Source organism: Pseudomonas spartinae, from assembly GCF_965197125.1.
GTDB classification, from domain to species: domain Bacteria; phylum Pseudomonadota; class Gammaproteobacteria; order Pseudomonadales; family Pseudomonadaceae; genus Aquipseudomonas; species Aquipseudomonas composti_A.
Genome location: NZ_CBDAMB010000003.1, coordinates 559,723 through 668,828 on the forward strand (window position 1 = coordinate 559,723; position 109,106 = coordinate 668,828).

The window sequence follows — 109,106 nt, forward strand, 5'->3', positions numbered from 1 at the left end:
CGGTGGGGCCGACATCACCGATGTCCGTGCGCTACCCGATTCTGCCTGGCAGGCGGTAGCACGGCGCGATGCCAGCTTCGGCTACAGCGGCAACAGCTACTGGCTGCGCCTGGACGTAAACAACCCGCATAAACGCTCGCTTGGCTGGGTGCTGTTGATCGGCAATCCATTGCTCGATCAACTCGACGCCTACGGCCTGGACGGCAAGCGCATCTATCGCGCCGGCGACCAGCGTCCCTTCGACTGGCGCTGGGTCGAACACCGGCAGCTGGTCCTGCCCCTGCATGTGAAGCCAGGCGAGCAACAGCGCATCTGGCTGCGCATGCAGACCGACGGCTCGGCCAACCTCAGCGCCAGCCTGATGACACGCGAGGCCTTCGACCATCAGGAACAACGCAGCCTGTTGCTCCAAGGCCTGTTCTTCGGCGCCCTGCTGGCGATGCTGATCTACAGCCTGAGCATTTTCTGCATCACCCGCGACCGCAACTACCTCTGGTACAGCCTGTTCGTCGCCAGCTTCGGTCTCTACCAGTTCATCCAGCTCGGCTTCGCCCTGCAATGGTTGTGGCCCAACGCCCTTGCCTGGCATCAACTGAGCTTCCCCTTCAGCTCGGCACTGGCGACGCTGTGCGGCATTCACTTCACCTATGGCGTACTGGAGCTGGGGCAAGCGGCCAGGCCCTATCGCTGGAGCGTCAATGCACTCAAGGCCGGCGCCTGGCTGGTGCTGGGCATGGCGCTTTTCGGGCCCTACGCGCCCGCCCTGATCGGCAGCTTCGTGCTGGTCGCGGCCTGCGCCCTGGCCGCCTTCGTCATCACCCTGCTGCGCTGGCGCGGTGGTTACCCGGCTGCGCGCCTGTTCGCCCTGGGCTGGTTCGTGCTGATCGCCGCCAGCCTGGCCAGCATCCTCACCGGCACTGGGCTGCTGCCGTACTCCCAGCTGACACAGCACGCCCAACAGATTGGCGGCCTGATCGAAATGACGGTGTTCTCCATCGCCCTCGCCTCGCGCATTCGCCTGATACAGGACGCCGAACGCCAGGCCCAGGCCAAGCTGATAGAGCAGGAGCGCCGCCTGCGCAACGAGCAGACCAAGCACCTGGAACTGCAGACACAGATCAGCGACAGCCTGGAGCAGCGCGTACAGGAGCGAACCTCAACACTGCAGGACACCTTGCAGCAGCTATCCAAGGCCAACATGCGGCTGGCCGAGCTGAATCGCCGCGACGGGCTGACCGGCCTGTTCAACCGCCAGACACTCAGCGAAGAACTGACGCGCGCCTGCGCCCGTGCCGAGCGCAGCCGCCAGTCGCTGGCGGTCTTGATGCTGGATCTGGATCACTTCAAACAGGTCAATGATCGCTACGGCCATCTCGCTGGCGATGCCTGCCTACGCCATGCAGCCCAGCGCATCCAGCAGCGCCTGCGCAGCAGCGACCTGCTGGCGCGTTTCGGCGGCGAGGAGTTCGTCGCCTTGCTCGACAGCACCGACCTCACCGGCGCGCTCGACCTGGCCGAACAACTGCGCGAGGACCTCGCGCGCAATCCCTGCTCTTACCAGCAGCAGTCGATAGCACTGAGCCTGAGTATCGGCCTGCACGCCGCAGTGCCGAGCGACCCTGGCTGCGCAGAGCACTGGCTGGAGCTGGCAGACCGCGCCCTGTATCGCGCCAAGGCGGGCGGGCGCAACCGCGTGGTCAGTTACGAGGCCAGGGCCTTCAACGACGCCTGAGGCACGTGCTCCAGCAGCTTGAGCACGGCCTGCAGGATCAGAGGATCACTCAGCAAGCGCTGATGTCCGCCTGCCGGCAGACGCAGCAACTGACTGTCGAACCAGGCCTCGTGGATCAGATCGGCCTCGCCCACCGGCACGACCGGGTCATCCTCGGCATGCACGACCAAGCCTGGCACGTCCAACTGGTAACGCTGCACATCGAGATGGGCCGCGGGAATGCCTGCCGTCGTTTCCACCTGGCGAACGAAGTGCGCTCGCGCCTCCGCCGGCAGGCCCATGAACCGCGCGAAGCCGCGCAACACACCCAGGATGCGACTTGGCGCAGCAATGGTCACCAGGGTCTCGCTGCGCAAGCCCATTTGCGTGGCCAGCAACACGCTGGCGCCCCCCATCGAGTGACCAATCACTGCGCGTAACGGCGGCAGTTCACTGGCGGCCTCGAGCAATGCACGTGCAAACAGCACCACATTGGCCTGACGCCCAGGCGAACGGCCATGGGCAGGCGCATCCAGCGCCACGACGCCATAGCCGGCGTCGACCAGACCGTGGATCAGCTGCGCGAACTGGGTTGGACGCCCTTCCCAACCATGCATCAGCAGCACCGTCGGCCCGCTCCCCCAGCGCAGCGCTGACAGGCCAAAGCGCAGGGTGATGCGCTCGGCACTGGCCAGCAACGGCAGCTCCCAGTCCCGCGGCGGCAGCCTGCGCGGCGTCATGAAGCGCTCGCGCAAGCGGCTGGCGATCAATTGCGGGGCTACCCTGCCCAGCGTAGCGTTGACACCTCGCACCCAGGTCATCTGATTCATCACCTTGTTCCTCTCGCTCGATTTCAGACAACTGCCGCCTTGGCGGCCCGCAATACCCGGTCGGACAGCTCGCCAGGCCCCAATGCCCGAGCCAGCGCCAGACCACCGATCATCAGCGCCAGATCAGCCAGCGCGACATCCGCTTCCTCCGGCGTGGCGCTCATATGCGCCGCCATCAATTCAGTGTGCTCGGCCAAAGACTGACGAAAGCCCGCCGACAAACGCGAGATTTCCGCCAGCGAACTCGGCAGCGGGCAGCGATCCTCAGCATCGTCACGGTGCCTGCGCGAGAGATAGAACGCCGCCAGCAGCACCCGACGCTCCCTGCCAGACAGGCGCTGATCGCACTCGGCAAAGCGCTCGCGCCTCAGCTCGAGCAACTGGCGGAAGGCTTCGAGCATCAGTGCGTCCTTGCTGGCGAAATGCGCATAGAAACCGCCCACCGTCAGCCCCGCCGCCGCCATCACTTCAGCTACTGCCGGGTCACTGGGGCCACGCTCGGCGAGCACACGGCCAGCTGCGGCGATGATGCGTTGACGGGTTTCGCTTTTACGCTCGTTCATGACCATCGCCTTAATATGATGCATGCAATATTACATCCATCATATTAACTTGCAAGCCGCTACCGAGACCGCTGGTCCGCCTGGCTAAACCGCCACCTGAGGATTCAGAAATAAAAAACGCGCAAACAAAAAGGGGCCACCTCGTAAGAGGTGGCCCCTGGGTTCCGCAAATGCGGCAAGAAAAATGGCGTCCCCTAGGGGACTCGAACCCCTGTTACCGCCGTGAAAGGGCGGTGTCCTAGGCCACTAGACGAAGGGGACGAAACCTTCGAACGACAAGGCCAGCACTAGGCTGGCCTTGTGTGTGATTGGTGGAGCTAAACGGGATCGAACCGTTGACCTCTTGCATGCCATGCAAGCGCTCTCCCAGCTGAGCTATAGCCCCGAAACCTTGCGGTCGGTTCGCAACACTTGCGCGCTGCGTCTGGAATATGGCGTCCCCTAGGGGACTCGAACCCCTGTTACCGCCGTGAAAGGGCGGTGTCCTAGGCCACTAGACGAAGGGGACAAAACCTTCGAATAACAAGGCCAGCACTAAGCTGGCCTTGTCAGTGTTTGGTGGAGCTAAACGGGATCGAACCGTTGACCTCTTGCATGCCATGCAAGCGCTCTCCCAGCTGAGCTATAGCCCCGAAACCTTGCGGTCGGCTGCAACGCCTCAGCGTTGCGGCTGGAATAAGTGGCGTCCCCTAGGGGACTCGAACCCCTGTTACCGCCGTGAAAGGGCGGTGTCCTAGGCCACTAGACGAAGGGGACGCAAGACCCTGATCGTGAACCGACTCGCATCGATTCTGGCACTCCCTAAGGAGCCGAGATTGGTGGAGCTAAACGGGATCGAACCGTTGACCTCTTGCATGCCATGCAAGCGCTCTCCCAGCTGAGCTATAGCCCCATCTCGAGGACGGGGCGCATGTTAAGAGCGCCCCGATTGCCTGTCAACAACATTTTTCCTGCCGGCCCAAAGTTTTTGCCACTAGAACAATTACTTAGAACCCACGGAGGATAAAAGTTGAGTGTAGGAGGGACTTTCGACTCTGGCATCCTGCTTCGTTCTACCTCCTGCATCCATGCAGTCGTAGCCGCGACAACACCAGCCGTCGCGGCTAAAACCTCTGCTACAGGTTCACGCCTCAGCTCAGTTGATGGCCGCCAGCAGCTTCTCCCACTCCTTGGCCTCTTTCTTCGAGGTGCCACCGAGCAGCTCCAGCGCCTGGCGCAGACGGAAACGAGTCAGATCCGGGCCGAGAATTTCCATGGCATCGAGTACCGATATCGAGCTGGCCTGACCGGTGATCGCGGCGAACATCAGCGGCATGGCATCACGCAGCTTCAGCTCCAGATGCTCGACCACGGCCTGGATGCAGCCGGTGATGCGCTCCTTTTCCCACTGGCGCAGCGACTCGAGCTTCCACAGGATCAGCTGCATCAGCTGGCGCACCTGATCGGCCGAGAGCTTCTTGTGCTCGAACAGCTTGGCATCCAGGTTCAGACCACCAGAGAAGAAGAAACCGGCCAACGGTGCGATCTGGCTGAAGGTTTCCACCCTGCCCTGTACGTGCGGCGCGATCTTCATCAGGTATTCAGGATTCAACGCCCACTTCTGCACTTCAGCGGCAAAGGTTTCCACCGGCAGCTCACGCAACCACTGGCCATTGAGCCAGGACAACTTCTCCAGATCGAAGATCGGCCCGCCCAGCGACACACGGTTGATGTCGAAGTGCTCGATCATCTCAGCCAGGGAGAACTTCTCGCGCTCGTCCGGCATCGACCAGCCCATGCGGCCGAGGTAGTTGAGCATGGCCTGCGGCAGATAGCCCATGCGCTCGTAGAAGGTGATGCTGGTGGGGTTCTTGCGCTTGGACAGCTTGCTCTTGTCCGGATTGCGCAGCAGCGGCATGTAGCACAGCGCCGGCTGCTCCCAGCCGAAATATTCGTAGAGCTTGATCAGCTTGGGCGCCGAAGGCAGCCATTCCTCGCCGCGCAACACGTGGGTGATGCCCATCAGGTGGTCATCGACCACGTTGGCCAGGAAGTAGGTGGGCAGGCCGTCAGCCTTCATCAGCACCTGCATGTCCATACGATCCCATGGGATCTCGACATCGCCACGCAGCATGTCCGGCACTACGCAGACGCCCTCGCTCGGCACCTTCATGCGCACCACGTGCGATTCGCCCGCAGCAATGCGACGCTGTGCCTCGGCCGGCTCCATGTGCATGCAGTGACCGTCGTAACGTGGGGTTTCCTTGTTGGCCATCTGCTGCGCGCGCACTTCATCAAGGCGCTCGGCGGAGCAGAAGCACGGGAAGGCATGGCCCTTGGCGACCAGCTCGTCGGAGTATTTCTTGTAGATCTCGCCACGCTCGCTCTGCCGATACGGGCCGTGCGGGCCACCGACGTCCGGGCCCTCGTCCCACTCGATGCCCAGCCAGCGCAGGGCATCGAAGATCTGCTGCTCTGATTCGCGGGTCGAACGCAACTGGTCGGTGTCTTCGATACGCAGGATGAACTGGCCACCGTGCTGGCGAGCGAAGCACAAGTTGAACAGTGCAATGTAGGCGGTGCCAACATGAGGGTCGCCGGTTGGCGATGGCGCGATACGGGTACGGACGGTGGTCATGAATGCTCTCGGAAGGAAGACACGAGGTTTGAATCAAGCGGGCGATGTTAGCAGGCCGGCGGCCCCTGGCTCCAGCAACCCGCCACGGGTGATGGGCAAGCTGGCGATCAGGAAGTCGAGGAAGGTCTTGACCTTCATCGCCTGGAAGCGCCGCGACGGGTAGATCGCGTAGACCTCGCCCACCGGCAGTCGCGCTTCAGGCAACAGTTCGACCAGGCGCCCACTGCGCACCGCATCCTCGCTGATCATCACCGGCAGCCCGGAAATACCCGCGCCAGCGAGGGTCGCCTCACGGGCGAAGGTGATGTTGTTGCAGGTCATCACCCGCTGACAGGGCAGATGCTCGCCCAGCAGCGGCCAGTAGCGCGGGGCATCGTGCTGCAGGAGGATCGCCCGATGCCCCTCCAGCTCGGCGACACTGCGCGGCGTACCATGCGCAGCCAGATAGGCAGGGCTCGCGCACAGGCGCCGGCCGCTCTCGAACAGTTTGCGCGCAATCAAGGTGGAATCCTGCGGCTGGCCGACCTGGATGGCGATGTCCACGCCCTCCTCCAACGGATCCACGGCGCGCGAGGTCAACTCGACCTCGGCATCGATCTGCGGGTACTGGCGCATGAACTCGCCGAGCACACGCCCGAGGAACAACTGGCCGAACTCGATTGGCGAAGTGATCCGCAGCAGCCCCGAGGGCTCGCGCTGCAACTGCATCACCGCCTGCTCGGCCTCGGCGAAGTCGAGCATGATCTGCCGACAGCGCTCGTAATAAGCCTGCCCGACTTCGGTCAGGCGCAACTTGCGCGTGGTGCGATTGAGCAGGCGCACCCCAAGACGCTCCTCGAGCAGCGCGATGCGCCGGCTCACGGTCGACTTCTGCATACCAAGATGGGTCGCAGCCTGGGTGAAGCTGTGACACTCCACCACCCGGGTAAAGATCAGTGCATCATCAAGCCCCATCATTGTTCCTCATACGCAACAAAGCATGCCGGACCTAGAGTCTACTAGCGCAAAGGGAACACTGTTAAATTTACTTGCATTTCCCTGCCGCGTCCCGAGCCTCAAGCATGCCCGTCAAACTGCAACGCCGTCTTTTCGTCTTCGTGATCCTGCTGGTGCTGATCGCTGGCGCCCTGCTCGCCCACTGGCTACTGGTCGGCCGTTACCACGAGAGCACTGACAACGCCTATGTGCAGGGCGAGATCACGCGCGTCTCCAGTCAGTTGAACGCGCGCATCGAGAAGGTGCTGGTACGGGACAATCAGCCCGTGGAAGCCGGCCAGTTGCTGGTCGAATTGGAGAACAGCGATTTTCGCCTGGCCCGCCAGCGCGCCCTCGCCGCCCTGGAAACCCATCGGGCCGAACGCGCCCAGGCGCAAAGCAAGCTCGACCAGCAAGCCAGCCTGATTGCCGCCAGCCAGGCCGACGTCGCGGCCAGCCTGGCGACTCTTGATCGTGCCAAGCTCGATCTCGGCCGCGCGCAGACCCTGCGCAAGCCTGGTTATGTCTCCGAAGAACGGGTCACCACACTGGCGGCCGACAACCGCGTGGCCCGCTCGCAGGTGGCCAAGGCTCAGGCCGACCTGCAAGCGCAGCGTCAACAGGTCGCCAGCCTGGACGCCGAGCTCAAGCGCCTGGACGCGTTGATTCTCTCCGCCCAGGCCGATCTGGAGCAGGCCGACCTCAACCTGTCGCGTACGCAGATCCTTGCGCCGATCAGCGGCATCGTCGGCCAGCGCTCCGCGCGTGAAGGCCAGGTGGTACAGAGCGGCGCCTATCTGTTGTCGCTGGTGCCGGACCAGGACATCTGGATCCAGGCCAACTTCAAGGAAACCCAGATCGGCCGCATGCGCCCGGGGCAGAAGGCAGAGCTGCTGTTCGACAGCTACCCGGACACGCCCATCGAAGGCCACATCGACAGCCTGTTCGCAGCCTCCGGCGCGCAATTCAGCCTGCTGCCGCCAGACAACGCCACCGGCAACTTCACCAAGGTGGTGCAACGCATCCCGGTCAAACTGACCTTCGCCGCCGACAACCCGCTGCGCGGACTGATTCGCCCCGGCATGTCGGTAGACGTCAGCGTGGACCTGCGCAGCGACGACAGCCATGGCGGGTGATGCACTGATCCGCGCGACGGCAGAGCCCAGCCGCCGCGACTGGATCGCCGTGATGAGCGCCATGCTCGGCGCCTTCATGGCGGTGCTGGACATCCAGATCACCAACTCCTCGCTCAAGGACATCCAGGGCGCGCTGTCCGCGACACTGGAGGAAGGCTCGTGGATTTCCACGTCCTATCTGGTGGCCGAGATCATCATGATCCCGCTGACCGCCTGGCTGGTGCAGCTGCTCTCGGCGCGGCGCCTGGCGGTCTGGGTGTCGGTGGGATTTCTGATCGCCTCGCTGCTGTGCTCCATGGCCTGGAGCCTGGAGAGCATGATCGTGTTTCGCGCGCTGCAGGGCTTCACCGGCGGCGCACTGATCCCGCTGGCGTTCACCATGACGCTGATCAAGCTGCCCGAGCATCACCGCGCCAAGGGCATGGCCCTGTTCGCCATCACCGCCACCTTCGCCCCTTCCATCGGGCCGACACTGGGCGGCTGGCTGACCGAAAACTGGGGCTGGGAATACATCTTCTACATCAACGTGCCGCCCGGTCTGATCATGATCGCCGGCCTGCTCTACGGCCTGGAGAAGAAGGCGCCGCACTGGGAACTGCTGAAGACCACCGACTACGCCGGCATCGTCACCCTGGGCCTGGGCTTGGGCTGCCTGCAGGTGTTCCTCGAAGAAGGGCATCGCAAGGACTGGCTGGAGTCGCAGTTGATCGTGGGCCTGGGCAGCGTGGCGCTGGTCAGCCTGATCCTATTCGTCATCCTGCAGATCTCCCGCCCCAACCCACTGATCAACCTCGGCGTACTGCGCGAACGCAACTTCGGCCTGGCCAGCATTTCCAGCCTGGGCCTGGGCGTCGGTCTCTACGGCTCGATCTACGTGCTGCCGCTGTACCTGGCGCAGATCCAGGGTTACAACGCCATGCAGATCGGTGAAGTAATCATGTGGATGGGCGTGCCACAGCTGTTCCTCATCCCGCTGGTGCCCAAGCTGATGAAGATCATCTCGCCGAAATGGCTGTGCGCCCTGGGTTTCGCCCTGTTCGGCGCGGCGAGTTTCTTCTCCGGCGTGCTCAACCCGGACTTCGCCGGCCCGCAGTTCAACCATATCCAGATCGTCCGTGCCCTCGGCCAACCGCTGGTGATGGTCACGGTGTCGCTGATCGCCACGGCCTACATCATGCCGCAGGATGCCGGCTCGGCCTCCAGCCTGTTCAACATCCTGCGCAACCTCGGCGGCGCCATCGGCATCGCCCTGCTGGCCACCCTGCTCGACGCTCGGGCCAAGGTCTACTTCGACTACCTGCGCGAATCCATCGTGCCGACCAACCCGCAGGTGGAGGAGCGCCTGCACCTGCTGACGCAGACGCTGGGCAGCGAACAGGCGGCCCTGGCCAAGCTCAGCCAGATCGTGCATGAACAGGCGATCATCATGGCCTACAACGATGCCTTCCATTTCATCGGCATCGCCCTGGCGGTGAGCATGCTGGCGATTCTGCTGACGCGAAAGCTGCCGCAGAACATGGCAGGCGGCAGCGCGGCACATTGAGACGCCTACCACGTAGGGTGGATGCCGCCTTTTTACATCCACCAGATGGTGGATCGATTAAGCGTGATCCACCCTACTTCGGCCTCTCATCTGTAGGAGCGGCTTCAGCCGCGAACTCAGTCGCAAAGTGAATGCCGTTTTTACATCCGCCGTGGCAATGGATCGATAAGGCGTGATCTACGCACGGGAACACGTGGAACCGTGGGAGGGGCTTCAGCCGCGACCGTCGCCGCTAAAGCGCCTCCAACACTCACTGCCACATCACACCTGCAACAGCCGATCCCTCAGCTTCTGAATCTCGTCACGCAACTGCGCCGCGGCCTCGAACTCCAGATCGCGCGCCAGGGCATACATCTTCTCTTCCAGCTGGCGAATGCGCTTGGTGATCTCGCTGGGCGAGCGCAGCTCGGCCTCGTAACGGGCGCTCTCCTCCGCCGCCTTGGCCATGCCCTTGCGCTTGCTGCTGCGCGCGCCCGGCACGACGGCGCCCTCGAGGATGTCCTTGACGTCCTTCTGCACGCCCTTGGGTACGATGCCATTGGCCTCGTTGAAAGCGATCTGCTTGGCGCGGCGGCGTTCGGTCTCGCCGATGGCGCGCTGCATCGAGCCGGTCATGTTGTCGGCGTACAGAATCGCTCGGCCGTTTAGGTTGCGCGCCGCGCGGCCGATGGTCTGGATCAGCGAGCGCTCGCTGCGCAGGAAGCCCTCCTTGTCCGCATCGAGGATCGCCACCAGCGACACCTCGGGCATGTCCAGGCCCTCGCGCAACAGGTTGATGCCCACCAGCACGTCAAACGCGCCCAGGCGCAGATCGCGAATGATCTCCACCCGCTCCACGGTGTCGATGTCCGAGTGCAGATAGCGCACCTTGACGTCGTGATCGCCCAGATAATCGGTCAAATCTTCGGCCATGCGCTTGGTCAGGGTGGTGACCAACACGCGATCCCCCGACGCCACCCGCAAGCGGATCTCCGAAAGCAAATCATCGACCTGAGTGCGCGCCGGGCGCACCTCGATCTGCGGGTCGACCAGGCCGGTCGGTCGCACCAACTGCTCCACCACGCGCCCGGCATGCTCGGCCTCGTAGGGCCCAGGCGTGGCAGAAACGAAAATGGTCTGCGGGCTGGCCGCCTCCCACTCCTCGAAGCGCATCGGCCGGTTATCCAGCGCCGACGGCAGGCGGAAGCCGTATTCCACCAGGGTCTCCTTGCGCGAGCGGTCGCCCTTGTACATCGCGCCGACCTGCGGCACCGAGACATGGGATTCGTCGATCACCAGCAGCGCCTCGTCCGGTAGATAGTCGTACAGAGTGGGCGGCGGCGCGCCAGATGGGCGCCCCGAGAGGTAGCGCGAGTAGTTCTCGATACCGTTGCAGTAGCCCAGCTCGAGGATCATCTCCAGATCGAAGCGCGTGCGCTGTTCCAGGCGCTGCGCCTCCACCAGCTTGTTCGCCCCACGCAGGTATTCCAGGCGTTGCTGCAGCTCGACCTTGATGTGCTCCACCGCCTCCAGCAGGGTTTCGCGCGGCGTGACGTAGTGACTCTTGGGATAGAAGGTGAAGCGCGGCAGTTTCTGGATCACCTCGCCGGTCAGCGGATCGAAGGCGCTGATGCTCTCCACCTCGTCGTCGAACAGCTCGACGCGAATGGCCTCGAGATCCGATTCCGCCGGAAAAACGTCGATCACATCACCACGCACACGGAAGGTGGCGCGGGCAAAATCCATGTCATTGCGCGTGTACTGCAACTCGGCCAGACGGCGCAGCAAGGCGCGCTGATCCATCTTGTCGCCGCGGTCGAGGTGCAGCACCATTTTCAGGTACTCCTCGGGGCTGCCCAAACCGTAGATCGACGACACGGTGCAGACCACGATGACGTCCTTGCGCTCGATCAGCGCCTTGGTCGCCGACAGGCGCATCTGCTCGATATGATCGTTGATCGACGCGTCCTTCTCGATGAAGGTATCCGACGACGGCACGTAGGCTTCCGGCTGGTAGTAGTCGTAGTAGGAGACGAAATACTCCACCGCGTTGTTCGGGAAGAATGCCTTGAACTCGCCGTAGAGCTGCGCGGCCAGGGTCTTGTTCGGCGCCAGCACCAGGGTCGGGCGCTGCACCTGGGCAATCACGTTGGCGATGGAAAAGGTCTTGCCCGAGCCGGTTACACCCAGCAGGGTCTGGTGCGAAAGACCGGCCTCCAGCCCCTCGACCATCTGCCTGATTGCCTCGGGCTGATCGCCGGCAGGTTTGAAGCGGGTCACTAACTGAAACTCGGACATGCACACCTCGACGAATGACTGTGACGCATCCGCTCGGACTGCGTCAAAAGCCATGAATTGCGGGGCGATCCGGCGATAGGTCCAGGTAGAGTCGAATTACCTGGCAAAAGGCCTTAATTCAGGGCTTTGCGCTGTCGCCCCCTGGATTCAGGGTCGTTATACTAACGCCCCGATTACGCGCCCCCTAGCGCTTTTGTCGGGGACGCCTGGCCACCCACCCCTCACTCGAGTTGCCACACCCATCATGAGTCTCTTCTCTGCCGTCGAAATGGCTCCGCGCGATCCCATCCTGGGCCTCAACGAAGCATTCAACGCGGACACCCGCACTACCAAGGTCAACCTTGGCGTGGGCGTCTATTACAACGAGGAGGGGCGAATTCCGCTGCTGCGCGCCGTCGCAGAAGCCGAAAAAGCGCGCATCGAGGCCCACGCACCGCGTGGTTACCTGCCGATCGAAGGCATCGCCGCCTACGACAAGGCCGTGCAGGAACTGCTGTTCGGCAAGGGCGCTGCCCTGATCGAAACCGGCCGTGTGATCACCACCCAGGCCCTGGGCGGCACCGGCGCACTGAAAATCGGCGCTGACTACCTCAAGCGCCTGCTGCCAGACGCCACCGTGGCCATCAGCGATCCGAGCTGGGAAAACCACCGCGCCCTGTTCGAGTCCGCCGGCTTCCCGGTGCAGAACTATCGCTACTACGACCCGTTCAGCAACGGCGTGAACCGCGGCGGCATGCTCGAAGACCTGCGTAACCTGCCAGCACGCTCCATCGTCGTGCTGCACGCCTGCTGCCACAACCCGACCGGCGTCGACCTACAGCTGGAAGACTGGAAAGCCGTGCTGGAAGTCCTGCGCGAGCGCGAGCATGTGCCCTTCCTCGACATCGCCTACCAGGGCTTCGGTGACGGCATCGACCAGGACGCCGAAGCCGTGCGCCTGTTCGCCGAGTCGGGCCTGGAGTTCTTTGTCTCCAGCTCCTTCTCCAAGTCGTTCTCGCTGTATGGCGAGCGCGTCGGCGCCCTGTCGCTGGTCACCGCCAGCCGCGAAGAATCGACCCGCGTGCTGTCGCAGCTCAAGCGCGTGATTCGCACCAACTACTCCAACCCGCCGACCCATGGCGCCACCGTGGTCGCCAACGTACTGAACAGCCCCGAACTGCGCGCCATGTGGGAAGCCGAGCTGGGCGAAATGCGCGACCGCATTCGCAGCATGCGCCTGGCCATGGTCGAGCAACTCGCCGCACTGGGCGCCAAACGCGACTTCGGCTTCGTCGCGCAGCAGCGCGGCATGTTCTCGTACTCCGGCCTCACCGTGGAGCAAGTCGAGCGCCTCAAGGAAGAGTTCGGCATCTACGCCGTCGGCACTGGCCGTATCTGCGTCGCCGCGCTGAACCAAGGCAACCTGGACAGCGTCACCCGCGCGATCCATGCCGTGCTGTAAGCCCTGGCAATGAATAAAAACGCCGGCCCATAAGCCGGCGTTTTTATTTGTATCGAACAACTGTAGGAGTGGCTGGGCGACATTCCGTTTCAGCCGCGATCCACCAACACTGTCGCGGCTAAAGCCCCTCCCACGATAGCGACGCAGAACCAACCGTATCCACACTATGCAGAAGCCGCCACAAAGTGTTGACTTCTCTTTTTTAATCAGTAACATACGCGCCGTTGTTCCGCGATAGCTCAGTCGGTAGAGCAAATGACTGTTAATCATTGGGTCCCTGGTTCGAGTCCAGGTCGCGGAGCCAAATTCAAGAACCCAGCCTAACTGCTGGGTTTTTTATTGCCTACGGACTCTCACCAGGGACTGCGTCCCAGGTTATTCGCTCCACTCTCCCCTTCGGGGCCGCGCTGAAGCGCGTTCAGCTGCGCTGTCGAGTCCAGGTCGCGGAGCCAAATTCAAGAACCCAGCCTAACTGCTGGGTTTTTTATTGCCTGCGGACTCTCACCAGGGACTGTGTCCCAGGTTATTCGCTCCGCTCACCCCTTCAGGGCCGCACTGAAGCGCGTTCAGCTACGCTGTCGAGTCCAGGTCGTGGACTCGGTCATACCGGGGCTTTTTTGTGCCTGCGGAACGCTTTTCGCAGGGCTTGCCGCCTTCCCCACGACAATTCGTGCACCCTACAAACACAAAAGGCCGGTCAGAGACCGGCCCAAACAGAAACGCCGCCAGGCGTCAGTTCACACTCAACTTGTCGCGATTCTTCTCCAGCGTCGCTTCACCAATCCCCTTCACCTCAAGCAACTCATCGACCGAAGCGAAGTTACCATGCTCCTCGCGGTACGCCACGATCGCCTGCGCCTTGGTCGCACCAATACCCAACAACTCACGCTGCAGTGTTGCAGCATCGGCGGTATTAAGATTGACCACAGCTACCTGTGCCAGCTGAACGGCAGCAGGCTTGGCACTTTCGGTTTTCGGAGGTTCAGCTGCGGTAGCAGCCAGAGAGAAAGAAGCGAGAACAGCAAACAGCAGGGAGGATAGACGGAGTTTTAGCATGATTGCATTCCTTTGTCGTATGTAGATCCAAGTGCGGTTTCAAGCCGCACTAAAATCAACCTAGACGCTATCTCCCAGCTGTCAAATCATCACCTCAACGCTCCCGGTTTCGGAGATGAATCCAGTCGACGATCTCACCTTCCGGCACATAACCATGCACTGTTTCACGAAGAAGCACTCGCACGCGAGCGTAATCATCCTCACTGACCGCAGCCAACAACTCCTGCAAACGGGCCTTGAGCTCACCCCAGGGCAACATGTCCTCTTCCGCGCGCATGATCATCGGATGTTCGGTCGGCTTCACGTCCTCGCCAATCAATAGCTCCTCATAGAGCTTCTCGCCCGGACGCAACCCGGTGAACTCGATGGATATATCGCCATGAGGAGTACGCTCATCCCGCACACTCAAGCCGGACAGCCGAATCATCTTTTCGGCGAGATCGGCAATCTTCACCGGCTCGCCCATATCCAGCACGAAAACATCACCGCCCTGCCCAAAAGAACCCGCCTGGATGACGAGCTGCGCCGCTTCGGGGATCGTCATGAAATAGCGGGTAATGTTCGGATGCGTCACCGTCACCGGCCCACCGAGCTTGATCTGCTCCCTGAATAGCGGAATGACCGACCCGGAAGAACCAAGCACATTACCGAAGCGCACCATGGTGAAACGGGTCTTGTTGACGTGATGAACACCCAGCTCATCACCGAACAACAATGGTGCAGATTCACGGCTCAGCGCCTGCAGCACCATCTCAGCCAAGCGCTTGGTGCTGCCCATGACATTGGTCGGCCGCACCGCCTTGTCAGTGGAGATCAGCACAAAATTGGCAACACCCGCCTTGATCGAGGCCTGCGCGGCATTGAGCGTACCGACCAGGTTATTGAGCACACCCTCGGCAACGTTATGCTCGACCATCGGTACGTGCTTGTAAGCAGCCGCGTGATAAACGGTGTTTACACGCCAAGTCTGCAGAATATCGAACAAACGCTCGAAGTTACGGATAGACCCGAGAATCGGCACCAGCTTGATCGGCAGTGACTCCCGCTCGATTCGCTGCTGCAACTCACTGTGGATACTGTAGAGATTGAACTCGCTGTGCTCGAAAAGCAGCAACGTACGAGCGCCGCTCGCCAGGATCTGCCGACACAGCTCCGAACCAATGGAGCCGCCAGCGCCGGTCACCAGCACCACCTGATTTTTGATGCAGCGCTCGAACAGATCCTGTCGAGGCGGCACAGCATCACGGCCCAAAAGGTCGGCGATATCGACCTCCTGAAGGTCTTCGACCTTTACCCGGCCGCTGGCGAGATCCATAAACCCAGGGATGCTGCGAACATGCAGCGCGTAAGGCTCCAGCGCTTCGAGAATTTCTCGCCTGCGTGCCCGGGGAATAGAGGGCATTGCCAGCAAAACCTCTGTCACACCCGTTTCATCGATCATTTGCTGAATATGCTTGGGCGTGTAAACACGCAACCCCGCAATCGTGCGAGTCGCAATACCGGAATCATCATCAATGAATGCAGCCGGACGCATCGCTTTACCCAAACGCAAAGCTGCTACCAGCTGATTACCAGCCGCCCCGGCTCCATATATGGCGACCTTGGAAGTGCCTGACTCGACATCGCGCCGGCGGGCGATCGGTTCGAACCAATCCCCTATGAAGAACTGGCGCATGGTCAGACGCAAACCACCCAACAGCAGCAGGCTCAGCCACCAATAATTAAAAACCATGGACCTTGGAACGAGCGCTGTCGGGCCGCGATACCAATAAACCGCCAGAGACAACACCAACGCAGACAAGGTAACCGCCTTGGCTATCGTCACAAGGGCGTCATTGCCTACGTAGCGCATTACTGCACGATACATCCCCAATCTGATAAAGATCGGGAGAGCAATTGCAGGCGCCAGTAAAAACAGCCAGCCATGACCAGAAAAAGGTCTGGCAGCATCCAAATCTCCCATGCGAACGGCAAACGACAGCCACAGCGCCATCCAAATAAGTAGCACGTCAACAGCAAGTTGAAGAACACGCTTTTGCCGACGAGACAAATGCAAAAGAGATTGGCGTAATAACTCTATTCGTCGACGAATCATCTCAACACCTCAATCCCTGGCAATTAAAGCCTGGCCAGGCTTGATAACTAAACCTGGCTCGATAGCGACACCATATCCAGCACTGCAGCCTGCCTGCAGCCAAGCAGCTTCACCGACCGCGACTCCCCCAGCCAAGCAGACACCGACACCAAGATGCGCATAGTCGTCCAAAGTCGCATCATGGTCGACCACCGCTCCCGCGTTGACGATCACCCCTTGCCCCAACCGAGCCTCAGTGCCGACGACTGCCAGTGACATGATGGCTGAACCGGGCCCGATCGAGGCTGAAGGACTCACACAGGCACGAGGGTGAACCACGCTGACCAACGCAATGCCAGAGGCCGCTATCTTTTCTTGCCAGGCACGGCGCAGGCCATTATTACCAACCGCGGCGATAGCTCCGTCGGTTGCCTCTGCATGTTCAGTCAAATGGCTCAGACCGCCGACCACTGGCAGGCCAAAAACAACCTTCAGCTCAGGCCATCTATCGTCGAGAAAAACCACGTGCTGCCACTCCCCAGAGAGTAACGCCGCCTCGGCAACAGCCTTGCCGTGACCTCCAGCCCCAAGAACAAGCAATCTACGCAACTGGCTCATCTCCGCTCCAGTTCGCCAGCACGAAACTTGATAGCCAGCGCAATCAAAGGCAGGTAAGCCAGCAATAGTCCGATCAAACCATCGCCGCCTTGCGCCACCCAGACTGCCACAGGTAACAGCCAACAGAGATTGATCGCAGCAACCGCCAGAGTAACCGGTAGATGCCGGCCAAACTGACGCGAAGCGTATTGATACGCATGGCTTCGGTGAGCTTCATAAACCCTGTCGCCGCGCAGTAAACGCCGAAGGAGAGTAAAGGTCGCGTCCACCACAAAAACACCCAACAAGATCAGCCATCCCCACAGCAAGGATTGATCGATCCACGCCGCTTGCAAGGAAAGCACACCAAGCACGACACCCAGAAAGCCACTACCCGCATCGCCCATGAAGATTTTTGCAGGGGGGAAATTCCAGTAAAGAAATCCTGCCACCGCAAATGACAACAACAGCGGCAGCACTGCGGCATCGGTATACCCGTGGAGGACATACAACAGGGCGCCCCCCAAGCACACACAGATTGCCTCGATGCTGGCAATGCCGTCGATTCCATCCATGAAGTTGTAAAGGTTGAGCAACCAAACCAGATACAAAGAGGCCAGCAAATAACCCAGCCAACCAAAATCAATTGAGTGACCAACCATTACCAGCGGAGGCAGCCCACCGAGCCAGAAGAGTGCCCAAGCAGTAGCAGCGAAATGTCCGAGCAAACGCCAGCGGGCGGCAATGTGACCGTGGTCATCCAGGAATCCCAGCAATGCAATTGCCGAACCCGAGCCTAGCAGCGAGTAATAAATCTCCGCTGGCAGATCCAGACCTGTAGCGGAGGCAACACATAAGCCCAGGAGGAATGCCACCACAATGGCGATGCCTCCTCCACGAGGAGTGGGTTGAGTATGCGAGCTACGCGCGTTGGGCATATCCATCAGGCTACGGGCCAGCGCGTAACGGCGCAGCAATGCCGTAAGCCCCCACGCCACGACAGAGATGGCCACCATCAGAACCATAACGTTCATCTAGAGAGTTCTTTTAAATAGTGCGCAGCTGTCTTAGCTAGCGCTTGATCAACCGTAAAGGGAGGAGTCCAACCCAATCGCTCACGCGTCTTGTCCATGTTGATCTGTAGCGAACCACACAGGCGCTGACTCAACTGGCGCCGTCCAAGCATGATCGCAACCCGCTCAATCAACACCTGCGGTACTGGCAAGAGCCGCGCCGGGCGCCCGAGAGCGGCACTCAGGCGACGCAGCAACTCGCTGGTAGATAGATCCTCGCCGTCGCAGACCAGAAAACGCTGTCCGCTGGCCCCTGGATGGGTAAGGCACACAACCAACAAGTCCACCAGATTATCCAGTGCAACCAGACTGCGGCGGTTATCTATGGCACCGAGGGGCAACGGCACCCCTCGCTGCAACCAGCGCATCATACTCAAGAAGTTGGCCTTGACCCCGGGGCCATAGATCAAAGGCGGACGGACGATGACCACTTCCAGCCCTGTTTCAGCGGCAAGGGCCAGCAACTCATCCTCCGCCTCTCGCTTTGAGATGCCGTAAGGGTCCGTCGCATTCGAAACATCATCGGCTCTATAAGCCTGCCCCGGCAGAGTCTGCTCACCGTTGACTTTGATCGAGCTGACGAAGACGAAACGTCGCACGCCCGCCGCCACGGCCTGACGAGCCAGGCGAAGCGTACCCTCGACGTTGGCTCGACGAAACTCCGCCAGTGGATCGGCGGCCTGCTCATGCATCACATGCACCCGCGCCGCACAGTGAATGACCGCATCCACATCCGCGAGCGCCTGCGACCAGTCGGCCTCAGCCTCCAGCGAGGGAGCCAGGCAGTACTCCACCCCGGCAAGTGGAGCAACCGGCGCCTTGCGCTGAGCACAGCGCAACCGATGCGAACCGTCGGCCAGCAGACGCGCCTGTACAGCGCGGCCAACGAAGCCGCTGGCGCCAGTCAGCAGAACACGCATGCTCAGTCCTTGCGCCAGACAGTACGGTTCACGTAGTCGGTATAACTGAGCACCACCCGCACCACCTGCAGCGATACTGGACCGCCCTCGTAGTCCGGCACCAGCGGGATCATTCGTTCACCAGCCTGATGCTGACTGGTGATGACCCTGACCGCAGACAACACCGAATCCTTCTTCAACCCGCTCATGATCAACGTGCCCTGATCCATACCCTCGGGGCGCTCATGAGCATTGCGCAGCGTTACCGCAGGCAGGTTGAGTAGAGAGGCTTCCTCGGTGATGGTGCCGCTGTCGGAAAGCACGCAGAAGGCGTTCATCTGCAGCTTGATGTAATCGAGCAGACCGAATGGCTTGGAGAAGCGGATCAGTGGGTGATCCAGCGATTCTCCCAGCGCCTCCAGTCGCTTACGTGTACGAGGATGGGTCGAGACAATCAGCGGGAAGCCATACTCGTCGGCCAGCACTCGCAAGGTGGCAAGCAGATCGCGCAGGTTGTCCGGAGTGTCGACGTTCTCTTCACGATGGGTGCTGACGATGAAGAACTTTCCGGCCTCGAGCCCCTCACGAGTGAGCACGTCGGAGGCCTCGATCTTTGGCCTGTAGTAATCCAGCACCTCATGCATGTGCGAGCCAGTCTTGATGATGGTCTCAGGGCGAATGCCCTCGGCGATCAAATAGCGACGGGCATGCTCAGTAAGCACCAGGTTAATGTCGGAGAGATGATCGAGCACCTTGCGGTTGAGCTCTTCCGGAACCCGCTGATCAAAGCAGCGGTTGCCCGCTTCCATGTGGAAAACCGGAATTTTACGACGTTTGGCAGCGATTACCGCCAGACAGGTATTGGTATCGCCATAGAGCAGCAACGCATCAGGCTTTTCCAGTTCGAATACGGCGTCCGCCTTGGCAATCACCTCGGCGATGGTCTGTGCGGCAGTTTCGCCGGCGGCACCGAGAAAGTGATCGGGCTTACGGATCTCCAGATCGTCAAAGAAGACCTGGTTGAGCTCGTAGTCGTAATTCTGCCCCGAGTGCACCAGCACGTGGTTGACCTGGCGGTCCATCTCGGCGATCACTCGGCTCATCTTGATCAGTTCCGGGCGGGTCCCGACCAGTGTCATGACCTTAAGCATCGAGCTGCTCCTTGATGTAATCGAGCTTCAGCAGGAGCTCCTTGATGCCGGGTATGTCCAGACGATGGGTATTGTGCGAGGTGTAGTCGTCCAGCTCGGAGATCTTCTCCTCGCCCTCGACGAAGTATTTCTTGTAGTTCAAATCGCGGTTATCGGCTGGAATGCGGTAGTAGCGCCCCATGTCCTCGGCCTTGGCCATTTCCTCGCGCGATACCAGCGACTCGTAAAGTTTCTCGCCATGCCGAGTACCGATGACTCGCACCGGGTTGTCGTGGCCGAAGAGCTCCTTGAGCGCCTGGGCCAAATCTCCGACGGTTGAGGCGGGCGCCTTCTGCACGAACAAGTCGCCCTGCTCGCCATGCTCGAAGGCATGCAGCACCAGGTCGACCGAGTCTTCCAGCGACATCAGGAAACGCGTCATCTGCGGGTCGGTCACAGTCAGCGGCTCACCGCCGCGCAATTGATCGATGAACAGAGGGATTACCGAACCGCGCGAAGCCATAACGTTGCCGTAACGGGTAGCACAGACCACGGTACCGCCCTCGGGAATCATCCGCGACTTGGCGACCATCAGCTTCTCTGCCATGGCCTTTGAAATACCCATGGCATTGATCGGGTACACAGCCTTGTCAGTCGAAAGCACCACCACGCGCTTCACACCGCTGGCGATAGCGGCATTGAGCACGTTCTCGGTACCGTTGACGTTGGTACGCACCGCTTCCATCGGGTAGAACTCGCAGGACGGTACCTGCTTGAGTGCCGCCGCATGGAAGATGTAGTCGACGCCGACCATGGCCTGTTTGAGGCTGTCGTAATCACGAACATCGCCGATGTAGAACTTGACCTTGTCGTTGGCCAGGGCGATGCGCATATCCTCTTGCTTCTTCTCGTCGCGGGAGAAGATGCGAATCTCGCGCACATTGGTATCGAGGAAGCGCCGCAACACCGTATGGCCAAAGGAACCGGTGCCACCGGTGATCATCAATACCTTGTTGTCGAACATAAAACCTTCCAGAAGGTAAACATAGCCAAACAGCTATGTGGATTCTCTTTACAGCGAATAATAGCGCTGCTCATACATACGCCGGATCAGCTCTGGCCATGCCGGAGCGACATAACCTGTGGCGTCACGAAAACGCGAGCCGTCCAGCGATCTATCTATCATCAGCGCATCGTCGGGGCTAATACCAACCTTATTGCCGTACTGCGCCGCAACCAAACCAAGCAGCTTGAACTTGTCGATCGGCGCGGCGGCAACATGATACAGACCATTGAGTCGTGGGTGCGGAATCACGAAGTCCTTAATTACCCGCGCTAGTTCCGGCGTTGGCAGACCAGAGAAGATCGCCTTGGTAAAGCCCCTGACATTGCCCTGCTGCGACAAGAACCAGTCCACCAGCGCGTGGCTTGAATCAAGTTCGTGACCAATAATTGAAGTGCGCAGGGTGATCGCGTGCGGTAAATCATGCAGCTCGCCAATGTATTTGGACTTTCCGTAAAGATCCTCGGCATCTGATGGGTCACTTTCTCGATACAACCCCTTACGCCCGGAAAAGACACAATCAGTGCTGACATGAATGAGCCTTGCACCGACCAACTCGCATAGATGCGAGAGACGATGCGGCAGCATGGCATTGATCGGCAGTGCGGTCAGCGGATCCTTAGCATGGGATAGGTGCTTTATTAACCCGACACAATTGATAACCACGTCAGGCCTCACCCGGGCTATGACAGAGGTCAACGTATCTTGGTCCAGCACATCAATGCCACAGAGCAAGCGCGCATGGCTGCCCTGCGGAAAGTGATGCAGGGCAGAAGCACTGCGCAGCGTGCCCCAGGCCTGGTAAGCCGCATCGGCAGAAAAAACGCGAAAGACGGCATTGCCGAGCATACCGGTGACACCCAGGACGAGAACCTTCATATCATTCACAACCTTTGCTGAAAGGCGTTCCCGCCATATACTTCACCAAGATTTCAACCTGCCGCTCCATCTCAAAATTGGCATCAAAATAAGCCTTGCCAGACCGGCCCATGGTCATACGCTCCGCCCCCCCCATCTCTTTGATACGTCGAATGTTAGCCACCAGCGGCAGCACCTGTTCGGCCGGCGAGGCGAGGCCTGCGTGCGCCTCGCAGACCACTCGCCCCCCCTCGCCATTCATACAGGCGATGATTGGTCGACCAGCGGCTAGGTATGCCTGAATCTTGCTGGGGATGGTCTTTGCGAAGGCCGGTTCATTGTTCAGCGATACAAGCAGGGCAGAAGCGCGCTCGAAGATCTGCGGCATCGCCTCCATGGGGAAGCGTCCTGGCAGTACAAGATTATCCAGACCATGCGACTGCTGCTGTGCCTTGAGCCAGGCCAGGCGGCTACCGCTACCCACCAGAACCAGACGGATATGCGGATCATCTCGCAGATGAACCGCCGCCTGCACGATGGTTTCCAGCGCCTGTGCTGTACCAAGGTTACCGGCGAAAACAACGCAGAAATATTTTTCGAGCATCTCAAGCAACTCGCTAGGTATCGGCGCCACGTCATTCGGGCTGCTTACATCCATGGAGTTGGGGTAGTACTGAATCTTCGCGTGGTCAGCGTAGTGCGCCACCGGTTCGACGAACGCCCGCGACTGCACCAGCAGGATGTCGCACGGGCGGTAGATAGCACGCACCATCCAGCCCACCGCACGCAACAGATACGGATTGCGCACGAAACCCGTGGCCGAGAGACTCTCCGGCCACAGGTCCTGCACCCACAGGACCAGTTTCGCCTTCTTCAGCCACTTGAGCAGGATTGCCGGAATCGCCTGAGTGATCGGCGATGGCGCAAATACCAGAATCGCGTCGAACTGGCGCCCTCGCAGCATCCATGGCAGGCACAGCAGACCGCTGAATACAAAGGACAGGTAATTGAGGATCAGATTCTTCGCCCCACCCTGCCCGCGCGGCCACAGCGGCACCCTTAGTACGTCGATGCGTCCCAAGTAGCGTTCGCGCTGGGTACCTGCGGCGCGGTAGCCATCGAAGACCTTTCCATCGGGATAGTTGGGCTTGCCGGTGGCGACCACCGCCTCGTGGCCCTGCGCGTCGAGCGTCCGCACGATGTCATTAATGATGAAGCTTTCCGGCCAGAAGTACTGGGAAAGCACCAAGATACGCATTTCTCAGCGCCCCTTTGGTGTTGAAGCAAGTCTACGATAAATACCAAGCATATGCGCAGCATTGGCCTCGATCGAAAAGGTCTGCTCGGCCCACCCCCTAGCCTGCTCACCAAGTCGGCCACGCAGCTCAGTATCTTGCACCAGTCGTTGAAGGGCATCAGCGATCAGGGAAGGTTCCGGCTCAGACACCGCCAGTCCAGTCACTTCATGCAACAAGGCATCGGGTAATGGGTCCTTTACAGCTACAACACTCGGCACACCATAAAAAGCCGCTTCGAAAACCGGACGCCCGGCAGCATCAAGATGCGAGGGAAAACACAGGATATCCAGTTGCGGATAGAGCTCGCGGACATCGCTGACGAAGCCAAGCATTTTGACGTGCCCCTGCAGTCCTTCTCGTTGGATCAAAGCTTCCAGCTCTGCACGCACGTCGCGCGAAAAACCTAACTTGCCCAGAATCCAGGCTTTGAAACCGGAGAGCTGACGAGCATTTTCGCCGGCAATCCAGCACTCGACAACTACCCCCCGGTCCCTCAACAGGCACATAGCTTCAACCAGCTCAAAGATGCCTTTCAGCGGGATCAATACGCCCAGAAATCCGACGCGAACTACGGAGTCCGCAGGTCGAATAGACGCCATTGAATGCTGCTCGACACTCAAGCCGTTATGAACGATGTATACCTTAAGATCGCTCGCCAGAGTTGCAGCAACCGTGTGATCAATAGCAACTACAATGTCAGCATGTTTTCTCAACAGCCTATTGATCAACGCTGTACGCCACCCCGTACCGGGTTTGCGCTGCAAGGACCGTACATGAACAACCAGGGGCACACGCAACATCCACTTGGCAACGACACCGAGTGGCAACAAGGTGATCTCGTTGATATGAATAAGATTGAAAGACTCGCAACGCAGTTTCCATAGCCCCCGGAGAGAAAACGGCAGCAACAGCAACTCGCGCAGCAAAATCAGCCAGCGCACCCTGCGATAATAGCCGTAGCGCGTATTGTCAAACTGGCTGAGCCCTTTTACGGCTCGAACATCCAGTCCAATGGCACTAAATGACTTGACCACAGGCCCTTCTGGCGTCAATACGGTTCCTTGAACGCCACTTGTTTTCAGAAGAGAGAACAGCTCAATCAAACTCTTAGATGCGCCACCGAAAGCCGCAGCGGGGTGTAAATACAAAACTTTCAATAGACACCGCCCATTCACATAGTCATCCACGCTCTCCAGCCACACGCAATCAGGCAGAACGCCTCATCTGGTAAAGCTTGCGGATGAAATCCCAGGCGAAACGTTCACTGGGATAAGCGTCGTGCGGTTTACCAGGACGCCGCAGATACTCTTCAAGCTGGTTCTCGGACCAAGCCATTTTTTTCAAGAAATATTTGCGGTCACGCTCCAGTTCCTCAGGCGAGGCATAAGGAGAATCCTGCAGATACGTCAGTGCCTGTTCGCGACTCATCTGGCCACTCATCACCAGCGTCGAGAGATGCAGCTTGCGTTTATCCACATCGAATTTTTCTGGAAGGATGTAACCCTGATAGAAACGTGTGAAGACCGATTCATAGTGTTTATAGGGATAACGCTTGTAGGCATATTCCTGCTCAAGCAGCTCCAGGGCTGCTTCCTTCTGGTAGTCGTAAAGGTCGAGAAATGATGCCCACTGAATTCCACGTACGACGCGGTTGTACACGTAGCCAAGCGTTCCCATGATCGGGAAGGTTCGGATCCGCACCGAATTGCGCCGAGCGATCGCCTTGATGTTGCGCTTGTCCCACTTGCGCCAGTTCCACCCCTCCGGCATCGGCATTCCTTCCGTAGCGGAGTTGCTTCCCGACAGGATGTACTTAATGCCGTAGCGCCGCGCCTGCTCGTAGTTCACCGCCAGCATCGCGTTGTCGTAAAGCAACTCCACATCGATAACATCGGCGTCGAAGAATGCCTGCATCAGGCCCTTGTACTCAGGCCAGTCGATAACGTGGGTGTACAGGTCAACACCGAGACGGGTGACCAGATTCTTGATGTTGTTGACCGCCAGCTCAGAATTCCAGTTGTTGTCCATGTGCACGGCCAATGGCCGCAAGCCTTCGCGCAGGGCTAGATGAAGCACATAGGAGCTATCCACTCCACCGGAAAGACCGATGATGCAGTCATATTTCTTACCCTTGCCAGCCTTCTTCACTTTGTCCACGAATGCCCTGCGCTGCTCCGCTCGCTCGCGCTCGGGGGCGAAGACCACGCCGTTGACGCGCTGCTGGAAATAAGTGCAGTAGCTGCAAACGCCCGCTTCGTCGAAAGTGATTGCGGATGCGCTGTCGTCCATCACACACCGCGAACAGATCCTGCGTTCTTTAAGAAACATCCTTACCTCTGAAAATCGACTCGAGCTCTGAATAATTGGGGTAGCTGATCAGCACCGCACGATGCGGCCCCTGCAACACGAACAGGCTGCCTGCAGCGACCGCAGAAGCACCCGTCTCGATCGCCTCCACGAAATGCCCTAGCTCCGCAGCACCACCCAGGGCTATCAGCGGCACATCTACTGCATCAGCAGCCGCCTTGATCAGACGCAGGTCATATCCCTGCTGCATCCCGTCACGATCCACGGAGTTGAGTAGGACCTCGCCAGCGCCGGCGGATACGATCGAACGGAGCGTTTGAAGCCAGTCTGCGGACAGTGCCCGACGGGAAGACGAAGACCACAGACGATAACGCCCCAGCCAGTCACGCTTGATATCAATGGAAACAACCACGCTCTGGCTGCCGAAGCGCTGGGCGATCTCCGTGACCAGCGCCGGATTCTGAAGTGCCGACGTCTGCAGCACAACTTTCTCTACACCGGAAGAGAAGATTCGCCGCGCCTGCTCGATCGTGGATATCCCGCCACCGTAACCAAGAGGCATGAAGCACTCGCCAGCAATGCTATCGATCAGCGCATAGTCCGGCTCACGCCCCTGCCGGCTGGCGTCGATGTCGAGCAACACCAGTTCATCAACTTCCTTTTCATTGAAGATGCGGATGGCATTGATCGGATCGCCGATGTACTTGTGCTTGCCGAACTTCTGGGTTTTTACCAAGCCGCCGTCGCGCAAAAGCAGGGCCGGTATCACACGATGCTTGAGCACCTCATACCTCCAGGAAGCGACGGAAGAGTTCCACGCCGAATCGATGGCTCTTCTCAGGGTGAAACTGGAAGCCCCAGATATTTGCATGGCGAAAGGCAGCCACGAAGGTTTCGCCGTATTCGCATTCCAGCAACACATCCGCAGGATCAGCGCATTCGACCCGGTAGGCATGCACGAAGTAGAAACGCCGCGGATCGACCGATGCTGGTAACAGCTCATCCGCACGCACCTGTCGCACCTCGTTCCAGCCCATGTGCGGTACCTTCAGCCGCGGGTCGCTGGGACGAAAGCGTCTTGCCTGTGCGTCGATCCAGCCGAGCCCCGGCTCCTGGCCTTCTTCGCTGCCGCGAGTCAGCAACTGCATGCCCAGACAGATGCCCATGAGGGGTACCCTGCGCTGATGCACGGCCTGCTCCAGCGGTCCGATCCAGCCCCCCTGACGCAAGCTGCCGATGCCGTGGTCAAACGCACCAACGCCCGGCAAAACGAGCTTGGCGGCACTGTCCAGCTCATCTGGCGTGCGGATGATGCGCGCCTCGCCACCCACGTGCTGGATCATGTTGACGACCGAAGCCAGATTGCCGCAGCCATAGTCGATCACTGAAATTGTCTGTACGGCCAAAATTCGCTACCGTTTGAAGTAACTTCACGGATTGCCGGCCCATGGCCGACCCGCATAATTTAGGGGCGCAAGGATACGCTTTTTGCAGTTCCTTGACCGCCCGACGTTGGTTCAGCCCGACGCTCCCAAGGCATGGGCCAGATACTTCCGGAAATTGCCGGCCCAGCCAGGCGCCCAGATCTCCTCCGCGAGCGCCTCTGTTTGCGCAGACCGGGGTGCCTGCAGCGCCTCCACCAGCGCCCGAGCATCAGCGAAGCTACAGAATGGATGCTGCGGATAACTGAAGCGCGCCTTGGCGGTCTCCCAGAGCAATACCCTGCCCGCTATTCCCTGTGCCTCAAACAGCCCGGTAGAAACCTCTCCCACGACAGCGTGAGCCGTGGCAAACGAGCTGTAGATATCCCGATTAGAATCGATCAACACATCACCCGCGCGTCCTTCGGGAAAACGCAACTGGACCTCGGCACGTTCCAGCGGATGCGGCCGCAACACGATGCGGTAGTGGCCACGCAGCAACTGCGCCAGTTCCTGGGACAGCGCCAGATAAAGTGAAAATTCGATTCCATCGCCGAGCAGCAGGATATCCGTCTGCGCCCCCTGAGCCGGCGAAATGGACCGGCGCTGCTCGCTATAATGCGGGTTACCAATCACCCATTTCTGCACCGGTACATTGATCTGGCTGTTCCACCAGGCGCCGTACCCCAGGAAGTCATGCGGCAGGCAGGCGCGGTACGCCTCGCTCTCTCGCAAAACAGGGGCATAGCAATAGGCGTCGTGGCCGCCGGACACCATTCCGTGCTGGGGCTCAGCCACGCGGACGCCCATCTCACGCGCGACCTGATTGAAGAGCGCAAAATCCCCGTAACAGGCCTGTTCCAGCAGTACCAGGCGGGGTTGCACCCGTTCCAGCAGGCGGCGATAGGCATATTGCATGACGGGCAGTCGCGCCAGCTTGCGCGCCAGCATTCCGACGAGCATGTCCATATTCGAATCGGCGATAGTCAGCCCCAGCAACTGCGCGGTCCGCTGCCTCGCGTATTCGAGCAGTTCACGCGCGGCTGCCACGTGACGGTCACGCATCAGAAGGCGACCCGTTAGCGTGATTGCGCCCTGCCAGGGCAGCCAGTAGGCGACTCGCTGGTTCCAGCGCGGGTACGGTACATGCCAGTCCACAACGCCTTCGACCATCACCGTGTCTGTGGGGGACTCCTGCGCCAGATAGTCGGTGATGCGGTTGAACCAGCGACCCTCTCGTTGAAAATGTCCGGCACCGGTGCCGATCACCAACACCTCACCGCGCATCCGACCCTGCTGCAGATTGTGTCCGAGCACTCGTGAAAGTGCCCCGAGCGCCTGCCGGCGCGGCACTGCCGGCACGGCCGCGACCAGTGGCGCCTGCTGGTAGTAGAGGTCGGAAATCAGCTGACGCAGGAACTGATTGCGCACCAATGGCCAGAGCAGCGCGCCGCTGTGCGGACAACGAAACTCAAGGAACACCGGATCGTTTTCGATCTCGATCAACTGGGCAAGACTGGGCTGCGTCACTAGATGAGATCCCAGCTGATGGGGGTGCCTCGCTTGATCGCCTGCTTGGCATGCTTGCCGATGACCTGCTCGAAGTACTTCGGCGGCAACCCAAGACCGGGGCGAATAATACGGACATTGATTGGCGTCAGCAGCTCACCTGCGGCGATGTCTTCACTGGCGTATATGGAGCGGCGGAACACCCGGCTCTTTTCCTCGGCAGCAGTAGCGCCATAGCTGACGCGACCCAGCGACTGCCAGGCGCGCTCGGTTTCGACGACCAGTTGGGCCATCTCCTGCGGTTCCATGGAGAAGGCGCTGTCGACCCCGCCCTCGGCGCGGCTCAGGGTGAAGTGCTTCTCCACCACGCTTGCGCCAAGCGCGACAGCCGCTACGGACACGCCGACGCCCATGGTGTGATCGGAAAGACCGGTTTCACAGCCGAACAGCTCGCGCAGGTGAGGAATGGTCAGGATGTTGGTGTTCTCCGGTGACGCCGGATAAGTGCTGGTGCACTTGAGCAGGATCAGGTCCTTGCAACCGGCCCGCCGAGCGGCACGGACAGTCTCGTCCAACTCGGCGACCGTAGCCATGCCGGAGGAAATAATCATTGGCTTGCCGGTCGCAGCCACACGGCGGATCAACGGCAAGTCGGCATTCTCGAAGGACGCGATCTTATAGCAAGGCACGTCCAGCGACTCGAGAAACTCCACAGCCTTGTCATCGAAGGGTGTGCTGAAAGCGATCATGCCCAGCTCCCGCGCCCGGTCGAAGATCGGCTTGTGCCATTCCCAGGGGGTGAATGCCTCGCCATAGAGCTTGTACAGAGAGGTGCCAGCCCAGAGGCTATTGGAATCGCCGATATGGAACTCGCCCTCATCCAGATCCAGCGTCATCGAATCCGCCGTGTAGGTCTGGATCTTCAGAGCATGAGCACCCGTGCGGGCAGCTGCCTCGACGATCTGCAGCGCACGCTCCAGCGACTGGTTATGGTTGCCGGACATCTCGGCAATGACGAAGGGCTCGTGGTCACGGCCAATGCAACGGTTTGCGATCTTGATTGACTCAGTCATAGTTCAGGCAGCTTCTTTGAAAACAGCGTGTTGTCGACGTCATAGCCTGCGGCCATGAACAACCCCTTGGAGACGGCGTTGCCACCCATGACCTGAGCATGCAGCTGCCGCACTTCGCGACGATGCTCCATGAGCCAGTCCTCGGCACTTTGCAACAGATCGCCCCCGCGACAGCGCACTGGCCTTTCGGGGACGAGATAAATGGATACTTCGGCCAGCTCAGCGTCGATGTCGAAGCGTACGACACCCACAGCCACCCCGCCCTGCAGGCCAACCAGCAGCTTGCGCCGAGGATCGTCAAGCACGCCGGCGAACCAGCGACAGTGGTCTTCCCAGGCAATCTCTTCACGGTTGCGCGAGACAGCGCGGATCGAGGGGTGATTGCGCCAGCGGAACAGATGCCCGGAGTCTTCTGCACACGCCTCGCGCACGCTCAGCCCACTGCAGCCCATGCGCGTGGCCAGACGCTGAGCGCCCAGGCCATCCACGGCAGCCATGCCTGCCCGGGAGATCAACTGGCGCAAGGCAGCGCTGTGCAGCAATGCCTGCAGGTGCAGGGCAAGAGTCGCCTGCACGTCCGCACCGGCCTCGGGTGCATAAACCAGGCCCTGTGCGGCCGCATCGGCCAGCTGGCGTGTCTGGTTATCCGCTGCACTCAGCGCCAGGGTGGGCAATCCAAGGCTGCAGCGCTCCCAGGTCGCCGTACCGCCCGCCCCGATGGCCAGATCGGCACTCGCCATCAGCTCAGCCATTCGCGGGGTCTGCACATGGCAACGATAACCCTGGGTCTGACACAACGACTCGATGGCAGCGCGCTGCGGATGCTGTACGCCAAGCACCACGTCCACCTCGAAACTGGCCGGACCAACGTCTGCCAGCGCCGCCAGCGCCTGCCCGGTGAAATTGCGCGCGTCGACACCACCAAAGAACACCAGTACGCGCCTGACCTGGGTCCGAGGATCGGCCAGAGTTTCACGCAATTCCCGGAACTCATCGCGCAGCAGGGCGAACTTCGGCCCGAGCAGCTGATGACAGGTCTGCGGAACCTTGTCGGAGTAGCGCGTCTGCATGTCCTGATACAGGTTCTGATCGAGCAGCAAGTCGCAGTCGTGCCGACGGTCCGCCAGGTCATCGATCACCAGGATCTTTCTGGCGGCCTGCCGCAGCTGAGTTTCCCAACGGCAGTCCAGTGCGTAGTGATCGACGATCAGCCAGTCATGCAACTGGCCCTGCAGCTCCGCCAGGCAGTCGGCAGCATCGCTGTTCTGATCGCAGCCCAACCAGCTAGAGTGCGCCAGGTCACCCACGCAGGTGCCAGCCTCGCGCACAGGTAGATGACGCAGGGTGTGACCCTGACACCGAACCAATTCCTGCAGATGCGCCGGCAAATCACGGCTGAGAAAAACGCATTGCACGCCGCGCTTGAGCAGAGTGTCGGCCAGCGTCAGACACCGCATGAAGTGCCCGGTTCCGATCTTCTCACTGGCATCAACGCGCAGAACCACCTTCACGGATTCGCCTCACCGACGAAATTGCGCCGCACTGGAATACCGGCAGCCTGCATCGCCGTTTTGGCCCCGGCTGGGGTGAGCTCAGTGAAGTGGAAGATACTAGCTGCGGCAACTGCCGATGCGCCTGCCTGCTGTACCACATCGACCATGTGCTGGTAGCTGCCAGCGCCGCCGGAAGCGATAACCGGAATATCCACGGCGCGAGCGACCCGCTCCACCAGCGCCAGGTCGTAGCCCGCCATGCTGCCATCGCGCTCAATGGAGGTTAGCAATATTTCGCCAGCGCCTCGGTCGGCCAGCTCGCGCGCCCAGGCCAGCACCTCGCGCCCCGTATCTTGCGTCCCGGCGTGACTGAAACATCGGTAGCCACCAACGTCCAGTTGGCGCACATCGATGCTTGCAACCACGCATTGCGCGCCAAATCTTGACGCGGCCGCATCGATCAGCGAAGCATCAGCATAGGCCGCACTGTTGATGGCGATCTTGTCGGCACCGCTGTGCAGCAACGCCAACACCTGCTCCAGACTGCTGATGCCACCACCCACGGTCAGCGGCACCGCGCACTCCTCGGAAAAATCGTTGACCGAGTCATGATCCGGCAACTCGCTCTCCAGAGTGGCGTTGATATCCACCAGGATCAGCTCGTCGACATCACGGGCGTTGTAGACCTTGACCGCCGGCAGTACCGGCCCAACGCGACGCCAACTATCGAAGCCAACACCCTTGACTAGGCCCAGGCCTTTCCACAGCAGCGTCGGTATGACACGAACCTTCAACATGGCGAATAACTCAGGAAATTGCGCAACAGGCGGCGGCCCGCCTTGGAGCTTTTCTCCGGATGGAACTGACAGCCGAACACATGATCGCGGCGCACGGCAGCCGTCAGATCGACGCCGTAGGGCACGCTCGCCAGCAAGTGCTCACGCAGCTCGGGAACGAAGGCGTAGCTGTGTACGAAATAGAAATCAGCAGCAGACGGAATGCCTTCGAAGAGAACATCTTCCTGCACGTGGCAAACCTCGTTCCAGCCGATATGCGGAATGCGCAGTGTGCAACCCAGCGCATCCAGCCGGCGCACCTGCCCAGGAATCAACCCGAGACCGGGCGTGACGCCGCCTTCGTGACCTTCCCCGGCAAGCATCTGCATGCCCAGGCAGATTCCTAGAAGAGGCTTGCCCTGTTCACTAACTAGCTCGCGCAGCGCATCGCTCCAGCCCCCCTGATCCAGGTGCGCCATGCCTTCGGCAAAGGCACCTACGCCAGGTAGCACAATGCGATTGACGTCATAGAGCGCCGACGGGTGATTAGCGATCAGCGGCTCGGCGCCCAGCTCTTCAAAGGCCCGGCGCACCGAGCCAAGATTGCCCATCCCGTAGTTGACGATGGCGATCTTCATGGATTGTCGTGATTCAGCTTTTCGAGGTTGCCATGCCGATCCTTCACTAGCGCACCCGACGCATCACGCTTGAAGATCTTCTTGTTGGTGAAGCGGTCGCAGATCTTGATGAACTCGTCGGTGGTCATTCCTAGCGGCTCAAGGATATCTGCCAACGATTTGCCCAAGTAGCTCCAGGGGAATTTTCCGTCACGCGCCTTGACGATCTCGATGGCGTCCTGACGCGTGATACGACCCCGCCGCACGTGCAGGCAGGCGATGTCAGTCGCGCGGGAAAAGCCGAATTTCAGATACTTGAAGTAGTCGTGGATGCCGGTCTGGTGGTTGTCCAGGTTCTCGTAATTCACCATAGAGCCTTCGACCGGTTCGTCGTAAGTAACGAAGCCATTGGCCTGGGCGATCAGTGCATTCGACAGGCCATCCCAGGGCAGGTAATGACCGAGGAACAGGCCGGTCACGCCGACTCGCTGCAGCTCCGCGTCGGATGGGTACTGATACGGCAACAGATGGCGTTGCTCGATGCCGTAGGTCTCGGACAGGTCCGAGACGCGCAAGCCGAGCAGGCCGCCAAATTCTTCCAGCCAGCGCCGGGTCAGGGTGTTGTTCTCGGTCGCCGCTGCCGGGCCGCCATATTCGTTCTGCGAGTTCTCGCCCCAGACGATCAGAGGCACGTTGTACTGCACCGCTGCACGCACCGGGATGGTGAAGATGCCGACATGCTCCGGCCAGGAAATATCACCCACCTCGGTCAGGCCAATGCGATTGAGCTTAGCGCGCACCAGAGGGTTGGGCGAGAACTCGACGTGATCCACGCCCAGACGCTGCAGGTTCTCGATGTTTCGCCGACCGAGCTCACTCAGGTCGCAAGTGGTAGAGGTCACGCACAGCGGATTGAGGCCAAGCTGCAGCATGCGAATCACCTGATAGGTGCTGTCCTTGCCGCCGCTCACCGGAACGATGCAGTCCCAGTTGCTGCCGTGCCTCCGGTACTTCTCCAGTAGCGTCAGCAGCTCGTTCTTGCGCTGGTCCCAATCGACTTCCTTGCGTTTCTCGTATGAGCGGCAGGCATTGCAGACGCCCTCCTCGTCAATGTGCAGATCCGGCTTGGTATGCGGCATCACGCAACGAACACAGTACTTGAGCATCTCAGGCCCCCTTTTCCATCAGGAACCACGTGATGTCGTCCTGCGGGAATGCAGGATCGCGACGATAGGCGAAGCCATAATCGACCAGTTTCAAGTCCGGATACTTGTCCATCATCTCGCCAGCGAAATCGCGCTTGAACAGCCGGTCGGCGTGCCCGCGGTAGGAAATCGCCACCGGCGAGGGGTTGTAGTACTCGCATACCAACACAAAGCGACGGGACGCGGTGTAGAGCTTCTCGTAAACCACCGGCAACATATCCGGATTGATGTGGATGAGCACACCCTTGATCAGGGAAAGGTCCACCTGCTGCTCGACCGGGTAGTTGAAAATCGAACCTTCGTAGACGTTGTCCTGGCCTATGTGCGAGCGCAGCTGGGCAGCAGCGTCGGGATTGATCTCGACACCATGCAGGGCCACATCTGGATACAGCAGCTGCAGGGCGCGCAGGTTCATCCCGATGTTGGCACCAAACTCGACTGCCGAGCTGACCCGCCCCGCCTGCTTGAGGGCCTTGGTGAAGAAATTCAGATTGGAAGCCAGCAACTGCTGGCTATCGTTACGGCCGATGTACTCGGAGCCGAACTCGCCCGCCCAGAAGCCTTCCTGCGGCGTCACATAATCCGATGCACTCATTGTGTCTGGTCACTCGTCATTTGTTTGAAGATCATTTCAGCGCAAATCCAATCGTCCATGTCATCGATGTCCTGCACTCTCCAGCGTGGTATAGCGACCGGCATCGAGTGACGATCAAAAATTCTCAGGCCTTGCGTCCAGGCACCGGGGCGCCCCCAATAGAACTGCGCGGCGTCATGCAAAGCCACGGGTAAATCCTGGGAGCGTGTAGAGAAGTACCCTGGAAACAGCATGGCGAGCCCGCCTTCGGGCAACGCCTGGAAGGCGCGATAGACCGACGGCGAGAACTCGGCGACCGAGAAAGCATATGCCCAATCGCCCGATTGCAAAACCTCAAGACCGCGCTTCAGGTCTTGCGCACGTATCAGCGGTGCAGTGGCATAGATGCAGCAGACCGCGGCCAATATCTGGCCCTGGGCTTCGAGCCAGCGCGTGGCATGGGCAATGACCTCGGTGGTGCCGGCATAGTCGTCGGACAGCTCCTGCGGGCGGACGAAAGGCGCCTCTGCGCCCCATTCACGCGCCACCTCGGCAATCTCCTCATCGTCAGTGGAGACGATGATACGCTCGAACAAACCGCTCTGCTGCGCCGCCAGGATCGACCAGGCAATCATCGGCTTTCCACAGAAGGCTTTGATGTTCTTGCGCGGGATGCGCTTGCTGCCCCCGCGCGCCGGAATGACCGCAACGTTCAAGACAATGCCTCGCGCAACAGATCGACCACACACTGCTGCTCTGCATCGGTCAGGTCATAAAACAGCGGCAGGCTGAAGGCCTCGGCAAAATAACGCTCCGCCTCCGGGAAATCCCCCGCCTTGAACCCAAGCTCGCGGTAGTAGGGCTGTGTATGCACCGGGATGTAGTGAACCTGAACCCAGACATCCGCAGCGCGCAAACTGGAAAATACCGCAAGACGCCGCTCCGCCGCCACACGAATCGGATACAGATGCCAGGCCGATTCTTCGCTTGGCTGCGGCAAGACGGTGGGCAGGTCAGCAAGCAATTCATGGTACTGCCGCACCAGCTCCCGCCGCCTGGCGATGAACTGCGGCAGACGCGACAGCTGGCTCTGCCCGAGCGCAGCCTGCAGATTGGTCATTCGATAGTTGAAGCCCAGCTCGATCTGCTGGTACTCCCAGGGTCCCTGAGGAGCGCTGACCATCTCGTCGCTAGCCTGGGCGATGCCATGGGTACGCAAACGCACCAAGCGCTTCGCCAGGGTGGTGTCGTTACTCAGCAACATACCGCCTTCACCGGTGGTAATGATCTTTACCGGATGGAAACTGAACACGGTGACATCACTGTACTGGCAGGCACCTACCGGCACACCTTCATGACTCGCACCGACGGCGTGGGAGGCGTCCTCGATAACGCGGAATCCATACTCCTTGGCCAGTTGCCCGATAGCGCGCATGTCGCAGCTGCGCCCGGAAAAATGCACTGGGATCACCACCTTCGGCAGGCGCCCATCCAGGCGGGCGGCCGCCAACTTCTCGGCCAGGCGCTCCACGCTAATGTTCAAGGTTTGCGGATCAATGTCGACGAAATCCACATCCGCACCGCAGTAACGCGCGCAATTGGCACTCGCAACGAAGGTATTCGGGCTGGTCCAGACCAGATCGCCCGGACCTACATCCAAAGCCAGGCAGGCGATATGCAATGCGGCGGTGGCATTGCTCACCGCCACCGCATGCCTGGCCTGACAAGCCACAGCGACGGCCTGCTCGAAGTTCGTGATACCCGGCCCCTGAGTCAGCCATTCGGAACGCAGGACATCGACCACTGCGGCGATATCGTCATCACTAATATTTTGTCGACCGTATGGAATCATTTTATAAACTCAAATTTTAGTTACGAACCGCGCGTTCCCAACAAAGAAAAGAAAGCTTTCCCCCACGGAACAGGGCAAACCGACTGACACAACCGAAGCGCGCCATAAAAGAAAACCACCTGAATGAAGCAATACCCAATCGCAGCTCCGACAGCACCGAGAGCAAGCACCATCAGATACGTCACGCCGAGATTAAGCACGCCACAGAAAAATGTAAGCTTTGATAACAAAACCGTCTTCTCTGAATAAAAAATAAAACCAGAAATCACGTAATACATACCTAAAAAAGCATTACCAACACCGATCAACTGAGCAACAATTAAAGATTCATAATACTCACGACCAATAAAAAGCTTATAGATCAGAGGAACAAAGAAAAAAAATACAGACGAAAGTAATAAAAACCCAGAAAAAATCAAAATACACTGACGAGCCAACGCCAAGTCAGCCTTACCACCCAACCGTTGTAACTCCTTTAACAAATAAGGACTAAATGCCTTATTAAAAGCATCAGCCAACAGAGCGACAACCATCCCAACTTGCGCACCGACAACATAAGAGCCGGTCGCCGCCAACCCTATCACAGCCACGAGTATAAAACGGTCAGAAATCGCCGTCATCATACCGCCCAAAGAATGAGGAATTAGGGGAATCCCGAATTTCAGAGATGCCCTTATATACTCCCTATTAATATGCCGCGATGCCAACCCACTCCAAAACAGACTAAATAAAGATAATGCGCCAAAAATAAAAAGCGCGAACAATACCCCCCATCCTCGACCCTCCCACCCCATACCCACAAAAATGACCAACCAAAGAGAAAAACCCAAATTAAACAATGTTTGAAGAATCTGAAAAAAACCATAGCGAATCGCCACACCCTTAATCTGCCACATCACCAGCCTAATATTAATTAAAGCCTGAAAACCTGCCCCCAAAACCGCAAGCAACAACCAAGTTTCAGGCAAACCAACTAGATCTGATAAAAACTCACTCAACACCCAAACGACCGTCAAGACTATAGTCGTACTACATGAAAGGACCACAAGGCAACTCCCAACAAATCGGGGATGATCTGTCTTCGCACTAAAATAACGGACGCTTACTGCACCATGCAGACTCAACCCAGTGAACGCCGAAAAAACAGTGATGATCGTAGTAAACATTGCCACCAGACCATATTCCGCCGGCGCCAGAACCCTGGTGAGCACTGGCAGCAGCAGAAAGGGGATAGCACTGTTGATGACATTCGCCAGAGCGTAAGTAGCGGTGGAGTTTACCAGCCGTTTCAATGCTGTCATGCGCTTCGCTGCAACTGTTCTTGCAGCGCATCTATCACCGACCGCTGCTGCTGTTCATACAGATATGGATGTATCGGCAGACTCATGACCTTCTGCGCGACCGCATCGCCTACCGGCAAACTTGCCCCGTCGTCCTTCACCGCCGGCTGGCGGTTGAGCGGAATGGGGTAATGCACGGCGGTGGGTACGCCTGCGGCCTTGAGATGCTCCTGCACCTGATCACGCGCTTCGACCTGCATAGTGAACTGGGCCCAGGCGCTGAGGTTGTAGTCTTCGACGAAAGGCGCGGCGATGCCGACCTCTCCCAGCAGACGCATGTAACGCTGGGCAGCCTGTTCACGCAGCTCCAACTCGCGCGGAAAGATTTCCAATTTGGGCAGCAGGATTGCCGCCTGCAGGGTATCGAGACGACTGTTCACACCGACCCGCACATGGTGATAACGACGATCCTGACCATGACGCGCGATCTGGCGCATTACCTTGGCCAATTCGTCATCGTTGGTAAAGATTGCTCCACCGTCGCCATAGCAACCCAAGGGCTTACTTGGGAAGAAGCTGGTGCAGGCAATGGTGGTCAAATTGCACGAGCGCTTGCCCTTGTAGGTGGCACCGAAGCTCTGCGCGGCGTCCTCGATCACGGGGATGCCATGCCGAGCAGCGATGGCATTGATCGCATCGAAGTCGGCGCATTGGCCATACAGCGAAACAGGAATGATCGCCTTGGTACGCGGCGTAATAGCCGCCTCGAGCAAGTGCGGATCAAGATTGTAGGTGCGCGGATCGACGTCCACGTAAACCGGCTTGGCTCCTAGCAGAGCGACGGTCTCGGCAGTGGCGATATAGGTGAAGCCCGGCGTGATGACCTCATCGCCCGGGCCGATGCCCAGTGCCATCTGTGCAATCTGCAGCGCATCGGTGCCGTTTGCCACGCTGATGCAGTACTTGACACCCACGAAGACTGCGAGCTTTTCTTCCAGCTCTGCCACTTCCGGACCAAGAATGTACTGACCATGCGCCAATACGCGCTGGATATTGGCATCGATCTTGTCTTTGATCAGCGCCTGTTGTGCCTTGAGATCGATGAATTCGATCACTGCGCTTGCTCCTTTCTCACAATGCCACCCTCAAGCACATAGCGCTCTCCGGAGTGAATGCATGGCGCACTCCCCTCCCCGGTAAGCGGCAGATCCAGCTGCTCGCCATGCTCGCTCATCCAGCCTATATGCCGGGCAGGAACCCCAACCATCAGTGCATAGGCCGGCACATCCTTGTTGACTACTGCGCCTGCGCCTATGAAAGCGAACTCCCCGATGGTGACGCCACAGACAATGGTGCAGTTTGCACCTAACGTGGCGCCCTTCTTCACCAAGGTGTCTCGATATTCGCTCTTGCGCTCGATCAGCGAACGCGGGTTGTAGACGTTGGTGAAAACCATACTAGGGCCGCAGAAGACGCCTTCCTCGAGTGTGACGTTGTCATACAAAGAGACGTTGTTCTGGATCTTGCAATGATCGCCTATCAGCACCTTGTTACCGATGAATACGTTTTGCCCCAGGGACACACCTTTACCAATCCGAGCGCCCGCGCATACGTGAACGAAATGCCAGATACGCGAACCTTCGCCGATCTGTGCACCTTCATCGACGATGGCGCTGGGATGCTGGTAGTGGCTCATAAGCTCAATCCAGCAGGCGCGCAAGGAACGGGTGATCTTCACCGTTCTGAGCGCGAGTAGCGGCCAGGGTACGGATGGTCTCCACGGTTTCCACGCAGTGGCGAGCATCCTCGATTCCATATCCATTGCCATCGAGAATGGCCTGGTAGCTGACAGTGTGCAGATCCGTGAAGCCCTCGGAAAACTCGATCTCGATACCATCGCAGGTGATGGAGCGGTAAGTCGGTTTCTTGCCCTTTACTGCATCAGGCAGATCGTTCGCATCAATGGAGAGGAACCAGCGAACGCGAGCATTTTCGTACTCCAGGTAACCGGTAGCCTTGTAGTTATCGACGTAATGCACCACGTTGCACTGCAGCGCGCCGAAAATGAAATGCAGCATGTCGAAGAAATGCACACCGATGTTCGTGGCGACACCAAAGGATTTGCGCGGGTCGCCCTTCCAACTCTCCATGTACCACTTGCCGCGGCTGGTAATGTAAGTCAGCTCGACCTCATGCTTGTGCGCTTTGCCGCCTGCCTCTACGCGCTGCTTAAGATCGATGATCGCCTGATGATGCCGGAGCTGCAGTATGTTGTAGAGGCGTTTGCCCGTCTCGCGCTCGACCAATGACAGGTCGTCGAGCAAATCGCTGGTCGGCACCAACGGCTTTTCACAGATAACATCGCAGCCAAGACGCAGACCGGCGGTGATGTGAGGATGATGCAGATAATTCGGAGAGCAGATCGAGACGTAGTCGAGCGCAGTCGAGGGGTCACGCTTAAGACGCGATACGTAATCGTGGAATCGCTCGAACTCGGTGAAAAACTCGCTTTTCGGCGAAATACTGTCGATGATACCAACCGAGTCGTTGATATCGTAGGCACAGACCAGTTGGTTGTCGGTGTCCTTGATAGCGCGCATATGGCGCGGAGCGATATAGCCGGCAGCGCCGACGAGAGCGAATCTTTTCATGATGGTGTCTCGCAAGGGGTAACGGGCCGCCATACATACAGCGCATGCCAACCCGTAAGCAGGATCAGGCCTTGATGACGTTCGGGTACGGAGCGCGATACTTGCCACGAGTATCGACGATAAGCCGCGCATTAGTTTTGATCAGTTCGTAATCGAAACGCTCATGATCAGTGGCTAGGACCACCGCATCGAAGCTGGCGATATTCTCGGCAGTCAGAGCCTCGCTGCTCAGATCAAAATGATGCTCACGCATCGGCGGGAACGAAGGCACGTGCGGGTCGCTGTAGGCAACGACGCCACCTTTTGCCTGTATAAGCTCCATGATCTCCACCGAGGGAGATTCACGCATATCGTCTACGTTTTTCTTGTAAGCGATACCCAATACCAGGACACGACTGCCCTTAAGTGCCCGCCCACGATCATTCAAACCATCCATAAGCTTGCCGAGCACATACTCTGGCATGGCTTGGTTGACCTCGCCTGAGAGCTCAATGAAGCGGGTATGCAACCCGTACTCACGCGCTTTCCAGGTTAGATAGAACGGATCGATCGGGATACAGTGCCCACCCAGGCCCGGCCCTGGATAATACGGGGTGAATCCAAAGGGCTTGGTCGCAGCAGCATCGACTACCTCGAAGATATCGATACCCATGCGATCCGCGACGACTTTCATCTCATTGACCAAGCCAATGTTCACCGCACGGTGAATGTTTTCCAGCAACTTGGTCATTTCCGCGGCTTTCGTCGAGCTAACCGGCACGACCTGGTCGATTGCCTGCTCATACAGGGCAATACCGACCTGCAGACACTCAGGCGTATGTCCGCCAATCACTTTGGGGATAGTTCTGGTTTCAAAATCAGGGTTGCCTGGGTCTTCACGCTCAGGCGAATAAACCAGAAAAATGCTCTCGCCGACCTTCAGGCCTGTTGATTCGACACGCGGTAGCAATTCTTCTTCTGTAGTACCGGGATAAGTGGTGCTTTCCAAAGAAACCACTTGCCCAGCACGGAGGTACGGCGTGATCGCGTCCGTCGTATTGATCACGAAGCTCATGTCAGGCTCGCGATACTTGTTGAGCGGAGTCGGTACACAGAGAATCAATGCATCGCACTCGCTGGCTCGGGCAAAATCGCAGGTCGCCTCAAAACCACTGGTACGCGCCTTCGATATGTATTCACTGGGAATATGCTCGATGTAGCTCTGCCCAGCATTTAGCCTGTCAACCTTGACCGTATCGATATCAATGCCGAGCACGCGAAAACCGATGGCGTTGTAACGCAGCATCAGCGGCAAGCCGACATAGCCGAGACCGACGATCCCTACCAATGCGTCTCGACTTTTGAATTTATCGATATACGCCCGCAGCGAATCAGTCTTCACTATTACACCCCATCAAAAACTTCACGGAATCACTATTTTTAAAGCTTTGTCAGCGGCGCCGTAGCGCTGCTGCAGAACCGTTGAGAATTGCTGCTTGGCTTCAGCCTCGCCATGCACGATACGAACCTCTGACGGCCAGTGCGTCATTCTGGTAACAAAACTAACCAGCCCCTTCTGATCTGCATGAGCGGAATAGCCGCCTATGGTATGCACCTGAGCCCGAATGTCATAGCGCTGTCCGTCAAATTCCACATAGCCACTACGCGGGCCGAAGCGCTGAATCTGCCTCCCTGGCGTGCCGTCTGCCTGATAGCCGACGAAGAGCACATCATGCCGCTCATCATCCAGCATGGCCTTGAGGTAGTTGACGATACGTCCACTGGAGCACATGCCGTTACCAGCGATGACGATAGCCGGCTGAGCGGTTTGCGTCAGGCGGTTGACCATAGCCAGGTGAGCCCGGTGGCTGTCGACCGTAAGCAGATTACGGAAAGCCAATGGGTTACGCCCCCTGGCCAAACGCGCCTTCGCCTCCGAGTCCCAAAACCGGTCAAGCTCGCGATAAACCGAGGTAAACCGGCTGGCAAGTGGAGAGTCGAGAATGATCGGCAGACCCGCCCAGTCGAGCACCGGAGTTTTGGATTTTTTCGAACGGGAAGCACCTGACTGAGCATCTGCCGACGCCTTCAGCGCTCTGCGATGAATAATGTCCTCAAGCTCGTATAGCAGCTCCTGTGTACGACCAATACTGAAAGCCGGGATGAGAATCGTGCCCTGGTTGCTCAGTGCATGTTCGAGCACTTTTTCCAGACGCGTACGACGACTGCGGCGATCTTCGTGCAGGCGGTCGCCGTAGGTGCTTTCGATGACCAGAATATCGGCTTTATATGGGGCTTTAGGTGCCGGGAGGATTGGCGCATGAGGTGCGCCCAGGTCACCAGAGAACACGATGCGTTTCTTCTCGCCTGCCTCGGGGTAGTGCAGGTCCACTTCGACGTAGGCCGAGCCAAGGATGTGGCCAGCGCGCTGCAGGCGGATGCGAGCGTTGAGCTGCTTCGTGTCGATCAGGGTAAACCACTGCTTGTAGGGCAAGGCAACGATGCGCTGTTCGATCAGTTTAAGGTAGCGCTCGACCTGTTTTTGGTCGCGACTGAAACCAAGCTTGAAGGCATCCTCGAGGACGATGGGCAGCAACTTGGCCGACGGCTCACTGCAGAGGATCGGGCCTTTGAAGCCAGCAGCTAACAAATAGGGAATGCGGCCAACGTGGTCGATATGGACATGAGTCGCGACCAGAGCTTTGATGCCGGCCAGAGCGAAATCGATGGCGAGCTTGCCGGCGCCCGCACGGCCTTCAGGGGAAGTTTCAGCGCCTTGAAAGAGGCCGCAGTCGATCAGCAGCGCATGCTCATCATCCATCTGTAGCTGATGGCATGAGCCCGTAACGCCAGTGACAGCGCCATGGTGAATAATGGAGGGGTACCGCACAGGTCAATCCCTTAACGCTAGAAGCCTAAAGGGACTCAGCCCAGTAGTGCGGACGAAGATTCAAGCCTTGCGAATTAAGAGGGCGGAGAATCGCCACTCTTTGAGCAACACCGTGAAAACCCGCACATTTTGCCGGATTTCAGCTATTTCGCAAGCGTGACAGAGAGATGACGCCAGCGAATCAGTGAGTGAACGTTACAGAGGATTATTCATCCTCATTGACCCGATCCCGCAGCTCCTTGCCCGGCTTGAAGTGCGGGACGAACTTGCCGTCCAGACGCACGGACTGACCCGTCTTCGGGTTGCGCCCTACACGAGGTGCGCGGTAGTGCAGCGAGAAGCTGCCAAAGCCGCGAATCTCGATGCGATCCCCTGTAGCCAAAGCCTGAGACATTTGCTCCAGCATGGTCTTGATGGCCAGCTCGACATCCTTGGAGGACAGCTGACCTTGGTGAGTGACAATTCTTTCGATCAACTCCGACTTGGTCATGGTTTTCCCTTCTTTTTCAAGCGGCTAGAAGACTCGACGGTTCGGTTGTAGCACGCTGATCAGCTTTTGAACAGCCTGAAAAACAAGGCGTTAGCACAACATTGGGAGTAAACACCCATATAGCGATTTCATTAGTGCCGGCTACAAGGAGATAGCACGCCGCTCTTTAAAGATGCGAGCGAAGAAATGCATTCTCGAGGACCGACGCCAGGAAGCAAGCCGAGACACGCAAAAAGCACTAAAGGAACCCCAAAACGAAAAAGGGCGACCCGAGGGCCGCCCTTTTCTTCGATGAATTACCCGAACTTAGTTCTGGTTTTCCATCTGAGCACGGATCAGATCACCAATGGTGGTCGGGCCGGTGCTTTCAACGTCTTGCTTGTTACGCAGTTCCTTCATCGCATCCTTCTCGTCTTCAACGTCTTTCGACTTGACGGACAGGCTGATGACGCGGGACTTGCGGTCGACGCTGATGATCTTCGCTTCTACTTCGTCGCCTTCTTTCAGGACGTTGCGCGCGTCTTCAACGCGGTCACGGCTGATTTCGGAGGCTTTCAGGGTAGCTTCGATCTCGTTGCCCAGGTCGATGATGGCGCCCTTGGCGTCTACTTCTTTCACAACGCCACGGACGATGGTGCCCTTGTCGTTGATGGAGACGTAGTTGCTGAACGGATCGTCTTCCAGCTGCTTGATGCCCAGGGAGATGCGCTCGCGCTCCGGGTCAACCGACAGGATGACGGTTTCCAGCTCGTCGCCCTTCTTGAAGCGACGCACAGCTTCTTCGCCTGCTTCGTTCCAGGAGATGTCGGACAGGTGAACCAGGCCGTCGATGCCGCCGTCCAGACCAATGAAGATACCGAAATCGGTGATCGACTTGATGGTGCCGGAGATCTTGTCACCCTTGTTGAACTGACCGGAGAAGTCTTCCCACGGGTTGGTCTTGCACTGCTTGATACCCAGGGAGATACGACGACGCTCTTCGTCGATGTCCAGAACCATGACTTCCACTTCGTCGCCGACGTTGACGACCTTCGACGGGTGGATGTTCTTGTTGGTCCAGTCCATTTCGGAAACGTGTACCAGGCCTTCCACGCCCTCTTCCAGCTCGGCGAAGCAGCCGTAGTCGGTGAGGTTGGTGACACGGGCAACAACGCGGGTGTTTTCCGGGTAACGAGCCTTGATGGCAACCCATGGGTCTTCGCCCAGTTGCTTCAGGCCCAGGGATACGCGGTTACGCTCGCGATCGTACTTCAGAACCTTGACGTCGATCTCGTCGCCAACGTTGACGATCTCGGACGGGTGCTTGATGCGCTTCCAAGCCATGTCGGTGATGTGCAGCAGACCATCTACGCCGCCCAGGTCAACGAACGCACCGTAGTCGGTGAGGTTCTTGACGATACCTTTGACTTGCTGGCCTTCCTGCAGGGATTCCAGCAGAGCTTCGCGCTCGGCGCTGTTCTCGGCTTCCAGGACGCTGCGACGGGAAACGACAACGTTGTTGCGCTTCTGGTCGAGCTTGATGACCTTGAATTCCAGCTCTTTGCCTTCCAGGTGAGTGGTATCACGCACCGGACGGACGTCAACCAGGGAGCCCGGCAGGAACGCACGGATACCGTTGACGTCAACGGTGAAGCCGCCTTTGACCTTACCGTTGATAACGCCCTTGACCACTTCTTCAGCGTTGAACGCAGCTTCCAGAACCAGCCAGGATTCAGCGCGCTTGGCTTTCTCGCGGGACAGCTTGGTTTCACCGAAGCCATCTTCAACCGCGTCCAGCGCGACGTGGACTTCGTCACCGACCTTGATGGTCAGCTCGCCTTGTTCGTTGAAGAACTGGTCGAGCGGGATGACGCCCTCGGACTTCAGACCGGCGTGGACGGTAACCCAGTCACCGTCGATGTCGACCACGATACCGGTGATGATGGCGCCCGGCTGCATGTCGAGGGATTTCAGGCTTTCTTCAAATAGTTCTGCAAAGCTTTCGCTCATGTTGATTCCTGTTGATCAAGGGCGGGGATTCGCCCAAACCACATTCCAGACCATGTGGGTTCGTTCATGTAAAAAGAGGCCTACGGGACAAGGACTGGTCTCCCGTATGCCTCCTTGCGAGTTCGTCGATTTAAGGCAACCGAGAACCCTTAGCCGGCGAGATCGCGATCAGCAACCTCGCTCAGAATTCGTTCAAGCACTTGCTCGATGGAAAGTTCGGTGGAATCCAGCACGATTGCGTCGGCTGCCGGCTTGAGCGGAGCCACCGCACGCTGGGTATCACGCTCATCGCGTGCCCGTATCTCATCAAGAAGACTCGCGAGATTAACATCATCGCCCTTGGCCTTCAACTGCAGGTAACGGCGACGGGCACGCTCCTCGGCGCTGGCGGTCAGAAAAACCTTCAGCGGCGCGTCGGTGAACACCACCGTGCCCATGTCGCGGCCGTCGGCCACCAGGCCGGGCGCTTCCCGAAAAGCGCGCTGGCGCTGCAGCAGCGCTTCGCGCACGGCCGGCAGCGAGGCAACCATGGAAGCGCCCGCTCCCACCTGCTCGTTACGAATGGCATCAGTCACCTCCTCGCCTTCGAGGATGATGCGCTTGTCGATGAACTGCACATCGAGATGCGCCGCCAATTGCTTGAGCGCCTCTTCGTTGGTCAGGTCGATGCCATGGTTACCGGCAGCGAAGGCTAGCAGACGATACAGCGCACCGGAGTCGAGCAGATTCCAGCCCAGCTGTTTGGCCAGCAACGCACAGACGGTACCCTTGCCTGACCCGCTCGGCCCGTCGACGGTGATTACCGGGGCAGTCATGCGTTGCCCTCTACAGCCACTTTGATCCCCACTTCCGCCGCCAGGGCGAGGAAGTTGGGGAAGGAAGTGGCGACGTTGGCGCAGTCGTGGATACGAATGGGTGCACTGGCGCGCAGCGAGGCAACACTGAAAGACATGGCGATACGGTGGTCACCGTGCGCCCAGACTTCGCCACCGCCGATAGCGCCGCCTTCGATGACGATGCCGTCCGGCGTGGGCTCGGCCTTGACGCCAAGGGCGATGAGACCGTCAGCCATGACCTGAATACGGTCGGACTCCTTGACCCGCAGCTCTTCGGCCCCACGCAGCACCGTACGCCCTTCGGCACAGGCAGCAGCGACGAACAGCACCGGGAACTCGTCGATGGCCAGCGGCACCAGATTTTCCGGAATGTCGATGCCCTTGAGCCTGGCTGCACGAACACGAATGTCCGCCACCGGCTCGCCCCCCACTTCACGCTGATTTTCCAGGGTGATGTCGCCACCCATCAGCTTGAGAATGTCGATCACGCCAGTACGGGTCGGGTTGATGCCGACGTGCTCCAGCACCAGCTCGGAGCCTTCGGCGATACTCGCCGCGACCAGGAAGAACGCTGCCGAGGAAATATCGGCCGGCACCTCAATGCGCGTCGCACTGAGTTTGTGCCCGGACTCGACGCAGGCGGTGCTGCCCTCAACGCTCACCGGGTAGCCGAAGCCACGCAGCATGCGCTCGGTGTGGTCACGGGTCGGAGCCGGCTCGGTCACGGAGGTCTTGCCGGCGGCGTAAAGCCCAGCCAGCAGCAGGCAGGATTTGACCTGGGCACTGGCCATCGGCATGTCGTAGTCCATACCGGTCAGGCGCTGGCCGCCCTTGATATTCAGCGGCGGGCGACCTTCCGGGCCGGTCTCGATCACCGCCCCCATCTCGCGCAGCGGCCTGGCCACACGATTCATGGGGCGCTTGGACAGCGAGGCGTCACCGGTCAGGGTGGTGTCGAACGACTGAGCGGCCAGAAGCCCAGAGAGCAGGCGCATGGAGGTGCCCGAGTTGCCCATGTACAGCGGGCCGGCTGGCGCCTTGAGGCCATTGAGACCAACACCGTGGATGGTTACGCGACCATGGTGTGGCCCCTCGATGACGACGCCCATATCACGGAACGCCTGCAGCGTGGCCAGAGCATCTTCGCCCTCGAGGAAGCCCTCGACCTCGGTAGTACCCTCGGCCAGCGAACCCAGCATGATCGAGCGGTGCGAAATGGATTTGTCACCAGGTACGCGGATACGTCCGGACAGGCTGCTACCGGGTTTTGCCAGGAAAATCAGATCGGTCGAGTGCATAGCGTCCACATAGGCCCTACGGGCCAGAATTTTGCTGAAATGTTCGCGGGCAACGCGGGCGCGAGTGAACACGCCCAGCAGTTGATGCCCATCCCCGGCGTCGACCGCGTCGCGCAGAGCGTCGAGGTCGTCGCGAAATGTATCCAGTGTGCGCAGCACCGCCTCGCGATTGGCGAGGAAGATGTCGTGCCACATCACCGGATCACTGCCGGCGATCCGCGTGAAGTCGCGAAAACCGCCAGCGGCGTAGCGGAATATTTCCAGGTTCTCGCTGCGCTTTGCCAGCGAGTCGACCAGGGTGAAAGCCAGCAGATGCGGCAGATGACTGGTTGCAGCCAGCACCTGATCGTGATGCTCGACTGCCATCGACTCGACATCCGCGCCCAGCTCGCGCCACAACCCCTCGACCAGGGCAAGAGCCGCCTGATCGCTGTATTCGCAAGGCGTCAGGATTACCTTGTGCCGACGGAACAACTCGGCGTTGGCCGCCTCCACCCCGCTTTGCTCCGAGCCCGCGATGGGATGACCAGGCACCAGCCGCACAGCCTTGCCGGAGAATGCCTGACGCGCAGCGCGCACGACATTGCCCTTGGCACTGCCTACGTCGGTCAGCACGGCGTTGCCAAGATCGAGCCCGGCCAACTCGGCCAACACTTTCTCCATGGCCAGGATAGGCACAGCCAGCTGAATGACCTCAGCCCCCTGACAGGCGGCAGCCAGATCACTCTCGCAACGATCGACCACACCCAACTGGACCGCCAGACGACGTGATTCAGCATCCAGATCGACACCAACCACCTCGCGACACAAGCCGCGCTCGCGCAAGCCTTTGGCGAAGGAACCGCCGATCAGCCCCAGGCCGACCACCACCAGGCGGCCGATCTTAGGGGTGCTCGATTGCATTGCAGTGACAGTCACGCCGACAGCACCTTGGCCAGGGCCTCGAGGAAGCGTGCATTCTCTTTCGGCAAACCGATGGAGACCCGCAGATAATTCGGCATGCGGTAACCGGCCATCGGTCGCACGATCACCCCTTCACGCAGCAGCGCCTGGTTGATCGCAACGGTGTCGCGCGCGAAATCGACGGCGATGAAGTTGCCCTTGGAGGGAATCCAGCTCAGGCCCAGCGCACGCAAGCCGTCTTCCAGCTGCTGCATGCCGGCATCGTTGAGACGACGACTTTCAGCCAAATACGCGGTATCGGCCAGCGCTGCACAGGCAGCGGCCAGGGCCAGACTGTTTACGTTGAACGGCTGACGTACGCGATTGAGCACATCTGCGATGGCCGGCGAGCTGATCGCATAACCGACGCGCAGCGACGCCAGACCATAGGCCTTGGAGAAGGTGCGCGAAACCAGCAGATTGGGGTAGCGCGCCAGGTAATCCAGGCCGTCCGGCAGCTCGTCGCCCTCGGCGTATTCAATATAGGCCTCGTCCAGCACCACCAGCACCGACTCTGGCACCTTGGCCAGGAAGTTTTCCAGGGCCTCGGGACCGAACCAGGTGCCGGTCGGGTTGTTGGGATTGGCGATGAACACCACGCGCGTGTTGTCATCAATGGCGGCAAGCATCGCCTGCAGGTCATGACCGTATTCCCTGGCCGGCACGATCTTGCCCTGTGCGCCAACGGCCTGGGTGGCGATGGGGTACACGGCGAAGGCGTAGTCGCTGAACACGGCATTGAGGCCCGGCGCCAGGTAAGCACGGGCAACCAGCTCGAGGATATCGTTGGAGCCGTTGCCCAGGGTCACCTGCGCCGCATCGACGCCGTAACGCGCGGCCAGGGCGCTCTTGAGGGTGAAGCCATTACCATCGGGATAACGGGTCAGTTCGTCCAGCTCGGCGCGAATCGCCGCCAGCACCTTGTCGCTGGGGCCGAGGGGGTTTTCGTTGCTGGCCAGCTTGACGATACCGGCCGGGTCGAGCCCCAGCTCACGGGCCAGCTCATCGACCGGCTTGCCCGGCACATAAGGGGACAGTTTTTGCACCCCTGGCTGGGCCAGGGTCAGGAAATCGCAACTCATTACACAACCTCATTGTCTCGACCGAGCACCACAGGCTTCGCAGGAGCGACGTCAGTCACGAGTATCGCGGCTAAAGCCGCCCCTACAACGGCGCGGTTTTACAGCACCGCCTTCGGATAGGAACCCAGCACCTTCAGCGCCACAGCTTCCTGCGCCAGCTTCTCCAGCACATCCTTGATCAGCGGATCGCGGTGATGACCGACGAAATCGATGAAGAACACATAGGTCCACTTGCCGCTGCGCGACGGGCGGGTTTCGATACGGGTCAGGTCGATACCGTTGTTGTGGAACGGCACCAGCAGTTCGTGCAGCGCGCCCGGCTTGTTGCGCATGGAGACGATGATCGAGGTCTTGTCGTCGCCAGTCGGCGGCACCTCCTGGCTGCCGATGATGAGAAAACGCGTGGAGTTGTCCGGGCGATCCTCGATCTTCTCTGCCAGCTTGGTCAGGCCATACAGATTGGCCGCCATGTCGCCGGCAATGGCCGCACTGTTCCACTCGCTCTTGACCCGCTTGGCGGCATCGGCGTTGCTGGAAACCGCCACGCGTTCGACATTCGGATAGTGCGCATCCAGCCATTTGCGGCACTGCGCCAGCGACTGGGCATGGGAGTAGATGCGGGTGATCTTGTCGGTCTTGGTGGTCTCGCCCACCAGCAGGTGATGGTGAATGCGCAGCTCCACCTCGCCGCAGATGACCATGTCATGCTCGAGGAAGCTGTCCAGTGTGTGATTGATCGCGCCCTCGGTGGAATTCTCCACTGGCACCACGCCGAAGTTCACCGCACCAGCGGCCACTTCACGGAACACCTCGTCGATGGCCGCCATCGGCACGCTGATCACCGCGTGCCCGAAGTGCTTCATCGCCGCGGCTTGGCTGAAGGTACCTTCCGGGCCGAGGTAAGCCACTTTCAGCGGGTTTTCCAGGGCCAGGCAGGAGGACATGATTTCGCGGAACAGCCGCGCCATTTCCTCGTTGCCCAGCGGCCCCTGGTTGCGCTCCATCACGCGTTTGAGCACCTGAGCCTCGCGTTCGGGACGGTAGAAGACCGGCGACTCGCCCTCCTTGAGTTCCTTCATCTTCACCCGCGCCACTTCTTCGGCGCAGCGCGCGCGGTCGCTGATCAGCTCAAGAATACGCTCGTCGAGGTTATCGATACGAACCCGCAGCGCTTGCAGCTCCTGCTCAGAGATTACATCCGTCATTAGCCGTGCTCCTTCTCGAACTCGGCCATGTAGGCCACCAGCGCCTCGACCGCATCCAGACCGACAGCGTTATAGATGGAGGCACGCATGCCGCCTACCGAACGATGGCCCTTGAGGTTGAGCAGGCCACGCTCATCGGCGCCAGCCAGGAACACCTTGTCCAGCTTCTCGTCCGCCAGGCGGAACGGCACGTTCATCCAGGAGCGCGCGTTGTGGGCGATGGGGTTGCTGTAGAAGTCGCTGCCATCGATAGCCTTGTACAGCATGTCTTTCTTGGCGCGGTTGATGCGTTCCATGGCCTCGACACCGCCCTGCTCCTTCAGCCACTGGAAGACCAGGCCGGACAGGTACCAGGAATAGGTCGCAGGTGTGTTGTACATCGAGCCATTGTCGGCCGAGACCTTGTAGTCGAGCATGGTCGGGCAGCTGGAGCGCGCACGACCGAGCAGGTCTTCGCGCACGATCACCACCACCAGACCACTGGGACCGATGTTCTTCTGCGCGCCGGCGTAGATCAGGCCGAACTGCGACACATCGGTAGGACGCGAGAGGATGTCCGAGGACATGTCCACCACCAGCGGCGTGTCACCGGTCTGCGGCACCCAGTCGAACTGCAGACCACCGATGGTCTCGTTGCTGCAGTAATGCACGTAGGCGGCATTCTTCGACAACTGCCAGTCGTTCTGCCCGGGGATGGCGAAGTAGTCATGCGCCTTGGCGCTGGCGGCGACGTTGATCGCACCGTAGCGACGGGCTTCTTCGATGGCTTTCTTCGACCAGATACCGGTTTCGACGTAGTCGGCCACGCCATCTTCCGGCAGCAGGTTCAGCGGAATCTCGGCGAACTGCTGGCTGGCACCGCCCTGCAGGAACAGCACCTTGTAATCGTTGGGCACAGCGAGCAGATCGCGCAGGTCCTGTTCGGCCTGACTGGCGATGGCCACGTACTCGTCGCTGCGATGGCTCATCTCCATCACCGACAGGCCCTTGCCTTGCCAGTCGAGCATCTCGGCCTGGGCGCGTTGCAGTACAGCGGTCGGCAGCGCGGCCGGGCCGGCGCAGAAGTTAAAAGCTCGCTTGCTCACGTCTGTCTCTCTCAGATTCACAGAACGCCACCACCAGGCGATGGCATGTCCAAACTGTCTGCCGTGCCGTGGGAGGGGCTTTAGCCGCGACTATCGCCGCTAATCGGAACGCCGCCCGGCCCCTCCCACAAAGCCCGACTTTATTCCTCGCTGCCTTCCTCGGCGTCGGCAACCGGTGCTTCGGCGTTTTCGGCGACTTCAACGCCCTCTTCACCTTCGACCAGTTCGTCCTCGTCTACCGGAGTCGGCTCCTGCACGCGCTCCAGGCCAACCAGGGTCTCGTCCTTGGCCAGCTTGATCAGGGTCACACCCTGAGTGTTACGGCCGGAGCTGGAGACCTCGTCGACACGAGTACGCACCAGGGTGCCCTGGTCGGAAATCAGCATGATTTCCTCGCCGTCCTGCACCTGGATGGCGCCGACCAGCTTGCCGTTACGCTCGCTGGTGACCATGGCGATTACGCCCTGGCCGCCACGACCACGACGCGGGAACTTGCCCAGGCCGGTGCGCTTGCCGAAACCGCGTTCGGAGGCAGTGAGGATTTGCGCACCGGACTCCGGAATCAGCATGGAGATCAGTTCCTGATCCTTGCCCAGACGCATGCCACGCACACCACGCGCGGTACGGCCCATGGTGCGAACCTTGCTCTCGGCGAAACGCAACACCTTGCCGGCATCGGAGAACAGCATGACTTCCTTGGCACCGTCGGTGATGGCGGCAGCGATCAGGGTGTCACCCTCTTCCAGCCTCAGGGCAATCAGGCCGGCGCTACGCGGACGGCTGAACTGCACCAGCGGGGTCTTCTTCACAGTACCGAAGGCGGTGGCCATGAAGATGAAGGCGCCTGTCGGCTCGGCGACCAGTTCAGGGGTTTCACCCTCGACTTCTTCGACTTCCTCGGCTTCGACCACTTCGACGGCTTCGCCTTCGATCACCACGCCTTCGTCGTCCAGGTCTTCGTCAGCACCGGCGCTTTGCTGCAGGGCTTCGAGGTCGATCTGCAGCATCGCGGTGATGCGCTCGCCCTCGTCCAGCGGCAGCAGGTTGACAAGCGGACGACCACGGGCGGCACGTGAAGCCTCGGGAATTTCGAAGGTACGCAGCCAGTACACCTTGCCCTTGCTGGAGAACAGCAGCAGGGTCGCGTGGCTGTTGGCCACCAGCAGGTGCTCGACGTAGTCCTCGTCCTTCACGCCAGTGGCGGACTTGCCCTTACCGCCGCGACGCTGCGCCTCGTAGGCGGCCAGCGGCTGACTCTTGGCATAGCCACCGTGGGAGATGGTGACGACACGCTCTTCCTCGGTGATCAGGTCGGCAATGGTCAGGTCCTGACGCGAGGCGATGATCTCGGTACGGCGCTTGTCGCCAAACTCGGCCTTGACCTTCTCCAGCTCCTCGCGGATGACTTCCATCAGGCGCTCGGGGTTGGTCAGGATGCGGATCAGCTCACCGATCAGAGCGAGGATTTCCTGATACTCGGCCAGCAGCTTCTCGTGCTCCAGACCGGTCAGGCGGTGCAGGCGCAGCTCGAGGATGGCCTGAGCCTGCTCCGGGGACAGGTAGTACTTGCCGTCACGCAGACCGTATTGCTCATCCAACCCTTCCGGGCGGCAGGAGTCGGCACCGGCACGCTCGACCATGGCTTCCACGGCGCTGGAGGCCCAGGCCGTGGCGATCAGGCGTTCCTTGGCCTCGGCCGGGGTCGGCGAGCTCTTGATCAGCTCGATCACCGGGTCGATGTTCGACAGCGCGACCGCCTGGCCTTCGAGAATATGGCCGCGCTCGCGGGCCTTGCGCAGCTCGTAGACGGTACGCCGGGTCACCACTTCACGACGGTGACGGACGAATACCTCGAGCATGTCCTTGAGGTTCATGGTCTTCGGCTGACCGTCGACCAGCGCCACGACGTTGATGCCGAACACGCTCTGCATCTGGGTCTGGGCGTAGAGGTTGTTGAGCACCACCTCCGGCACCTCGCCACGGCGCAGTTCGATCACCACGCGCATGCCGTCCTTGTCGGATTCGTCACGCAGCTCGGTGATGCCTTCGATCTTCTTCTCCTTGACCAGCTCGGCGATCTTCTCGATCAGACGCGCCTTGTTCAGCTGGTAAGGCAGCTCGGTCACCACCAGTTGCTGGCGACCGCCGACCTTGTCGATGTCCTCCACTTCGACCCGGGCGCGCACGTAGATGCGCCCACGGCCGGTGCGATAGGCCTCGATGATGCCGGCACGGCCGTTGATGATGCCCGCAGTGGGGAAGTCAGGGCCGGGGATGTACTGCATCAGCTCATCGACGGTCAGCTCGGCGTTGTCCATCAGCGCCAGGCAGCCATCGATCACCTCGGTGAGGTTGTGCGGCGGGATGTTAGTGGCCATGCCCACGGCGATACCGGACGAGCCGTTGACCAGCAGGTTAGGCACCTTGGTCGGCATTACCGCCGGAATCTGCTCGGTGCCGTCGTAGTTGGGCACCCAGTCGACGGTTTCTTTTTCCAGGTCGGCCAGCAGTTCGTGGGCCAGCTTGGTCATGCGCACTTCGGTGTATCGCATGGCAGCGGCGTTGTCGCCGTCGACCGAACCGAAGTTGCCCTGACCGTCGACCAGCAGGTAGCGCAGGGAGAAGTCCTGCGCCATACGCACGATGGTGTCGTACACCGCCGTGTCGCCGTGCGGGTGGTATTTACCGATCACGTCACCGACCACACGGGCGGATTTCTTGTAGGGCTTGTTCCAGTCGTTGCCCAGCTCGCTCATGGCATAGAGCACACGGCGGTGGACAGGCTTCAAGCCATCGCGCGCATCCGGCAGCGCACGCCCGACGATCACGCTCATCGCGTAGTCGAGGTAGGACTGTTTCAGCTCGTCTTCGATATTGACCGGGAGGATTTCTTTGGCCAGTTCGCCCATGAGAAGCCTGGTTCCTTTTTCTGGTGAAACTCCGCGTCATTCTTCCTGAACGCCATGGAGCACGTCGCGATAGCCTCAGGCCATCAGCGACTCACGACAAATCAACGAGTTATGTCACGATTCGATGCAGTGAAGGCGGCTTTAGTCAGCCCCCTTGAAAACTGCCGGAGATTACCACAAAGCGTGCCACACACCTACCCCGCAGAGGGGCGTGCGCGGCAGGTTCAGTGCAGGCGCTTGCGGCACATCAGTTGCGCCATCTTGGCGCTGTCGGGACGCTCGACCACCCCCTTCTCGGTCACGAGGTAATCGACCAGATCTGCGGGCGTCACATCGAACACCGGATTGACCGCAGGCACGTCCGCCGCCACGCGCTGCCCCGCCACCTCCAGCAACTCACGACCATCGCGCTCCTCGAGCAGGATGTCTTCGCCGCTTTCCAGGCTCATGTCGATGGTCGAACTCGGCGCCACCACCATCAGGCGCACACCGTGATGCATGGCATTGACGGCCAACTGGTAGGTGCCGATCTTGTTGGCAACGTCGCCATTGGCAGTGATGCGATCAGCCCCGACTATCACCCAGGTAATGCCCTTGGTCTTCATCAGGTGCGCTGCCGCCGCATCGGCATTGAGACTGACCGGCACGCCATCGCCAGCCAGTTCCCAGGCAGTCAGCCGGGCGCCTTGCAGCCAGGGGCGGGTTTCATCGACATAAATATGCTCGACGAGGCCCTCCAGGTGCGCCGCGCGGATCACCCCGAGCGCCGTGCCAAAGCCGCCAGTGGCCAGGGCGCCGGCATTGCAGTGGGTCAGCAGCACCTGCGGGTTGCCCTGATGCTTGCGGATCAGCTCCATACCCAGCTGCGCCATGGTCAGATTGGCTTCGCGATCGCTGACATGAATACCGATCGCCTCGGCTTCGAGCAGCGCCAGAGCGTCATCGCCCGCCTTGATCCGCGCCAGGCGTTCACGCATGCGCTGCAACGCCCAGGACAGATTGACCGCGGTGGGGCGTGCGCGCTCGAGACAGGCAAAATCAGCGTCCAGCGCCTCACGCCAGTCACCGCCCACCTGCAGCCGAGCACGGGTGCCCAGCACCAGACCATAGGCTGCAGCGATGCCAATGGCCGGCGCACCGCGCACCACCATGTCGCGAATCGCATCCGCCACTTCGGCAGCGGAGTCAAAGCGCAACCAGGTCTGCCGATGCGGCAGCAGGCGCTGATCGAGCAAATACAACGCACCGTCGCGCCACTCGATTGCCTGAACCCTCTCCACCGCCAGCAATTGCTCGCGCATCACGCACTCCATCCTGCACCGCCAAAAAATCGCCGATTATACGCAGACTGGCAGGCACCAACCGAACAATCCGGCAGCCCCTCACGGCTTCAAGCTGCGCGCGTTCATCTATACACTGGCGACCTTCCCTGCACCGATCAAGCCAGACGGACAACCCTCCATGCCCGAAGCCCCTCTCGACCTGTTGCTGCTGCCCACCTGGCTGGTGCCCGTGGAGCCGGCGGGCGTGGTCCTGCGCGATCACGGCCTGGGCATCCGCGACGGACGCATCGCACTGATCGCTCCGCGCGCAGAGGCGCTGCGCCACCCCGCGACACAGGTGCGAGAGCTGCCACAGTGCCTGCTCGCCCCCGGGCTGATCAACGCTCATGGCCATGCAGCCATGACGCTGCTGCGCGGCATTGCCGATGACCTGCCGCTGATGACCTGGCTGCATGAACACATCTGGCCAGCCGAAGGGAAATGGGTCGACGAGGATTTCGTCCGCGACGGTACCGACCTGGCCATCGCCGAACAGATCAAGGGCGGCATCAGTTGCTTCTCCGACATGTATTTCTACCCGCAGACGGCGGTCGAGTGCGTGCACAAGTCAGGCATGCGGGCACAGATCACGATCCCGGTGCTGGACTTTCCCGTGCCCGGCGCCCTCAATGCCGACGAGGCGCTGCGCAAGGGCCTGCAACTGTTCGATGACCTCAAGCAGCACCCACGCATCCGCATCGCCTTCGGCCCGCACGCGCCCTACACCGTCAGCGACGACAAGCTCGAGCAGATACGCGTGCTGGCTGACGAGCTGGATGCCGGCATTCATATGCACGTGCACGAAACCGCGCAGGAAGTGGCCGAAGCCGTCAGCAAACACGGCGAGCGCCCACTGGCGCGCCTGGCGCGCCTCGGCCTGCTCGGCCCGCGCTTTCAGGCCGTGCACATGACCCAGATCGATGACGAGGATCTGGAGCTGCTGGTGGAACACAACTGCAGCATCGTGCATTGCCCCGAGTCCAACCTGAAGCTGGCCAGCGGCTTCTGTCCGGTCGAACGCCTGTGGCAGGCCGGCGTCAATGTCGCCATCGGCACCGACGGCGCCGCCAGCAACAACGACCTCGACCTACTCGGCGAAACCCGTACCGCCGCCCTGCTGGCCAAGGCCGTCGCGGGCTCGGCCACCGCCCTCAATGCCCACAGCGCCCTGCGCATGGCGACCCTGAATGGCGCCCGCGCACTGGGACTGGACACACAGACCGGCTCGCTGGAACTGGGCAAGCTGGCCGACGTGGTCGCCTTCGACCTTTCCGGCCTGGCCCAGCAACCGATCTACGACCCGGTATCGCAGCTCGTCTACGCCAGCGGCCGCGACTGCGTGAAACACCTTTGGGTGGGCGGCAAGCAGCTGCTGGACGATGGGCGCCTGACCCGCATGGACGAAAGCGAGCTGATCGCCAAGGCCAGGGAATGGGGAACCAGGATTGCCCAAAGGCAGCCCGGATGAAATCCGGGAAGAATACAGCCGCCCCGGATTGCATCCGGGCTACGCTCTCGAAACGACTGCGACAAACTGACATACATTGAACGAATCCGCGCCGCCCCACGCCCGTTCTTAAACTGGCAACATAGCGGCAGCACGCTTTCCACGCTTTGAATAGAGATGCTTATGAGCAACGTCGACCGCGCCGAAATCGCCAAATTCGAGGCCCTGGCACACCGCTGGTGGGACCTTCAAAGCGAGTTCAAACCTCTGCACGACATCAACCCGCTGCGGGTCAACTGGATCGACGAGCGCGTCGGCCTCGCCGGCAAACGTGTGCTGGACGTCGGCTGCGGCGGCGGCATTCTCAGCGAAGCCATGGCCCAGCGGGGCGCCACTGTCATGGGCATCGACATGGGTGAGGCGCCGCTTTCGGTCGCGCAGTTGCACCAGCTGGAATCCGGCGTGGAAGTCGACTACCGGCAGATCACCGCCGAAGCCCTGGCCGAGGAAATGCCGGGCCAGTTCGATGTCGTCACCTGCCTGGAGATGCTCGAGCACGTACCCGATCCGTCCTCGGTCATCCGCGCCTGCCACAAGCTGGTCAAGCCGGGCGGCCAGGTGTTCTTCTCCACCATCAACCGCAATCCCAAGGCGTACCTGTTCGCCGTGATCGGTGCCGAATACATCCTGCGCCTGCTGCCACGCGGTACCCACGACTTCAAGAAGTTCATCCGCCCCTCCGAACTGGGCGCCTGGAGCCGCGCAGCCGGGCTGGAGGTCAAGGACATCATCGGCCTGACCTACAACCCGCTGACCAAGCACTACAAGCTGGAAGCTGACGTCGACGTCAATTACATGATCCAGACGCTGCGCAAGGAGTAGCCCGCATGCGTTTGAAAGCAGTTCTTTTCGACATGGACGGCACCCTGCTCGACTCGGCGCCGGACTTCATCGCGATCACCCAGGCCATGCGCGCCGCCCGGGGCCTGCCGCCCCTGGCAGACAAGGCCATTCGTGACCAGGTATCCGGTGGCGCACGCGCCATGGTCGCCTGCGCCTTCGACGCAGCCCCGGACTCGGCAGCCTTCGAAGCCCTGCGTCAGGAGTTTCTGGAGCGCTACCAGCAACACTGCGCCGTGCTCACCCGCCCGTTCGACGGCATCGAAGCCCTGCTCGACGACATCGAACAGGCACGACTGCTGTGGGGCGTTGCCACCAACAAGCCGCTGCGCTACGCCGAACCGATCATGCAGGGCCTGAATCTGGCGGGGCGCTCGGCGGTACTGGTTTGCCCCGACCACGTCGAGCAGAGCAAACCGGCGCCGGACATGCTGCTGCTCGCCTGCCAGCAAATGGGAGTCAAACCCGAGGAAGTGCTGTTCATCGGCGACGATGCCCGCGATATAGAGTCCGGCCGCGCCGCCGGCTGCCGTACTGCGGCGGTGACCTACGGCTATATCCACCCCGAAGACAACCCGCGCAACTGGGGCGCCGACGTGGTCGTCGACCAGCCCCAGGAGCTGCGCGCGATTCTCGACCGCGCCCTGTGCAGCTGCTGAAGGTATAAAGCGGGCGCCGCCCGTCGTCAGGCTACTTGGCGGGTCAGGCCCGCCGCACCAATCAATGCTCCCCGAAGGACCCAGAACATGTTCGATTACACCGCCCGCCCAGACCTGCTCAAGGATCGCGTCATCCTGATCACCGGTGCCGGCCGCGGTATCGGCGCCGCCGCCGCCAAGACTTTCGCCGCCCACGGCGCGACCGTGCTGCTGCTGGGCAAGACCGAAGCCAACCTGAGCCAGATTTATGACGAGATCGAGGCGGCCGGTCACCCGCAGCCGGTGGTGATCCCCTTCAATCTGGAAACCGCCCTGCCGCATCAGTACGACGAACTGGCGGTGCTGATCGAGAACGAATTCGGCCGCCTCGACGGCCTGCTGCACAACGCTTCGATCCTCGGCCCACGCACGCCGCTGGAGCAGCTGTCCGGCGATAACTTCATGCGCGTGATGCACATCAACGTCAACGCCATGTTCATGCTCAGCAGCACCCTGCTGCCGCTGCTCAAGCTCTCGGAGGATGCCTCCGTCGCCTTCACCTCCAGCAGCGTCGGGCGCAAGGGGCGCGCCTACTGGGGCGCCTACGCGGTATCGAAGTTTGCTACCGAGGGCCTGATGCAAGTCATGGCGGACGAGCTCGACGGCATCGCCAGCGTGCGCGCCAACAGCATCAATCCGGGCGCGACCCGCACGGCCATGCGCGCCCAGGCCTACCCAGGAGAGAACCCGGCTACGCGCCCGCTGCCCGAGGACATCATGCCGCTCTACCTCTACCTGATGGGCCCGGACAGCAAAGGTGTCAACGGCCAGGCATTCGACGCGCAATAGGGCCCAGGCCATGGCCCGCTGGCAATCAACGGGCCATGGCACGACAGAAATCCGCCGCGCCCCTTGCCGGGCGGCAGCACATTGCCAGCACCACCGTCAGACAACCGGCAATCGCTTGCCGGCCCCGCCCTGAAAAAACAGCTAATAAGCTGATTTAAAAGACATTTTATCTATCTTGAACCACCTGGCATGAAATTCGCTCTAACCCTCTCGTCGCACCATCGCGCCAGAGGTTCAGCTCCATGGTCCCCCCCAGCCAGTCCAACACCATCGATTTCGACGCTGCCAAATTGCAGCGTCTTGGCTTTACCGGCACGCGCAACCTGCCGCTCAAGCCTGCCAGCCTGGTCGAGCTGCGCCACCAACTGAGCCTGCAACTGCAGACCAGCCTGGACGTGGAACGGATCCTCACGCTGTTCTTTCGCGAAGTGCAGCGCCTGGTGCCACTCGATGCATTGGCCTTCCAGCATCCGTCGCACGATCTGCGCCTCGAGCTGGGCGAGCGCGCGCCTCATTCGGCCGGCTACCGCCTGAGCCATGAGGGCGAATACCTGGGCGAGCTGATTTTCCGCCGCAAGCAGCGCTTTGCCGAAGATGAATTGACCCAGCTGGAATCCTTGCTGGCCAGCCTGCTGTTCCCGCTGCGCAACGCCCTGCTCTACCGCACGGCCCTGCAAAGCGCGCTGCGCGACCCGTTGACCGATACCGGCAATCGCATCGCCATGGACCAGGTGCTGCAGCGCGAGGTGGATCTGGCCCGCCGCAACCTGCAACCCTTGTCGCTGCTGATGCTCGACATCGACCACTTCAAGAGCATCAACGACAACCACGGGCATGCACTTGGCGACGAGGTGCTGAAAGCGGTGGCCCAGACCCTGAAGAACCAGCTGCGTAACATCGACATGGTCTTTCGCTACGGTGGCGAGGAATTTCTGGTCATTCTCTCCGGCACCAACCGCGAAGGGGCGGCGCTAGTGGGCGAGCGCCTGCGCTTTGCGGTGATGGAGCTGCAATGCCTGGATGCCGGCCGCCCCATCGAAGTATCCATCAGCCTGGGCTGCTCCAGCCTGCTGCCGGGCGAGTCGAGCGAAAGCCTGTTGCGCCGCGCTGACAACGCGCTGTATGTCGCCAAGCGCGAAGGTCGCAATCGCCTGTCCATGGCGGGCTGAAAAGCTGCTCTGCATAGCCCGGATGCAATTCGGGCCAGAATGAAAAAAGGGACTCCGCGGAGTCCCTTTTCGTTGCTCAGCGCTTGCGGCCGAAGCCAGGGCGCTGGCCGTCACCAGACGGCGGGCGCTTAACAGGCGTGGCCGGGCGTGGCTTGCGCGCCGGACGATCGGCCAGCTCAACGGCCGGACGCGGCTGGCGCTTCTTGACGTCACCCGGACGCTCCGCAATGGGTGCGCCACGACCATTCTCGCGACGCTCACCACCCTCTTTACGCGGGCCACGCGGCGTACGCTGCTCGGCTTCCTCGCGGCGCGGAGCACGGCTCGGGCGAGCGTTTTCGGCGCCTGCCTCATCTTTCGCCGGACGCAATACACGCTTGCCACGCACGTCCACCGGTTTGGCCGACTTGCGCTGCAGGCGGTCGAGCTTCTCGCGCGTCTTTTCCTTCATCGCCGGCAGTGCCTGCGGAGTCAGGCCGACTTCGGCGCTGAGGATGTCGACTTCGCGCTGGTCCATTTCCCGCCAGCGGCCCATGGTCAGTTCGGATGTCAGGAACACCGGACCGAAACGCACGCGCTTCAGACGGCTCACTACCAGTCCCTGGGACTCCCACAGACGACGCACCTCACGGTTGCGCCCTTCCATGACCACGCAGTGATACCAGTGGTTGAAGCCTTCGCCACCGGGCGCTTCCTTGATGTCGGTGAACTTGGCCGGGCCATCCTCGAGCATCACGCCGGTCTTGAGGTTTTCCAGCATTTCCTCGGTCACCTCGCCACGCACACGCACCGCGTATTCACGGTCCATCTGATAGGAGGGGTGCATCAGGCGGTTGGCCAGCTCACCATCGGTGGTGAACAGCAACAGGCCGGTGGTGTTGATGTCGAGGCGACCGATGTTGATCCAGCGCCCTTCTTTGGGACGCGGCAGGCGGTCGAATACGGTCGGGCGGCCTTCCGGGTCGTCACGGGTGCAGATCTCGCCGTCCGGCTTGTTGTAGATCAGCACGCGGCGTACCGAGCCGGTGATTTCTTCACGCTTGAGCAAGCGGCCATCGAGGGCGATGGCGTCGTTGGCATCGACGCGCTGGCCCAGGGTCGCGGCAGCGCCATTGACCTTGACCCGCCCTTCGGCGATCCAGGTTTCGATTTCGCGGCGCGAAGCCAGCCCGAGACGGGCCAGGACTTTCTGCAGTTTCTCGCCTGCAGGACGCGGTTGTTCGTGCTCAGTCATCTTGGGCACCTCCCGGTGTAGTAAAGGATGATCGAAGGGCGCGCATCATACGCACTACAGCGCTCTTAGGGTAGCCGAGGCTCGGCCAGGCGACAGCGAAAAGCGCAGAACGGCGCGCTTTACGAATTCCGGCGTAATCAGAACTTGCGCCGCCCGGTCGCCTCCAGCGCCAGCAGTCGCATATCGGCCTCGGCCAGCAGAAGCAGACGCTCGCCCTTGCCCAGGCGCTTCCAGCCCTTGATTTCCTGGCGACTGCGGCCGCAACCGAGGCAGATGTCCTTCTCGAACTCACAGACCTTGATGCACGGGCTCTTGCTCATGGGATCTCCTGAAACGGCAGGATCGGATGGGCGCAAGGATAAAGGCCGGGCAAGCGGCAGCGAGATTGAAGTATTCGATAAACGGCTTAAACGCGCTCAATGCAACGACTGATCGCCGTCCAGGTCGGCCAGGTCATCTTCGACTGCTTCATCAGACTCACCTGCCTCGTCTTCCTCGGCCAGGCGCAGGTCATCGAAATCGGTCTTGAGCCCTTGCTCCATGGTATCCAGCTCGGCCAGCAGGCTGCGGAAGCTGGTTTCCTCACGCGGCTCGACGGCCTCGCCATCTTCCTGCAACGCCAGATCGACGCGCGCCTGCAACCCAGCCGGCACCTCCGCCTCGTCGTCCAGCGCCAGTTCAGGCTCCGGTTCCAGCTCGCGCAAGGCGGCGAGCGGCGGCAGTTCGTCGAGGCTTTTCAGGTTGAAGTGATCGAGAAAGCCCTTGGTCGTGGCGAACATCGCCGGGCGCCCCGGCACGTCGCGATAGCCCACCACACGAATCCATTCACGCTCGAGCAAGGTCTTGGTGATGTTGCTGTTGACTGCCACGCCGCGCACATCCTCGATCTCGCCGCGCGTGATCGGCTGGCGGTAGGCGATCAGCGCCAGGGTTTCCAGCAAGGCGCGGGAATAACGCTGTGGGCGCTCCTCCCAGAGCCGGCCGACCCAGGGAGCGAAGCGCTCGCGCACCTGCAGGCGGTAGCCCGAGGCCACCTCTTTCAACTCGAAGGCACGCCCCTCGCAGGATTGGCGCAGGACTTCCAGCGCGGCCTTGAACTGCTGCGGCTCGGGCCGCTCACCCTCCTCGAAGAGTTCGAAAAGGCGTTCGAGCGACTGCGCTTTGCCGGAAGCCAGTAAAAAGGCTTCGAGCAATTGGGCCAGGTCTTTGGGGTCGTTGAGGTTCATTCGGCACGGGCTCGGACGTGAATGACGGCGAATGGCTCATTCTGCACCAGCTCGACCAGGGATTCCTTGATCAATTCGAGCACCGCCATGAAGGTCACGACCACACCAAGCCGCCCCTCCTCGGCCGCGAACAGTTCGACGAAAGGCACGAACGCTCCGCCTTTGAGGCGTTCCAGCACCTCACTCATGCGCTCGCGGGTAGAAAGGGCCTCACGGGTAACCTGATGGCTTTCGAACATGTCGGCGCGGCGCAGCACTTCGGCCATCGACAGCAGCACTTCCTCCAGGCTGACGTCCGGCAGCAGCTTGCGCGCCCTGGCTTCGGGAGCATCGAGCCTGGGGACGGTGACGTCACGGCCGACGCGTGGCAGTTCGTCGATACCCTCGGCAGCCGCCTTGAAGCGCTCGTATTCCTGCAAACGGCGGATCAACTCGGCGCGCGGGTCGTCCTCTTCCTCCTCGGCTTCGGCCGAGCGCGGCAGCAGCATGCGCGACTTGATTTCGGCAAGCATGGCGGCCATTACCAGGTATTCGGCAGCCAGTTCCAGGCGTACCGAATGCATGAGCTCGACGTAGCCCATGTATTGCTTGGTGATCTCGGCGACCGGGATGTCGAGGATATCGATGTTCTGTTTGCGAATCAGATAGAGCAACAGATCCAACGGCCCCTCGAAGGCCTCGAGAAAGACCTCCAGCGCGTCCGGGGGAATATAGAGGTCCAGCGGCAGCTCGGTGACGGCCTCGCCATAGACCAGGGCGAACGGCAGCTCCTGCTGGGCACCGGCCTGGCTGTCAGCGGCTGGCGTGGCGGGCTCACTCATCGACGGGCGCTCCTTCAACGATAATTAAGGCCCATGGCCAGACGCACTTCGGCCAGGGTTTCACGCGCCTCGTCACGCGCGTGCTCGGCGCCTTCGGCAAGGATGCTGCGCACCAGGTCCGGGCTGTCCTCGTAGTCGATGGCGCGCTGCTGCAGTGGTATCAGCTCGGCCTGCAGAGACGAGCACAGCACGCTCTTGCAATCGAGACAGCCAATCGAGGCGGCGCGACAGCCCTCGACCACCCAATGCAACTGCTCGTCGCTGGAATACAGCTGATGCAGCGGCCAGACCGGACAACGCTGCGGCTCACCCGGATCGTCACGGTGCACCCGCGCCGGATCGGTGGGCATGCGTCGCAGTTTTTCCTCGATCTCGGCGTCGCTGTCGCGCAGGAATATGGCGTTGCCGGTGGACTTGGCCATCTTCTGCCCATCCAGCCCCGGTACTCGCGAATACTCCGAGATCATCGGTTGTGGCTCGGCCAGGATCACCTTGCCGCCGCCTTCAAGGTAACCGTACAGACGCTCCTGATCACCCAGGGTGATGCTGGTCTGCTCCTTGAGCAGGGCGCGCGCCGTCTCCAGCGCCTGGGCATCACCTTGCTCCTGGTAGGCCTTGCGCAGGTTGGAGTAGAGCTTGCCGACCTTCTTGCCCAACTTGCCGATGGCAGCTTCGGCCTTCAGTTCGAAATCCGGTTCGCTGCCATATAGGTGGTTGAACCGTCGCGCCACTTCGCGGGCAAATTCGATATGCGGGAGCTGATCGGCACCCACCGGCACTTGCCCGGCACGGTACAGCAGAATGTCCGCCGCCTGCAGCAGCGGGTAGCCGAGAAAGCCATAGGTGGAAAGGTCCTTGCCGCTCTGGCGCTCCTGCTGCTCCTTGTACGACGGCACACGCTCCAGCCAGCTGAGCGGGCAGATCATCGACAGCAGCAGATGCAGCTCGGCATGCTCCGGCACCTGCGACTGCACGAACAGCGTCGCGGAGCTGGGGCTTACCCCTGCAGCCAGCCAATCCACCGCCACGTCCATGACGTGTTGGGAAAGCTGGCCGGCTTCGGCGTAGTCGGTGGTCAGTGCATGCCAGTCGACGATGCAGAAGAAGCAGTCGTACTCGTGCTGCAACTTGACCCAGTTCTTCAGCACACCATGGTAGTGCCCGAGATGCAGACGACCGCTCGGACGCATCCCTGATAGCACCCGACGCTCGGAGTCGTTAAAGCTCAAACCGTTCTATCCATAATCCAGACAAGATCGCGGAGTATAGGGTAGCCGCAGCCACAACGGAAAACGCTGCGTCAGAGATCGTTGAAGGGCGTCGGGTCGCCGCAACCGACGCGCACGACTTCAGGGCTTTCGTCAGCAAGATTGACCACGGTAGAGGCCTCCAGCCCGCCAAAGCCACCATCGATGATCAGGTCGACGTGATGCTCGAGGATCTGGCGCATTTCATAGGGGTCGGACATCGGCAGCTCATCGCCCGGCATGATCAGGCTGACGCTCATCAACGGCTCGCCCAACTGCTCCAGCAACGCCAGGGCGATGGGATGACTGGGAATGCGGATGCCGATGGTGCGACGCTTGGGGTGCAGCAGCATGCGTGGCACTTCGCGGGTGGCGCTGAGAATGAAGGTGTAAGGGCCCGGGGTGTGATTCTTCAGCAGGCGGAAGGCGGCAGTATCGACCTTGGCGAATAGGCCGATCTGCGAAAGGTCGCGGCAAACCAGGGTGAAGTTGTGCTTGTCGTCGAGCTGACGCAAACGGCGAATGCGCTCTACCGCATTCTTGTCGCCGATGGCGCAGCCCAGTGCGTACGAGGAATCGGTGGGATAAACCACCACACCGCCGCTGCGAATGATTTCCACGGCCTGTTTGATCAGGCGTGCCTGTGGGTTTTCCGGATGAATCTGGAAAAATTGACTCACACTTGCTCCCTGCTCATGAAGTGACAGCGGATGGCTGTTCATGTTCGAAGCGCTCCCAGAGCGCGGTCAGGTCATCGGGCAAAGGCCGGTACATGCCCAGCTCGGACCAGTCGCCCGGCGCATGGAAATCGCTGCCGACACTGGCCATCAAGCCGAACTCACGCGCCAGAATCGCCAGGCCTCCGACTTGTTCGGCCGGCTGCATGCCATTGACCACTTCCAGGGCATGGCCACCGGCCGCCGCGAATTCGGCCACCAGGCGTCGACGCTTACTGCGAGTAAAGTCGTACTGCCACGGATGCGCCAGGCTGATCCAGGCGCGGGCCGAACGCAAGGTGGCAATGGTTTCTTCCAGCATGGGCCAATGCTGCTTGACGTCGCCCAACTTGCCCGAGCCCAGCCACTTGCGAAATGCCTCGGCACGGTCACGCACATGACCGGCACGCACGAGAAACTCGGCGAAGTGCGGCCGCGCCGGCGCGTTACCGCTGTCACCGAGTTCCTGCTGGACGGCTCGCGCGCCCTCCAGCGCCCCCGGCATGCCTTTGGCCGCCAGCCGGCGATCGATCTCCTCGGCACGCTGCCAGCGCCCGTGATGCAGCGCCTCGATGGCCGCTCGCAGCGCCGGGGCGTCACGCTCGAAGGCATAGCCCAGTACATGAATGGTCGCCCCACCCCAGGTACAGGACAACTCGATGCCATTGACCAACTGCATACCCAACGGCTCGGCAGCACGGTGCGCCTCATCGAGGCCTTCCAGGGTGTCGTGATCGGTCAGTGCCAGCAGCCGCACACCCCGCTCATACGCCCGTCCCACCAGTACGGAGGGGGCCAGGGCGCCATCGGAGGCGGTGCTGTGGCAGTGCAAATCGACAATCATGGCGGCGCTTTCGTTGAGTTTGATGTTTGTTATTATGCCCCACATTAGCGCCAAGGCTGTTGCCGTGTGGCGTAAATGGATACCGCTACAAACCGCTTGCGCGGCCACCACCCTGTTAAAAACCGGCTAAAAGTGCTTATTACAGCTCGTAAACTGCGCTTCTTCGTCTGTTTTTGCGGGGCCGCCATCGGTATTGTACTGACTGCCTCACCTAAGGTTTCTAGCGGCACCCAAATGCTTCTTCCCTCCGCGCTTCGACCCCCAATAAGGATTGAGATGCTCTACGCCATCATCGCCACCGACGTCGAAAACTCCCTGGAAAATCGCCTGGCTACCCGCCCCGCTCATCTCGCCCGTCTGGAGCAGTTGAAGCAGGAAGGTCGCCTGCTGCTGGCCGGCCCGCATCCGGCTGTCGATAGCAACGATCCAGGCCCAGCGGGTTTCAGCGGCAGTCTGGTGGTTGCCGAGTTCGAATCCCTCGAAGCCGCGCAGAAATGGGCCGATGCCGACCCTTATCGCGCAGCCGGCGTGTATGCCAATGTCGTGGTCAAACCTTTCAAGAAAGTGCTGCCCTGAGGGACTGTTTACAAAGCAGCCAGCGCAGGCCAGGCAAGGCAAGGCGCAACCACCAGCGGTCTCAACTCAGACGACGGCTGGCCCGAAAAAGCGCGGTGTACGAGTTGTACATGAGCACTTTCAGGCTGATTCCACGCAGCCTGGCCGAACGCAGCAATTTGTAAATATCCTCCGACAGAGCGCCACCTACGCTGCTCTTGCATAAAAGGAATCGCGATGCGCTCGATCCCGCTATCCCTGCTGGTCACCCTGCTGCTGAGCTGCGCGTCGCTACAGGCAGAAGAAGAACTCGCCCAGCCACAGGCTCCGGCGGCAAGCGTCGACAATCAGCGCCAGGAACTGGAGCAACGTCTGGCGCAAAGCGAGCAACTGCGCAACGAGCAGCAAGAGAGCAGTACCGTGCAACTGCAGCGCCTGCGCCAGGAAAACCAGCGTTTGCGCGTGCAACTCAAGGAAAGCCAGGCACAGAGCCAGCCGCGACTGCTTAGCGAGGAGCAGACCTGGTTTGCCCTCGGCGCTGCCCTGAGCCTGGTCTCGGTGGTGTTCGGCGCCCTGCTGCGCGGTCGCCGCAAGACCCGCCGCGAGTGGATCAACTGAGCCATGAGCCGCCTGCTGCTGATCGATGATGACCAGGAACTCTGCGAGCTGCTGGCCAGCTGGCTGACCCAGGAGGGCTTTCAGGTCACCGCCTGCCACGAGGCTGCGGGGGCCCGCCAGGCTCTCCTCACGCAGGCACCTGACGCCGTGGTGCTCGATGTAATGCTGCCGGACGGCAGCGGCCTGGAGTTGCTCAAGCAGCTACGCGGCGAGCATCCGGAGCTGCCAGTGCTGATGCTCTCCGCCCGCGGCGAGCCGCTGGACCGCATCCTCGGGCTGGAGCTGGGCGCCGATGACTATCTGGCCAAGCCCTGTGATCCGCGCGAGCTGACTGCGCGTCTGCGGGCCGTGCTGCGCCGCACCGCGCCCGCACCGGCCAGCAGCCAGCTGCAGCTGGGCGACCTCAGTTTCAGCCCCAATCGCGGCGTGGTCAGCATCGGCGAGCACGACATTCCCCTGACACTCTCCGAAAGCCGTTTGCTCGAAGCCCTGCTGCAGCAACCGGGCGAGCCGGTGGACAAACAGGCCCTGGCGCAACTGGCGCTAGGCCGCAAGCTGACGCTCTACGACCGTAGCCTGGACATGCACGTGAGTAACCTGCGCAAGAAGCTCGGTCCGCACCCTGACGGTCGCCCGCGCATTCTCGCCCTGCGCGGGCGTGGCTACTACTACGCGCAGTGAGCACACCTGCGTGCAGCGTAAATAAGCCGCAACATCGTCTTTACCCAAGCTTTACCCACGCCTGACTGCCCTTGACCTTGACCGCCGCATAATGAGCCCATCCGGTCGTTACCGGTTTCGAGACAAGGAGAATCACCATGCGCAAGACCCTCACCGCCCTGCTGCTCGCTGCCACGCTGCCGACCCTGGCCTTCGCCATGCCCGAGGCAGGTCCACGCCACCATGAGCGCGACCACGGCATGTTCAAGGAGCTCAACCTGAGCCAGGAGCAGCGCCAGGAATTCCGCAAACTGATGGGCGAGCAGATGAAGACCCATCGCGACATCACCAAGCGCTACCTGGACAAGCTGCCGGAAGCCGAGAAACAGGCCATGAAGAAGGAGTTGGACAAGGCCCGCGCCGATCAGCACAAGGCGCTGCGTGACCTGCTCAACCCCGAGCAGCAGAAAGCCTTCGACGAGCACCAGAAGAAAATGCAGGCCCGTCGCGCCGAGATGGCCGAGTTCAAGGCCTGGAAGGCCGAGAAGGACAGCAAGACCAACTGATCCACTCTCTTTGACCCGCCGCCGCGCTCTCCGAGCCCGGCGGCTTTTGCATGAGGAATCACCGTGCGTTCATTGTTCTGGCGCATTCTGGCGAGTTTCTGGCTGGCCATCGCCCTGGTCGCAGGCCTGTCGCTGCTGCTCGGGCGCGCGCTCAACCAGGACGCCTGGATCCTGAGCCTGCACCCAGGCCTGGACGGCCTCGACAGCAAATGGGTCAAGCGCTACGAGGAGCAGGGGCCGGCAGCCGCGCAGGACTTCCTCGAGCAACGCAAGCGTAAGTACCGCATCGACACCCAGGTACTTGGCGAGAGCGGCCAGCAACTGGTCAAAGGCACTTTCCCATCACGCGCAGCAGCCTTCGAGGCCCGTCACGGCGATGACCGGCGCCTGCCATGGCGCCGCCTGACGGCCGAATACACCAGCCCGGAAAGCGGCGAAAGCTACCTGTTCATCTACCGGATCCCACACCCGGAGCTGGCAGCCTGGCACCGTGGCAGCCTGTTCTGGCCACTCAGTGCTATCGCCATCGCCCTGGTGGTACTGACGCTGTTCAGCCTGATGCTGACGCTGTCGATCACCCGCCCGCTGGATCGCCTGCGCGGTGCCGTGCATGACCTCGGCCAGACCGCCTACCAGCAGAACAGCCTGGCTCGCCTGGCCACCCGCCGCGATGAACTGGGCCTGCTGGCCAAGGACTTCAACCGCATGGGCGAACGCCTGCAGGGCTTGATCGGCAGCCAGCGCCAGTTGCTGCGCGATGTGTCTCACGAGTTGCGCTCGCCCCTGGCACGCCTGCGCATCGCTCTGGCCCTGGCCGAGCGCGCCGATGCGGCGGAACGGGAAAAACTCTGGCCACGGCTAAGCCAGGAATGCGATCGGCTGGAAACGCTGATCAGTGAAATTCTTGCCCTGGCCCGTCTGGATGCAGACCCGGGCGCAGCACAAAGCGTCGACCTGAGCGCCTTGATCGACAACCTTCAGGACGACGCGCGTCTGACCGCCCCGCAACAACGACTGCAGATCGATCTCGACCCCGGGGCACGCCTGGAAGGCTGGCCGGAGATGCTGGAACGCGCACTGGACAACCTGCTACGCAACGCCTTTCGCTTCAGTCCGGCGGATCGACCGGTCATCATCAGCGTGCAGCGCCAGGGATCGGATGTCGCACTGAGCGTGCGCGACCATGGCCCGGGCGTAGCCAGCGAGCACCTGCAACAGTTGGGTGAACCCTTCTTTCGCGCGCCCGGCCAGAGCAATTCCGGCCACGGCCTCGGGCTGGCCATCGCCCGCAGGGCCGCTCAACGCCATGGTGGCGAGCTGCTGCTGGCCAACCATCCTGAGGGCGGCTTCATCGCCACGCTCAGCCTGCCGGCCACACAGCAGGCAGGCTGAAGCGCTATTCGCTCAGCCCTGCCAGGCGCTGACGAAGTCCTCGACGAGCACTTGCGGGGCACGGCGCAACTCACGTTCCGGCGTGCCGAGATAGAGATAGGCAATGACCTGCTCGTCCGCAGCCAGGCCCAGGCCTTTGCCCACATGGGCGTTGTAGGCCATGTCTCCGGTACGCCAGACCGCCCCGATACCCTGGGCATGCGCCGCCAGCAGGATGCCGTGAGCCGCACAGCCAGCCGCGATCACCTGCTCGGACGCAGGCACCTTGGGATGCGCCTGAACGCGGGCGATCACCACCACCAGCAATGGTGCGCGCAACGGCATGCCACGCGCCTTGTTCAGCGCCTCAGGCGACACCTGGGCATCGGCCACCTGCAGGGCCTCGGCGAACAACTCGCCCATGCGCTCACGCGCCTGGCCCTCGACCGTCAGAAAACGCCAGGGCCGCAGTTGACCATGATCAGGGGCACGCAGAGCGGCACGAAACAGCAGATCACGCTGCGCGGCATCCGGAGCCGGTTCGACCAGCCGAGGAACGGAAACACGGTTGAGCAGAGCGTCGAGAGCCTCCATCGGCCACCTCCAAAAACAAAGAAGGTGCATTCTCAATGCTGCAAGCCGCACGCCGCAAGCTGAGTAATGAACGCAGCGGATGTCAGAAGCCCGTCAAGCCGCAGCCCGGATGCGATCCCGATTGCCGGCCTCGGATTGCATCCGGGCCACATGCTGGCCTGCAGCCGCCGTCAGGCGACCCGATCAGGCGTGATCACCGGCTGCACCGGCGGCGTCAGCGGCGGCAGGCCATGGGCCTTGCGTGCATCGTCACAGCGCGGATTGTGCACACCGTTCTCCCAGGACGCCTCGAACTCGCGGCAACTGCTGGAACGCTGCTCGTACATGGTGCAACGCACGCCACAGCCGACATCACCCAACAACTGGGTACAGCGCGCCGGCTTGCTCTCGGTGCCACGCATGGCAACGTAATGATGGCTGATCTGGATGACCTGCTCGTCCGGAACACTACCGCCCGCGGATTGGCACTCGCCCCAGAAGAAGGACACACGAAAAAACGCGCAGCAGGCGCCGCACGTGAGGCAGGGATTAGCTTCGGACATTTGAGGAGAACTCGGAAACCGGCGGACGCCGGCAACTGGCGGCTATTCTATGCTTGGTCATGCGCTTGTAAAGCCCCCTCACCGGGCTCGTGTGAAAACTACTGCGCTCGGCCATGCTGCGTTGACGCCGCGCGCGAAAAATTGAGGGGCTGAGGTGAGATAAATCACTTCGGCCCCTTTTGCATAGTGCGCAAAGAAATATCAGAAAAGCCCAGCCGGTTCGGCCAGGATGTCCCAGCTGAAGATCAGCACCTCCTTCGCCTCGCTCCCCTTGCCACCACCCACCGTGTACTTGATGTCGGTCGTCTCGATGTGGAAGTCGGCGAAACATTCGCGGATGGCTGGGTGGTCGTTGAGGCTGATGATCGCCTTGCCCTTGATCACCTTCAGCAGCCTGGCCATCTCCAGGTACTGCTCGAACTCGAACGGCACGCCATAGCCCTCGGTCTCCCAGTACGGGGGGTCGCAGTAGAACAGCGTGTGCTCGCGGTCGTACTTCTTAATGACCTCCTGCCAACTGAGGTGCTCGATGTAGGTGTTGCTAAGCCGCAGGTGAGCTGCTGACAGCGCCTCCTCGATCCGCAGCAGGTTAAGTCCAGGTGGCTGGGTAGTCGCTGTGCCGTAGCTCTGGCCATCGACGCGACCACCGAAGGCAGACTGCTGCAGGTAATAGAAGCGTGCGGCGCGCTGGATGTCTGTGAGGGTTTCGACTCGGGTCATCTGCAACCACTTGAATACCTGGCGGCTGCTGAGCGCCCACTTGAACTGCCGGACGAACTCTTCCAGGTGGTTCTGTACCACCCGGTAGAGGTTGATCAGGTCGCCGTTTACATCGTTGAGCACTTCGACCTCGGCCGGTACCGGACGGAGGAAGAACAGCGCTGCTCCGCCCGCGAACGGTTCGACGTAGCAGCTGTGCTGAGGGAACAAGGGGAAGATCCGGTCTGCAAGACGGCGTTTGCCACCTATCCAGGGGATGATCGGTTGTGCGGACATGGTGCCTCCTGATGGCTGGTTGCGCTCGATGGCGGTAACAGGAGGCTCTCGGCCTTCAGGTGATTGAGTGTCCGGCAACGCGGGCACTTGATCTGTAACTCGGTGAAGCCACTGGCAGTTGCCAGCTTGCGGCCACACTGACCACAACGAATATCTTTCATCATCTGCAAACCTTTTGCGCTTCTGGTAGGCTCCCCGCCGCTCACGCGTGAGCAGGGGGCCTTGGCTGGCTTGCAGGCCTGATCTGCAGGTTGGCGGTCAGCTCGGGTGTTAGCGCACCCAGGCTGACAGCCCTCTCTTATCCTTCTATTGGGCAGAGCCCTCGCTCGGGTGACAGCATCCAGATGTGCTGAGGGGTGACGCGGCGCAGCGCCTCTTGGCGGAACCAAGGCTCGCCCGCCTGATCGGCCGCCCAGGCCACCAACTCCGAACAGAACCACGCATCGTCTTCCTGCCAGTCACGGCGCAGGCCGAGGGCGGCGATGGCCGTCCAGTCGTAGGGCTTGCCGAGCTGGCTGCGCGCAGCGTCGATGATGGCCTGCGGGTTACGTGCTGGCAGGTCCACCAGGCTGTATGCCGAGGCACGCTCAATGGCGTAGGTCTTGGACACCTGGCGCACACCCTCCAGCGCAACGGCCTCGATCACATGGTGTCCGGCAACCAGTGCAACATGGCTCCAGCGCGACCAGGTGGCGGCGCGAATCAGTCCGCTGAACGGGTAGTGAGTGGTGCTGAACAGCAGCTGGATGCTTCCCATGGCTAAACCCCTGCGTTGTTGCCGATGCCGGCGACGGCGGCTTGGATGCTGGCGATGGTTTCATCCGCAATGTCCTGCGCCTGCTCGACATTGCCAGCGGTCATTGCATTGCGGATCAGCTCCTTGGCATTCAGGCGCACGGTGCGCAGCAGCACCAGAGCTGCGTTGTACTGCGCGGCCTCCTGCAGGATGCCGTCTGCTGCTTGCCGTGCGGTACGGCCGTTGATTGCCCAGGCGGCAACCATTGGCGGTACCGTGCCCTGGTAGTTGGCTGCAGAAAAGGCCTGGGCCTCACTGGCGGCGCGGTCATACTCCACGGCACGCAGAGGATCGCCTGCGACCTTAGCGCGGGCCACATCGGCTGCAGCGTCTACAGATTGGCAGAGCGCCACCGATAGAGCTTGGCGATTGCTCGCCTGCAAGGCTGCATCGAAGGCCCAGGCGCTGCCTGTCCAGCGGTGATCGGATGAAGGCCGTGGCACTGCGGTCAGGCCTTCAGGCAGCTCACCCAGCGCGCTGTACTGCTCGGCTACACCTGTGCTGGTGCGGTAAACCGTACCGCGCAAGTCGGCCAGTTGCTGGGGTTGATCACCAACCAGCGCCCAGACTTTGCCCGCTGCTGGCTTGGCCAGCTTGGCAGCCAGCTGAATGGCATTGCTCGGCACCTGAATACCGAGACCGGGAATTACCGGGAGTTCGACAGGGCCAGTGAGGGCACCCGCGTTGTCGGCGATATAGATGTGCATAGTGGGTTCCTCAGATCAGTTTGATGCGGCCTGGGTAGGCGAGGCTGCGCGGCTTGGTTTCTGGCCCGCCGAAGTAACCGATCAGCGAGGTGCGGTCGTAGCCGACGGTGTAGTTGGCGTTCAGGTCTGAGGCGGTCGCCCCGTCCGGGATTGGTACCGAGTTACCCGAGTCGTACTCGTATTGTGGGTGGCGGTGCTTGGCGATGGCGTCTGGTGCCGAGGAGCCCGCCACGCGGCCAGCAACTGTGATGGTTACTGCCGCACCGCTGGCGGTGGCATTCGCACTCATAGTGATGCTGTTAGAGGTAAAGGCTGTAACCGTGGCTCCCACAGGTATGCCAGCGGCTGAAAGGGTCTGACCGATAGCGACGGAATTGCCAGCCGAGAAAGTAACGGCACTGATCACCGCGCTACCGCTGGTGAGTGTGCCCTTAACATCGAAGCGATCCACACCTCGGCCATCGTCCAGCAGGCGTAGGAACTCACCTCGGCCTTCCGGCCCTCGGAAAGTTGCAGCTCCATCACCTCCAGTCCATCCACCCTCCATGCCGATGCGTGCCGCCTCGGTAGTGAGCATTCCAGACTGCTGGGCGTGATCCCACAGCCAGGGCCAGTCCGCACGGTTGAACATGCTGCCGGCAAATACGCCCCAGCCACCCGGCGACACCATGGTGGTGCTTTCAAACACCGGGCGACCGAGTGCATCACTGTCGTGCCGGCCGACTGGCCACCAGTTGCCAGCGCCATCGCTGCGCAGGTGCCACCAGTCGCCAGCGCCCATCAGATAAATGAAGGCGTAACCCGCAGCGTTTAGGTGGGTGTGGAACTTGATCTTGTTCGCGCCGCTGGCCTGCACCTTGAGGCGATTGCCGCTGTTGTCTACACGGCGCAGCAGGATATCCATGACGCCTAGGCCGGCATCGGCCAATGGCAAGGTGATGGTGCGATTGCCTGCAGCAGCGTCGATCAACACCAACCCACGGCTGGCAGCGGTGAGCGTGGTGTCCGCCGCGATGCTGGACACGGTAGAGCGAGTGGCACCGACCACCTGGCCGCGCGCATTGACCGTGACCTGGTCGTAGGTGCCACCTGCCACTCCCGTGCGTCCTGCGGCCATCTCGAACTGCAGGGCCGTAGTGCCCAGGGTGATCGGGCCATCGCTGACCAGTTGCCAGAGACTGTCAGCGTGCACAGTGCCTTGCTCGACCGGAATCAGCAGCCCCGGCGTCACTTCAAGGCTTACATCCGCATCGGTCGCCCGAGTCCATGCGCCTGCGGCAGCGATATAGATGCCGTTGTCTTTGGCGTCGGCCTGATGCCTGGGCAGGATGCGCGCGCCGGCAGGCAGTGCGCTGGGCCAATCGCCCCCTGCCTGTACACCCAGGCCGCTGAGCGCAATCGCAGCGGTTGTGGTGTACAGCACGCTGTTCTTGGCATCGCGCTTGGCCAGCTCGGCCTGCACATGCTCCAGGACGAACGCGCGGGTGGCCATCACAATCGAGTTGTCGATCAGCAGGGTGACGCTGGTGGCGTTGCTGGTCTGGAAGATGGCGCGCACATAGAACTGCTTGCCAGAGCCCTGGGCCAGGATCGGCTTGACGCTATCAGGGTACTTCCCGATGGCATAAAGGAGGCCGGTGTCGGTGTAGATGCCGACCTCGCGGATCGTCCAGCCACCCACATCATCGGCAATCATGGCTTCGGCCATCAGCCAGCTCGGATTGGCTTCGTCCTGGAGCAGCGAGTTGATTGCCTGCCGGTGCGTCTCACGGCGCAGCGCCGTGGCCTCGGGGCCGGGGTTGTAGGCCGCACCGTTGCCATCCCCCACCGCGAAGTGGGTCAGTTTGATCGGCACCTGGTTGGCCTTACACGCCGCCTCGTAGGCCAAGCCGGCGTTGGTAAGGATGCAGTAGTAGTCCTGAGCCATCATGCCTCCAATGGATAAATGGTCGTGATCTCAATGGTCGCCAGGCCGGCTCCGATAAACACGGGGCTGGCCTGCTCGACGCCATCGAGCTGTAGTGGGTAGATGGTGGTGATCTCGCCACCGATGAGGGCGGCAGCAATCACCGGTACTTGGGAGCGGTTGGTCAGTGCGACGGTGAGCGCGTCCAGCCGGGAGCGCTTGTTCTTGTACTCCCGGATCAGGTCGACCAGGGCGTCGTAGGTGGCCTCATCAATGCCTCGGTCTGTCAGCTCGATGTCAACGCGGAAGCGATACGGCGAGCCGCCGTACTCGTACCACTCCGACACCCGGCCGCTGAGGTTCAGCGTGACCAGCACCTGCTCGATGGCCCAGGGCGTGCCCTTGTAGCGGTGCAGCTCGATGGCACGCTTGATCAGCTCGCGCTGCTCCTGGTCGTCACGGGCATAGCGCCAGCCCTCCAGACCCATGACGTGGAACTGGTCAGCCAGGTGCGGCAGTACTTGCGGTGGCACCACGTCGACCAGGTAAACCAACATGGGCGAGAGATCGAGGTTGTCGAACTCCTCCTGGAGCAGCTCGCACAGGACTGCGAAGCGCTCATCACCAGCCAGTGCCGGCGGCAGTTGGTCAGCCATGGGCGACACCGACCACGTTCAACTCGATAGCGGTGCAGTTGGCCCATTCGTGGCTGGCCACGTCGCGGAAGGCAGGCTCGGTCAGCTGCAGGCGGTACACCCCGGCAACCTGTACCTCGCGGATGATCTGCTCGGGCACGATGTCTCGGCCCAGGCCGGCGCGGCGCTCTGCTGCATAGGCGGTTGCAGCCTTCAAGGCCAGGGCGTGCACGCTGTCTGCATCGGTATTCTGGTACAGGGTCAGATTGCCCCGGATGGCATAACCCACCTCGGGCGAGAGCTTGGTCAGCACCTTGTCTGTCAGGGGGCGCTTCTTGCGAGCGCTGACATTGGCTTGCACCAGCGACAACAGCTCTGGGCTGGGCAGGCCCGTCTTGGTCAGCGGGTAGATCCACACCTCGCCATCCGGCACGGTTGGGTCATCCTCGCCACCGCGCACCGCCACTTCGATGATTGACTGGCTAGCCGCGCGGGCGTGGTAGATGTACGCGCCTTCAGGCCCGGCCGTGCTGAATGACTCTGGCGCGAGGATGATGCGCTCGATGTAGGGCTCATCCTCTTCATCGTCGATGCCGTCTGCCGGCACGGACTCATTGCTGGTGGTCATACCGGCTGCAGGCGGTTGCCCCAGCACTGCAATCTGGCCGATGGCCCAGCCGTTGCCGCTGGTGCCGGGCGTTTCGCAGACCACCGTAGTGCGCACCTCGGTCGTGCCAACTGCCAGGGTCACGGCCTCCTCGGTGACATAGGCAATGCGCCCATCCTGACTGGTGACCCGCGTGCCGGCACTGATCAGCACCGCCTGCAGCGCAGGGGCTGGCAGTCGGAATACCTGGGCGCAGCGCGCCGGCTGGGCGAGCAAGCGCGGTGTGTCCACCAGTTCGCCCAGGTAGTCGAGGATCGGCCCACCGGAGAAACGTACCAGCAGGCGCTCACCGGCTTGCTGGATGGCCATCAGGGCGAGCGTCTTGGCGTAGGCCACCTGGTCGATGAACAGCCGCTCGATCTGAGCTGGATACAGCGTCTTACCGGTTTTCTGCTCATAGCGGGCAACCAGGGCCGCTTCGATAGCGGCCGGGTCGATCTTGACGAACTCAGGCGGCGGCAGAGCGCGCATAGGGCACCTCGGTTTGCTGGATAACCCCATCAGCCACCTTCCACTGCACCCGCAGGGTGATGCGCTCGTCCTCGATCTCGACCAGTACCTGAACCACCGTGACGCGCGGCTCCCAACGGCGAATAGCGTCAACCGCCTCACGCACCAGGTGCGGCACAACGCGGTTGGTGGGCCAGTCGATATAGAGATTGATGTCGCAGCCGAACTCGGGGCGGTGCGGGTCGCTGCCACGCGGCGTGGTCAGGATGATGCGGATGGCCTGGTCGATATCACGCAGGCCCTCGACCACTTCACCGGGCGTGTCGAGAGCCGGCTGCCAGTGGGCGGAGGTGATGCTGGTATAGGGGATGGGCGTGGTCATGCGCCCATGTTGAGGAATCTAGCCGGCCAGGCATTTTAATCGGGTTTAAAGAGGGCCACCGCCGTCAGTGGCTGTGGTGATTCGAGTTCCCGCCCTGATCCAGCACCTTGCCCTGGGTCTTGATATCACCAACAGCCTGCAGGCCTGCTGCAAGGGTGACCTCTCCGGTGATCGCGACCGGCCCGGCAACCTGCAGGCTGCCGGTCAAGATCGTTTCAGGCGTGTCCAAGGTCACCTTGGGCGCGACCACCAGCACCGGCTGGCCCGCCTGAACAGTCACCGTTTTGGCCGTCTTCACCAGGGCGCTGCCGACACAGTCCACTACCAGGGCATGGGTCGCCCGGTCATAGGTGAGGATTGTGCCGTCGCTGAAGCGCAGGTAGTGGGTGTCCTTGTCCGTCACGGGGGGCGGCTCGGCCGTCGAGTAGATGCCGCCCAACACCACCCCGTTGACGCCGTCGCGCTGCAGGAGCACAGCCACCTGCTCACCCATCTCCGGCATCAGCGGGCGGCTCTTGGTGGCCTTGGTGTGCCGCTGCGGCACCTTTAACCACCAAGTCTCCAGCCCATCGAACTCTTCCAGGCTTACCTTCACCCGGCAGCTGAGGTAATCCACCGAGCTGACCAAGCCAAACTGCAAGCCATCCAGTTCTTCACGCCTCATGCGGTTGCCTCGTTGCTGGCCTGGGTGGGCTCACCGGCCAGGCCAGGCATTAGCGGTACCGGCGCAGGCGTAACCCGACGGATCTCGATATCGGCCGTGGTACCGCTGCTGCGGCGCTTGTTGTGGCGTGCCTGGTTGATCAGGTAGTCACCGGCCATGCGCCCCCAGCTGGCGTCCAGGGTCACCACTGCACCGGCCACCAGGCGGCGGTCAGCTGGCAGGCTAAGGCTGCCACCGGCACGCTCGTCATTGGCCTCACCGAGGGCTGCATCGGCCTGGGCTTGGGCGCTGTCGGCGTCTGGCGCACGCTGGTTGATGCGCAGCTCGTCGGCGCTGGTCTCCATTCCAACCTGGCTATCCGGTGCGCGGGCGTCCTGCGCCTGGCTGCTGATGGTCTTCTGGGTGTCCGGGTCGTGGTGGGTGTTCTTGGCCGTGCGGAACACGTCCTTGATCTTGTCCTTGAGGTCGTAGCGGCTGCATTCCTTGCGGCTGATCGTGCGTACTGGCGCGCCATCGCGCAGACCAGCCATTACAGTGAAGATCAGCTTGTTCTCACGCAGCTTGACTGCGTAGCCGTACTGGCGGCCCACGCGGGTGATAAAGGCCAGGTCGCGTTCCTGGAACTGGGTGATTCGGTCGATCTGCAGAGGCTTGATCTCGCCCACCAGCTCGAACTTGTTGCGCTTGGCCACCTGGGCGGCGATCTCAGCCAGCGTGGTGCTCTCATAGGCATATCCCTTACGGGTGCGCACGCCCTTGCTGACACCTGCAGACAGCCCGCGTATGACCACCACTGAGGGCGGGCCGCTGGTGTTGATCTCGTCCACCTCGAAGCTGCCGCAGTTCAGCGGCGCCTGCCCTGGGTAGGTCATGCTCAGGGTCAAGGCATCCCCCTTGATCGGGTACCAGGTGGTGAGCCATTTGCCGTCCACATCCTCCAGCTCGATGCTGATCTCGTCGGACTGGCCGCTGAGGTAGTCCGTCCAGGTCACGCCCAGCACGTAGGGCGCGAGGTCGGCCGTTAGGTCGCGTCCCTGGTAGCCAATGCGCCAGACGGTTGGTTCGGCCGTGTCTCGGCCAGGAATCTCGGTCACTTGAACCACGGCGGCAGATCCTCGCTGCTGGGTACGACATCGAGCACCGGAATGCGCAGAGTCAGTCCGGCCGGCAGTGCGCGGGTCATGGGCACCTGCAGGTTGGCGCGGACAATCGGCTCGTAGCGCATGGCATCGCCGTAGTAGGTGAACGCCAGCTGATCCCAGCGCTCCCCCTCGACGGTGGTGTGGGTTAGGTATTCGGCAGCCATGTCATGCCCTCCGGCTGATCACATCGACGGCCAGGCCCGCCAGGCGGGTTGATGCACCGCTCAGCCGGCCCTGGGCCAATTCGATGCGGTTGGTTGCGTAGTCCACCTGGCTGATGATCGCCTCCGGGCGGATTGGGTTGAGCGCACCCTGAGCGAGCTGCACCTCACTGGTCACGGACAAGCCCAGTTGCACCAGGTCGGCACCGTCCTCCATCAGCCCGGCCGCCAGCTGGAACTCCTGCAGGGGCTGCAACGCTTGCCCGGTCAGGCTGAGCAGGCGTGGTGCCTGTGCCAGCACGGCAGCCGGGTTGTCGCGCAGGGTCTTCACGAAGTTGAAGGCATCCACCCCGGCACGCAGGTAGTTGCCAGCAACCTTGGCCATGCCCAGGGCCTTTTGTGTGGGGGTCACCAGCGCAGGCGCTGCACCGCCCACGCGGGCCATCGGGTTGGCGGTCAGGTTGGATACCAACGCCCTGGGCCGTGGCAGTGGCTTGGTGTATTTACCGGAGTACTCCAGCAGGTTGAGGCTCACCGTGGCCGAGACCAACCGGCCCTGAGGATCTGTCTTGCGGGTGGTGACCGACACCTCGGTCAGCAGATAAATGCCGCGATAGTCACCCGAGCCCAGCACATAGGGCAGCGGCTCGTGGGCGCTCTTTGCCTCCTTCAGGCGACGGATCTGCAGCTCGGGGTCGACCAGCATCGAGTGCAGGGTCAGCTCCAGGGTCAGCTCGTCGAGGCTGTCGCCTACCCACTCCAAGCGCGGCTTACCCTGGATCAGTGCATGCTGGGCGTAGTCCGCGGCTGAGCGCTCATCCTGCCGGCCGGGGTGATACTTCACCTCGAACTCGATATCGCCGAGTACTGCCCACATCAGAAGGCCCTCCGCTGTTGATCGGCGATGACTTCTCGCATGAGTTTCTCCAGGTCATTACGCGATAGCTGCAGGGCCTGCTGGACAGCCTCCTGAGTACCAGGGCCACCGCCCTGGACGGTTACCGTGGGGTTGTAGTGGATGGTGATGCCGCCACTGGCTTGGCCTGACAGAGCTGCAGGGCCAACGCTTCGTGCCAGGTTGGCCACGCGACTTGCAGTTGCAGCTGGCCCCTCGGCTGCAGCCAGTTGCGGGGTGGCAAGGCTGACTGCAGTCGCGGCTGCCATTCCCAAGGCGGCACGCTTGACCAGTCCCTGCTTGGCGGTGATACCAATCGCAGCACCTTCCGAGACGTTGGCTCCGGCAGCCATGAAGACGCGGCTGGGACTCTGGATACCCAGAGTGCTCTTGAACCAGCCAGCCACGTCACTGCCGAACCCGACGACTGTTTCCTTGGCAGAGCTGAGCTTCGCTGTAATGCCATTGACCAGGCCGCTGATCAGCATGCCGCCGAAGTCGGTGAATTTTCCCGGCAGCTCGATCCCGAAGTAGTTCATGACACCGCTGAACGCCCGGTAGAACAGGCCCAGCGGGCTGAAGTTGACCAGCAGGCCGAGGATGCCCGTCAGGCCACCGCTGAAACCGGCCTTGATCTCCGTCCACAGCCCGCCGAAGAAGCCCTTGATCGGCTCCCAGTAGCGGTAGATCAGGTAGGCACCCAGAGCGATGCCGGTGATCAGCAGGCCGATGGGGTTCATCAGAAGTGCGCGGCCCAGCCAGAGCACCGCCGTGCGCGCCATACCAAGTGCAGGCGCAAGCCGCATCGCCCCGCCACGCAACAGGCTAAGCCCGGTGATGAAGGGGCCAAGACGGCCGCCCAGCAACAGCATGGCGCGCATCATGGTGAACTTGCCGGACAGCAGCGAGATCGCGATGCCCACTCCGTTCAGGCCAGAAGCTCCCAGGCTCAACCCGTAAGACAGGCCGACAACGCCCAACTTCAGCGCAACAGCTCCGGCCACAAGTTTGATCACGCCGCTGACGAGTTCCGGGTTCTCTTTTGCCCAGCTGGCAAATCCAGACACTACCGGGCGGATCGAGGTGACAAGATCATTCAACCCCGGTAACACAGCAGTACCGAGGTTGATCCCCAGCTCCGCCATACCGTTCTTGAGCAGCTGCAAGTTGTTTGCAGTGGTTGCAGCTCGGGCCTGGAATTCCTTCTCCATCGAGCCATCGTAGTTCGAGGACTTGTTCACCAGTGCCAGGGACTTGGCGTAGGTATCCATCGAGCCCGCCAGCACCGCCACATCATCGGCGTACTCCAGGCCGAACAGATCAACCAGGACGCCCATCTGATCGGCTTTCGGCACTTTGCTCAGGGTGTTCAGGAAGCTGGTCAGCGCTCCCTGTGCATCTTGGGCAATGGAGGCTTTCAACCCCTCGGCCGTCATGCCCATTTCCTGCAGGGCACGCTGGAACTTCTTCGGCTGCTTGTCGGCCGTGGCCAGCTTCGCCAGCATGCCGTTGATGGCGGTACCGGCCACCTCGGGCGGCTTACCCAAGCTGACAAAGGCGTTCACCAAAGCTGCAGCCTGGGTCTCGACCAGGCCGAACTGCTTGGCCACACCACCCACCCGATTCAAGCCCTGGACGATGTCGCGCGCCTTGGCCGGCGAGGCGTTGGACAGGTGGTTGATCGCATCGCCAATGCGACCGATCTGCGAGATCGGGATCTGGTACACGTTGGCCAGCTTGGCCATCGAGTCACCGGCATCCTCTGCAGCCATATCGAAGGCCGTGGACATCTTCGCCACGGTCTCGGTGAACTTGGGAATATCCGCCGCTGCAACACCCAGCTGACCACCACTGGCGGCAATGGCTGCCAGCTCCGAAGCGGCCAAAGGCAGTGTGCGGGTCATCCTGAGCAGTTCATCGCCAAGCTTGACGATGCCATCCGGCGTGTCGAAGTCGACCACCTTCTTCACATCGGCCAGGGCAGACTCATAGTCGATGGCCAGCTTGACCGGCAGCGCCGCGCTGGCCCCGATAGCAACAGTCTCCAGCACACCGGAACGCAACTCGGCGCGCTGATTGCGCAACTGATCCCGTCGCGCCAGGCGGGCCGTGAGTTGCTCTTGCTTGCGGCGAACGGTGTCGAGGGTTTGCCCAAGGCGAACATAGTCGCGGTTGAGCGCCGCGACGGTACTGGGTGCCAGCGTACCGAGGTTGCGCTGGATCGAGGCCCCCAGCTCGGCATGCTGGCGAGTCAGCTTGCTGGCCGTGTCACCAAGGCCCGTCAGGGTGCGGCGCACCCCGCCCAGCAGGGGAAGAACCCCACGGGCGGATGCGCCGATCTCTAGACCTACTCTAAGGCTACGGTTGCTCACGGCTGGCTTCGCTTTGCTGGCGGATTTGCTGCTCGGCCTGCTCGCACCAGGTCAGAAAGCGTTCTACTGTCAGCTGCTCGATCTCCGAGGGCTGAAAGCGGAACCACCTGGCAAGCAAGGCTTCGCACTCGTCGAGGTGGCTGGTATCAATCCGACAAGAGCCGAAACTGCTCCTGGGCGGACTTGTAGTCCGCAATGTCCATGGCATCCAGGTCTTCCAGGACAAGCCCGACCGAGCGCGACATGAGCACCAGCTCTTCGACTGCAGCATTGCCAGACGCCTGCTCATTGGCCGCACGCAGGTCTTTCACTGTCAGGCGACGGAATTCCAGCCGCTCGACTTTCTGGCCGGCAGCGGTGATGAACGGATGCTTGAGGGTTACGTTGAGTTTATCGGCCATGCTTTATGCTCCAGGTTGATCAATGAGATCGGTTGCTCTGTGTAAGAGCCCTGAGCATCGCGCCTAACACTGGCGCTGCCTTTTAATCTGGTTTAAAGAGAAGCGCCCATAACCCAGCGCGGAGGCTGTGATGGAAGAAAACGTTACCCTGGAGCATGAAGGCGAGACCTATACGGCCAGCTATATCGAGATCGGCGACGAGCTGCTGACCTACCTGCCCGATGGCAGCGAGCGGCGCACTATGCTGCGCGGACTCAATCCTGAGCATGCCGCACTGACCCACCTGCGCGGCTACATCAGCACCCTGAAGCGCAAGGGATAAAAGCGAAGCCCCGCACTAGGCGGGGCTTCTGACTTCCGTGTCCTGGGCATCCGTGCCCATCCGTTAAAACTATGCCTGTCCGATGTTGCGTCGGTACTTGGCCAATTGATCCTCGCCGCCCACGCGGAAGATATTGGCCAGGTAGTCCAGGAGCAGCACCTCCTCGCCGTTAAGCAACTGGCGCACGTAGATGGCCGAGAACGGTGTCTCGAACTTAGACGGGTCACGCGGCTTGAAACTGCCCAGGTTGTATTCCTTGGGCATGATGGTCATCAGGGTGACCAGTGGGATCTCGTCCACCAGGCCACCGTTGTTGAACACCTGGACGTTGCTGCGGCACTGCAGCTGTACAGTCTTGAAGGGGCTGGCCAGCTTGCTGCCGGCTTCCTTATACAGACTGTTCCAGACGATCTTGCCTTCCAACTTGTCGAGGCCGTCCGGCAGCTCGATCAGGCCGACCATACCCAGGCCCTGGAAGTCGGACATGACCGCCTTGACGCTGCCCAGCTCGATTTCCTCGGACTTGGCGAAGAAGTCTTGCCCGTCCAGGTACAGGTTGGCGTTGGTGATGCGATGCGCGTTTACGCCTGCCATTTATGCAGCCCCCTTCAGGTTGGCCAGGTATTCCCCGGTGATCTCGGTTTCGAAGGTGCCGCGCTCGAACGGCAGCGGCACCGTCAGTTTGTAGTTGAACAGCACATGCCCCAGCTCAAGCTCGGTCTGCGGGTTGCGCGCCGGGTCAAACCAGCACTCACCACCGAGCAACGCACCGTCACCGATCAGCTTGCGGAAGAACAGGTTGACGCTTTCCGTGACGCTATCGAGCAGCGACTGGGTGACCGGCATGTCAACGAACTGCAGCGAGCTGTAGCGGATCGACTCGTCGACGATATCCTTGGTGCGGCGCACGTTCTCGAAGTTGCGCATGTGGGTCACGGTCGGCCAGGCTGCCGTGCGGTTACCCCACAGCCGCAGGCCGGTACCGAAACTGTTGAACACCGTGGTGACGCCAGCCTCGTTGAGCAGGTTGACCTCGCTGTCCGGGTCATCAACCCGTGCAGTGAGCGGACGCTCCAGGCCGATCACGCCGACCAGCTCCTGGTTGGAGCTGCTCCACCAGTAGCCCTTGTCATAGTCCACCCTGGCCCGCAGGCCTGCAGCGCGGATCGACAGCGGCTCCAGGCGCTCGCCATCGGTGGCGGCGTCGTACACCTTGACGTGTGGGTAGCACAGACGCACCCGGTCGCTGCTGGTGTTGAAGTTGATGCTGCCGAGTGGTCCACGGCCAGCCAGTACCTGCTGCGGTGTAGTGCCGATAGGCGCGTCGATATAAGCCACGCCGCCCATCTGCTCAGCGGCTGCGATCAGCTCAACGCTTACCGCGTTGAGGGTCGAGAAGCCAGGCGCGATGAACAGCTTGGGGAAGAAGCCAAACAGGTTGTAGCTATCCGGGAAGGCCTTGAGGCCGGTGCGCAGGCCTGCGATGGTCACCGCGCCGATGATGTCGGCCGGAGTGACTTTGCTCGGGTCGGCGTAGGTGTAGTCGGCCTTGACCTGGGCATTCGCCGGGATGTTGCCCCCTGCCTTGCGCACCACCTCACCAGTGAGCATGTCACGGGTGTAGTCGGTGTTGAGCTGGTAGGTCGTGTTGCCGTCATTCGACTTGAGCGTCAGTACCTGCAGCGCACCATGGCCGAGCTTGAGGCGGTCGTTGTTGCCGAACTGGCGAGCCTCGGCCACAACGTCCGTGCGGTGGATCACCGGGTCGAGGACGTTGACCACGATGACGGTACCCGCACCGAAGTCGTAAATGCCGGCCAGTGCCTGCGGAATGCTGAAGCCAGACAGCTCGGGGCCGAACTGGGCACCATCGCGATCATTCAGCGACAGCGTCAGGGTGTTCACCGGCCCAACCGGCGCAGTACCGATCAGCGCGATCACCGCAGACTTGACCACGCGGATGGCACGCGGCCCGCGCTCGACTTCCAGGGTTTCAATGCCGTGTAGATAGTTGGCAGCCATTACGCTTTCTCTCCTTTCTTCTCGGCCGGAGCGGCGTCATCCGCCAACGGCTCCAGGTGGTTCAGGGCCAGCAGTACCTGGGTGTATTCATGCTCGGGTGGCAGATCAACGGGCTGGCCTGGCAGCAGCTGGACATCCAGCAGCTCGCCAGCCTTGCCCACGCGCAGAGATGCAGCGCTCTGCGGGCCGGAATAGCGGTAGCGCTTGAGTTTCATAGAGTTCCCTCAAAGGTGGGTGGCAGCAGCGGCGCGCCCGCCGGTGGTGCCATGGATTGCAATTGAGTTGCACGGGTTGCGATATCCAGGCCGTACTGCCAAACGCCCTGCAGGTGACCGATGAAGCGCTCGGAGACCGGACGACAGGCTTGGTCGCAATGCGGTGGCCACCATCCAGTCAGCGTGTCGCGGATGCGATCCAGATAGCTGACCGCACCGTCCTTGCCGTTGAGCTGGCGGAACACCAGGGTCAGGCTGATAACCAGGTTGCGCTCCTGGAACATCGCATCGGTGGCCTGGGAGCCGCCGAAGGTCGACTTGCCGAACGCCACCAGGACAGCGCCGCGTGGGTGGTTGAGGCGGTACTGCGCCGGGTTCTCCGGGAACAGTTCCACCATCAGATCGCGGCCCATTGCTGCCTTCAGGCGCTCGACAATCGCATCCAGGAGCTGCTCGGTCTGGCTCATCAGTAGCGCCCCAAAAAGTCATCGCCGAACTGCTGGCGACGAGCGCGGGCGCGGATCTTGCCCGGCTCCGGTGCGGCCTCGCCCGTGGGCATGCCCAGGGTGACCACGCCATCACGAATGCTCTCCAGCAGCTTGAGGGTGTCCTTGCGGCTGTCCTTCACCGCCTCGGGGAGCGCTCCCTCGGGGCGGCGTTGGTACAACCAGTGGCGGGCTAGGTACACCACGGCATCCCGCAGCACGCTCGGTACCGGATCGAGCGGCAGGTCGTAGCGGCCTCGCAGGTAGCCGTCCACCAGTTCTTCAGCCTGGCGGACGCCGTCCTCGATCACGCTCTCATTGGGCAGCTCGGCGGTGGGGTCATCGTTGGAGAGCTGAATCAGCGTCAGCTCCGGGATGGCCTTGCCGATATCGGCGCGGGTGCAGTAGTGCATGGCTGGCCTCAGAACGTGGTGGGCTGGGCGATGGCGCGGACTGCCGCCATAAAGCCCTGCTGCAGGTGACTGCGAGCGATACCAACCCAGCGCTGATCCAGGCCAGCCGAAGCCGAAAGCGAATCGAGTAGCGCTCCCACCTCAGCCGCCTTGGCCTTCACTGCGTTCATCTGATCGATCTCGGCCTGGCTCAGTTCGCGGTAGCCAGATATCTGGCGATGCTGGTTATCCATCGTCAGATACCTCGCACGATGCGGATCACATCGCCAGCCGCCGTGGCGGCGTCCCAGGCGATGCCGTTACTGACACCAGCAGCCTTGGTGATGGCCTTGCCGCTGGCATCGGACTGCACCTCGGCACCGGCCGAGATAGCAGCACCGGCTTCCACCAGGATCACGCCCAGGACGTTGGCCGGGGCGACGTTGCCTGCAGCGGTGTCGGCCTCGACCACAGCCAGCGCCTTGGCACCGTTGGCGCAGACGTTGCCGTCAAAGCCAACGAAACGACGGCGGGTCAGCTCGACTGCGGCCACCACCGAGGTGATCAGGATTACTTGTTGCGACTTCATGCTTTGGTCTCCTCAGCTTTGTCGTCGGCCTTCTTGTCGTCGCCTTCGTTGCCCTGGTTTTCACCAGTTGGCTGGGCGTCCTTGGCAGGCGTTTCGGGCTTGGCCGGATCGGCAGGCTTGTTGGGTTTGTTCGACTTGACTGGTTTGGCCTGTTCGACGGGCCCCAGCAGTTCCAGATAGCGGGCGAGCTTGGGTGATGGCTCAGCCACCAGTTCGATCTCGCTGCCTTCGGGGACGCGTTCGCCGTCGATGTCCAGGTCGATGCCTACAACGCGGTAAGCCTTGGCTTTATCACTCATGGCTCACCTCAGGCGACGATGTCGGAGATCAGGTAGCCGGCGTCAGCGCCAACCACCACGGGCTTGTACATGTCGGTGTGGCGCACATAGCGCACCTTGCCGCCGTTGGTGTCGTACTTGTCCGTTTCCGGCATGCCCTTCTTGCGCAGGGTGTAACCGAAGGACGGGGTCTCGTAGTCCGACTTCTCGCCCGCACCTTGCTGAGCCACATAGGCCAGCACCAGGTTGTCGCTCCAGATATCCGCCGTGGTGGTGTCGCCGGCCAGACCTTCGCCAACCACGATGTTCTGGATGCCGAACAGCGCGCGCAGGTGCTCCAGGGTGAGGAGCTTGGTTTCGTTGCTACCCAGTGCGGCCTGCAGCTTGGAGTGGAACTTCAAAGCCGCGTACACCGAGGCACCCATCAGGATGGTGTTCGGGCGCACACCAATGCGCGAGCGCACCACTTCCTTGCCGGTCTCGACCACCGCCACAGGATCGCCGCCATTGGCGCTCCACTGGCTGGCACCAGCCAGGGCAACCTTGCCGCCACTGAGGTAGGTGTTGACGTTCTGTGCCAGCGCGGCGCAGGACACTTCACGGCGCAGGTCGATGGCTTCCTTGACGCGCTTAGCCGCGCGGGCCTCGGCGTCGAACATCGACTCGGCCTGTTCGCGGTAATCCACCGGATAGGACAGGTCATGCTCGCGCAGCACCACGTCCAGGGTGTTGGTGTCGTCGGGGGTCATCACGTTGGACTGGGCACGAATAGCGCGCTCGGTGTCCCACAGGCGGAAGGCTTCCTTACCGAACAGCGGCACGATGCCCGCTTCCTTGTCCATATCGGCGAGCGGGAACAGTGCCTCGCCGACAAGTTGCGCATTGCGGTAGCCGCGCGCGATGTTGGTCAGTACCGGATCAACGATCCGTAGTTGCTTGAGACGGTCAGGCATGGCTGCTCAACTCCTTACTGGGTGATGAGTTGGCGCACGGCCGACTCGTAGGGGATGTTCTTGTCTGCAGCCAGCTGAGTGGCGCGTGCATGCAGGGCAAGGCGGTCGGGATCGGTGTTCTTTTCGGCGAACTCCAGGTCGGCGACCTGTGCGTCGCCAATGCGGCGGGCACCGCTGGCCTGCTCGGCGAAGTCGATCTGCTGCGGCAGGTCGCCGAAGATGGCCTTGAGGCCGGCAGACACTGGCTGACGGGCGTCGCCTTCGCCGAACTCCAGCGGGGTATCACCGTCCTCGGCGAAGTCCAGACAGGCGATCAGTGCAGCGGTGTGCTTAGGCAACAGCTTGCCAGCGGCCACCAGTTCCTCGGCGAACGCCACGTTGGTGGCATGAGTGGATTCCTTGCGGGATTGGAGCTGTTGATCCTGGTGCAACTGCACCTGGTTCTTCAGCCGCAGGTTTTCAGCCTGGATGGCGGCAATTTCTTCGGGCGTCACAGTGGATTCCTCAGTGGTTGCGGTTGGGGTTGGTTCGGAAAAGGACGGACGCGGCTCGTCTTCGCGGCGGGCGACTTCGTCCAGGGATTTGATTTGCCAGTCGGGGATGACCTGGTCGGCCACATCCAGACCTCGGTCGGAGATCAGCCAGTCGCGCAGGCGACGCCAAAGGCTGGCACCCACTTCGTGGCCGTAGTCGGAGAACTCGACGACACCTTCCTCGCCCTCGGCCAGCTCGATAGGACGCAGGCCTTTCACCGCTGGTGGCTGGGCACCGAGGAAGCCGACATGGCGCAAGTAGTACACGCCCGGCACCGGGTTGTTCGGCGCGTCGGGGTGATAGAAGGAGGCGGAGATCTTCTTGAAGCGGTTGCTGGCGATCTGCTCGGAGAACTCCGGGGCAACCTGGTGCGGCTCGGCGACCAAACCATCGGCGCTGCTGGCCAATGACTTGACCCAGCCACCGGCCGGTGCGTCGTGCTTGGGATGACCAAGCACCAGCGGTGCTTCGTGCAATGCCGGGTCATAGGCACGCACTGTTGCGGCCAGGTCGGACTCGCTGAAGTTGAGGCTCACACCGCTCATGGCGACGTGCTTACCGGGCTTGAAGATATGGATTGGCTTCATGGGCTGCGCGCTTGGGTGGTAGTACATGCGCACAGCCTGCCGCCCGAGCCGGCTGCAGACTTTTAATCGGGTTTAAAGAGTTTTCGGGGAGATTCGCACCCTGCTGCTGAATTCACGCCCGAGCTACAGGGTGGAAGCGGGGCAAAACAGCTTTATAAAGCCTTTACAGCGATTTTCTGAGGTGCGGGACGATGAACCGGAGCGCATGGCCCCGCAAAACGCAGCAGAGGGCCTTACAGGCGGGCGGCTCTTTTCAGGTGATCCATGGCCAGATCGAGGATGGCTTCCTCTGCCTCGGGCTGCAGCTGACCCTCGGCATCCATTGGCAGGTAGGCACGGCCGGGGATATCGCCCCACAGGTGGGGGAAGTCGGACTTGTCGCCGCCGAACTGCATCATGGCCGCATAGGGTTTATTGCTGCCGACCAGGGCGGAGCTGTCGTCCGACTGGCTGGAGATGGATGCAGCCAGCCCAGCGGCGCTCACCTGCAACATCTGCCCAGGCCAGGTGCCGGACTTCTTCCGCCGCTCGGTAGTGACATCCGACAGCGGCTGCCAGTCGGGCCGACCTTCCTCCTCGAAGTTCTCCTCGGTCTGACTGGCCAGCTCGGCAGCGATGCCGCGCATCAGTGGGGCCAGGTCACCCACGGCCCACTCGACAGTGCGCAGGGTCTCCTGCAGGCGTTGGTGCTCCAGCTGAACGGTGAACACCTCAAACCTCCTGCAGGCCGGCAGCGGCCTGTTTGCGCTTCAGCGTTTCAGCCAGGCCGGTACCCGGCGCATGGTTGAAGCCTGGGTCAGTGCGGAACATCACCGGCTTGCCTGCCGCGTCGGTGGTGCGCACGCCGGTCACCTGGGCCGTGCGGATCTCGCCTGTGCGCTTGTCCACGCCGATCTCCACTGTTTCGGTCTGCACGCGCCCGGCACTGCTCTCCACTTGGAGTCCCTTGCGCTTGATCGCCGCGCCGGACAATGCGGTTACCCGGCAGCGGCAGTTGAAGCCGTTGGGCGGGTAGATCGCCGACCACACCGGGTCATCATGGCGGTACACCTTGCCGCTCAGCGCGCGGTGACTGGGTCGGGTGCGGCCGTCGAGGATAGCCACGTAGCGCCAGTAGGGGTGAGTGTCGGCCGACTCCTCCATGCTGGCTTTGCGGCCGGCCATGTACGCACTCTGCAGGTTGGTCTGGTAGATGGTCTTCAGGCGACGCGGGCTACCCAGTTGCACCAGCTCGGCATTGCCCGCGCCATCGACGATCACCTGCTTTCCCCACCAACCTTGGGCTTCCAGTACAGGTTGCAGCTGCTCGATGAACTGCTGGAGGGTTTGCCCATCCTGCAAGGCGGTTTCCAGGGCGGCGCGGATATCCGAGAGCAGATCCAGGCGCATCGCCTTGGCCACGGTGAAGGCCTGGTCGTGCGCCTGATCGAGCATCTCCTGCCAGTTCCAGGTAATGGCATAGCCCTTGGCGGCGAGGTAGGCGATGGCCTTCTCGGGCTCCAGGCCGAAGATGGCCTGCAGGTCGGCTGGGGTGGGTGCCTTGGCCATCAGTCCTCCCGATCCGCGTTGGCCGTCAACTGGCCCCAGGTGCCGGCGATGAACAGCAGGCGGGTCAGGGTCTGCTGCAGGGCCTGGTCATCCATCAATGGATAGGCCTCGGCCAGCAGGCCCAGGGCCTCGGTCTCCGAGCGACCACGCAGCAGCGCCTCGATCACCGGAGCAATCGCCTGCTGAGCCTGCTCCTGGAGCAGCTCGGCCGGCAGGCTGTCGATCACCTGGTCGAGCGCGACCTGATCCAAGATCGGCCGCAGGGTCGGCTCGGCAAAGGCAGGGTCTGACTCGGAGGCAGGTGCCTCGACGATATCGCCGTCCTGCAGGTTGTACATGCGCTTCCAGTAGGCCGGGGTGAACTGCACGCCCGCGTCGGTAAGGTTCTTGTCACGCTCGGCCAGGGTCTTGTCGATCTCCTCCTGTTCCCACAACTCGTACAGCGGGGCGGCAACGTTCTCGCCGAAGTTGAGGTCGACCACAAGGCGGATGGCGGCATTGAGAGTGGCGGCGACGATCCCCTTGTCACCATCGCGGATGTCCTGGGTGACTTCCAGACCGGCTGTGGCGCTGGCGCGATTGCTATTGGCCTCGGTGGTCTGGTTCTGGCCGAGCAAGCCGACGTTGATCTCGCTGCGGCAGTAGACCAGCAGCTCGCGGTATACCTCGGCGCTGGCACCCTTGCCGGCCGCTTCGAGGATCTCGACGCTGGAGTCATCGGGAATGGCTGCCACGGCGTCTTGCACCATGGCCTCCAGGCTATCCAGGAGCAAGTCGGTCTCGCTGGTGGCCGCGCCGCGCGGGTGCTTGCCGATCACCCACGGCGAGCCGTACTTCTCGGTGAACTGTACCCAGAACTTGAGGCCACCCTTCATGAACACCACTGGCCAGAAGCACATGGACAGGTCGGCGAAGCCGTAGGGGTTGTTGTAGGTCGCGTCCTGGCGCGCCACCACAAAGCGCTGCGGGTCACACAGCTCGCCCTGCAGGCCGGCATCGCGGGCCCGGAAGCGCAGGCGGTTGTCCTGGTCGTAGAGGAACCATTCGGCCGGCTTGCCCAGCAGATCCTCGGGTACCAGGTGCAGGCCCAGCGGACGCCACATCAGCTCGACCGGCTGGAAGCCGAACAACGGCGCATCGAGCAGCTCGCGGATGATGCGGTCGAGATCGAGGTCGGCCAGCCAGTCGCGGATGAAACGCTCGACCCGCACCGGGGCATTGCCGCGCTTGAGGTCGCGCTCCAGGGCGAGCACCGCAGACTTGCGGCGACGGATGTTACCGCCCACTAGGGCCTGGCTGCGCAGATCGCGGTAGACGGTGATGTCCTTGCCCTGGGCCTTGAGGATCGGGTCGGGGTTGGGCAGGTACATGCCCAGGGCCTGGGAGTCGAAGCTGCGGCCCCGGCTGGCGATATGGTCGGTGAGGGCCTTGCCTGCGGCAGGCTCACTGAAGCGGACGAACTCGGTGGGGCTGACCCACAGACCTTTGCTGCTCATGCGTACCCCTGGGTAATGCGTGCGCCCTGACGTGGGCGACGGGATTTAACGATGACCGGGCCATTGGGGCCGTCGCTGGCGTTGAGGGCGAGGAAGCACGCCCAAGTGCGGTCGGCGTGGCCGGCCGAGTCGGATTCGGCGATAAAGCGCGGGGCCCCGGTCGGCCCGGCTACCTTCTGCAGTTTGTGCAGGTCGTTGCGCAGCTCGGTGTCGCCGAGGGGGATGCGGATCTGCATGTCCTGGAACACTTCCTTGCCGCGCGTGGCCATGGTCAGTTTGCTGGCGGTACCGAAGATCACACCCTCGACACGCATGGAGCCGTGGCGGCGCTTGGCATCCTCCACCGGCTTTTCGCCCATGCCGGTCTGATCCATGCAGCAGCGCAACACGCGGTAGCGGGTGAACACGTCATCCAGCAATGCGTCCTGCTCGTGAAAGGGGGCGCGCTTGCGGGTGATGATCTCCCGCGTCCAGTACACATCACCGACCTGTTCAAGCACCCAGATGACGAACAGGTCATTGCGTGCGCCGATGTCGACGCCGACGAAGCATGGCCCGCCGGTATACAGATCGGGGCGGCCGGCCTGGTCATGCTCAACATCGTTGATCAGCTCATAGCTCAGCCAGGAGCTGGCCTCGTCAAGCCACTTCAGCTCGAATTCCTGGGCCCAGGCGTCCTCGTCGTTGAGCGCCGCGCGCATCTCCTCGACGTTGCGAGGCAGGCCATCCGCTACTGCACGGTGGATGTCGACTACATGCCGCGACCAGACATCGGCGAGCTTCTTGTCGGTCATCAGCTCGTAGAACTTGTTGCCCTTGCCATTGGGTGTGCTGGTGATGCGCAGCTTCCAGCCGTTGGAGATGACCGGGAACAGCGCCGTCCAGATCTTGCGGCTGTCCTGGTGGAAGGCGAACTCGTCCAGGAACACGTTGGCACTGAAGCCACGAGCGGTGTCGGGATTGGCCGGCAGCGCGGTGATCCTGGAACCACCCGGCAGCACAACATCGAGCATGGTGAAACGCTCACCGTTGCTGCCCTTGAACTCGCCCTCGATCTCCTGCACCGCCATGTTGTAGGCGCGGCAGTGCTTCTTCACGCCTTCCTCCATGGCCTCCTTGGCTTGGCGTTCGCCTCGGGACAGGATCACCCAGCGAGTGCGGCCACCGCGCGACTCGACATCGAAGCAGTCATCGACGATCTCCAGGGTGCTGGTGAAAGTCTTGCCCGTCTGACGCGCAAACATGGCGATCTTGAAACGCTCGCGATCAAGCAGCCATTGCTTCTGGTAGTTGAACAGCTGGATAGCAGGCTGCTTATTGCTCATAGCCCGTAGACCTCCTGACGGATGCGCTGCAGGGTCTCGGCGCTGAGGGTGCCAGCTTTGCCCATCTCATCGAGCTTCACGGCCTGCTCCGCAAGCAGCGCCTTACGGGCTCGCTCCTCGGCTTCGTTCTGGTACTTCTTCAGGGTTACCGAGCTGCGCGTGAGGGTGGCGATGTTCTTGGCAGCGGTCGCCAGCAAACCTACCCGCTCGGCGGGGTCCATCTCATCGTCACCGGCTTCCTGCAGGGCCATGATCGACTCGAACAGCTCGGACTGGATCATCGCGGTCAGCGCCTCACTACGGGCGTCCTCCTTGTCGCCGGCCTGGGCGCGGATGATCTTTGCAGCCTCGGTACTGGCGCGGATCGCCGACAGCCGTCGCTCCAGCTTTTGGCCATAACGATGCACTGCCGCTCGGCTGGGCAGCTCGCCTTCCTCGGCTTGTTCCGGGAAACGGGCACGCAGGTCGCTGATCAGCTCATCCAAGGTCAACTGGCCCTCGGCCAGCTTGCCTTCGATATAGGACTTGATCGCTTCGGGTAGGCGGATGATTGAAGACTTGCGGCCCATGGCGATCACCAATACTTCTGCGGCCGGGCGATGCCGGGGGCGCAGTCGATGGTGTATTCGGCCATGTCGGTACCGTAGCGGGTCAGATCGGCGAACCACTTGCCACTGGGTTGCTTGTCCAGGCGCAACAGGCCCCGGTCAGCCAGGTAATCCAGCTCGCGGCGGATCTCCAACGGAGTGGCATCCGGGTATTCGCTCTGCGCCACGTATAGGATCGGCCCTTCGAAGGCACCAACCGGGCGGGCATTGTTCAGGGTCAGGATGATCAGCCAGCGCAGGCTTTCGCGCCGGGTTTTGGCCAGGTCAATTTGCATGGTTGCCTCCGTTTAACAGTACGCGCATTTGGGCGTTCTCAATTTTCATGGCCAGCCCGTCGAGCTTGGCTTCGATGATGCTTTGGCCTCGGATGTAATCCTCTCGGCGCAGGTAGCGCTCCGGCAGCTCGGCGCGCAATTCCATCAGGTCGCGTTCGAGCTGGCGCACAGCATCGGCGTCTTCCTTGGACTGATTCAGCAAGGCAGAGAAGCGCGAGTCCCAGTGCAGCGTGCTGAGCTTGCGGGCCTCTTCCATGGAAGCGAAGCGGGTCTCCAGACGCTGATCAATCTGTCCCAGGAGCATCTTTCCGGCGGCCCCAAGAAAGGCGAAGAAGCCCAGTAGCAAGCTGACGAGTTGCCAGAACTCAATGGAGATATTCATCGCAGGCCTCGCTTGCTCAGCTGTTCCAGGGTGGTTTTGCACTCGGTGCAGTGTTCGGTACCAGGCTCGGCCTGGCGGCGGCGCTCGTCGATGGCATCGCCGCACTCCTCGCAGCGGAAAGCCGAGGGGCCGGAGCGGCGTTGCAGCCCGGATTCGTGGGCACGCAGGGCGGCTTCGGTGAAGTCGTTTTCGAGAGCCAGGTCAGCTACATCCATGTGGTGTCAGTCCTTTTGCAGATCGAGCAAGGCGTTGAGTTGGGAGAGGTTGTTGCGGGCCCAGCGGCCGTAGTCCTGGGCGTGGGCCAGGATGTCTGCTGGAGTGACACCGCTTTCCAGTAGTTCGGCGTCAGCACCGGGGGTGGGCCAGGCCGCTTGAGCAGTACCGGAGGCAGCGGTGCTGATTTCTGCGGCGGGCAAACCGGCACCGAGGGCGAGGTTGAAGTCGCGCACCCAGCCAGCAGTGAACACGCAGCGAGGGATAACAACAGGCGCAGCAGCTGGTGCCGGCCGATAGACAGTCGTGACATGGGTGATGCGCTCCTTGAGCTGTTGGTGTTCCTGGTTGTGCCCGGACTGCTGGCCGAGCAGCTTCTCTTCGGCCTGGTTGGCGCGCTCGACTTGCTGCAAAAGCTGCACGCGGCTGTCGATGGCCACCAGTCGTGCCTGCTCAGCGTGCTCGGCCTTGAGGCGATCCAGGCGGGCATTGCCCAGGGCCTCGGCATGACGGGCACCGAAGCCGTAGCCGATGGAACCGGCTACGCAGGCACAGAGCAGGCAGGCCAGCAGGCTGAGCAACACCTGTTGTGGCAGACTTCTAAGCCCGACCATGGCGCTGCCTCCGGCGATTGCGTGCCTTGCGGGCGGCGCGGCGAGCAGCTGCCACACCCGACTTGCCGGGGCGCACCTGGGGCCACTCCTGCAGATAACGGACACTGGACATCCAGGGCCTTGGCAGCAGATCGGCGATGGCCACCAGGAGGCGGCCGAACAGGCAACGCATCATTGTGGCGGCTCCTGTTCCGGCCCCTGCTTGACCAGGCGGGCGATAAACAGCAAGCCGGCCAGCACGCTGTTGAGGGTGGCGTAGGCAGTCGGGGACAGTTGCGCCTGCCAGATCGGCAGCAGCGTGACCTGCAGGAAGCCAAACAGGGCGATCAGCGCCGCCAGTTGCACGCTGTAGAAGGTGTGGCAACGACGCCACTCGGCGATCAGCTTCATGCCTCCACCGCCTTGCCGTGCTGTACACCGGGCACGATGCCAGCCAAGGCCAGGCCATCAACGATGATTGGCTCGCCATACCAAGCACCGCCCGGCAGTGGGCCTGGGCCGTTCTCATGACGGATGATGGCCAGCACCAGGGTGCGCATCGTTTCGTAGCGGTAGACGTCGACGGTCTCGTCGTCGGGGCCTACGCCCAGTGCGCTTGCTACAGCGCTGACATAAGCGCTGGTGTCGTTTTCAACAGCCGGGGCCCAGCGCTCGATGAACTCGCGCACTGAGTCAATGCGGCTGCCGTCTTTGGCGCGGCGCTTATCTTGGTAAGTGATCAAAACCCGAGCGATGGCACGGACACCCCAGCGAGGGCCGTTGAATACGACAAAGCGAGGATCGCCACTCTGGTCAGTGGCCTGTCCCTGCCAACGCACACCGGCCACGCGGTCGATGTTGCCAGGGTTGAAGTTGCGGATACCGCGAGGGGTTTCAGGTCGCATAGCGCCTCCTGCTGCTGGGCGCTCAGGAAGACCGAGCGCCAGAAACGAACACGCCGCCATAATCGGCGGCGTGCTGCAGGAGGGCTTTTAATCCGGTTTAAAGAGTCCCGGCCGACCTAGTCAGATGAAGCGACGGCAAAAGGCTGCTGCATATTCAGCGTTGTTCTCACCTGCGCAGTAGTCGCGCACGATGCTTGCGCCTGCGGGGTGTAGGAACTCGATGTTACTCAACCCAAGTAGATCCCAGCTAGTGAACTGCCCCTTCTCGTAGTTGATCTTTTGGATGTCCGCCATGTTGAAGGCGAGCTGAATGACGGGAGCCTTACTTTCGTTGCCGTACTTATCAACCAGTGCTGAGTTGAGGGTAAACACCACCTGGTCAGGCTTCTGATCGGGGAAGTACTTCACCAGCTTTGGCAGGATGCGGTTTGCCTCTTCAGTGGCCATGAAGAAGTAGGTTGAATTGTCGTAACCAAAGTCAGGCTTCAGCCCGAAAACAAGGGCCTCAGCTCCCTCTAACTTGAGAGTCGACACGTCCACAACGCTTTTGCTGATCTCATTGAGCGTTTTAGGTGGTTCCTCGCCACAGCCCGTCAGAGCAATGGCAGCAAAAGCAATGATCCATTTTTTCATACTGATACTCCTTTGATTCAGAACCAGAAGCCGCCGACCAGCAGCCCAAATACAAATAGTCCCGCTGCGTTCCAGTGGTAGGTGAGCAGGAAGCCGCGCAGGTCAAGTTTCGCTGGGGTCTCAACCTTAGCTTGCTCGCTCGAAGGCTTGGCCTCGAACTGCAAAATGAACTCCAACACTTTCTGCAACTCGGAACGTTTCAGTTGGGCTAGTTGAGTCCTGCCAAAGGTTAGCTCGCAGAAGTTGTTGACCTCCTGGCTCGCATCCTTTTCGGCCATCGCCCGCTGTACCTTGCCCTCCAAGCGGCGCTTGTCAGCTTCTTCCTGCAACTGCTCAACCCTAGCGCGCAGAACATCACGCGCCTCGGGGAATTGATCCGCATTGATCTCGCTGATTGACTTCACACCAAGCTGCGCATGGACGCGCCGCCAAACGTCGCGCGGGTCATCCCCCAGCTCCTCGCATTTCGCCCGAAGGCCATGCAACTCTTTGCGCTGGGCAGGCACCAGACCACGCTCCTCTACCTTATCGGCCAGGTTGATCTGGATACCGTAGTTATGGATGTCTCCCGATGTTGCTTGACCGACACTGCCGTGGATTTCCTGGCTCACGACTACTTCCTCTTCTTACTTCCGCCACCACCCACCTGGATAGTGATCCCTGTCTGATCGACCGGGCCCTCAACGTACTGGCCCACATCGCCATGAATGATCTGTTTGCGATGAGCTGCAGGTGCTGCGGTACCGGCAGCCAACCCAGCAAGAGCGGCAGCCCTGACTGCAAACGGGGCTCCCCTAAATCGGCTCAATAACTCGTTCTCGTCAACTGATAACGAGCCAAGGCATCGCTCTCCAGTCACGACGTACTGAGCGTCAAAACCGAGCCGAGCAAGCAATCCGAGCTTGTCACTTGGAATCGGGATTTCACGCTCCCAGCGACCGACCGTTTTAACCGTCACCTCTGCGACCCCAGCCACGGCCGCCTGGCCGAACTGCAGGCGCTCTCTCTCAAGCTTTAGGCGCTCGCAGACCAGCGGTGCTGATGGGACTTGACCATCAGACACATATGTCCCATTATCACCACTCATAGACATTTATGTCCTATGTAATCCACGAATTACCACGGAAGCGAACGCAATGAACAATCCTCCGTATCCCTCAACGCCCGAAAAGGCTCACGCCTGGTTCGTTACACACGGCATCTGCATTGCCGACTGGTGCAAAGAACAAGGTTTTAGCCGCTTCACTGTCTTCGACCTGCTGCGTGGTAAGCGCAAAGGTGTACGCGGCGAGGCACACAAAGCCGCTGTAGCACTTGGACTCAAGGCCGACCCGAAGAAAGCCCCCCAGTCAGCAGCTGCCTGAGACCGATCATGAATATCAGCCTCAGCACAGCGCACCTGCAGACACTCAAGCAGTTCCAAGACGAAGCGGTGCGCACCAACAAGGGTCTGCCTACAGAGCCCGCAACACACGCAGCAACCGCTGCTCAGTCAGATGCACATCTGCGTCTTTCTCAGGCTGGTCAGCCAATTGTTGGAGGTCAGCAATGAACGCATGCCGACTCAAACCCTCACGCAACTCCAAGTGCTTAACCAGCAGCGCGAAGGCTGTCTCCAGCGCCGCCAAGTTGCCGGTGTGTCTATCTAGCCGCTCTTGCGTATCCATCGAAGCTTTTCCTCTGGTGCGGAATGTACCTGATTTCATTGTGCATGCGGCAACCCGCTTGCCAATGCGCAAAGCCAGCCTTTGTTTGGAAGGCGTCCCAGCACATCAGCGGAGGGCCTTCCAATGACCCCAGCACAATGGAAGCGCGCCCAGCCGATCTCACTGCGCGACGCCCTAAAACTGTGCCAGCAGCACGCCAAGGAACGCTTCAACTTCGGCATCGAGCGCATCGCTGCGCTGATGGGCCTGGACGACCACTGGACGCTCTACAAGTGGATCGCCAATGGTCGCATGCCGGCTGTGCTGATTCCGGCCTATGAGCAAGCCTGCGGCATCAACCTGGTCACCCGTTGGCTGGCCGGCAGCGGCGGCAAGCTGCTGATCGACGTGCCCACCGGGCGTACCACTAGCGCCCACGACATCCAGACCTTGCAGGCCACCCTCCATGAGGCCACCGGCCAGCTGATGGGCTTCTACTCGGACAACGCCGAAGCCAGCGCCACCCTGGCTGCCATCCAGGCCGGCCTTGAAGAGCTGGCTTGGCATCGGGGCAACGTGCAACAGCACGCCCAGCCGCAACTTGAACTTGGAGAGAAGTCATGAGCAGTGAAGACAAATACACCTCGGACCAGGTGCAGCGCGTGATGCGCGTGCTGCTGGCCCTGGCCGGCAATGAGTTCCGCGGAATGCTGCTGAAGGAGGTGGCCACCGCCGCCGACTGCACCGAAAGCAACGCCCTGCGCGCCCTAGAAAACCTGCGCACGGCCGGTCTAGCCGAGCGCAACACGCATGACGACAAACGCTGGCAACTCGGCCCGCGCCTGGTGCAGGTGGCCTTCGCCTTTGATAGCGCCCTGCAGAAAGCCCAGCGCGACCTGGACGAGCGCCGCCAGCGCTTCACTCGTAACCCCAACTAAGAGAGACCAAACATGGCCCGCAAAGCGACCACCACGGAGATTCAACCCATGCCCGAGATCAACCAGGAGGCCTTCCAGGAGGAGTCCAGCGCCCTGGGCATGCTCGGCACGATTGCCCAGGGGTTTGGTGAAGAGCGTGACCTGATCAATCAGCTACTTGGACAGGCACAGATGGCAGGTGCCTTCGAGGATTTTTCCCGCACGGTGCGGACTTCCAAACTGGCTTTCGTCAAGGAAAACAAGCTGTACCGGGCTCTTGCCGGACGTAAGAGTCCGCACGGTGCGGAAAACCTGAGCGGTACATGGGAAGAGTTCTGCAACTTGCTCGGCCGCTCAGTCGATCAGGTAGACCGGGATATCAGCAACCTACGGGCCTTTGGCGAAGAGGCTCTTGAGTCCATGTCCCGCATGGGCATCGGCTACCGCGAACTACGCCAGTACCGTCGCCTGCCGGAGGATCAGCAGGCCGCACTTATCGAGGTCGCCAAGACCGGTGACAAGGACGCCTTCGTCGAGCTGGCCGAGGAGATCATCACCAAGCATGCCGCCGAGAAAGCTGAGCTGAGCAAGAAGCTCGAAGACAGCCAAGCCGACTACGACGCCTTGTCGAAAATGGAAGCCGACACCAGCAAGAAGCTGCGTGACACCAAGCTGGAGCTGGAGCGCAACCTGCTGCGCACGCTGCCCTGGGATGAACGCATCGCACCGCTGAAGGAGGAGATCACCGCTCGCCAGTGCCTGATCGACGAATCCCTCGCGCGCCACCTGCAGGCCGTCGACGCCCTGGATGCCTGGCTGACCAATGAGCTGACCTCGCGCCCGGACTACGACCCTGAGTCCCCGGTCGATCTGCCGCCTGAAGCACTGACCGTCCTGGTGCATCTGGAGGATGCCATCCAGCGCACTGCGCACCTGGTGGCGGGTGCCATGAATGACCTGCAGAACCGCTTCGGTGCCGATCTGGCCCAGGCACGGCAGCACCTGCTGCAAGTAGGCGAGTGATGAGCGGAGCGGCAGACATGGCATTGACGCCTGATATTCGGGATTACCTGTGCGAGCTGGCGCGCAAGCTGGATGCCTCCGGGCATGGCGAGCGCGGGCCGCTGATGGCTGCCGCCCAGGAGTTCCTCGACTGGTCGAGTGCGACCATTTACCGCCAACTGAAACTGGCTTGCGGCTGGGATGCCGGGCGCAAGACCCGCGCTGACAAAGGCAAGACCAGCGTGGCGGGCGACGCCCTGCAGATGCTGGGCGCTGCGCAGCGTGAGGGTGTGCGGGAGAACGGCAAGCAAACGCTGTTCACCCCGGCCGCACGCAGCATCCTGGAGCAGAACGGCATCCAGTTGGGTGTGAGCAACGGCCACCTGAACCGATTGATTCGGGCGCGCAGCCTGGACGTTACCTCGCAGCGCAATGCCAGCCCGGTGCAGGCCCTGCGTGCGCCGCACCCGAACTACCTGCACGAGGTCGACCCTTCGCTGTGCCTGGTGTACTACCTCAAGGGTCGCCAGCACATCATGCGCGACAGTGAGTTCTACAAGAACAAGTTGGAAAACTTCGCCAAGGTGAAGCTGAAGGTCTGGCGCTACGTCATGTACGACCGCGCCAGCGGTGCACTGAAGGTGTGGTACTGCGAAGCCGCAGGCGAGAACCAGCACAGCCTGTTCGACTTCCTGATGTTTGCCTGGAGCAAGGACGCCGGTTCGCTGCTCCATGGCGTGCCGCTGTTCCTGCTCTGGGACAAGGGCTCGGCCAACACCAGCAGCGCAATCAAGAATCTGCTCAAACACCTGGAAGTGACCCCGCTGGAGCACGAGGCCGGCAACGCTCGGGCCAAGGGTGGCGTCGAGGGTGGCAACAACATCGTCGAGACCCAGTTCGAGAGCCGCCTGCGCTTCCAGCCGGTCAACGATATCGCCGAGCTGAACGCTGCAGCACTGGCCTGGGCCGAGGCCTACAACGCCAACCTGATCCCCGGCCAGGACACCCGCCTGCGTCGTGCCGGGCTGGTGGAGCCGGTAGCGCGTTATGACCTCTGGCAGCTGATCCGCGCCGAGCAACTGCGCCTGCTGCCGGATGTGGCGGTGTGCCGCGCGCTGATGACCAGCCGCGAGGAGGAGCGCACGGTGCGCTCGGACATGACCATCAGCTTCAAGCACCAGAACGCCGAAACCCGGATGTTCTACGACCTGCGCGGCCTGGACGGCATCGTCGTCGGGGCCAAGGTGAGCGTGCGCGGCCTGGCCTACGGCGACTGCGCCATCCAGATCGAGGCACCACGTTATGACGGCGAGATGCTGACTTACCGCGTCGAGCCGATCCGTGGCTATGACGTGTTCGGTCAGCGCCTGGACGCGGCTATCCCCGGCCAGGAATACAAGTCTCAGCCGGAAACAGCTATCGAGAAGGCAGCCAAGGTCATGGACGAGCTGGCCTACCCGGCGCAGGACGCCAAGCAGGCCCGCAGCAAGCAGGTCACCCCCTTCGGCGGCAAGCTCGACTCGCACGAGCACCTCAAGGACATCGAGCTGCCGACCTACCTGCCGCGTCAGGGCAGCACCATCGAAACCCCGGAGCACCTGCGTAACGACATGCCAAAGCTATCGGCCCTGCAGGCTATGCAGCGCATCGTCACGGCCATCGGTCGCAGCCTCACCCAGGCCGAGAACACCTGGCTACGCAGCACCTTCAAGGAGGGCGTACCGGAAGACCAGGTCAACGCCTTGATCGAACAGTTCACCCGGCCGGCAGCCGTTGCCTCGGCCTCCAATGTCACGGGCCTGCGGGCCGTTTAAGGAGCACGTCATGCAGCAGCAGATGATGAAGTTGAAGCGTGTCATGTGGCAGCTCGACATCTCCCAGCGGGAGATGGCCGACGCCATCGTGAAACCGGATGGCGAGTCCATCAGCCAATCCACCATGGCCCAGTTGGTCAACCACGGCATGTGGCCCAAAACCCTGGAACGCCTGAATTTGGAGCGTCAGATCACGACGCTTCTGTTCGCCCGAGGGGCGAACGATGACCACATTCGCGACTTGTTCGTGATGGAAGAAGCCGATGCAGCGCAAGTCTTGGTCGGCCGCGCTGCATCGGTGCCCCGCAATGCCAACAGCAAAGAGAGCGACTACATGCTACTACGAAAAAACACTCTGACCCGCCAGGCCAAGGAACACTTCCGTCTGCCCCGCGACCCGTTCACGGACGAGATGCAGGAAGAGGAAGACGTGTTCTTGTCCGATGACATCCGCTATGTGCGCCAGGCTATTCGTCAGACGGCCAAGCACGGCGGCATGTTGGCGGTGGTAGGTGAGTCCGGCGCGGGTAAATCGACTCTGCGCCAGGATCTGCTGGAGTGGATTCACGTCAACCGTGAGCCCATCACGGTTATTCCGCCCTACGTTCTCGGCGTAGAAGAAGACAACGTCAAGGGTAAAACGCTCAAGGCACTCGATATCACTGCTGCGATCATCCGCAACATTGACCCGAGCATTAAGCCACGCCGTAGCCAGGAAGATCGCTCTCGGCAGATGCACGAGTTGCTGATGTCCAGCGCCCAGGCCGGCCGTCGACATGTGGTGATCATCGAGGAGGCACACAGCCTGCCCATCACCACCCTCAAGCACATCAAGCGCTTCTACGAGCTGGAGATGGGCTTCAAGAAGCTGCTGGCCTTCATTCTGATCGGCCAGACCGAGCTGGGCGACAAGCTCAGCGAATATAACCCAGCGGTGCGCGAGGTGGTTCAGCGCTGCGAGTTGGTTCGCCTCAAGCCCCTGGACAACCACGTCGAGGCTTACCTCAAGCACAAGTTCGCCCGGATCGAGGTGGACTACCAGGACATCTTCGAGCCCTGCGCCTTCGAGGAGATCCGCAACCGCCTGCGCATGTCCATGACCGGTGGGCGCGGCGCAGCGCGCGAGGTGAAGACAATCTCCCTGTGTTACCCGCTGGCGGTGAACAACCTGGTCTCCGGCGCGATGAACCTGGCGGTCAAGCTGCACGAGAACAAGGTAACCGGCGAGCTGGTCATCGCCTCCCTGCGCGATGGGGAGGTGTGACATGGCCAGCCTTCAGCTTGTAGCACCACCGGTTCAGCGGCCCATGAGCATCACCGCACCTGAGTTCCTGCCGAAATTGACGGAATTCAATGACCTGACTCGCGCGGTGCGTGATGCCGGCCTGCAGATCACGGCGATGTCCTTCCTGGACAACACCATCACCATCTCGCTCGACAGTGTTGAGCAGCTGGTGCGCCGCTTCGCCCACGAAGTGCGCGGCCAACGGCACCGCACCCGAGGCCGTTTCACCCGTAACGCAGTGACCATCCGTGGCATCGACGTTGTGTGGTTCTCCCTGGTGAAGGAGCAGGACGCATGAACGTGCTCTGCATCAGCCTCTGCAACCCCGAGCAGATCACCGACCCACAGAAGCTGCGCGAAGCCCTGGAGCGGGCCAATCAGCAAATCATCCAGCTGGGCAACCAGTTGGATTGCCTCACTCGCGGAACTCACGGACTGACCACCGAGCTGGCAGTGATGTGCGAGGCGCACCTCGCAGGTGATGCCGGGCTTGTCGCTCAGAAGGTCTCCGAGTTCGCCAACCACTACCGGCAGCACTGCCAACCAGGAGTGAAACACTGATGAATACCAATCAAACACCGGTACCTGCCGGCTATGTGCGCAATGGCGCAGGCCACCTGGTGCCTGAACACCAGGTGCGTGAGCACGACAAACTGCGCGATGGGGTGGCAAGTGATCTGGCCCGCATGGCGCTGGATATCAACAAGGCCCTGGTCGGTTTCAAGACCAAAGCCCTGGCCGATATCGACGACCTGATCGCCATCTCGAATGAGAAGTACGGGGTAACCATCGGCGGCAAGAAGGGCAATGCCTCGATCACCACCTATGACGGCCGGTTCAAAGTCGAACGCCAGATGGCCGAGCGCCTGAGCTTCACCGAGGAGATCCTCGCGGCCAAGGAACTGATCGACCGCTGCATCCGCAAATGGAGCGAGGGAGCCAACAACCACTTGCGCGTACTGGTTGACCGCGCATTCCGCGCTAACAAACAGGGCCAGATCAAAACCGGCGACGTCCTCAGCCTGCTGCGCATCGAGATCGACGATCCCGACTGGAAGCTCGCCATGGAAGCGTTGAAGGACTCCATCCAAGTCAACGGCACCGCCGTCTACATCCGCGTCTATCAGCGTGTCGGTGAGACCGACCGCTACGACCCTATCAACCTCAATATCGCGGCGGTGTGAGATGGATCAGGAACGCATCCTCGAAAAGATCAAGAAGTGCATGGAGATGGCGAAGTCAAAGACCGCCAACCCCAACGAAGCGGAGATCGCCCTGCGCCAGGCACACAAGCTAATGGAGGCCTACAACCTGGAGCTGGGTGATGTGCTTGCGAGTATGGCGGGCGAGGTGAAGGTGCTTGCAGGCTCCGAGGGCGAGCCGCCTGCCTGGCGGGTTCGATTGGCCCAGGTTTGCGGTCACGCATTCGGTACCCACCTGATCATCCGCAGCGGCTGGATTGAGGCAGCGTCCTTTATCTTCGTCGGCTGCGCAGCAGCCCCTGAGCTGGCCGGCTACGCCTACCAGGTGCTGGAGCGCCAGCTGCAGAAAGCTCGGCGCGACTACCTGGCTACGCAGAAGCGTTGCAAGCGTTCGACCAAAGTCGCCCGTGGTGATGCTTTCGCGCATGCCTGGATCGATGCGGTGTACTCCAAGATCGAAGCCTTCGCAGGTGTGGAGGACAACATCGCCGAAGCGATCCAGGCATATATGGCCAAGAAATACCCGAACCTCGGCCAGGCCAAGCTGAAGCGTCGCAAGCTCAAAGCACGTGACGAGGTGGCCACCGAGGCCGGCTATCGCGCTGGCAAGTCGGCACAGCTACACCAAGCCGTGAACCACCAGCCACGTGCGCTACTGACAGCGGGGGCCTGATCCGATGCGCATCCAGTGCCCATGCTGCGGTGAGCAGTTCCCGTTCGAGGCCGGCTTCGCCGATGCCGAAGGCAAGCAGTTGGCGGCTCTGTTCGCCGACCTGGAGCCACGGCTCGGACGCGCAGTGCTGGCCTACTTGCGGTTGTTCAGCCCGGCCAAGCGCGGCCTGCGCACCACCAAGGCGATCAAACTGGTCGAGGAACTGATGCTGCTGGTCAATGCCAGCAGCGTCACCCGCGACGCCCGCACCACTGAATCCAAACCAGCCAGCCCGGCTCTGTGGGCTGCTGGCATCGAGCAGATGCTCACCCAGCGCGAACGTCTATCCCTGCCGTTGGACAACCATCACTACCTGCGCGCTGTGGTGTTTGGCATTGCCAGTGATCCTCAGCAGGTCAAACAGGCGGCACCCGCCAAGCCACGCCAGGTTGTCTCAGTCCGTAGTCAACGCCAAGACCAGATCGGCCGCATCAACAGCGACGTGATGCTTGGCCTCCTTACTAAAGAAGAAGGCGAGCGTCGTGTCGCTGAACTGATGGGAGAAACATCGTGAAAGCCGATAACCGTCTGCGCCTGATCAAGCTGATCCACGTCGCCCGCCGCGAGCTGTGCATGGATGACGACACCTACCGTCTGCTGCTCAGCGGCATGAAGGGTTTGGGTGGTGCAACTTCGACGGCCGACCTCAGCGTTCCAAACCTGTACCGGGTTTTGGAACAGCTCAAGCAGCGCGGCTTCAAGGTACGTCCAAGCAAGAAGCAGCGCCCCCTGGCAGCGGACGATCAGTCGAAGAAGATCCGCGCGCTCTGGCTGACGCTGCACGGCATGGGCGAGGTGCGCGATCCGTCCGAGGAAGCCCTGGCCAAGTTCGTCCTGAAGATGACGGGCGTACAGGCCCTGCAGTGGCTCAGCAGCGATCAGGCCAGCCAAGTGATCGAGAATTTAAAGAAGTGGCAACTGCGCGTCACTCGCGCAGCTATTAAGGAGGGGAATGTATGAGCGACTTCCGCAGCAAGGGCCCCGAGCTTCTGCTCGACCTGACCCAGCACATCGCCCATGCCTTGGGCGAGCTGATCGCCCTGGACAACGACAAGGCTGAGCATGTCGCCAAAGAGGTCGCGGATCGTATGGCTGCCCACTGGGGTGGCCAGAACATCTACTTCCCGATGGGGCTGTCGATCAAGCTGAGCCGGCGTGATCGACTGATCTACGACAAATTCAACGGCCATAACCAGAGCGACCTGGCCCGCGAGTTCGGCGTTTCGCTACAGTGGGTCTACAAGATCATCAAGGCGGTGCGGAAGGAGGAGATCGCGCGTCGTCAGGTAGATATGTTCAGCCCGGCCAGCGACGCCTGACCGAGCGTTTTCTCCATTGCATTATCTGCAACTCTTTTTCAAACTCCATTCCGTTTTGTTTCGTTCCGTCTCGCTATGTTTCGGACTTTTCTCAGGTTTCCCTAAGTATTTATCTCGGTCTGGGTCACTGCGTTAAAAACAGGCTTAAAATGCTCATTTACAGCTCGTAAACTGCGCTTTCTCGCTTGTTCTTGCCTGGCCTGACCTTCGCTCGCCACGTTTTCACACAGCCCGGATGCGGCGGTTTACAGCCGCCCGTCCGCGGGTAGAATGGCGCACTTTTACAATCCGCCAGAGCCCTCTACATGGCCTTGCCGACGCTGCGCATCATCGGTTTCATCATCGGCATATTTCTCATTACCCTGGCGCTCAGCATGGGCATCCCCATGTTGACGCTACTGATCTTCGAACACCCGGAAGATCTCAGTGCCTTTCTCTGGTCCGGCATGATCACCCTGATCGCCGGCCTTGCGCTGGTGATACCCGGCCGCCCGGAGAATGCCCAGCTACGCCCGCGTGACATGTACCTGCTGACGACCGGCAGCTGGACCGTCGTTTGCGCCTTCGCCGCGCTACCGCTGATGCTGATCGCGCACATCAGTTACACCGACGCCATCTTCGAAACCATGTCCGGCATCACCACCACCGGCTCCACCGTACTGGTTGGCCTGGACAGCATGTCACCGGGCATTCTGATCTGGCGCTCGATGCTGCAGTGGCTCGGCGGCATCGGCTTCATCGGCATGGCCGTGGCGAT

Annotated in this window: 120 protein-coding genes and 7 tRNA genes (2 of these 127 only partly in view); 30 read left to right on the forward strand and 97 right to left on the reverse strand. The window is 61.3% G+C overall.

Annotated elements, in window-relative coordinates; all coding sequences use genetic code 11:
• Positions 1-1,732: the 3' portion of a sensor domain-containing diguanylate cyclase gene (locus ACN8M7_RS10040; protein ID WP_490260651.1), read on the forward strand. The gene continues 107 nt to the left of window position 1, outside the view; 1,732 of the gene's 1,839 nt are visible here — the last part of the coding sequence; the start codon falls outside the window, past its left edge; it ends in the stop codon at positions 1,730-1,732.
• On the opposite strand, the gene ACN8M7_RS10045 is transcribed toward ACN8M7_RS10040, so the two are convergent.
• The 10 genes from ACN8M7_RS10045 to ACN8M7_RS10090 form a co-directional block, all read right to left on the reverse strand.
• Positions 1,702-2,541, reverse strand: coding sequence for an alpha/beta hydrolase (locus ACN8M7_RS10045; RefSeq protein WP_490260652.1), 840 nt, complete (start codon positions 2,539-2,541; stop codon positions 1,702-1,704). The genes ACN8M7_RS10040 and ACN8M7_RS10045 overlap by 31 nt on opposite strands.
• Positions 2,542-2,564: 23 nt before the next feature.
• Positions 2,565-3,104, reverse strand: a complete 540-nt coding sequence (locus ACN8M7_RS10050; protein ID WP_490260653.1) for a TetR/AcrR family transcriptional regulator — start codon at positions 3,102-3,104, stop codon at positions 2,565-2,567.
• Between the two features lie 185 nt (positions 3,105-3,289).
• A tRNA-Glu gene (locus ACN8M7_RS10055) sits at positions 3,290-3,365 on the reverse strand.
• Positions 3,366-3,413: 48 nt separating this feature from the next.
• A tRNA-Ala gene (locus ACN8M7_RS10060) sits at positions 3,414-3,489 on the reverse strand.
• A 47-nt stretch (positions 3,490-3,536) separates the two neighbouring features.
• Positions 3,537-3,612: transfer RNA gene (locus ACN8M7_RS10065), tRNA-Glu, on the reverse strand.
• 48 nt (positions 3,613-3,660) lie between these two features.
• A tRNA-Ala gene (locus ACN8M7_RS10070) sits at positions 3,661-3,736 on the reverse strand.
• 48 nt (positions 3,737-3,784) lie between these two features.
• Positions 3,785-3,860: transfer RNA gene (locus ACN8M7_RS10075), tRNA-Glu, on the reverse strand.
• 60 nt (positions 3,861-3,920) lie between these two features.
• Positions 3,921-3,996: transfer RNA gene (locus tag ACN8M7_RS10080), tRNA-Ala, on the reverse strand.
• 243 nt (positions 3,997-4,239) lie between these two features.
• Positions 4,240-5,721, reverse strand: a complete 1,482-nt coding sequence (gene gltX, locus ACN8M7_RS10085; protein WP_490260654.1) for a glutamate--tRNA ligase — start codon at positions 5,719-5,721, stop codon at positions 4,240-4,242.
• A gap of 33 nt (positions 5,722-5,754) precedes the next feature.
• Positions 5,755-6,675, reverse strand: a complete 921-nt coding sequence (locus ACN8M7_RS10090) for a LysR family transcriptional regulator (RefSeq protein WP_490260749.1) — start codon at positions 6,673-6,675, stop codon at positions 5,755-5,757.
• 107 nt (positions 6,676-6,782) lie between these two features.
• On the opposite strand from ACN8M7_RS10090, the gene ACN8M7_RS10095 reads away from it, so the two are divergent.
• Positions 6,783-7,832, forward strand: coding sequence for an HlyD family secretion protein (locus tag ACN8M7_RS10095; RefSeq protein WP_061239603.1), 1,050 nt, complete (start codon positions 6,783-6,785; stop codon positions 7,830-7,832).
• Positions 7,822-9,375 (forward strand): MDR family MFS transporter, encoded by a 1,554-nt coding sequence (locus ACN8M7_RS10100; protein WP_061239605.1) that lies wholly within the window; start codon positions 7,822-7,824, stop codon positions 9,373-9,375. The genes ACN8M7_RS10095 and ACN8M7_RS10100 overlap by 11 nt, the downstream gene beginning before the upstream one ends.
• Positions 9,376-9,636: 261 nt before the next feature.
• Here ACN8M7_RS10100 and uvrB read toward each other — a convergent pair whose 3' ends face one another.
• A complete protein-coding gene (uvrB, locus tag ACN8M7_RS10105) occupies positions 9,637-11,652 on the reverse strand; it encodes an excinuclease ABC subunit UvrB (RefSeq protein ID WP_490260655.1) in 2,016 nt (671 codons plus the stop codon).
• Between the two features lie 244 nt (positions 11,653-11,896).
• On the opposite strand from uvrB, the gene ACN8M7_RS10110 reads away from it, so the two are divergent.
• Together ACN8M7_RS10110 and ACN8M7_RS10115 are read left to right on the forward strand one after the other, a co-directional pair.
• The gene (locus tag ACN8M7_RS10110) at positions 11,897-13,093 is read left to right on the forward strand and encodes an amino acid aminotransferase (RefSeq protein ID WP_061239609.1); all 1,197 of its coding nucleotides are present in this window, start codon (positions 11,897-11,899) and stop codon (positions 13,091-13,093) included.
• A 228-nt stretch (positions 13,094-13,321) separates the two neighbouring features.
• Positions 13,322-13,397: transfer RNA gene (locus ACN8M7_RS10115), tRNA-Asn, on the forward strand.
• 428 nt (positions 13,398-13,825) lie between these two features.
• On the opposite strand, the gene ACN8M7_RS10120 is transcribed toward ACN8M7_RS10115, so the two are convergent.
• The 37 genes from ACN8M7_RS10120 to mtnA all read right to left on the reverse strand — a co-directional run bounded on the left by ACN8M7_RS10120 (position 13,826) and on the right by mtnA (position 55,905).
• On the reverse strand, positions 13,826-14,149 hold the full coding sequence (locus tag ACN8M7_RS10120; protein ID WP_490260656.1) for a ComEA family DNA-binding protein: 324 nt from the start codon (positions 14,147-14,149) through the stop codon (positions 13,826-13,828).
• 94 nt (positions 14,150-14,243) lie between these two features.
• Positions 14,244-16,244: a polysaccharide biosynthesis protein gene (locus tag ACN8M7_RS10125; protein ID WP_490260657.1), complete on the reverse strand. Its 2,001-nt coding sequence runs from the start codon at positions 16,242-16,244 to the stop codon at positions 14,244-14,246.
• Between the two features lie 9 nt (positions 16,245-16,253).
• The gene (locus tag ACN8M7_RS10130) at positions 16,254-16,841 is read right to left on the reverse strand and encodes an acetyltransferase (protein ID WP_490260658.1); all 588 of its coding nucleotides are present in this window, start codon (positions 16,839-16,841) and stop codon (positions 16,254-16,256) included.
• Positions 16,838-17,854, reverse strand: coding sequence for an MraY family glycosyltransferase (locus tag ACN8M7_RS10135; protein WP_490260659.1), 1,017 nt, complete (start codon positions 17,852-17,854; stop codon positions 16,838-16,840). Before ACN8M7_RS10135 ends, ACN8M7_RS10130 begins: the two co-directional genes overlap by 4 nt.
• Positions 17,851-18,813: a UDP-glucose 4-epimerase family protein gene (locus ACN8M7_RS10140; RefSeq protein ID WP_490260660.1), complete on the reverse strand. Its 963-nt coding sequence runs from the start codon at positions 18,811-18,813 to the stop codon at positions 17,851-17,853. Before ACN8M7_RS10140 ends, ACN8M7_RS10135 begins: the two co-directional genes overlap by 4 nt.
• Before the next feature lie 2 nt (positions 18,814-18,815).
• Positions 18,816-19,943, reverse strand: coding sequence for a non-hydrolyzing UDP-N-acetylglucosamine 2-epimerase (gene wecB / locus ACN8M7_RS10145; protein ID WP_490260661.1), 1,128 nt, complete (start codon positions 19,941-19,943; stop codon positions 18,816-18,818).
• The gene (locus ACN8M7_RS10150) at positions 19,936-20,946 is read right to left on the reverse strand and encodes a polysaccharide biosynthesis protein (protein ID WP_490260662.1); all 1,011 of its coding nucleotides are present in this window, start codon (positions 20,944-20,946) and stop codon (positions 19,936-19,938) included. Before ACN8M7_RS10150 ends, wecB begins: the two co-directional genes overlap by 8 nt.
• Positions 20,947-20,994: 48 nt before the next feature.
• Complete coding sequence (locus ACN8M7_RS10155) at positions 20,995-21,864, reverse strand: dTDP-4-dehydrorhamnose reductase family protein (RefSeq protein WP_490260663.1); 870 nt, start codon at positions 21,862-21,864, stop codon at positions 20,995-20,997.
• A gap of 1 nt (position 21,865) precedes the next feature.
• Positions 21,866-23,101 carry a glycosyltransferase family 4 protein gene (locus tag ACN8M7_RS10160; RefSeq protein WP_490260664.1) on the reverse strand — a complete coding sequence of 412 codons (1,236 nt, stop codon included), beginning with the start codon at positions 23,099-23,101 and terminating at the stop codon, positions 21,866-21,868.
• A 3-nt stretch (positions 23,102-23,104) separates the two neighbouring features.
• Positions 23,105-24,328: a glycosyltransferase family 4 protein gene (locus ACN8M7_RS10165; protein ID WP_490260665.1), complete on the reverse strand. Its 1,224-nt coding sequence runs from the start codon at positions 24,326-24,328 to the stop codon at positions 23,105-23,107.
• A gap of 19 nt (positions 24,329-24,347) precedes the next feature.
• Positions 24,348-25,469, reverse strand: a complete 1,122-nt coding sequence (locus ACN8M7_RS10170) for an N-acetyl sugar amidotransferase (protein WP_490260666.1) — start codon at positions 25,467-25,469, stop codon at positions 24,348-24,350.
• Entirely contained in the window at positions 25,459-26,232 is a 774-nt protein-coding gene (locus ACN8M7_RS10175) for an AglZ/HisF2 family acetamidino modification protein (protein ID WP_490260667.1), read from the reverse strand. Before ACN8M7_RS10175 ends, ACN8M7_RS10170 begins: the two co-directional genes overlap by 11 nt.
• 1 nt (position 26,233) lies before the next feature.
• On the reverse strand, positions 26,234-26,833 hold the full coding sequence (gene hisH / locus ACN8M7_RS10180; protein ID WP_490260668.1) for an imidazole glycerol phosphate synthase subunit HisH: 600 nt from the start codon (positions 26,831-26,833) through the stop codon (positions 26,234-26,236).
• A gap of 132 nt (positions 26,834-26,965) precedes the next feature.
• A complete protein-coding gene (locus tag ACN8M7_RS10185; RefSeq protein ID WP_490260669.1) occupies positions 26,966-28,399 on the reverse strand; it encodes a hypothetical protein in 1,434 nt (477 codons plus the stop codon).
• A complete protein-coding gene (pseI, locus tag ACN8M7_RS10190; protein WP_490260670.1) occupies positions 28,399-29,451 on the reverse strand; it encodes a pseudaminic acid synthase in 1,053 nt (350 codons plus the stop codon). Before pseI ends, ACN8M7_RS10185 begins: the two co-directional genes overlap by 1 nt.
• Positions 29,448-30,962: a UDP-2,4-diacetamido-2,4,6-trideoxy-beta-L-altropyranose hydrolase gene (pseG, locus tag ACN8M7_RS10195; RefSeq protein WP_490260671.1), complete on the reverse strand. Its 1,515-nt coding sequence runs from the start codon at positions 30,960-30,962 to the stop codon at positions 29,448-29,450. Before pseG ends, pseI begins: the two co-directional genes overlap by 4 nt.
• On the reverse strand, positions 30,959-31,741 hold the full coding sequence (hisF, locus tag ACN8M7_RS10200; RefSeq protein WP_490260672.1) for an imidazole glycerol phosphate synthase subunit HisF: 783 nt from the start codon (positions 31,739-31,741) through the stop codon (positions 30,959-30,961). Before hisF ends, pseG begins: the two co-directional genes overlap by 4 nt.
• Positions 31,735-32,358: an imidazole glycerol phosphate synthase subunit HisH gene (gene hisH, locus ACN8M7_RS10205; RefSeq protein WP_490260673.1), complete on the reverse strand. Its 624-nt coding sequence runs from the start codon at positions 32,356-32,358 to the stop codon at positions 31,735-31,737. The genes hisF and hisH (ACN8M7_RS10205) overlap by 7 nt, the downstream gene beginning before the upstream one ends.
• Positions 32,355-33,503: an N-acetyl sugar amidotransferase gene (locus ACN8M7_RS10210; RefSeq protein WP_490260674.1), complete on the reverse strand. Its 1,149-nt coding sequence runs from the start codon at positions 33,501-33,503 to the stop codon at positions 32,355-32,357. The genes hisH (ACN8M7_RS10205) and ACN8M7_RS10210 overlap by 4 nt, the downstream gene beginning before the upstream one ends.
• 1 nt (position 33,504) lies before the next feature.
• Positions 33,505-34,119, reverse strand: a complete 615-nt coding sequence (locus tag ACN8M7_RS10215) for a pseudaminic acid biosynthesis-associated methylase (RefSeq protein ID WP_490260675.1) — start codon at positions 34,117-34,119, stop codon at positions 33,505-33,507.
• 14 nt (positions 34,120-34,133) lie between these two features.
• Positions 34,134-34,832 (reverse strand): pseudaminic acid cytidylyltransferase, encoded by a 699-nt coding sequence (pseF, locus tag ACN8M7_RS10220; protein ID WP_490260676.1) that lies wholly within the window; start codon positions 34,830-34,832, stop codon positions 34,134-34,136.
• Positions 34,829-35,968 (reverse strand): UDP-4-amino-4,6-dideoxy-N-acetyl-beta-L-altrosamine transaminase, encoded by a 1,140-nt coding sequence (pseC, locus tag ACN8M7_RS10225; protein WP_490260677.1) that lies wholly within the window; start codon positions 35,966-35,968, stop codon positions 34,829-34,831. The genes pseF and pseC overlap by 4 nt, the downstream gene beginning before the upstream one ends.
• A gap of 20 nt (positions 35,969-35,988) precedes the next feature.
• Positions 35,989-37,269 (reverse strand): oligosaccharide flippase family protein, encoded by a 1,281-nt coding sequence (locus ACN8M7_RS10230; protein ID WP_490260678.1) that lies wholly within the window; start codon positions 37,267-37,269, stop codon positions 35,989-35,991.
• Positions 37,266-38,363, reverse strand: coding sequence for a DegT/DnrJ/EryC1/StrS family aminotransferase (locus tag ACN8M7_RS10235; RefSeq protein WP_490260679.1), 1,098 nt, complete (start codon positions 38,361-38,363; stop codon positions 37,266-37,268). The genes ACN8M7_RS10230 and ACN8M7_RS10235 overlap by 4 nt, the downstream gene beginning before the upstream one ends.
• Positions 38,360-38,944 carry a UDP-2-acetamido-3-amino-2,3-dideoxy-D-glucuronate N-acetyltransferase gene (gene wbpD, locus ACN8M7_RS10240; RefSeq protein ID WP_490260680.1) on the reverse strand — a complete coding sequence of 195 codons (585 nt, stop codon included), beginning with the start codon at positions 38,942-38,944 and terminating at the stop codon, positions 38,360-38,362. The genes ACN8M7_RS10235 and wbpD overlap by 4 nt, the downstream gene beginning before the upstream one ends.
• A gap of 4 nt (positions 38,945-38,948) precedes the next feature.
• A complete protein-coding gene (locus tag ACN8M7_RS10245; RefSeq protein WP_490260681.1) occupies positions 38,949-39,899 on the reverse strand; it encodes a Gfo/Idh/MocA family protein in 951 nt (316 codons plus the stop codon).
• A gap of 64 nt (positions 39,900-39,963) precedes the next feature.
• Positions 39,964-41,265: a UDP-N-acetyl-D-glucosamine 6-dehydrogenase gene (wbpA, locus tag ACN8M7_RS10250; protein ID WP_490260750.1), complete on the reverse strand. Its 1,302-nt coding sequence runs from the start codon at positions 41,263-41,265 to the stop codon at positions 39,964-39,966.
• Positions 41,266-41,301: 36 nt separating this feature from the next.
• Complete coding sequence (locus ACN8M7_RS10255) at positions 41,302-42,768, reverse strand: MBL fold metallo-hydrolase RNA specificity domain-containing protein (protein WP_490260682.1); 1,467 nt, start codon at positions 42,766-42,768, stop codon at positions 41,302-41,304.
• Between the two features lie 205 nt (positions 42,769-42,973).
• Positions 42,974-43,258, reverse strand: coding sequence for an integration host factor subunit beta (gene ihfB, locus ACN8M7_RS10260; protein ID WP_003243558.1), 285 nt, complete (start codon positions 43,256-43,258; stop codon positions 42,974-42,976).
• Between the two features lie 306 nt (positions 43,259-43,564).
• On the reverse strand, positions 43,565-45,247 hold the full coding sequence (rpsA, locus tag ACN8M7_RS10265; RefSeq protein ID WP_061239651.1) for a 30S ribosomal protein S1: 1,683 nt from the start codon (positions 45,245-45,247) through the stop codon (positions 43,565-43,567).
• A 149-nt stretch (positions 45,248-45,396) separates the two neighbouring features.
• Positions 45,397-46,062: a (d)CMP kinase gene (gene cmk, locus ACN8M7_RS10270; protein WP_490260683.1), complete on the reverse strand. Its 666-nt coding sequence runs from the start codon at positions 46,060-46,062 to the stop codon at positions 45,397-45,399.
• Positions 46,059-48,284, reverse strand: a complete 2,226-nt coding sequence (locus ACN8M7_RS10275) for a bifunctional prephenate dehydrogenase/3-phosphoshikimate 1-carboxyvinyltransferase (RefSeq protein ID WP_490260751.1) — start codon at positions 48,282-48,284, stop codon at positions 46,059-46,061. The genes cmk and ACN8M7_RS10275 overlap by 4 nt, the downstream gene beginning before the upstream one ends.
• Positions 48,285-48,295: 11 nt before the next feature.
• On the reverse strand, positions 48,296-49,405 hold the full coding sequence (gene hisC / locus ACN8M7_RS10280; RefSeq protein ID WP_490260684.1) for a histidinol-phosphate transaminase: 1,110 nt from the start codon (positions 49,403-49,405) through the stop codon (positions 48,296-48,298).
• Positions 49,406-49,503: 98 nt separating this feature from the next.
• Positions 49,504-50,610 carry a prephenate dehydratase gene (gene pheA, locus ACN8M7_RS10285; protein WP_197432180.1) on the reverse strand — a complete coding sequence of 369 codons (1,107 nt, stop codon included), beginning with the start codon at positions 50,608-50,610 and terminating at the stop codon, positions 49,504-49,506.
• Entirely contained in the window at positions 50,610-51,695 is a 1,086-nt protein-coding gene (serC, locus tag ACN8M7_RS10290; RefSeq protein WP_490260685.1) for a 3-phosphoserine/phosphohydroxythreonine transaminase, read from the reverse strand. Before serC ends, pheA begins: the two co-directional genes overlap by 1 nt.
• A gap of 140 nt (positions 51,696-51,835) precedes the next feature.
• Positions 51,836-54,604: a DNA gyrase subunit A gene (gyrA, locus tag ACN8M7_RS10295; protein ID WP_490260686.1), complete on the reverse strand. Its 2,769-nt coding sequence runs from the start codon at positions 54,602-54,604 to the stop codon at positions 51,836-51,838.
• A 224-nt stretch (positions 54,605-54,828) separates the two neighbouring features.
• Positions 54,829-55,905 carry an S-methyl-5-thioribose-1-phosphate isomerase gene (mtnA, locus tag ACN8M7_RS10300; protein WP_490260687.1) on the reverse strand — a complete coding sequence of 359 codons (1,077 nt, stop codon included), beginning with the start codon at positions 55,903-55,905 and terminating at the stop codon, positions 54,829-54,831.
• A gap of 160 nt (positions 55,906-56,065) precedes the next feature.
• Here mtnA and ACN8M7_RS10305 point away from each other — a divergent pair, with 160 nt between their 5' ends.
• The 5 genes from ACN8M7_RS10305 to ACN8M7_RS10325 all read left to right on the forward strand — a co-directional run bounded on the left by ACN8M7_RS10305 (position 56,066) and on the right by ACN8M7_RS10325 (position 60,929).
• On the forward strand, positions 56,066-57,394 hold the full coding sequence (locus ACN8M7_RS10305; protein ID WP_490260688.1) for a TRZ/ATZ family hydrolase: 1,329 nt from the start codon (positions 56,066-56,068) through the stop codon (positions 57,392-57,394).
• Between the two features lie 162 nt (positions 57,395-57,556).
• Positions 57,557-58,255 carry a bifunctional 2-polyprenyl-6-hydroxyphenol methylase/3-demethylubiquinol 3-O-methyltransferase UbiG gene (gene ubiG / locus ACN8M7_RS10310; protein ID WP_061239669.1) on the forward strand — a complete coding sequence of 233 codons (699 nt, stop codon included), beginning with the start codon at positions 57,557-57,559 and terminating at the stop codon, positions 58,253-58,255.
• Positions 58,256-58,260: 5 nt separating this feature from the next.
• On the forward strand, positions 58,261-58,932 hold the full coding sequence (gene mupP / locus ACN8M7_RS10315; RefSeq protein WP_061239671.1) for an N-acetylmuramic acid 6-phosphate phosphatase MupP: 672 nt from the start codon (positions 58,261-58,263) through the stop codon (positions 58,930-58,932).
• Positions 58,933-59,019: 87 nt separating this feature from the next.
• Positions 59,020-59,760, forward strand: coding sequence for a YciK family oxidoreductase (locus tag ACN8M7_RS10320; protein ID WP_061239673.1), 741 nt, complete (start codon positions 59,020-59,022; stop codon positions 59,758-59,760).
• A gap of 242 nt (positions 59,761-60,002) precedes the next feature.
• Complete coding sequence (locus ACN8M7_RS10325) at positions 60,003-60,929, forward strand: GGDEF domain-containing protein (RefSeq protein WP_061239675.1); 927 nt, start codon at positions 60,003-60,005, stop codon at positions 60,927-60,929.
• Positions 60,930-61,005: 76 nt separating this feature from the next.
• Here ACN8M7_RS10325 and rluB read toward each other — a convergent pair whose 3' ends face one another.
• From rluB to ACN8M7_RS10360, 7 genes are all read right to left on the reverse strand, one after another.
• The gene (rluB, locus tag ACN8M7_RS10330; protein WP_490260689.1) at positions 61,006-62,163 is read right to left on the reverse strand and encodes a 23S rRNA pseudouridine(2605) synthase RluB; all 1,158 of its coding nucleotides are present in this window, start codon (positions 62,161-62,163) and stop codon (positions 61,006-61,008) included.
• Between the two features lie 137 nt (positions 62,164-62,300).
• On the reverse strand, positions 62,301-62,483 hold the full coding sequence (locus tag ACN8M7_RS10335; protein WP_061239679.1) for a DUF1289 domain-containing protein: 183 nt from the start codon (positions 62,481-62,483) through the stop codon (positions 62,301-62,303).
• A 96-nt stretch (positions 62,484-62,579) separates the two neighbouring features.
• Positions 62,580-63,389 carry an SMC-Scp complex subunit ScpB gene (gene scpB, locus ACN8M7_RS10340; RefSeq protein WP_490260690.1) on the reverse strand — a complete coding sequence of 270 codons (810 nt, stop codon included), beginning with the start codon at positions 63,387-63,389 and terminating at the stop codon, positions 62,580-62,582.
• A complete protein-coding gene (locus ACN8M7_RS10345; protein WP_061239684.1) occupies positions 63,386-64,210 on the reverse strand; it encodes a segregation and condensation protein A in 825 nt (274 codons plus the stop codon). Before ACN8M7_RS10345 ends, scpB begins: the two co-directional genes overlap by 4 nt.
• Positions 64,211-64,224: 14 nt before the next feature.
• Positions 64,225-65,439: a tryptophan--tRNA ligase gene (locus ACN8M7_RS10350; RefSeq protein ID WP_082768070.1), complete on the reverse strand. Its 1,215-nt coding sequence runs from the start codon at positions 65,437-65,439 to the stop codon at positions 64,225-64,227.
• Positions 65,440-65,510: 71 nt separating this feature from the next.
• Positions 65,511-66,137, reverse strand: a complete 627-nt coding sequence (locus ACN8M7_RS10355; RefSeq protein ID WP_490260691.1) for an L-threonylcarbamoyladenylate synthase — start codon at positions 66,135-66,137, stop codon at positions 65,511-65,513.
• A 13-nt stretch (positions 66,138-66,150) separates the two neighbouring features.
• Positions 66,151-67,017, reverse strand: coding sequence for a PHP domain-containing protein (locus ACN8M7_RS10360; RefSeq protein ID WP_061239690.1), 867 nt, complete (start codon positions 67,015-67,017; stop codon positions 66,151-66,153).
• A gap of 276 nt (positions 67,018-67,293) precedes the next feature.
• Between ACN8M7_RS10360 and ACN8M7_RS10365 the strand changes: the two genes are divergently transcribed.
• The 5 genes from ACN8M7_RS10365 (at position 67,294) to ACN8M7_RS10385 (ending at position 70,808) form a co-directional block, all read left to right on the forward strand.
• The gene (locus tag ACN8M7_RS10365; protein ID WP_061239692.1) at positions 67,294-67,593 is read left to right on the forward strand and encodes a YciI family protein; all 300 of its coding nucleotides are present in this window, start codon (positions 67,294-67,296) and stop codon (positions 67,591-67,593) included.
• Between the two features lie 216 nt (positions 67,594-67,809).
• On the forward strand, positions 67,810-68,190 hold the full coding sequence (locus tag ACN8M7_RS10370; protein ID WP_061239693.1) for a hypothetical protein: 381 nt from the start codon (positions 67,810-67,812) through the stop codon (positions 68,188-68,190).
• Positions 68,191-68,193: 3 nt separating this feature from the next.
• Complete coding sequence (locus tag ACN8M7_RS10375) at positions 68,194-68,871, forward strand: response regulator transcription factor (RefSeq protein WP_061239695.1); 678 nt, start codon at positions 68,194-68,196, stop codon at positions 68,869-68,871.
• A gap of 137 nt (positions 68,872-69,008) precedes the next feature.
• Complete coding sequence (locus ACN8M7_RS10380) at positions 69,009-69,416, forward strand: Spy/CpxP family protein refolding chaperone (protein WP_061239697.1); 408 nt, start codon at positions 69,009-69,011, stop codon at positions 69,414-69,416.
• Positions 69,417-69,479: 63 nt separating this feature from the next.
• On the forward strand, positions 69,480-70,808 hold the full coding sequence (locus ACN8M7_RS10385; protein ID WP_061239699.1) for a sensor histidine kinase: 1,329 nt from the start codon (positions 69,480-69,482) through the stop codon (positions 70,806-70,808).
• Between the two features lie 12 nt (positions 70,809-70,820).
• Here ACN8M7_RS10385 and ACN8M7_RS10390 read toward each other — a convergent pair whose 3' ends face one another.
• The 16 genes from ACN8M7_RS10390 to ACN8M7_RS10465 form a co-directional block, all read right to left on the reverse strand.
• Positions 70,821-71,381, reverse strand: coding sequence for a nitroreductase family protein (locus ACN8M7_RS10390; RefSeq protein WP_061239701.1), 561 nt, complete (start codon positions 71,379-71,381; stop codon positions 70,821-70,823).
• 170 nt (positions 71,382-71,551) lie between these two features.
• Complete coding sequence (locus ACN8M7_RS10395) at positions 71,552-71,923, reverse strand: YkgJ family cysteine cluster protein (protein WP_061239704.1); 372 nt, start codon at positions 71,921-71,923, stop codon at positions 71,552-71,554.
• A 201-nt stretch (positions 71,924-72,124) separates the two neighbouring features.
• Positions 72,125-72,919: a DNA adenine methylase gene (locus ACN8M7_RS10400; RefSeq protein WP_490260692.1), complete on the reverse strand. Its 795-nt coding sequence runs from the start codon at positions 72,917-72,919 to the stop codon at positions 72,125-72,127.
• Positions 72,889-73,083: a Com family DNA-binding transcriptional regulator gene (locus ACN8M7_RS10405; RefSeq protein WP_090384170.1), complete on the reverse strand. Its 195-nt coding sequence runs from the start codon at positions 73,081-73,083 to the stop codon at positions 72,889-72,891. Before ACN8M7_RS10405 ends, ACN8M7_RS10400 begins: the two co-directional genes overlap by 31 nt.
• Before the next feature lie 134 nt (positions 73,084-73,217).
• Positions 73,218-73,676 carry a YiiX/YebB-like N1pC/P60 family cysteine hydrolase gene (locus ACN8M7_RS10410; RefSeq protein WP_490260693.1) on the reverse strand — a complete coding sequence of 153 codons (459 nt, stop codon included), beginning with the start codon at positions 73,674-73,676 and terminating at the stop codon, positions 73,218-73,220.
• A 2-nt stretch (positions 73,677-73,678) separates the two neighbouring features.
• Entirely contained in the window at positions 73,679-74,422 is a 744-nt protein-coding gene (locus ACN8M7_RS10415; RefSeq protein WP_490260694.1) for a hypothetical protein, read from the reverse strand.
• Between the two features lie 10 nt (positions 74,423-74,432).
• The gene (locus ACN8M7_RS10420) at positions 74,433-76,349 is read right to left on the reverse strand and encodes a phage tail protein (protein WP_490260695.1); all 1,917 of its coding nucleotides are present in this window, start codon (positions 76,347-76,349) and stop codon (positions 74,433-74,435) included.
• A complete protein-coding gene (locus ACN8M7_RS10425; RefSeq protein ID WP_490260696.1) occupies positions 76,349-76,984 on the reverse strand; it encodes a phage tail protein I in 636 nt (211 codons plus the stop codon). Before ACN8M7_RS10425 ends, ACN8M7_RS10420 begins: the two co-directional genes overlap by 1 nt.
• The gene (locus ACN8M7_RS10430) at positions 76,977-78,101 is read right to left on the reverse strand and encodes a baseplate assembly protein (RefSeq protein WP_490260697.1); all 1,125 of its coding nucleotides are present in this window, start codon (positions 78,099-78,101) and stop codon (positions 76,977-76,979) included. The genes ACN8M7_RS10425 and ACN8M7_RS10430 overlap by 8 nt, the downstream gene beginning before the upstream one ends.
• Positions 78,079-78,462 (reverse strand): GPW/gp25 family protein, encoded by a 384-nt coding sequence (locus tag ACN8M7_RS10435; protein ID WP_490260698.1) that lies wholly within the window; start codon positions 78,460-78,462, stop codon positions 78,079-78,081. Before ACN8M7_RS10435 ends, ACN8M7_RS10430 begins: the two co-directional genes overlap by 23 nt.
• A gap of 64 nt (positions 78,463-78,526) precedes the next feature.
• Entirely contained in the window at positions 78,527-79,126 is a 600-nt protein-coding gene (locus tag ACN8M7_RS10440) for a phage baseplate assembly protein V (RefSeq protein ID WP_490260699.1), read from the reverse strand.
• Positions 79,123-80,229, reverse strand: coding sequence for a phage late control D family protein (locus ACN8M7_RS10445; protein ID WP_490260700.1), 1,107 nt, complete (start codon positions 80,227-80,229; stop codon positions 79,123-79,125). The genes ACN8M7_RS10440 and ACN8M7_RS10445 overlap by 4 nt, the downstream gene beginning before the upstream one ends.
• Positions 80,217-80,432 carry a tail protein X gene (locus ACN8M7_RS10450; protein WP_490260701.1) on the reverse strand — a complete coding sequence of 72 codons (216 nt, stop codon included), beginning with the start codon at positions 80,430-80,432 and terminating at the stop codon, positions 80,217-80,219. Before ACN8M7_RS10450 ends, ACN8M7_RS10445 begins: the two co-directional genes overlap by 13 nt.
• A gap of 1 nt (position 80,433) precedes the next feature.
• On the reverse strand, positions 80,434-81,306 hold the full coding sequence (locus tag ACN8M7_RS10455; RefSeq protein WP_490260702.1) for a phage tail protein: 873 nt from the start codon (positions 81,304-81,306) through the stop codon (positions 80,434-80,436).
• Complete coding sequence (locus tag ACN8M7_RS10460) at positions 81,306-83,696, reverse strand: phage tail tape measure protein (protein WP_490260703.1); 2,391 nt, start codon at positions 83,694-83,696, stop codon at positions 81,306-81,308. The genes ACN8M7_RS10455 and ACN8M7_RS10460 overlap by 1 nt, the downstream gene beginning before the upstream one ends.
• Positions 83,697-83,842: 146 nt before the next feature.
• Positions 83,843-84,097, reverse strand: a complete 255-nt coding sequence (locus ACN8M7_RS10465; protein WP_490260704.1) for a phage tail assembly protein — start codon at positions 84,095-84,097, stop codon at positions 83,843-83,845.
• A 130-nt stretch (positions 84,098-84,227) separates the two neighbouring features.
• Here ACN8M7_RS10465 and ACN8M7_RS10470 point away from each other — a divergent pair, with 130 nt between their 5' ends.
• Positions 84,228-84,419 (forward strand): hypothetical protein, encoded by a 192-nt coding sequence (locus ACN8M7_RS10470; protein ID WP_090382180.1) that lies wholly within the window; start codon positions 84,228-84,230, stop codon positions 84,417-84,419.
• Between the two features lie 69 nt (positions 84,420-84,488).
• Here the strand turns inward: ACN8M7_RS10470 and ACN8M7_RS10475 are convergent, their stop codons facing one another.
• The 25 genes from ACN8M7_RS10475 to ACN8M7_RS10595 all read right to left on the reverse strand — a co-directional run bounded on the left by ACN8M7_RS10475 (position 84,489) and on the right by ACN8M7_RS10595 (position 99,545).
• A complete protein-coding gene (locus ACN8M7_RS10475; protein ID WP_490260705.1) occupies positions 84,489-85,013 on the reverse strand; it encodes a phage major tail tube protein in 525 nt (174 codons plus the stop codon).
• A complete protein-coding gene (locus tag ACN8M7_RS10480; RefSeq protein WP_490260706.1) occupies positions 85,014-86,441 on the reverse strand; it encodes a phage tail sheath subtilisin-like domain-containing protein in 1,428 nt (475 codons plus the stop codon).
• Positions 86,441-86,656, reverse strand: coding sequence for a hypothetical protein (locus ACN8M7_RS10485; protein ID WP_090382162.1), 216 nt, complete (start codon positions 86,654-86,656; stop codon positions 86,441-86,443). The genes ACN8M7_RS10480 and ACN8M7_RS10485 overlap by 1 nt, the downstream gene beginning before the upstream one ends.
• Positions 86,653-87,123 carry a Gp37 family protein gene (locus ACN8M7_RS10490; protein ID WP_490260707.1) on the reverse strand — a complete coding sequence of 157 codons (471 nt, stop codon included), beginning with the start codon at positions 87,121-87,123 and terminating at the stop codon, positions 86,653-86,655. The genes ACN8M7_RS10485 and ACN8M7_RS10490 overlap by 4 nt, the downstream gene beginning before the upstream one ends.
• The gene (locus tag ACN8M7_RS10495) at positions 87,123-87,554 is read right to left on the reverse strand and encodes a gp436 family protein (protein ID WP_090382156.1); all 432 of its coding nucleotides are present in this window, start codon (positions 87,552-87,554) and stop codon (positions 87,123-87,125) included. The genes ACN8M7_RS10490 and ACN8M7_RS10495 overlap by 1 nt, the downstream gene beginning before the upstream one ends.
• An 8-nt stretch (positions 87,555-87,562) precedes the next feature.
• Positions 87,563-87,787 carry an Acb2/Tad1 domain-containing protein gene (locus tag ACN8M7_RS10500; RefSeq protein WP_090384293.1) on the reverse strand — a complete coding sequence of 75 codons (225 nt, stop codon included), beginning with the start codon at positions 87,785-87,787 and terminating at the stop codon, positions 87,563-87,565.
• 2 nt (positions 87,788-87,789) lie between these two features.
• Positions 87,790-88,122, reverse strand: a complete 333-nt coding sequence (locus ACN8M7_RS10505) for a DUF2190 family protein (protein ID WP_490260708.1) — start codon at positions 88,120-88,122, stop codon at positions 87,790-87,792.
• On the reverse strand, positions 88,119-88,421 hold the full coding sequence (locus ACN8M7_RS10510) for a hypothetical protein (protein ID WP_490260709.1): 303 nt from the start codon (positions 88,419-88,421) through the stop codon (positions 88,119-88,121). The genes ACN8M7_RS10505 and ACN8M7_RS10510 overlap by 4 nt, the downstream gene beginning before the upstream one ends.
• 8 nt (positions 88,422-88,429) lie before the next feature.
• The gene (locus ACN8M7_RS10515; RefSeq protein ID WP_490260710.1) at positions 88,430-89,353 is read right to left on the reverse strand and encodes a major capsid protein; all 924 of its coding nucleotides are present in this window, start codon (positions 89,351-89,353) and stop codon (positions 88,430-88,432) included.
• A gap of 14 nt (positions 89,354-89,367) precedes the next feature.
• Positions 89,368-90,474, reverse strand: a complete 1,107-nt coding sequence (locus ACN8M7_RS10520) for a peptidase (RefSeq protein ID WP_490260711.1) — start codon at positions 90,472-90,474, stop codon at positions 89,368-89,370.
• 233 nt (positions 90,475-90,707) lie between these two features.
• On the reverse strand, positions 90,708-91,184 hold the full coding sequence (locus tag ACN8M7_RS10525) for a phage virion morphogenesis protein (protein WP_490260712.1): 477 nt from the start codon (positions 91,182-91,184) through the stop codon (positions 90,708-90,710).
• A 1-nt stretch (position 91,185) separates the two neighbouring features.
• Positions 91,186-92,022 (reverse strand): phage head morphogenesis protein, encoded by an 837-nt coding sequence (locus tag ACN8M7_RS10530; RefSeq protein WP_490260713.1) that lies wholly within the window; start codon positions 92,020-92,022, stop codon positions 91,186-91,188.
• Positions 92,022-93,518 carry a phage portal protein family protein gene (locus ACN8M7_RS10535; protein WP_490260714.1) on the reverse strand — a complete coding sequence of 499 codons (1,497 nt, stop codon included), beginning with the start codon at positions 93,516-93,518 and terminating at the stop codon, positions 92,022-92,024. Before ACN8M7_RS10535 ends, ACN8M7_RS10530 begins: the two co-directional genes overlap by 1 nt.
• A complete protein-coding gene (locus ACN8M7_RS10540; RefSeq protein WP_347505797.1) occupies positions 93,515-94,843 on the reverse strand; it encodes a terminase large subunit domain-containing protein in 1,329 nt (442 codons plus the stop codon). Before ACN8M7_RS10540 ends, ACN8M7_RS10535 begins: the two co-directional genes overlap by 4 nt.
• On the reverse strand, positions 94,840-95,412 hold the full coding sequence (locus tag ACN8M7_RS10545) for a phage protein Gp27 family protein (protein WP_347505798.1): 573 nt from the start codon (positions 95,410-95,412) through the stop codon (positions 94,840-94,842). Before ACN8M7_RS10545 ends, ACN8M7_RS10540 begins: the two co-directional genes overlap by 4 nt.
• A 5-nt stretch (positions 95,413-95,417) precedes the next feature.
• Positions 95,418-95,726 carry a hypothetical protein gene (locus ACN8M7_RS10550; RefSeq protein ID WP_347505799.1) on the reverse strand — a complete coding sequence of 103 codons (309 nt, stop codon included), beginning with the start codon at positions 95,724-95,726 and terminating at the stop codon, positions 95,418-95,420.
• Positions 95,716-96,108: a hypothetical protein gene (locus ACN8M7_RS10555; protein WP_347506157.1), complete on the reverse strand. Its 393-nt coding sequence runs from the start codon at positions 96,106-96,108 to the stop codon at positions 95,716-95,718. The genes ACN8M7_RS10550 and ACN8M7_RS10555 overlap by 11 nt, the downstream gene beginning before the upstream one ends.
• Positions 96,105-96,323 carry a TraR/DksA C4-type zinc finger protein gene (locus tag ACN8M7_RS10560; protein ID WP_490260715.1) on the reverse strand — a complete coding sequence of 73 codons (219 nt, stop codon included), beginning with the start codon at positions 96,321-96,323 and terminating at the stop codon, positions 96,105-96,107. The genes ACN8M7_RS10555 and ACN8M7_RS10560 overlap by 4 nt, the downstream gene beginning before the upstream one ends.
• A gap of 6 nt (positions 96,324-96,329) precedes the next feature.
• Entirely contained in the window at positions 96,330-96,935 is a 606-nt protein-coding gene (locus ACN8M7_RS10565) for a lysis protein (RefSeq protein ID WP_490260716.1), read from the reverse strand.
• Positions 96,922-97,110, reverse strand: a complete 189-nt coding sequence (locus tag ACN8M7_RS10570) for a hypothetical protein (RefSeq protein WP_090384324.1) — start codon at positions 97,108-97,110, stop codon at positions 96,922-96,924. Before ACN8M7_RS10570 ends, ACN8M7_RS10565 begins: the two co-directional genes overlap by 14 nt.
• Positions 97,107-97,325, reverse strand: a complete 219-nt coding sequence (locus ACN8M7_RS10575) for a DUF7940 domain-containing protein (RefSeq protein WP_463210299.1) — start codon at positions 97,323-97,325, stop codon at positions 97,107-97,109. The genes ACN8M7_RS10570 and ACN8M7_RS10575 overlap by 4 nt, the downstream gene beginning before the upstream one ends.
• Complete coding sequence (locus tag ACN8M7_RS10580) at positions 97,322-97,819, reverse strand: structural protein (protein ID WP_490260717.1); 498 nt, start codon at positions 97,817-97,819, stop codon at positions 97,322-97,324. Before ACN8M7_RS10580 ends, ACN8M7_RS10575 begins: the two co-directional genes overlap by 4 nt.
• Positions 97,820-97,939: 120 nt before the next feature.
• Entirely contained in the window at positions 97,940-98,452 is a 513-nt protein-coding gene (locus ACN8M7_RS10585) for a hypothetical protein (RefSeq protein ID WP_490260718.1), read from the reverse strand.
• Positions 98,453-98,469: 17 nt separating this feature from the next.
• Positions 98,470-99,063, reverse strand: a complete 594-nt coding sequence (locus ACN8M7_RS10590) for a hypothetical protein (protein ID WP_490260719.1) — start codon at positions 99,061-99,063, stop codon at positions 98,470-98,472.
• Positions 99,064-99,065: 2 nt separating this feature from the next.
• A complete protein-coding gene (locus ACN8M7_RS10595; protein WP_490260720.1) occupies positions 99,066-99,545 on the reverse strand; it encodes an XRE family transcriptional regulator in 480 nt (159 codons plus the stop codon).
• Between the two features lie 43 nt (positions 99,546-99,588).
• On the opposite strand from ACN8M7_RS10595, the gene ACN8M7_RS10600 reads away from it, so the two are divergent.
• A complete protein-coding gene (locus tag ACN8M7_RS10600; RefSeq protein WP_490260721.1) occupies positions 99,589-99,816 on the forward strand; it encodes a DNA-binding protein in 228 nt (75 codons plus the stop codon).
• Between the two features lie 90 nt (positions 99,817-99,906).
• Here ACN8M7_RS10600 and ACN8M7_RS10605 read toward each other — a convergent pair whose 3' ends face one another.
• A complete protein-coding gene (locus ACN8M7_RS10605) occupies positions 99,907-100,119 on the reverse strand; it encodes a hypothetical protein (RefSeq protein ID WP_490260722.1) in 213 nt (70 codons plus the stop codon).
• 123 nt (positions 100,120-100,242) lie between these two features.
• On the opposite strand from ACN8M7_RS10605, the gene ACN8M7_RS10610 reads away from it, so the two are divergent.
• The 13 genes from ACN8M7_RS10610 to ACN8M7_RS10670 form a co-directional block, all read left to right on the forward strand.
• The gene (locus tag ACN8M7_RS10610) at positions 100,243-100,722 is read left to right on the forward strand and encodes a hypothetical protein (RefSeq protein ID WP_490260723.1); all 480 of its coding nucleotides are present in this window, start codon (positions 100,243-100,245) and stop codon (positions 100,720-100,722) included.
• A complete protein-coding gene (locus ACN8M7_RS10615; RefSeq protein WP_490260724.1) occupies positions 100,719-101,036 on the forward strand; it encodes a hypothetical protein in 318 nt (105 codons plus the stop codon). The genes ACN8M7_RS10610 and ACN8M7_RS10615 overlap by 4 nt, the downstream gene beginning before the upstream one ends.
• Before the next feature lie 48 nt (positions 101,037-101,084).
• The gene (locus tag ACN8M7_RS10620) at positions 101,085-102,038 is read left to right on the forward strand and encodes a hypothetical protein (RefSeq protein ID WP_490260725.1); all 954 of its coding nucleotides are present in this window, start codon (positions 101,085-101,087) and stop codon (positions 102,036-102,038) included.
• A 17-nt stretch (positions 102,039-102,055) separates the two neighbouring features.
• The gene (locus ACN8M7_RS10625) at positions 102,056-103,831 is read left to right on the forward strand and encodes an integrase (protein ID WP_490260726.1); all 1,776 of its coding nucleotides are present in this window, start codon (positions 102,056-102,058) and stop codon (positions 103,829-103,831) included.
• Between the two features lie 10 nt (positions 103,832-103,841).
• Positions 103,842-105,095 carry an ExeA family protein gene (locus tag ACN8M7_RS10630; RefSeq protein ID WP_490260727.1) on the forward strand — a complete coding sequence of 418 codons (1,254 nt, stop codon included), beginning with the start codon at positions 103,842-103,844 and terminating at the stop codon, positions 105,093-105,095.
• 43 nt (positions 105,096-105,138) lie between these two features.
• Positions 105,139-105,414 carry a hypothetical protein gene (locus ACN8M7_RS10635; RefSeq protein WP_490260728.1) on the forward strand — a complete coding sequence of 92 codons (276 nt, stop codon included), beginning with the start codon at positions 105,139-105,141 and terminating at the stop codon, positions 105,412-105,414.
• The gene (locus ACN8M7_RS10640) at positions 105,411-105,677 is read left to right on the forward strand and encodes a hypothetical protein (RefSeq protein ID WP_490260729.1); all 267 of its coding nucleotides are present in this window, start codon (positions 105,411-105,413) and stop codon (positions 105,675-105,677) included. Before ACN8M7_RS10635 ends, ACN8M7_RS10640 begins: the two co-directional genes overlap by 4 nt.
• The gene (locus ACN8M7_RS10645; protein ID WP_347505807.1) at positions 105,677-106,300 is read left to right on the forward strand and encodes a DUF3164 family protein; all 624 of its coding nucleotides are present in this window, start codon (positions 105,677-105,679) and stop codon (positions 106,298-106,300) included. The genes ACN8M7_RS10640 and ACN8M7_RS10645 overlap by 1 nt, the downstream gene beginning before the upstream one ends.
• Before the next feature lies 1 nt (position 106,301).
• Positions 106,302-106,991, forward strand: coding sequence for a DUF2786 domain-containing protein (locus tag ACN8M7_RS10650; protein WP_490260730.1), 690 nt, complete (start codon positions 106,302-106,304; stop codon positions 106,989-106,991).
• A 4-nt stretch (positions 106,992-106,995) separates the two neighbouring features.
• A complete protein-coding gene (locus tag ACN8M7_RS10655; protein ID WP_090384373.1) occupies positions 106,996-107,544 on the forward strand; it encodes a hypothetical protein in 549 nt (182 codons plus the stop codon).
• Positions 107,541-107,990 (forward strand): gp16 family protein, encoded by a 450-nt coding sequence (locus ACN8M7_RS10660; protein WP_490260731.1) that lies wholly within the window; start codon positions 107,541-107,543, stop codon positions 107,988-107,990. The genes ACN8M7_RS10655 and ACN8M7_RS10660 overlap by 4 nt, the downstream gene beginning before the upstream one ends.
• Positions 107,987-108,349, forward strand: coding sequence for a Mor transcription activator family protein (locus tag ACN8M7_RS10665; protein ID WP_090384379.1), 363 nt, complete (start codon positions 107,987-107,989; stop codon positions 108,347-108,349). The genes ACN8M7_RS10660 and ACN8M7_RS10665 overlap by 4 nt, the downstream gene beginning before the upstream one ends.
• A 305-nt stretch (positions 108,350-108,654) precedes the next feature.
• Positions 108,655-109,106, forward strand: partial view of a TrkH family potassium uptake protein gene (locus tag ACN8M7_RS10670; RefSeq protein WP_490260732.1) — the beginning only. Its footprint extends 1,003 nt past the window's final position; the window shows 452 of its 1,455 coding nt (coding positions 1-452); its start codon is at positions 108,655-108,657; the stop codon falls past the right edge of the window.

What these genes read in the sequence shown, in the direction of transcription:
- ACN8M7_RS10045 (WP_490260652.1), bottom strand. Translation starts at nt 2,541, where the DNA reads ATGAATCAGATGACCTGGGTGCGAGGTGTCAACGCTACGCTGGGCAGG.
- ACN8M7_RS10050 (WP_490260653.1), bottom strand. Translation starts at nt 3,104, where the DNA reads ATGAACGAGCGTAAAAGCGAAACCCGTCAACGCATCATCGCCGCAGCT.
- gltX (WP_490260654.1), bottom strand. Translation starts at nt 5,721, where the DNA reads ATGACCACCGTCCGTACCCGTATCGCGCCATCGCCAACCGGCGACCCT.
- ACN8M7_RS10090 (WP_490260749.1), bottom strand. Translation starts at nt 6,675, where the DNA reads ATGGGGCTTGATGATGCACTGATCTTTACCCGGGTGGTGGAGTGTCAC.
- ACN8M7_RS10095 (WP_061239603.1), top strand. Translation starts at nt 6,783, where the DNA reads ATGCCCGTCAAACTGCAACGCCGTCTTTTCGTCTTCGTGATCCTGCTG.
- ACN8M7_RS10100 (WP_061239605.1), top strand. Translation starts at nt 7,822, where the DNA reads ATGGCGGGTGATGCACTGATCCGCGCGACGGCAGAGCCCAGCCGCCGC.
- uvrB (WP_490260655.1), bottom strand. Translation starts at nt 11,652, where the DNA reads ATGTCCGAGTTTCAGTTAGTGACCCGCTTCAAACCTGCCGGCGATCAG.
- ACN8M7_RS10110 (WP_061239609.1), top strand. Translation starts at nt 11,897, where the DNA reads ATGAGTCTCTTCTCTGCCGTCGAAATGGCTCCGCGCGATCCCATCCTG.
- ACN8M7_RS10120 (WP_490260656.1), bottom strand. Translation starts at nt 14,149, where the DNA reads ATGCTAAAACTCCGTCTATCCTCCCTGCTGTTTGCTGTTCTCGCTTCT.
- ACN8M7_RS10125 (WP_490260657.1), bottom strand. Translation starts at nt 16,244, where the DNA reads ATGATTCGTCGACGAATAGAGTTATTACGCCAATCTCTTTTGCATTTG.
- ACN8M7_RS10130 (WP_490260658.1), bottom strand. Translation starts at nt 16,841, where the DNA reads ATGAGCCAGTTGCGTAGATTGCTTGTTCTTGGGGCTGGAGGTCACGGC.
- ACN8M7_RS10135 (WP_490260659.1), bottom strand. Translation starts at nt 17,854, where the DNA reads ATGAACGTTATGGTTCTGATGGTGGCCATCTCTGTCGTGGCGTGGGGG.
- ACN8M7_RS10140 (WP_490260660.1), bottom strand. Translation starts at nt 18,813, where the DNA reads ATGCGTGTTCTGCTGACTGGCGCCAGCGGCTTCGTTGGCCGCGCTGTA.
- wecB (WP_490260661.1), bottom strand. Translation starts at nt 19,943, where the DNA reads ATGCTTAAGGTCATGACACTGGTCGGGACCCGCCCGGAACTGATCAAG.
- ACN8M7_RS10150 (WP_490260662.1), bottom strand. Translation starts at nt 20,946, where the DNA reads ATGTTCGACAACAAGGTATTGATGATCACCGGTGGCACCGGTTCCTTT.
- ACN8M7_RS10155 (WP_490260663.1), bottom strand. Translation starts at nt 21,864, where the DNA reads ATGAAGGTTCTCGTCCTGGGTGTCACCGGTATGCTCGGCAATGCCGTC.
- ACN8M7_RS10160 (WP_490260664.1), bottom strand. Translation starts at nt 23,101, where the DNA reads ATGCGTATCTTGGTGCTTTCCCAGTACTTCTGGCCGGAAAGCTTCATC.
- ACN8M7_RS10170 (WP_490260666.1), bottom strand. Translation starts at nt 25,469, where the DNA reads ATGTTTCTTAAAGAACGCAGGATCTGTTCGCGGTGTGTGATGGACGAC.
- pseI (WP_490260670.1), bottom strand. Translation starts at nt 29,451, where the DNA reads ATGACTGAGTCAATCAAGATCGCAAACCGTTGCATTGGCCGTGACCAC.
- hisF (WP_490260672.1), bottom strand. Translation starts at nt 31,741, where the DNA reads ATGTTGAAGGTTCGTGTCATACCGACGCTGCTGTGGAAAGGCCTGGGC.
- hisH (WP_490260673.1), bottom strand. Translation starts at nt 32,358, where the DNA reads ATGAAGATCGCCATCGTCAACTACGGGATGGGCAATCTTGGCTCGGTG.
- ACN8M7_RS10210 (WP_490260674.1), bottom strand. Translation starts at nt 33,503, where the DNA reads ATGCTCAAGTACTGTGTTCGTTGCGTGATGCCGCATACCAAGCCGGAT.
- pseC (WP_490260677.1), bottom strand. Translation starts at nt 35,968, where the DNA reads ATGATTCCATACGGTCGACAAAATATTAGTGATGACGATATCGCCGCA.
- ACN8M7_RS10230 (WP_490260678.1), bottom strand. Translation starts at nt 37,269, where the DNA reads ATGACAGCATTGAAACGGCTGGTAAACTCCACCGCTACTTACGCTCTG.
- wbpD (WP_490260680.1), bottom strand. Translation starts at nt 38,944, where the DNA reads ATGAGCCACTACCAGCATCCCAGCGCCATCGTCGATGAAGGTGCACAG.
- ACN8M7_RS10245 (WP_490260681.1), bottom strand. Translation starts at nt 39,899, where the DNA reads ATGAAAAGATTCGCTCTCGTCGGCGCTGCCGGCTATATCGCTCCGCGC.
- ihfB (WP_003243558.1), bottom strand. Translation starts at nt 43,258, where the DNA reads ATGACCAAGTCGGAGTTGATCGAAAGAATTGTCACTCACCAAGGTCAG.
- rpsA (WP_061239651.1), bottom strand. Translation starts at nt 45,247, where the DNA reads ATGAGCGAAAGCTTTGCAGAACTATTTGAAGAAAGCCTGAAATCCCTC.
- cmk (WP_490260683.1), bottom strand. Translation starts at nt 46,062, where the DNA reads ATGACTGCCCCGGTAATCACCGTCGACGGGCCGAGCGGGTCAGGCAAG.
- ACN8M7_RS10275 (WP_490260751.1), bottom strand. Translation starts at nt 48,284, where the DNA reads ATGCAATCGAGCACCCCTAAGATCGGCCGCCTGGTGGTGGTCGGCCTG.
- hisC (WP_490260684.1), bottom strand. Translation starts at nt 49,405, where the DNA reads ATGAGTTGCGATTTCCTGACCCTGGCCCAGCCAGGGGTGCAAAAACTG.
- pheA (WP_197432180.1), bottom strand. Translation starts at nt 50,610, where the DNA reads ATGACGGATGTAATCTCTGAGCAGGAGCTGCAAGCGCTGCGGGTTCGT.
- gyrA (WP_490260686.1), bottom strand. Translation starts at nt 54,604, where the DNA reads ATGGGCGAACTGGCCAAAGAAATCCTCCCGGTCAATATCGAAGACGAG.
- mtnA (WP_490260687.1), bottom strand. Translation starts at nt 55,905, where the DNA reads ATGCGCGAGCAATTGCTGGCGGTGGAGAGGGTTCAGGCAATCGAGTGG.
- ACN8M7_RS10305 (WP_490260688.1), top strand. Translation starts at nt 56,066, where the DNA reads ATGCCCGAAGCCCCTCTCGACCTGTTGCTGCTGCCCACCTGGCTGGTG.
- ubiG (WP_061239669.1), top strand. Translation starts at nt 57,557, where the DNA reads ATGAGCAACGTCGACCGCGCCGAAATCGCCAAATTCGAGGCCCTGGCA.
- mupP (WP_061239671.1), top strand. Translation starts at nt 58,261, where the DNA reads ATGCGTTTGAAAGCAGTTCTTTTCGACATGGACGGCACCCTGCTCGAC.
- ACN8M7_RS10320 (WP_061239673.1), top strand. Translation starts at nt 59,020, where the DNA reads ATGTTCGATTACACCGCCCGCCCAGACCTGCTCAAGGATCGCGTCATC.
- ACN8M7_RS10325 (WP_061239675.1), top strand. Translation starts at nt 60,003, where the DNA reads ATGGTCCCCCCCAGCCAGTCCAACACCATCGATTTCGACGCTGCCAAA.
- rluB (WP_490260689.1), bottom strand. Translation starts at nt 62,163, where the DNA reads ATGACTGAGCACGAACAACCGCGTCCTGCAGGCGAGAAACTGCAGAAA.
- ACN8M7_RS10335 (WP_061239679.1), bottom strand. Translation starts at nt 62,483, where the DNA reads ATGAGCAAGAGCCCGTGCATCAAGGTCTGTGAGTTCGAGAAGGACATC.
- scpB (WP_490260690.1), bottom strand. Translation starts at nt 63,389, where the DNA reads ATGAACCTCAACGACCCCAAAGACCTGGCCCAATTGCTCGAAGCCTTT.
- ACN8M7_RS10345 (WP_061239684.1), bottom strand. Translation starts at nt 64,210, where the DNA reads ATGAGTGAGCCCGCCACGCCAGCCGCTGACAGCCAGGCCGGTGCCCAG.
- ACN8M7_RS10360 (WP_061239690.1), bottom strand. Translation starts at nt 67,017, where the DNA reads ATGATTGTCGATTTGCACTGCCACAGCACCGCCTCCGATGGCGCCCTG.
- ACN8M7_RS10365 (WP_061239692.1), top strand. Translation starts at nt 67,294, where the DNA reads ATGCTCTACGCCATCATCGCCACCGACGTCGAAAACTCCCTGGAAAAT.
- ACN8M7_RS10370 (WP_061239693.1), top strand. Translation starts at nt 67,810, where the DNA reads ATGCGCTCGATCCCGCTATCCCTGCTGGTCACCCTGCTGCTGAGCTGC.
- ACN8M7_RS10375 (WP_061239695.1), top strand. Translation starts at nt 68,194, where the DNA reads ATGAGCCGCCTGCTGCTGATCGATGATGACCAGGAACTCTGCGAGCTG.
- ACN8M7_RS10380 (WP_061239697.1), top strand. Translation starts at nt 69,009, where the DNA reads ATGCGCAAGACCCTCACCGCCCTGCTGCTCGCTGCCACGCTGCCGACC.
- ACN8M7_RS10390 (WP_061239701.1), bottom strand. Translation starts at nt 71,381, where the DNA reads ATGGAGGCTCTCGACGCTCTGCTCAACCGTGTTTCCGTTCCTCGGCTG.
- ACN8M7_RS10395 (WP_061239704.1), bottom strand. Translation starts at nt 71,923, where the DNA reads ATGTCCGAAGCTAATCCCTGCCTCACGTGCGGCGCCTGCTGCGCGTTT.
- ACN8M7_RS10400 (WP_490260692.1), bottom strand. Translation starts at nt 72,919, where the DNA reads ATGTCCGCACAACCGATCATCCCCTGGATAGGTGGCAAACGCCGTCTT.
- ACN8M7_RS10405 (WP_090384170.1), bottom strand. Translation starts at nt 73,083, where the DNA reads ATGATGAAAGATATTCGTTGTGGTCAGTGTGGCCGCAAGCTGGCAACT.
- ACN8M7_RS10410 (WP_490260693.1), bottom strand. Translation starts at nt 73,676, where the DNA reads ATGGGAAGCATCCAGCTGCTGTTCAGCACCACTCACTACCCGTTCAGC.
- ACN8M7_RS10415 (WP_490260694.1), bottom strand. Translation starts at nt 74,422, where the DNA reads ATGCACATCTATATCGCCGACAACGCGGGTGCCCTCACTGGCCCTGTC.
- ACN8M7_RS10420 (WP_490260695.1), bottom strand. Translation starts at nt 76,349, where the DNA reads ATGGCTCAGGACTACTACTGCATCCTTACCAACGCCGGCTTGGCCTAC.
- ACN8M7_RS10425 (WP_490260696.1), bottom strand. Translation starts at nt 76,984, where the DNA reads ATGGCTGACCAACTGCCGCCGGCACTGGCTGGTGATGAGCGCTTCGCA.
- ACN8M7_RS10430 (WP_490260697.1), bottom strand. Translation starts at nt 78,101, where the DNA reads ATGCGCGCTCTGCCGCCGCCTGAGTTCGTCAAGATCGACCCGGCCGCT.
- ACN8M7_RS10435 (WP_490260698.1), bottom strand. Translation starts at nt 78,462, where the DNA reads ATGACCACGCCCATCCCCTATACCAGCATCACCTCCGCCCACTGGCAG.
- ACN8M7_RS10440 (WP_490260699.1), bottom strand. Translation starts at nt 79,126, where the DNA reads ATGAGGCGTGAAGAACTGGATGGCTTGCAGTTTGGCTTGGTCAGCTCG.
- ACN8M7_RS10450 (WP_490260701.1), bottom strand. Translation starts at nt 80,432, where the DNA reads ATGGCTGCCGAATACCTAACCCACACCACCGTCGAGGGGGAGCGCTGG.
- ACN8M7_RS10455 (WP_490260702.1), bottom strand. Translation starts at nt 81,306, where the DNA reads ATGTGGGCAGTACTCGGCGATATCGAGTTCGAGGTGAAGTATCACCCC.
- ACN8M7_RS10465 (WP_490260704.1), bottom strand. Translation starts at nt 84,097, where the DNA reads ATGGCCGATAAACTCAACGTAACCCTCAAGCATCCGTTCATCACCGCT.
- ACN8M7_RS10470 (WP_090382180.1), top strand. Translation starts at nt 84,228, where the DNA reads ATGGAAGAAAACGTTACCCTGGAGCATGAAGGCGAGACCTATACGGCC.
- ACN8M7_RS10475 (WP_490260705.1), bottom strand. Translation starts at nt 85,013, where the DNA reads ATGGCAGGCGTAAACGCGCATCGCATCACCAACGCCAACCTGTACCTG.
- ACN8M7_RS10480 (WP_490260706.1), bottom strand. Translation starts at nt 86,441, where the DNA reads ATGGCTGCCAACTATCTACACGGCATTGAAACCCTGGAAGTCGAGCGC.
- ACN8M7_RS10485 (WP_090382162.1), bottom strand. Translation starts at nt 86,656, where the DNA reads ATGAAACTCAAGCGCTACCGCTATTCCGGCCCGCAGAGCGCTGCATCT.
- ACN8M7_RS10490 (WP_490260707.1), bottom strand. Translation starts at nt 87,123, where the DNA reads ATGAGCCAGACCGAGCAGCTCCTGGATGCGATTGTCGAGCGCCTGAAG.
- ACN8M7_RS10495 (WP_090382156.1), bottom strand. Translation starts at nt 87,554, where the DNA reads ATGCACTACTGCACCCGCGCCGATATCGGCAAGGCCATCCCGGAGCTG.
- ACN8M7_RS10500 (WP_090384293.1), bottom strand. Translation starts at nt 87,787, where the DNA reads ATGGATAACCAGCATCGCCAGATATCTGGCTACCGCGAACTGAGCCAG.
- ACN8M7_RS10505 (WP_490260708.1), bottom strand. Translation starts at nt 88,122, where the DNA reads ATGAAGTCGCAACAAGTAATCCTGATCACCTCGGTGGTGGCCGCAGTC.
- ACN8M7_RS10510 (WP_490260709.1), bottom strand. Translation starts at nt 88,421, where the DNA reads ATGAGTGATAAAGCCAAGGCTTACCGCGTTGTAGGCATCGACCTGGAC.
- ACN8M7_RS10515 (WP_490260710.1), bottom strand. Translation starts at nt 89,353, where the DNA reads ATGCCTGACCGTCTCAAGCAACTACGGATCGTTGATCCGGTACTGACC.
- ACN8M7_RS10520 (WP_490260711.1), bottom strand. Translation starts at nt 90,474, where the DNA reads ATGAAGCCAATCCATATCTTCAAGCCCGGTAAGCACGTCGCCATGAGC.
- ACN8M7_RS10530 (WP_490260713.1), bottom strand. Translation starts at nt 92,022, where the DNA reads ATGGCCAAGGCACCCACCCCAGCCGACCTGCAGGCCATCTTCGGCCTG.
- ACN8M7_RS10535 (WP_490260714.1), bottom strand. Translation starts at nt 93,518, where the DNA reads ATGAGCAGCAAAGGTCTGTGGGTCAGCCCCACCGAGTTCGTCCGCTTC.
- ACN8M7_RS10540 (WP_347505797.1), bottom strand. Translation starts at nt 94,843, where the DNA reads ATGAGCAATAAGCAGCCTGCTATCCAGCTGTTCAACTACCAGAAGCAA.
- ACN8M7_RS10545 (WP_347505798.1), bottom strand. Translation starts at nt 95,412, where the DNA reads ATGGGCCGCAAGTCTTCAATCATCCGCCTACCCGAAGCGATCAAGTCC.
- ACN8M7_RS10550 (WP_347505799.1), bottom strand. Translation starts at nt 95,726, where the DNA reads ATGCAAATTGACCTGGCCAAAACCCGGCGCGAAAGCCTGCGCTGGCTG.
- ACN8M7_RS10555 (WP_347506157.1), bottom strand. Translation starts at nt 96,108, where the DNA reads ATGAATATCTCCATTGAGTTCTGGCAACTCGTCAGCTTGCTACTGGGC.
- ACN8M7_RS10560 (WP_490260715.1), bottom strand. Translation starts at nt 96,323, where the DNA reads ATGGATGTAGCTGACCTGGCTCTCGAAAACGACTTCACCGAAGCCGCC.
- ACN8M7_RS10565 (WP_490260716.1), bottom strand. Translation starts at nt 96,935, where the DNA reads ATGGTCGGGCTTAGAAGTCTGCCACAACAGGTGTTGCTCAGCCTGCTG.
- ACN8M7_RS10570 (WP_090384324.1), bottom strand. Translation starts at nt 97,110, where the DNA reads ATGATGCGTTGCCTGTTCGGCCGCCTCCTGGTGGCCATCGCCGATCTG.
- ACN8M7_RS10575 (WP_463210299.1), bottom strand. Translation starts at nt 97,325, where the DNA reads ATGAAGCTGATCGCCGAGTGGCGTCGTTGCCACACCTTCTACAGCGTG.
- ACN8M7_RS10580 (WP_490260717.1), bottom strand. Translation starts at nt 97,819, where the DNA reads ATGCGACCTGAAACCCCTCGCGGTATCCGCAACTTCAACCCTGGCAAC.
- ACN8M7_RS10585 (WP_490260718.1), bottom strand. Translation starts at nt 98,452, where the DNA reads ATGAAAAAATGGATCATTGCTTTTGCTGCCATTGCTCTGACGGGCTGT.
- ACN8M7_RS10595 (WP_490260720.1), bottom strand. Translation starts at nt 99,545, where the DNA reads ATGTCTATGAGTGGTGATAATGGGACATATGTGTCTGATGGTCAAGTC.
- ACN8M7_RS10600 (WP_490260721.1), top strand. Translation starts at nt 99,589, where the DNA reads ATGAACAATCCTCCGTATCCCTCAACGCCCGAAAAGGCTCACGCCTGG.
- ACN8M7_RS10605 (WP_490260722.1), bottom strand. Translation starts at nt 100,119, where the DNA reads ATGGATACGCAAGAGCGGCTAGATAGACACACCGGCAACTTGGCGGCG.
- ACN8M7_RS10610 (WP_490260723.1), top strand. Translation starts at nt 100,243, where the DNA reads ATGACCCCAGCACAATGGAAGCGCGCCCAGCCGATCTCACTGCGCGAC.
- ACN8M7_RS10615 (WP_490260724.1), top strand. Translation starts at nt 100,719, where the DNA reads ATGAGCAGTGAAGACAAATACACCTCGGACCAGGTGCAGCGCGTGATG.
- ACN8M7_RS10620 (WP_490260725.1), top strand. Translation starts at nt 101,085, where the DNA reads ATGCCCGAGATCAACCAGGAGGCCTTCCAGGAGGAGTCCAGCGCCCTG.
- ACN8M7_RS10625 (WP_490260726.1), top strand. Translation starts at nt 102,056, where the DNA reads ATGGCATTGACGCCTGATATTCGGGATTACCTGTGCGAGCTGGCGCGC.
- ACN8M7_RS10630 (WP_490260727.1), top strand. Translation starts at nt 103,842, where the DNA reads ATGCAGCAGCAGATGATGAAGTTGAAGCGTGTCATGTGGCAGCTCGAC.
- ACN8M7_RS10635 (WP_490260728.1), top strand. Translation starts at nt 105,139, where the DNA reads ATGAGCATCACCGCACCTGAGTTCCTGCCGAAATTGACGGAATTCAAT.
- ACN8M7_RS10640 (WP_490260729.1), top strand. Translation starts at nt 105,411, where the DNA reads ATGAACGTGCTCTGCATCAGCCTCTGCAACCCCGAGCAGATCACCGAC.
- ACN8M7_RS10645 (WP_347505807.1), top strand. Translation starts at nt 105,677, where the DNA reads ATGAATACCAATCAAACACCGGTACCTGCCGGCTATGTGCGCAATGGC.
- ACN8M7_RS10650 (WP_490260730.1), top strand. Translation starts at nt 106,302, where the DNA reads ATGGATCAGGAACGCATCCTCGAAAAGATCAAGAAGTGCATGGAGATG.
- ACN8M7_RS10655 (WP_090384373.1), top strand. Translation starts at nt 106,996, where the DNA reads ATGCGCATCCAGTGCCCATGCTGCGGTGAGCAGTTCCCGTTCGAGGCC.
- ACN8M7_RS10665 (WP_090384379.1), top strand. Translation starts at nt 107,987, where the DNA reads ATGAGCGACTTCCGCAGCAAGGGCCCCGAGCTTCTGCTCGACCTGACC.